Origin of the sequence: Thioalkalivibrio sp. AKL9 (genome assembly GCF_000377825.1) — a bacterium.
Taxonomy (GTDB): Bacteria; Pseudomonadota; Gammaproteobacteria; order Ectothiorhodospirales; family Ectothiorhodospiraceae; genus Thioalkalivibrio; species Thioalkalivibrio versutus.
Genome location: NZ_KB905113.1, coordinates 1 through 91,368 on the forward strand (window position 1 = coordinate 1; position 91,368 = coordinate 91,368).

Annotated in this window: 87 protein-coding genes, 4 tRNA genes and 1 other RNA gene; 44 read left to right on the forward strand and 48 right to left on the reverse strand. The window is 65.6% G+C overall.

Annotated features, from left to right (window positions below; genetic code table 11):
- Positions 1-453: 453 nt before the first annotated feature.
- The 16 genes from D573_RS0110490 to rnhB form a co-directional block, all read right to left on the reverse strand.
- On the reverse strand, positions 454-849 hold the full coding sequence (locus tag D573_RS0110490; protein ID WP_018938625.1) for a VOC family protein: 396 nt from the start codon (positions 847-849) through the stop codon (positions 454-456).
- Positions 846-1,346, reverse strand: coding sequence for a 2-C-methyl-D-erythritol 2,4-cyclodiphosphate synthase (gene ispF, locus D573_RS0110495; protein ID WP_018938624.1), 501 nt, complete (start codon positions 1,344-1,346; stop codon positions 846-848). The genes D573_RS0110490 and ispF overlap by 4 nt, the downstream gene beginning before the upstream one ends.
- A complete protein-coding gene (gene ispD / locus D573_RS0110500; RefSeq protein ID WP_026287972.1) occupies positions 1,343-2,089 on the reverse strand; it encodes a 2-C-methyl-D-erythritol 4-phosphate cytidylyltransferase in 747 nt (248 codons plus the stop codon). The genes ispF and ispD overlap by 4 nt, the downstream gene beginning before the upstream one ends.
- Entirely contained in the window at positions 2,082-2,489 is a 408-nt protein-coding gene (gene ftsB / locus D573_RS0110505) for a cell division protein FtsB (RefSeq protein ID WP_018145600.1), read from the reverse strand. Before ftsB ends, ispD begins: the two co-directional genes overlap by 8 nt.
- A gap of 190 nt (positions 2,490-2,679) precedes the next feature.
- The gene (eno, locus tag D573_RS0110510) at positions 2,680-3,957 is read right to left on the reverse strand and encodes a phosphopyruvate hydratase (protein WP_018145599.1); all 1,278 of its coding nucleotides are present in this window, start codon (positions 3,955-3,957) and stop codon (positions 2,680-2,682) included.
- A gap of 66 nt (positions 3,958-4,023) precedes the next feature.
- Positions 4,024-4,866 (reverse strand): 3-deoxy-8-phosphooctulonate synthase, encoded by an 843-nt coding sequence (gene kdsA / locus D573_RS0110515; protein ID WP_018169851.1) that lies wholly within the window; start codon positions 4,864-4,866, stop codon positions 4,024-4,026.
- A 61-nt stretch (positions 4,867-4,927) separates the two neighbouring features.
- Entirely contained in the window at positions 4,928-6,595 is a 1,668-nt protein-coding gene (locus tag D573_RS0110520) for a CTP synthase (RefSeq protein ID WP_018938622.1), read from the reverse strand.
- Positions 6,596-6,700: 105 nt separating this feature from the next.
- A complete protein-coding gene (locus D573_RS0110525; protein ID WP_018938621.1) occupies positions 6,701-8,377 on the reverse strand; it encodes a SpoIIE family protein phosphatase in 1,677 nt (558 codons plus the stop codon).
- Complete coding sequence (locus D573_RS0110530) at positions 8,377-9,183, reverse strand: GGDEF domain-containing protein (protein WP_018938620.1); 807 nt, start codon at positions 9,181-9,183, stop codon at positions 8,377-8,379. The genes D573_RS0110525 and D573_RS0110530 overlap by 1 nt, the downstream gene beginning before the upstream one ends.
- A gap of 59 nt (positions 9,184-9,242) precedes the next feature.
- Positions 9,243-9,635: a DUF1987 domain-containing protein gene (locus D573_RS0110535; RefSeq protein WP_018938619.1), complete on the reverse strand. Its 393-nt coding sequence runs from the start codon at positions 9,633-9,635 to the stop codon at positions 9,243-9,245.
- Positions 9,635-10,225, reverse strand: a complete 591-nt coding sequence (locus tag D573_RS0110540; protein ID WP_018145593.1) for a SiaB family protein kinase — start codon at positions 10,223-10,225, stop codon at positions 9,635-9,637. The genes D573_RS0110535 and D573_RS0110540 overlap by 1 nt, the downstream gene beginning before the upstream one ends.
- On the reverse strand, positions 10,218-10,943 hold the full coding sequence (locus D573_RS0110545; RefSeq protein ID WP_018938618.1) for an ABC transporter substrate-binding protein: 726 nt from the start codon (positions 10,941-10,943) through the stop codon (positions 10,218-10,220). The genes D573_RS0110540 and D573_RS0110545 overlap by 8 nt, the downstream gene beginning before the upstream one ends.
- 98 nt (positions 10,944-11,041) lie before the next feature.
- Positions 11,042-12,238 (reverse strand): tRNA lysidine(34) synthetase TilS, encoded by a 1,197-nt coding sequence (tilS, locus tag D573_RS0110550; RefSeq protein WP_018938617.1) that lies wholly within the window; start codon positions 12,236-12,238, stop codon positions 11,042-11,044.
- 76 nt (positions 12,239-12,314) lie between these two features.
- Positions 12,315-13,280, reverse strand: a complete 966-nt coding sequence (locus D573_RS0110555; protein WP_018145590.1) for an acetyl-CoA carboxylase carboxyltransferase subunit alpha — start codon at positions 13,278-13,280, stop codon at positions 12,315-12,317.
- Positions 13,281-13,385: 105 nt separating this feature from the next.
- Positions 13,386-16,859, reverse strand: coding sequence for a DNA polymerase III subunit alpha (gene dnaE, locus D573_RS0110560; RefSeq protein WP_018938616.1), 3,474 nt, complete (start codon positions 16,857-16,859; stop codon positions 13,386-13,388).
- The gene (gene rnhB / locus D573_RS0110565; protein ID WP_018938615.1) at positions 16,856-17,464 is read right to left on the reverse strand and encodes a ribonuclease HII; all 609 of its coding nucleotides are present in this window, start codon (positions 17,462-17,464) and stop codon (positions 16,856-16,858) included. The genes dnaE and rnhB overlap by 4 nt, the downstream gene beginning before the upstream one ends.
- Positions 17,465-17,583: 119 nt before the next feature.
- On the opposite strand from rnhB, the gene D573_RS0110570 reads away from it, so the two are divergent.
- Genes D573_RS0110570 through lpxB form a run of 3 tightly spaced genes read left to right on the forward strand, consistent with a single transcriptional unit; the run spans position 17,584 to position 20,886 of the window.
- Entirely contained in the window at positions 17,584-18,585 is a 1,002-nt protein-coding gene (locus tag D573_RS0110570; protein WP_018938614.1) for a Gfo/Idh/MocA family protein, read from the forward strand.
- On the forward strand, positions 18,582-19,679 hold the full coding sequence (locus D573_RS0110575) for a DegT/DnrJ/EryC1/StrS aminotransferase family protein (RefSeq protein ID WP_018938613.1): 1,098 nt from the start codon (positions 18,582-18,584) through the stop codon (positions 19,677-19,679). The genes D573_RS0110570 and D573_RS0110575 overlap by 4 nt, the downstream gene beginning before the upstream one ends.
- Before the next feature lie 40 nt (positions 19,680-19,719).
- Positions 19,720-20,886 carry a lipid-A-disaccharide synthase gene (gene lpxB / locus D573_RS0110580; protein WP_018938612.1) on the forward strand — a complete coding sequence of 389 codons (1,167 nt, stop codon included), beginning with the start codon at positions 19,720-19,722 and terminating at the stop codon, positions 20,884-20,886.
- Positions 20,887-20,953: 67 nt separating this feature from the next.
- Here the strand turns inward: lpxB and lpxA are convergent, their stop codons facing one another.
- The 13 genes from lpxA to rpsB form a co-directional block, all read right to left on the reverse strand.
- Positions 20,954-21,736 carry an acyl-ACP--UDP-N-acetylglucosamine O-acyltransferase gene (lpxA, locus tag D573_RS0110585; RefSeq protein WP_018145584.1) on the reverse strand — a complete coding sequence of 261 codons (783 nt, stop codon included), beginning with the start codon at positions 21,734-21,736 and terminating at the stop codon, positions 20,954-20,956.
- A complete protein-coding gene (fabZ, locus tag D573_RS0110590) occupies positions 21,733-22,227 on the reverse strand; it encodes a 3-hydroxyacyl-ACP dehydratase FabZ (RefSeq protein WP_018145583.1) in 495 nt (164 codons plus the stop codon). Before fabZ ends, lpxA begins: the two co-directional genes overlap by 4 nt.
- A gap of 101 nt (positions 22,228-22,328) precedes the next feature.
- The gene (lpxD, locus tag D573_RS0110595; protein WP_018938611.1) at positions 22,329-23,342 is read right to left on the reverse strand and encodes a UDP-3-O-(3-hydroxymyristoyl)glucosamine N-acyltransferase; all 1,014 of its coding nucleotides are present in this window, start codon (positions 23,340-23,342) and stop codon (positions 22,329-22,331) included.
- Positions 23,320-23,823 (reverse strand): OmpH family outer membrane protein, encoded by a 504-nt coding sequence (locus tag D573_RS0110600; RefSeq protein WP_018176726.1) that lies wholly within the window; start codon positions 23,821-23,823, stop codon positions 23,320-23,322. The genes lpxD and D573_RS0110600 overlap by 23 nt, the downstream gene beginning before the upstream one ends.
- 44 nt (positions 23,824-23,867) lie before the next feature.
- Complete coding sequence (gene bamA, locus D573_RS0110605) at positions 23,868-26,201, reverse strand: outer membrane protein assembly factor BamA (RefSeq protein ID WP_369772883.1); 2,334 nt, start codon at positions 26,199-26,201, stop codon at positions 23,868-23,870.
- Positions 26,202-26,273: 72 nt separating this feature from the next.
- Positions 26,274-27,635 (reverse strand): RIP metalloprotease RseP, encoded by a 1,362-nt coding sequence (gene rseP / locus D573_RS0110610; protein ID WP_018938609.1) that lies wholly within the window; start codon positions 27,633-27,635, stop codon positions 26,274-26,276.
- Positions 27,632-28,834 (reverse strand): 1-deoxy-D-xylulose-5-phosphate reductoisomerase, encoded by a 1,203-nt coding sequence (gene ispC / locus D573_RS0110615; RefSeq protein WP_018938608.1) that lies wholly within the window; start codon positions 28,832-28,834, stop codon positions 27,632-27,634. The genes rseP and ispC overlap by 4 nt, the downstream gene beginning before the upstream one ends.
- A 21-nt stretch (positions 28,835-28,855) precedes the next feature.
- Positions 28,856-29,692, reverse strand: coding sequence for a phosphatidate cytidylyltransferase (locus tag D573_RS0110620; RefSeq protein ID WP_018938607.1), 837 nt, complete (start codon positions 29,690-29,692; stop codon positions 28,856-28,858).
- Entirely contained in the window at positions 29,685-30,434 is a 750-nt protein-coding gene (gene uppS, locus D573_RS0110625; RefSeq protein WP_018938606.1) for a polyprenyl diphosphate synthase, read from the reverse strand. Before uppS ends, D573_RS0110620 begins: the two co-directional genes overlap by 8 nt.
- 12 nt (positions 30,435-30,446) lie before the next feature.
- Positions 30,447-31,004 (reverse strand): ribosome recycling factor, encoded by a 558-nt coding sequence (frr, locus tag D573_RS0110630; protein ID WP_018938605.1) that lies wholly within the window; start codon positions 31,002-31,004, stop codon positions 30,447-30,449.
- Positions 30,997-31,734, reverse strand: a complete 738-nt coding sequence (gene pyrH / locus D573_RS0110635) for a UMP kinase (RefSeq protein WP_018145574.1) — start codon at positions 31,732-31,734, stop codon at positions 30,997-30,999. Before pyrH ends, frr begins: the two co-directional genes overlap by 8 nt.
- Before the next feature lie 103 nt (positions 31,735-31,837).
- A complete protein-coding gene (tsf, locus tag D573_RS0110640) occupies positions 31,838-32,707 on the reverse strand; it encodes a translation elongation factor Ts (protein WP_018938604.1) in 870 nt (289 codons plus the stop codon).
- Positions 32,708-32,767: 60 nt separating this feature from the next.
- The gene (rpsB, locus tag D573_RS0110645) at positions 32,768-33,544 is read right to left on the reverse strand and encodes a 30S ribosomal protein S2 (protein ID WP_018938603.1); all 777 of its coding nucleotides are present in this window, start codon (positions 33,542-33,544) and stop codon (positions 32,768-32,770) included.
- A gap of 244 nt (positions 33,545-33,788) precedes the next feature.
- Here rpsB and map point away from each other — a divergent pair, with 244 nt between their 5' ends.
- Together map and glnD are read left to right on the forward strand one after the other, a co-directional pair.
- Positions 33,789-34,574, forward strand: a complete 786-nt coding sequence (gene map, locus D573_RS0110650; RefSeq protein WP_018145571.1) for a type I methionyl aminopeptidase — start codon at positions 33,789-33,791, stop codon at positions 34,572-34,574.
- A 58-nt stretch (positions 34,575-34,632) separates the two neighbouring features.
- Complete coding sequence (gene glnD / locus D573_RS0110655) at positions 34,633-37,308, forward strand: [protein-PII] uridylyltransferase (RefSeq protein WP_018938602.1); 2,676 nt, start codon at positions 34,633-34,635, stop codon at positions 37,306-37,308.
- An 11-nt stretch (positions 37,309-37,319) separates the two neighbouring features.
- Here glnD and D573_RS0110660 read toward each other — a convergent pair whose 3' ends face one another.
- On the reverse strand, positions 37,320-38,087 hold the full coding sequence (locus D573_RS0110660) for an OmpA family protein (protein WP_018938601.1): 768 nt from the start codon (positions 38,085-38,087) through the stop codon (positions 37,320-37,322).
- Entirely contained in the window at positions 38,087-39,142 is a 1,056-nt protein-coding gene (locus D573_RS0110665; protein ID WP_018938600.1) for a hypothetical protein, read from the reverse strand. Before D573_RS0110665 ends, D573_RS0110660 begins: the two co-directional genes overlap by 1 nt.
- A gap of 390 nt (positions 39,143-39,532) precedes the next feature.
- On the opposite strand from D573_RS0110665, the gene D573_RS0110670 reads away from it, so the two are divergent.
- The 8 genes from D573_RS0110670 to hpnC all read left to right on the forward strand — a co-directional run bounded on the left by D573_RS0110670 (position 39,533) and on the right by hpnC (position 48,806).
- Positions 39,533-40,393 carry a PhnD/SsuA/transferrin family substrate-binding protein gene (locus tag D573_RS0110670; RefSeq protein ID WP_018938599.1) on the forward strand — a complete coding sequence of 287 codons (861 nt, stop codon included), beginning with the start codon at positions 39,533-39,535 and terminating at the stop codon, positions 40,391-40,393.
- A 320-nt stretch (positions 40,394-40,713) separates the two neighbouring features.
- The gene (locus D573_RS0110675; protein ID WP_018938598.1) at positions 40,714-43,506 is read left to right on the forward strand and encodes an EAL domain-containing protein; all 2,793 of its coding nucleotides are present in this window, start codon (positions 40,714-40,716) and stop codon (positions 43,504-43,506) included.
- A gap of 108 nt (positions 43,507-43,614) precedes the next feature.
- On the forward strand, positions 43,615-44,235 hold the full coding sequence (gene wrbA / locus D573_RS0110680; RefSeq protein WP_018938597.1) for an NAD(P)H:quinone oxidoreductase: 621 nt from the start codon (positions 43,615-43,617) through the stop codon (positions 44,233-44,235).
- 131 nt (positions 44,236-44,366) lie between these two features.
- Entirely contained in the window at positions 44,367-44,759 is a 393-nt protein-coding gene (locus D573_RS0110685; RefSeq protein WP_018938596.1) for a DoxX family protein, read from the forward strand.
- An 82-nt stretch (positions 44,760-44,841) separates the two neighbouring features.
- Positions 44,842-46,176, forward strand: a complete 1,335-nt coding sequence (locus D573_RS0110690; protein ID WP_018938595.1) for a TRZ/ATZ family hydrolase — start codon at positions 44,842-44,844, stop codon at positions 46,174-46,176.
- A gap of 284 nt (positions 46,177-46,460) precedes the next feature.
- Entirely contained in the window at positions 46,461-47,207 is a 747-nt protein-coding gene (gene ubiG / locus D573_RS0110695; RefSeq protein ID WP_018938594.1) for a bifunctional 2-polyprenyl-6-hydroxyphenol methylase/3-demethylubiquinol 3-O-methyltransferase UbiG, read from the forward strand.
- Complete coding sequence (gene gph / locus D573_RS0110700; protein ID WP_018938593.1) at positions 47,204-47,893, forward strand: phosphoglycolate phosphatase; 690 nt, start codon at positions 47,204-47,206, stop codon at positions 47,891-47,893. The genes ubiG and gph overlap by 4 nt, the downstream gene beginning before the upstream one ends.
- 49 nt (positions 47,894-47,942) lie before the next feature.
- Positions 47,943-48,806 (forward strand): squalene synthase HpnC, encoded by an 864-nt coding sequence (gene hpnC, locus D573_RS0110705; RefSeq protein WP_018938592.1) that lies wholly within the window; start codon positions 47,943-47,945, stop codon positions 48,804-48,806.
- Between the two features lie 48 nt (positions 48,807-48,854).
- Here hpnC and D573_RS0110710 read toward each other — a convergent pair whose 3' ends face one another.
- Entirely contained in the window at positions 48,855-49,052 is a 198-nt protein-coding gene (locus D573_RS0110710; RefSeq protein ID WP_018938591.1) for a DUF2283 domain-containing protein, read from the reverse strand.
- A gap of 301 nt (positions 49,053-49,353) precedes the next feature.
- Complete coding sequence (gene hemN / locus D573_RS0110715) at positions 49,354-50,742, reverse strand: oxygen-independent coproporphyrinogen III oxidase (protein ID WP_018938590.1); 1,389 nt, start codon at positions 50,740-50,742, stop codon at positions 49,354-49,356.
- Between the two features lie 178 nt (positions 50,743-50,920).
- On the opposite strand from hemN, the gene hpnD reads away from it, so the two are divergent.
- From hpnD to D573_RS0110730, 3 genes are read left to right on the forward strand one after another with little or no spacing between them, the layout of a single operon-like run.
- Positions 50,921-51,781 carry a presqualene diphosphate synthase HpnD gene (hpnD, locus tag D573_RS0110720; protein ID WP_018176714.1) on the forward strand — a complete coding sequence of 287 codons (861 nt, stop codon included), beginning with the start codon at positions 50,921-50,923 and terminating at the stop codon, positions 51,779-51,781.
- A 4-nt stretch (positions 51,782-51,785) separates the two neighbouring features.
- Complete coding sequence (gene hpnE / locus D573_RS0110725; RefSeq protein ID WP_018938589.1) at positions 51,786-53,132, forward strand: hydroxysqualene dehydroxylase HpnE; 1,347 nt, start codon at positions 51,786-51,788, stop codon at positions 53,130-53,132.
- Positions 53,129-53,917, forward strand: a complete 789-nt coding sequence (locus D573_RS0110730; protein ID WP_018938588.1) for an SDR family NAD(P)-dependent oxidoreductase — start codon at positions 53,129-53,131, stop codon at positions 53,915-53,917. Before hpnE ends, D573_RS0110730 begins: the two co-directional genes overlap by 4 nt.
- A 12-nt stretch (positions 53,918-53,929) precedes the next feature.
- Here the strand turns inward: D573_RS0110730 and D573_RS0110735 are convergent, their stop codons facing one another.
- From D573_RS0110735 to D573_RS0110745, 3 genes are all read right to left on the reverse strand, one after another.
- A complete protein-coding gene (locus D573_RS0110735; protein WP_018938587.1) occupies positions 53,930-56,239 on the reverse strand; it encodes a YgiQ family radical SAM protein in 2,310 nt (769 codons plus the stop codon).
- Between the two features lie 139 nt (positions 56,240-56,378).
- Positions 56,379-56,777: a globin gene (locus D573_RS0110740; protein WP_018938586.1), complete on the reverse strand. Its 399-nt coding sequence runs from the start codon at positions 56,775-56,777 to the stop codon at positions 56,379-56,381.
- A gap of 117 nt (positions 56,778-56,894) precedes the next feature.
- On the reverse strand, positions 56,895-58,457 hold the full coding sequence (locus D573_RS0110745; protein WP_018938585.1) for a glutamate synthase-related protein: 1,563 nt from the start codon (positions 58,455-58,457) through the stop codon (positions 56,895-56,897).
- A 120-nt stretch (positions 58,458-58,577) separates the two neighbouring features.
- On the opposite strand from D573_RS0110745, the gene pdxH reads away from it, so the two are divergent.
- The 3 genes from pdxH (at position 58,578) to D573_RS14350 (ending at position 59,601) form a co-directional block, all read left to right on the forward strand.
- Positions 58,578-59,222, forward strand: coding sequence for a pyridoxamine 5'-phosphate oxidase (gene pdxH / locus D573_RS0110750; RefSeq protein ID WP_018938584.1), 645 nt, complete (start codon positions 58,578-58,580; stop codon positions 59,220-59,222).
- Positions 59,223-59,327: 105 nt separating this feature from the next.
- Positions 59,328-59,417: transfer RNA gene (locus tag D573_RS0110755), tRNA-Ser, on the forward strand.
- Positions 59,418-59,458: 41 nt separating this feature from the next.
- Positions 59,459-59,601, forward strand: a non-coding RNA gene (locus D573_RS14350) — RtT sRNA.
- A 271-nt stretch (positions 59,602-59,872) separates the two neighbouring features.
- On the opposite strand, the gene D573_RS0110760 is transcribed toward D573_RS14350, so the two are convergent.
- Positions 59,873-59,947, reverse strand: a tRNA-Val gene (locus tag D573_RS0110760).
- A gap of 145 nt (positions 59,948-60,092) precedes the next feature.
- On the opposite strand from D573_RS0110760, the gene D573_RS14595 reads away from it, so the two are divergent.
- The 7 genes from D573_RS14595 (at position 60,093) to D573_RS0110790 (ending at position 65,675) form a co-directional block, all read left to right on the forward strand.
- Positions 60,093-60,252: transfer RNA gene (locus D573_RS14595), tRNA-Ser, on the forward strand.
- A 68-nt stretch (positions 60,253-60,320) separates the two neighbouring features.
- Positions 60,321-60,410: transfer RNA gene (locus tag D573_RS0110765), tRNA-Ser, on the forward strand.
- A 305-nt stretch (positions 60,411-60,715) separates the two neighbouring features.
- A complete protein-coding gene (locus D573_RS0110770) occupies positions 60,716-62,788 on the forward strand; it encodes a SulP family inorganic anion transporter (protein ID WP_018938583.1) in 2,073 nt (690 codons plus the stop codon).
- A 122-nt stretch (positions 62,789-62,910) separates the two neighbouring features.
- Entirely contained in the window at positions 62,911-63,600 is a 690-nt protein-coding gene (locus D573_RS0110775; protein ID WP_018145549.1) for a Bax inhibitor-1/YccA family protein, read from the forward strand.
- Positions 63,601-63,703: 103 nt separating this feature from the next.
- The gene (locus D573_RS0110780; RefSeq protein WP_018938582.1) at positions 63,704-64,675 is read left to right on the forward strand and encodes a D-2-hydroxyacid dehydrogenase; all 972 of its coding nucleotides are present in this window, start codon (positions 63,704-63,706) and stop codon (positions 64,673-64,675) included.
- Between the two features lie 5 nt (positions 64,676-64,680).
- Positions 64,681-64,899 carry a SlyX family protein gene (locus D573_RS0110785; RefSeq protein ID WP_018145547.1) on the forward strand — a complete coding sequence of 73 codons (219 nt, stop codon included), beginning with the start codon at positions 64,681-64,683 and terminating at the stop codon, positions 64,897-64,899.
- A gap of 5 nt (positions 64,900-64,904) precedes the next feature.
- The gene (locus tag D573_RS0110790; protein WP_018169890.1) at positions 64,905-65,675 is read left to right on the forward strand and encodes a class I SAM-dependent methyltransferase; all 771 of its coding nucleotides are present in this window, start codon (positions 64,905-64,907) and stop codon (positions 65,673-65,675) included.
- 129 nt (positions 65,676-65,804) lie between these two features.
- Here D573_RS0110790 and D573_RS0110795 read toward each other — a convergent pair whose 3' ends face one another.
- Positions 65,805-66,365, reverse strand: a complete 561-nt coding sequence (locus D573_RS0110795) for a hypothetical protein (protein ID WP_018938581.1) — start codon at positions 66,363-66,365, stop codon at positions 65,805-65,807.
- Positions 66,366-66,452: 87 nt separating this feature from the next.
- Here D573_RS0110795 and D573_RS0110800 point away from each other — a divergent pair, with 87 nt between their 5' ends.
- From D573_RS0110800 to cyaY, 3 genes are read left to right on the forward strand one after another with little or no spacing between them, the layout of a single operon-like run.
- Positions 66,453-66,788, forward strand: a complete 336-nt coding sequence (locus D573_RS0110800) for a hypothetical protein (protein ID WP_018145544.1) — start codon at positions 66,453-66,455, stop codon at positions 66,786-66,788.
- Complete coding sequence (locus D573_RS0110805) at positions 66,788-67,174, forward strand: DUF423 domain-containing protein (protein WP_018938580.1); 387 nt, start codon at positions 66,788-66,790, stop codon at positions 67,172-67,174. Before D573_RS0110800 ends, D573_RS0110805 begins: the two co-directional genes overlap by 1 nt.
- 52 nt (positions 67,175-67,226) lie before the next feature.
- A complete protein-coding gene (cyaY, locus tag D573_RS0110810; RefSeq protein ID WP_018938579.1) occupies positions 67,227-67,550 on the forward strand; it encodes an iron donor protein CyaY in 324 nt (107 codons plus the stop codon).
- Between the two features lie 21 nt (positions 67,551-67,571).
- Here the strand turns inward: cyaY and D573_RS0110815 are convergent, their stop codons facing one another.
- The 4 genes from D573_RS0110815 to crcB all read right to left on the reverse strand — a co-directional run bounded on the left by D573_RS0110815 (position 67,572) and on the right by crcB (position 70,902).
- Positions 67,572-67,994 carry a hypothetical protein gene (locus D573_RS0110815; protein ID WP_018938578.1) on the reverse strand — a complete coding sequence of 141 codons (423 nt, stop codon included), beginning with the start codon at positions 67,992-67,994 and terminating at the stop codon, positions 67,572-67,574.
- A 29-nt stretch (positions 67,995-68,023) separates the two neighbouring features.
- On the reverse strand, positions 68,024-69,064 hold the full coding sequence (locus D573_RS0110820) for a thioredoxin fold domain-containing protein (RefSeq protein ID WP_018938577.1): 1,041 nt from the start codon (positions 69,062-69,064) through the stop codon (positions 68,024-68,026).
- A gap of 55 nt (positions 69,065-69,119) precedes the next feature.
- Positions 69,120-70,406, reverse strand: a complete 1,287-nt coding sequence (gene serS / locus D573_RS0110825) for a serine--tRNA ligase (protein WP_018938576.1) — start codon at positions 70,404-70,406, stop codon at positions 69,120-69,122.
- An 85-nt stretch (positions 70,407-70,491) separates the two neighbouring features.
- Complete coding sequence (gene crcB / locus D573_RS0110830) at positions 70,492-70,902, reverse strand: fluoride efflux transporter CrcB (protein ID WP_018145538.1); 411 nt, start codon at positions 70,900-70,902, stop codon at positions 70,492-70,494.
- Positions 70,903-70,983: 81 nt separating this feature from the next.
- Here crcB and D573_RS0110835 point away from each other — a divergent pair, with 81 nt between their 5' ends.
- The 8 genes from D573_RS0110835 (at position 70,984) to D573_RS0110870 (ending at position 78,174) form a co-directional block, all read left to right on the forward strand.
- The gene (locus D573_RS0110835) at positions 70,984-72,480 is read left to right on the forward strand and encodes an FAD-linked oxidase C-terminal domain-containing protein (protein WP_018938575.1); all 1,497 of its coding nucleotides are present in this window, start codon (positions 70,984-70,986) and stop codon (positions 72,478-72,480) included.
- 35 nt (positions 72,481-72,515) lie between these two features.
- Positions 72,516-73,466 carry a GGDEF domain-containing protein gene (locus D573_RS0110840; RefSeq protein ID WP_018938574.1) on the forward strand — a complete coding sequence of 317 codons (951 nt, stop codon included), beginning with the start codon at positions 72,516-72,518 and terminating at the stop codon, positions 73,464-73,466.
- A 55-nt stretch (positions 73,467-73,521) separates the two neighbouring features.
- Positions 73,522-74,493, forward strand: coding sequence for a sensor domain-containing diguanylate cyclase (locus D573_RS0110845; protein ID WP_018938573.1), 972 nt, complete (start codon positions 73,522-73,524; stop codon positions 74,491-74,493).
- A 138-nt stretch (positions 74,494-74,631) separates the two neighbouring features.
- Positions 74,632-75,936, forward strand: a complete 1,305-nt coding sequence (locus tag D573_RS0110850) for a citrate synthase (RefSeq protein ID WP_018169899.1) — start codon at positions 74,632-74,634, stop codon at positions 75,934-75,936.
- 318 nt (positions 75,937-76,254) lie between these two features.
- Positions 76,255-76,458 (forward strand): DUF2892 domain-containing protein, encoded by a 204-nt coding sequence (locus D573_RS0110855; protein WP_018938572.1) that lies wholly within the window; start codon positions 76,255-76,257, stop codon positions 76,456-76,458.
- Positions 76,459-76,572: 114 nt separating this feature from the next.
- Positions 76,573-76,776 carry a DUF2892 domain-containing protein gene (locus D573_RS0110860; RefSeq protein ID WP_018145532.1) on the forward strand — a complete coding sequence of 68 codons (204 nt, stop codon included), beginning with the start codon at positions 76,573-76,575 and terminating at the stop codon, positions 76,774-76,776.
- Positions 76,777-76,907: 131 nt separating this feature from the next.
- Positions 76,908-77,564 (forward strand): phosphoribosyltransferase, encoded by a 657-nt coding sequence (locus D573_RS0110865; protein ID WP_026287971.1) that lies wholly within the window; start codon positions 76,908-76,910, stop codon positions 77,562-77,564.
- Positions 77,548-78,174, forward strand: coding sequence for a dienelactone hydrolase family protein (locus D573_RS0110870; protein ID WP_018938569.1), 627 nt, complete (start codon positions 77,548-77,550; stop codon positions 78,172-78,174). Before D573_RS0110865 ends, D573_RS0110870 begins: the two co-directional genes overlap by 17 nt.
- Here the strand turns inward: D573_RS0110870 and D573_RS0110875 are convergent.
- Entirely contained in the window at positions 78,164-79,219 is a 1,056-nt protein-coding gene (locus D573_RS0110875; protein WP_018938568.1) for an NAD(P)-dependent alcohol dehydrogenase, read from the reverse strand. The genes D573_RS0110870 and D573_RS0110875 overlap by 11 nt on opposite strands.
- Before the next feature lie 301 nt (positions 79,220-79,520).
- On the opposite strand from D573_RS0110875, the gene D573_RS0110880 reads away from it, so the two are divergent.
- Complete coding sequence (locus D573_RS0110880; protein ID WP_018145528.1) at positions 79,521-80,291, forward strand: hypothetical protein; 771 nt, start codon at positions 79,521-79,523, stop codon at positions 80,289-80,291.
- A gap of 213 nt (positions 80,292-80,504) precedes the next feature.
- A complete protein-coding gene (locus tag D573_RS0110885) occupies positions 80,505-81,005 on the forward strand; it encodes a heme-binding protein (RefSeq protein WP_018176695.1) in 501 nt (166 codons plus the stop codon).
- Positions 81,006-81,075: 70 nt separating this feature from the next.
- On the opposite strand, the gene D573_RS0110890 is transcribed toward D573_RS0110885, so the two are convergent.
- Entirely contained in the window at positions 81,076-81,708 is a 633-nt protein-coding gene (locus D573_RS0110890; protein WP_018938567.1) for a MarC family protein, read from the reverse strand.
- A gap of 144 nt (positions 81,709-81,852) precedes the next feature.
- Between D573_RS0110890 and D573_RS0110895 the strand changes: the two genes are divergently transcribed.
- Both D573_RS0110895 and D573_RS0110900 read left to right on the forward strand, forming a co-directional pair.
- Entirely contained in the window at positions 81,853-83,973 is a 2,121-nt protein-coding gene (locus D573_RS0110895; RefSeq protein WP_018938566.1) for a TonB-dependent siderophore receptor, read from the forward strand.
- A 44-nt stretch (positions 83,974-84,017) separates the two neighbouring features.
- On the forward strand, positions 84,018-85,097 hold the full coding sequence (locus tag D573_RS0110900; RefSeq protein ID WP_018938565.1) for a lipoate--protein ligase: 1,080 nt from the start codon (positions 84,018-84,020) through the stop codon (positions 85,095-85,097).
- A 103-nt stretch (positions 85,098-85,200) separates the two neighbouring features.
- Here the strand turns inward: D573_RS0110900 and D573_RS0110905 are convergent, their stop codons facing one another.
- On the reverse strand, positions 85,201-85,554 hold the full coding sequence (locus tag D573_RS0110905) for a metalloregulator ArsR/SmtB family transcription factor (protein ID WP_018938564.1): 354 nt from the start codon (positions 85,552-85,554) through the stop codon (positions 85,201-85,203).
- A gap of 255 nt (positions 85,555-85,809) precedes the next feature.
- Here D573_RS0110905 and D573_RS0110910 point away from each other — a divergent pair, with 255 nt between their 5' ends.
- A complete protein-coding gene (locus tag D573_RS0110910) occupies positions 85,810-87,765 on the forward strand; it encodes a DEAD/DEAH box helicase (protein ID WP_018938563.1) in 1,956 nt (651 codons plus the stop codon).
- 76 nt (positions 87,766-87,841) lie between these two features.
- Here the strand turns inward: D573_RS0110910 and D573_RS0110915 are convergent, their stop codons facing one another.
- Both D573_RS0110915 and D573_RS0110920 read right to left on the reverse strand, forming a co-directional pair.
- Entirely contained in the window at positions 87,842-88,363 is a 522-nt protein-coding gene (locus D573_RS0110915; protein WP_018938562.1) for a DUF302 domain-containing protein, read from the reverse strand.
- 182 nt (positions 88,364-88,545) lie between these two features.
- Positions 88,546-89,166: a methyltransferase domain-containing protein gene (locus D573_RS0110920; RefSeq protein WP_018938561.1), complete on the reverse strand. Its 621-nt coding sequence runs from the start codon at positions 89,164-89,166 to the stop codon at positions 88,546-88,548.
- A gap of 72 nt (positions 89,167-89,238) precedes the next feature.
- On the opposite strand from D573_RS0110920, the gene D573_RS0110925 reads away from it, so the two are divergent.
- Positions 89,239-89,946, forward strand: coding sequence for an MBL fold metallo-hydrolase (locus D573_RS0110925; RefSeq protein ID WP_018938560.1), 708 nt, complete (start codon positions 89,239-89,241; stop codon positions 89,944-89,946).
- Positions 89,947-90,217: 271 nt separating this feature from the next.
- Positions 90,218-90,718, forward strand: coding sequence for a PRC-barrel domain-containing protein (locus tag D573_RS0110930; RefSeq protein ID WP_018938559.1), 501 nt, complete (start codon positions 90,218-90,220; stop codon positions 90,716-90,718).
- Positions 90,719-91,086: 368 nt separating this feature from the next.
- Here the strand turns inward: D573_RS0110930 and D573_RS0110940 are convergent.
- Positions 91,087-91,368 (reverse strand): integrase core domain-containing protein (locus D573_RS0110940; RefSeq protein ID WP_018939201.1); only part of this gene is annotated, 282 nt, incomplete at its 5' end.

The window sequence follows — 91,368 nt, forward strand, 5'->3', positions numbered from 1 at the left end:
CGCTGGGGGACCTGACGCCGGTCGAATACCGGCAGTTACACACCCCGGAAACCTCTAGTTATGCGTGGACCTAATCCGGGGAAGTCGACACCGGCTCTTCGCTCCGCTGCGGCCGGGATGACGTCAAGGAAGATCACCCGACCGGTGATCCTTGCTCCCTCGCCACCTACCGCTTTCGTCATCCCGGAAACCGCGCAGCGGTTATCCGGGATCTCACTGCGTGGAACGAGCCCCGACCCGCTGTCTCGCACCCATGCAGAAAACCACGGCTCTTCGGTTCGTTACGGCTGCGGTGAAGGGGCTTTGGGAGCCAAGGTCGCTATGGATGGCGTCGCGGGCCACCCAGCTAGGCTTGGGAGTGGATCCGGTGATCCCACGATTCGTTCCGTGGCGAAGGATGGCCCCGCAACGGGTGCAAGGTCGCTTGTTCGTGGCCGGCCCCCGGGTCCGGGATCAGACGCCTTCCTCGATCAGCTCGATGGTGTTGCCATCGGGATCGCGAACGAATGCGGCCGGGCGTCCGGAACGACTGCGCTCCACGGCAATCCCCGCCCCTTCCAGACGCGCTGCCAGCGCCTCCAGGCCACGGACGCGCAACGCCAGATGACGGTCCTGACCGCAGCGCACCCCGCGCTCGGTCGGATCGGGGTTCGGCACCTGCAACAGATGCAGAGCCTGCCCGCTCCCCAAGTCATACCACAGACCGGGAAAGTCGAGATCCGGGCGTTCCAGCGGCACCAGGCCAAGCTGCTCCCCGTAAAAGGCCGCCGCCACCCGCGTGTCCGCAATCACCAGGCTTGCGTGATGCAAACGCAGGATGCCGGGTTCTACCCGCTTCGCCGAAGTCATACCCGCATCAGCCCCGAGGCTGGTTCGAGCAACACAATGGCCTGGGCCGCCACCCCTTCCTTGCGCCCGGTAAAGCCGAGGTGCTCGGTGGTCGTCGCCTTCACGCTGACATCGGCGATATTCAGGGCGGTATCGGCTGCAAGGTTTTCGCGCATCGCGCGCACATGCGGTGCAAGCTTGGGCACCTGCGCGATCACCGTGGTGTCGATGTTGACCGGGCGCCAGCCGGCCCCGGCCACTCGTTCGAGCGTCTCCCTTAGCAGGACGCGGCTGTCCGCCCCTCGAAACGCCGGATCGGTATCCGGAAAGTGCAGGCCAATATCCCCCAGCGCCGCCGCTCCCAGCAGGGCGTCACACACCGCGTGGATCAGCACGTCCCCATCCGAGTGAGCCACGAATCCCTGCTCGAACGGGATGCGAACGCCACCGAGTACCAGTTGGTCGCCTTCGCCGAAGGCGTGTACGTCGAAGCCTTGGCCAATCCGCAAGCCGCTCATGCGCGAAACCCGCCTTCCAGGCGGCCCTGCTGCATCAGATACAGCCGAGCAAGCTCAAGGTCTTCGCTGCGGGTGATCTTGATGTTCATCGGCGAGCCCTCGATCAGTCGGGGTGCCTGGCCCAGGAACTCGATGGCGCTGGCCTCGTCCGTCACCGGATGCCCCTCGGCACGCGCCTGCGCGTTGGCCGTGCGGAGCATGCCCAGCCGGAACATCTGCGGGGTCAGGGCCCGCCAGACCCGTTCGCGATCCAGCGTCCGTTCGACCTTCCCGGCACCATCGGTCCACTTGATGGTATCGGTGCTGGGACTGGCGAGCAGCCCACCCACCGGATCGTCACGCAACTCGTGCAGCAGCCGGTCCACATCCGCTAACGGCAAACAGGGTCGTGCCGCGTCATGCACCAGTACCCAGTCGTCCTCGTGCGCCCGTTCGGCAAGGAAGTCGAGCCCGTTCTGGACCGAATCCGCGCGCTCGGCCCCTCCGGCCGCACGGAACAGCCGGCCGCCGGCAAGCGGCAGGTCCAGGGCATCCGGATCGACGTCCGGACCGAGTACCAGAACCACCCCGCGAATCCGCGGGTGTTCGAGAAAGATCGACAGGGTGTGGGAGAGGATCGTGTGCGATCCGAGTGTCAGGTACTGCTTCGGACGGTTGGATCCCATGCGCCGACCGATGCCAGCCGCCGGGATCAACGCCCAGAACGCTGGCTCTCGAGTCGGCACGTGTTCCGCGTCAGCCATCAAAGGGGTCCTCGGGTGGCAGGGTGTCGGTGGCGGGCTCCGCATCCTCCGGGACTTGCGCGTCCGGGCCCGGATCGGTCTCTCCAGCCGGGCCCGGTAGCGGCTCGACCTGCAGCCTCGTGGGCTCGTCCTCGCCCACCACGAAGAAGAAAATCTCGTCCTCGCGGATCATCCCCAGATCGCGGCGCGCGCGCTCCTCGACCGCCGCGGTACCGCCGCGCAAATCGCGCACCTCGGCCTCCAGGGCCTGATTGCGTTGTTCCAGCTCGGCATTTGCGGCTTGCTGTTGCGCAACCTGCTCGCGCAGATCGCGCACATCGCGCCAACTCCCCTCGCCCAGCCACAGGGGCCATTGCAGGGCCAGCAGCACGAGGGCCAGACCGATCAACAGGCCGCGCATCACCCGCACTCCGTATGGTTGAACAGAGAAAGCCCTCGCCCGCGCACCGCGACAGACGCGACAACGTGGAGACGAGGGCTTTCGCAAGTGGCCGGCATGCCCGGCATTCTACGAGCCCCGGACGACCGGGGACAGGAACCGCGCCGCAGGCTGAGGACTGCGTGGTAACCAAGGCCGTCCCGGGTCTCGATCAGCGCCCGAAGGTGAACGCCGACATGCCCGGATAGGTCGCCCGCGAACCCAGGTGTTCCTCGATCCGGATCAGTTGGTTGTACTTGGCGACCCGATCGGAACGCGACAGCGAACCGGTCTTGATCTGGCCGGCGCGCGTGGCCACGGCCAGGTCCGCGATGGTCACGTCTTCGGTCTCGCCCGAGCGATGCGAGATCACTGCAGTGTAATTGGCCTTGCGCGCCATCTCGATGGCTTCCAGCGTCTCGGTCACGGTGCCGATCTGGTTGAGCTTGATCAGGATGGAATTCGCAACGCCCTTGTCGATGCCTTCCTGCAGGATCTGGGTATTGGTCACGAACAGGTCGTCACCCACCAGCTGCACGCGATTGCCCAGGCGCTCGGTCAGCGTCTTCCAGCCGTCCCAGTCATCTTCGGCCATCCCGTCCTCGATGGTCAGGATCGGGTACTGGTCCACCCAGTGGGCGAGATACTCGGAGAACTCGTCGGCAGAGAAGGCCTTGCCTTCGGAATCGAGGTGATAGCGCCCGTCACGGTAGAATTCGGAGCTGGCGCAGTCGAGGCCGATCCAGATGTCCTCGCCCGCCTTGAAGCCGGCGTTGTGAACCGCTTCCAGGATCACCTCGATCGCGGCGGAGTTGGACGGCAGGTCCGGCGCAAAACCGCCCTCGTCGCCCACCGCCGTCGCCAGCCCGCGCTTGGACAGCACCTTTTTCAGCGCATGGAAGACCTCGGCGCCGTAGCGCACGGCCTCACGCACCGAATCCGCCCCCACTGGCAGGATCATGAACTCCTGCATGTCCACACTGTTATCGGCGTGGGCACCACCATTGATGATGTTCATCATCGGTACCGGAAGCAGCGTGGCGTCGTCGCCGCCCAGGGTCTCGAACAGTGGCTGTTCGCGATCCGCGGCCAGGGCATGCGAAGTGGCCATGGACACGGCCAGCAGGGCGTTGGCGCCCAGGCGTGCCTTGTTGTCGGTCCCGTCCAGTTCCAGCATGCGGCGATCGACCGCGGTCTGATCCAGCTCCATCCCACGCAGTGCGTCGCGGATCTCGCCGTTCACGTGGCTGACGGCCTTCAGCACGCCCTTGCCGCCGTAACGCTTTTCGTCGTCGCGCAGTTCCAGGGCCTCGCGGGCCCCTGTGGAGGCGCCGGAGGGCACCGCCGCTCGCCCCATGGCGCCGGAATCCAGGACAACATCGGCCTCGACCGTCGGGTTGCCCCGAGAATCGATGATCTCGCGGGCGTGAATCTCCGCAATCTTGGACATGCTCTCTCCTTGAAAATACCCGCCCGGACGGGCCCGTCCGGGACGTTTTATCGATTCTTTCGGTCGTTAACCGAGACCGTACTCCGCTTCCGCAAACGGCTGCGCCTTGGCGGCGGCGTCCAGCGCCTTGAGCGTCTGCAACAGCTCGGCCATCTTCGGCAGCGGCCAGGCGTTGGGGCCGTCGGACAGGGCCTTCTCGGGATCCGGATGGGTCTCCATGAACAGGCCGGATACGCCAGCGGCCACCGCCGCCCGTGCCAGCACCGGAACGAACTCGCGCTGCCCACCGGAGCAGGCGCCCTGCCCGCCCGGTTGCTGCACCGAGTGCGTCGCATCGAAGACCACGGGACAGCCGGTCTGACGCATCTGGGCCAGACCGCGCATATCGGAGATCAGCGTGTTGTAGCCAAACGAGACCCCGCGCTCGCAAACCATGATCTGATCGTTACCGACCTCGCGGGCCTTGTCCACGACATTGCCCATGTCCCAGGGCGCGAGGAACTGGCCCTTCTTGATGTTCACCGGCCGGCCCTGACGCGCAACGTTCTGGATGAAGTTGGTCTGCCGACATAGGAAGGCCGGGGTCTGCAGCACATCAACAACACTGGCGACTTCGTCCAGCGCGGTGTCCTCGTGAACATCCGTCAGGATCGGCACGCCGATCTCCGACTTCACTTTGTCCAGGATGCGCAGGCCCTCTTCCATGCCCAGCCCGCGGAAGCTCTTCGTCGACGACCGGTTGGCCTTGTCGAACGAGGACTTGTAGATGAACGGAATGCCGAGATCGTCCGCCATCGTTTTCAGCGCGCCGGCCGTCTCCAGGGCCATGGCCTCGGATTCGATGACGCAGGGGCCGGCAATCAGAAAAAAGGGCCGATCAAGGCCGACTTCAAAACCGCAAAGCTGCATGCTCTGTCCTGTCTGGTGGCCATCACCCTCCGGGTGCGGCCACAAAAAAGTGAACGGGCGCCTATTCCGTCAGCGCCGTGGTGGTTTCCGGTTCGCGGGCATCCTGGTAATCCCGGGCGGCACACACAAACGCGGTGAACAGCGGGTGGCCATCCCTTGGGGTCGAGGTAAATTCCGGGTGGAACTGGCAGCCCACAAACCACGGATGGTCGGCCAGCTCCACGGCCTCTACCAGTTCACCGGATTCCGAGACCCCGGAGAGTCGAAGACCTGCGGCCTCCAGGCGTTCACGATAGGCGTTGTTGAATTCGAAGCGATGACGATGGCGTTCTCCCACCTCTTCGCGACCATAGGCCTCGGCAATGCGTGACCCCGGGGTCAGGCGCGCGCTTTGGGCGCCCAGACGCATGGTGCCACCAAGGTCACTGTCGGCATCGCGGTGTTCGATGCGGCCTTCCTTATCCTGCCACTCGGTAATCAGCGCGATGACGGGATGCGGCGTGTCGGGGGCGAACTCGGTGCTGTGCGCACCTTCCAGCCCGACCACATCGCGCGCAAATTCGATCACCGCCACTTGCATGCCCAGGCAGATTCCAAGATAGGGCACATCGTTCTCGCGGGCGTAGCGCACCGCGGCAATCTTGCCCTCCACGCCGCGTTCGCCGAAGCCACCCGGAACCAGGATGGCGTCCAGGCCCTCGAGTTCGCGCGCGGCCTCGTTCTCGGCCCCTTCCAGCTTTTCCGAATCGAGATAACGAATCCGGACCCGGGTACCCGCCTGGATGCCCGCGTGGGTCAGGGCTTCGTTCACCGACTTGTACGACTCGGTCAGATCGACGTACTTGCCGATCATGCCGACCGTCACCTCGGACTCCGGGAACTCCATGGCATTGACCACGTGCTTCCAGTCCGAAAGATCGGCTTGCGGGACCTCGATATGGAGTTTGCGCAGCACGATCTCGTCGAGCTTCTGCGAATGCAGCCACAGCGGGATCTTGTAGATGTTGTCCACGTCCACTGCAGAGATGACCGCCTTCTCCTCGACGTTGGTGAACAGCGCGATCTTGCGCCGTTCACCCTCGGGGATCGCCTGGGTGGAGCGGCACAGCAGGATATCCGGCTGGATACCGATGGAGCGCAGTTCCTTGACCGAGTGCTGGGTCGGTTTGGTCTTGATCTCGCCGGCGGCCTCGATATACGGCACCAGCGTCAGATGCATGAACAGGGCGTTGTCGTGCCCCAGCTCCACGCCCATCTGACGGATCGCCTCGAGAAACGGCAAGGATTCGATGTCACCGACCGTACCGCCGATTTCGATCAGGGCGATGTCGGCATCGCCGGCCCCCTCGTGGATCGAGCGCTTGATCTCGTCGGTGATGTGCGGGATGACCTGCACCGTGCCGCCGAGATAATCCCCGCGACGCTCCTTGCGGATCACGTTCTCGTAGATCTGCCCGGCGGTGAAATTGTTGCGCCGCGAGGTGCGAATGCGCACGAAGCGTTCGTAGTGCCCGAGATCCAGGTCCGTTTCGGCGCCGTCATCGGTGACGAACACCTCGCCATGCTGAAACGGGCTCATGGTGCCCGGATCCACGTTGATGTACGGGTCCAGCTTGAGCAGCGTCACCTTGAGGCCACGCGCCTCCAGGATCGCCCCCAGCGAGGCGGATGCAATACCTTTGCCCAGAGACGAGACCACGCCTCCGGTAATGAAAACAAAACGCGTCATGCGGGAAACCTGGCTGGGAGCTGACAAGCACCCTGCCCCGGTTCGCACACGCAATCCGGGGCAGGCGGAAAACCCCTGAGAGAGTACCAGAGCACCCGCCCCCGCTCAATCGGAAGGTGGGGGCAGTGCCTCGTTTCCAGCCCTGGATGACAACGGCCGGAAGGCCACCAGGGTCATATCGTCGCGCCGCGGCTCGCCGTCGCGATAATCTTCCAGCACTCGGACCACGCCATCGATCTTGGCCGACAGATCGCGACCACTCTTGTCCGAAAGCACCTGGCGCAACCGCCGCCGACCAAACAATCGCGGCGGCTCTCCGCCGACGTGATCGTGCACGCCATCGGTGATCAGGAAAAATTCCGTGCCCGGCTCCACGTCGACCTCGTGGTCCACGGGCTGGGCCGGTTCCAGGCTGCGGTAGCCAAGGCCGCCGCGTACGCCGCGGATCTCCTCGACCTCGCCGTCGCGGTCGATCATCAACGGCAGCCCGACCCCGGCAAAGGCCAACTTGCGGTCCTCCGGACGATACACGCAGACCGCGGCCTCCAGCCCGTCGTCCGAGTCGGAGTCATAGCCATCCTGACGCAACCGCGAGCGAACCAGTCGATCCATCTCGCGCAGGATGGCCGAGGGCTCCAGCAAGCGGTGTTCGTGCAGGATGCGATCCAGCGCCGAGGCCACCACCAGGGTAATGAAGGCACCCGGTACACCGTGGCCGGTGCAGTCCGCCACCACCAGGATGCTGTGTCCGTCGATGGCCTCGACCCAGAAGTAGTCGCCACCCACCAGGTGCAGGGGCTCCCAGTAGATCTGCACCTCGTCCATGTGACCATCGAGGGCATGCTTGTCCGGCAGCATGGCAGTCTGGATGCGGCGGGCATAACGGATGCTCTCCACCACCAGGCGATTACTGCGCTCAAGCTCACGGTTGGCCTCGTCCACCTTGGCCAGCGCCCGTTCCGTCTCGGATTTCTCGGCTTCCAACTGCCGGGTGCGTTCCTCGACGCGCCGCTCGAGGTCTGCATTCAGCGCCTTCAGCTCTCCGCGGGCCCCGTCGCGCGCGTCCAGACCCGCCTGAAAGGCCCGCAGCAAACGATCCAGCGAACGCCCCAGCGCCCCCAGCTCATCGTTTTCGTGATGGCCCAGGCGTGGCATCGGCCAGTGCGCGGGCTGCTCCGGGTCGGTGTCCGCCACCGCACGTGAAATCTTCAACATCGGACGGAGCATCAGCAGATAGAACAGTACAACCACCACCAGAGAGACGATCACCGCCTGGGTCACACTGGTCACGACCCCGGTCTGCAGCCGGTTGACGAAGGCTCGCCCCAGCACGCCGGGGTCCAGTTCCACGCGCAGGACGCCCACGCCCTGGATATTTCCTCGGGTATCAGGGTGGCGCAGCTCGCGCTCATGGGTTTGCAGATCGCCGAAGAGCCAGTGTGCCCACTCGCCACCGGTCTGGGGGCGCTCCTGGGCATCTTCCGCAAGGGTGTTGCCAAAGTCGTCGAGGATCTCGACCCGCCGGATCTCGTCGAAAACCAGCAGACCCTGGACCAGGGAATCGGCCTGGGCAGCGCTCAACTGGAAGGCCGCCTCGGCGGCGGGTGGTTCGACCAGGCGTTGCAGACGGTCGATCTGTTCCCCGGTCTCGGCACGGAAGGCATGCCAGTCCGAGGCAATGACATAGGCGCTGCTGAGAAGGCTCAGCGCCAGCGCCGCCAGCAGCGTGGCGACGGCCAGCTTCGCGACAAGGCTACGATTCCGGCGGGTGCCGCCCGCCATCACCCGCGTTCGCCGTGCATTTGCACGATGACACGGTTGCGTCCCTCGTTCTTGGCCCGGTAGAGCAGGTCATCGGCCAGAGCCACCAGCTCGCCGGCATCCGACCACGGGTTCGTGGTGATGACCAGGCCAATGGAAACCGCCAGCGCGAGCGGTTCGTCCTTCCAGTGCAGCGATGCATTCTCCACTGACGAACGAATGCGCTCGGCCAGTGCGACTGCCTCTTCGGCATCCAGATCCGCCGCCACTACCAGGAACTCTTCCCCACCCATGCGCCCAGCGTACTGTTCCGCCCCCAGCTCGCCCCGCAGGATGTCGGCAAAGCTCTCGAGAGCGAAATCGCCAGCAGCATGGCCGTGGGTGTCATTCAGCGCCTTGAAGTCGTCGAGATCCAGCATCATCACGGTGAGCGAACGCGATTCCTCGCCGACGCTATCCGCCATGCCCTCCACGCAGTCAATCACCCGGCGACGCGAGAACAGGCCGGTCAGGGCATCCTCCAGCGCCAGGCGTTCCAGCTCGGCCGTCAGGCGCTCGCGCTCGCGCACCTCGTCGGACAATGCATTGTTGAGTTGTGCCAGGTGCTCCGCCTGTTCGCGCAACTGGCGGTTGGCCTCCTGCAGATCCGCCTGCATGCGGTCGCTCATGCGCATCATGCGACGCTGCGCCCGATAGCTCTCGGAATAGGCCTTGGCGAGCACCTTGACGCCATCGCCTACCGCATCCAGCGCCTCGAGCATCTGTTCGGAGCGCTGCATGACGGACTTTTCCTGCTCGAACAGGGAGAAGTCCGCGAGACTCTCCATGTCCTGGCCCTCCCGTGGCCGGCTAGCAGGATTCAACGGGTCGTCTCGGGAGGGGGCCTTCATGTCAGCGGACACATTCGGAAGTCTGCGTGTTCGAAATCTTCGGAGAAGTCTTCGCCGAACTCCTCCATGGTCTCGTCGTCATCGTGGTAACACCAGTTGATCCGTACGTTCAGACCCGACTCGGCGCCGTCTTCCAAGATCTGGAACATGTTCATCAAGGCCTTCGCAGTCGAACTGTTGAAGTAGATCATCTCCACGGTGAACTCCACCTCGTCGCTGGCCCGGTCCTCGACCGCCTGCCGCAACCCCTGAGTCAGCGGGCCGTAGAAGTTCGCGGCATCTTCCGGATACGACTCGCCGGACAGCCGGTACTGCCCCGCAGCGAAATCGAAAACGACAGCCGGGGTCCGGTCGGTTGCCTCGTGTTCAATGGTCTCGACGACTGCCATCAGATATAGGCCTTCAGGACAAAATAGGATTGCGCATCGGAGAGATGCTGAAAGTCGAACTGGATGGGCTCGCTTGCGCGGCGTGCGATCTCGATCAGGCCGATGCTGCCGCCCTTGCTGCCTTCGTCCGGTGGTTCCCGCAGCTTTTCCTTGTAAAAGCGGCGCAACTCATCGCTGTCCATGCCCGCGAGCTCACGCAGGCGCACGGCCAGGGTGTCGGCATCCTTGCGCCCGATCACGTTGCCGCAAATAACGAAGAAGCGGCCGTTTTCCGACCCGACGGTAATCATCCCGGAGCTCAGCTCGACGGGGGGCTCCGCATCGTGCTCGATACGCTCCGCTGAATAGCGAATCACGTTCTGCACCTGTTCCACGAACACCGAGAAGACGCGGTTCACGGTCTTCGTATCGGTGGACTCCAGTCGGATTTTCTGCCGCAGCGCATCCCCCAGGGCCTTCAGGATGCCCTCGGAAATGTAGCCAGTGAACGAAAAGATGATGCCGCGCCGCGTCATGTTGCGCTGAAAGCCCAGCACCTCCTCGGCGATCAGGGCCGACGATTCCGTCCGGGCCTCGGCTGCGTCAGTCATTGCGCTCTCCATTGCTGTCCAGGACATCCTGCACGATGGCCGCATAGCGCCCGTCCGCGCGCATCGCATCCAGTTCCTCCTGCATGCGATCCAGCGGGGCGCGCGCGGTTTCCGGGTGGCAGGCCAGGGACATCACGGTATCGTTGAACGCGAACAGGGACCGGAGTTCCCCGATCCCCTCCTGGCGGGCATACCAGGGGGCCAGATGTTCGCCGCTGACCCATACATCGATCCGGTTGGCCGCGAGCTTGCGCGCATTCAGCCGGTCATTCGGTGCGGTATCCACGGGGATGCCCCGGCCCTCCACGAAGAGCGCGACGGCATCGTCTCGATAGCCCCCGACGCGGTAGCGTTCCAGATCCTCCAGAGACTGCGCATCCACCTTGGCATCTTCAAGCACGAACGCATGCCACTGGTTTTCCACGAGAGGCCCGACCCAGGTGAACAGGTCTTCACGTTCGGAGGTGCGCGTGGTGGAAAAGACGCAAGTACCGGGTTCCGACTGAGCCTCGGCATAGGCCCGACTCCACGGCAGCAGGCGGATCTCGGCGTCCACCTGTGCGACATCCAGCAGGGCATCCATCACCCGGATGGAGATCCCGTCCAGCTCGCCGGTTTCGGTCTCGAAATTGAACGGGGGGTAGCTCTCGGTCGTGAGCATCAGCGAATCCGCGGCCAGAGGCGCGGCCAGCAGCATCACGGCCGCCAGCACCCCCATGCCCGTACGTCGTCCGCATTGTGCCGCGAAACCTGTCACGTACCGCTCACCCGCACCCCTGAATACGACCCAAGAATTGTCCGATTTGGACGGGCGCGTCAACTCCCAGCGTGAACCATCCCGGGCCAGAGCACCGCCACAATCGCTCCATCCAGCTGACGCAAAAGCGGAATCCGGCTGCGTTCCCAGGGGGCGATCCCGCGCTCCTGCATCAGCTTTTTCAGGGATCGGCGCCCGGCGGGGGTCGCGACCACCTCGCCCCCGCTTCGATAGCTAACGGTGAGCGCGGCCTCGCGGTCAACGCCGATCCGCGGCAGCATCTCCCGGGTCAGGCGGCGTCCGTCTGCCAGAATCAGTTCCGACTGATCGGCTGGCCAGGGCTGTTCGGGCGGCGGATCCGCAGCCTCCTCCTTCGGCCCGGCGTGCAGCTGATCGCGATAACGCCGCATCCATCCGCCATCCCATTCCACGGCGGGGGAGGCCTCGGGGTTGTCCACGAGAACCTGGCGCAGGAATTCGCCCAGGCGGTCGTGGCCGGGCGGACGAAGGCCCTGCTCGCGCAGCCAGTGCCGTAGCAGCCCGCGCTGGGTACTCGAGTCGAGCGCGCGCAAGGCGCGGAGATCCAGGCTACCGTCCAGCGGGTCTCGCAGCCCTTTCAGTAGCCCGGAAAAGTGCTGACGGGATTGCCCGACCGCCTCCTGCTGCCAGGCAGCAGCGCGCGCCAGCCCGGCCGCGCCATCAAATCGCTCCCGCAACAAGGGCAGCACCGTCTGGCGCAGGAAATTGCGGTCGAATCGGGGATCTTGATTGCTGGGATCGTCATACCAGTCGAGGCCCTCCTGCTCCGCCAACGCGGCCAGTGCCTCGCGGGGCAGGCCCAGCAAGGGTCGCCCCAGCCAGGTCTCGCCCTCGCGGCGCAGCGGCCGCATCGCCTGCAGCCCTTCGGGCCCGCTGCCGCGCAGGGCGGCCAGCAGGAACGTTTCTGCCTGATCGTCCGCATGCTGCGCGGCCAGGATGATGCCCGTAGCGTCCAGCCCTTCGCGCAGCATCGCATAGCGTGCCTCGCGCGCCGCGGCCTCCACGCCGAGGGCACGGGTGTCGAGTGAGCCGAGGGTACGGAGCCGGAACGGGCAGTTCAGTGCCTGCGCGAATGCGCGGCAGTGCTCGACCTGCTCACCGGAGTCCGGACGCAGGCGGTGATCCACGTGCATGGCCTCGAGACTGGGGATACCTAGGCGCGCCGCGGCGTGCAGCAAGACGGTCGAGTCAAGACCGCCACTGAAGGCGATGCGCACCTGGCGATAGCCGGGATGCGCCTGGAGGAAGTCCCGCAGCGCCGCGGCTACAGGATCGAGCGCCCCGGCACCGGGATCAGGAAGCGGCTTCCTGGAAGGCACCGTAATCCATCAGCCGGCGATAGCGCCGCTCCAGGCGCTTGCCCGGGTCCAGCCCTTCCAGGCCGTCCAGGGTTTCCAGAAGCGCGGCGCGCAGACTGGAGGACATGGTGTCGGGGTCGCGGTGGGCACCTCCCAGGGGTTCCGGCACGATGCGGTCCACCAGCCCCAGCTCGCGCAGGCGTTCCGACGTGATGCCCAGGGCCTCCGCGGCCTCCGAGGCCTTTTCGGCGCTCTTCCAGAGGATGGAGGCACAGCCCTCCGGCGAAATCACCGAGTAGGTCGAGTACTGCAGCATCAGGGTGGCGTCGCCCACCCCAATCGCGAGGGCCCCACCGGAACCGCCTTCGCCGATCACCGTGGCAATGATCGGCGTGTCGAGACGCGCCATCACTCGCAGGTTGCGCGCGATCGCCTCGCTCTGGCCACGTTCTTCCGCCCCGACCCCCGGGTAGGCACCCGGCGTGTCGATGAAGGTGAGCACGGGCATGCGAAAGCGCTCGGCCATCTCCATCAAGCGCAGGGCCTTGCGGTAGCCCTCCGGACGCGGCATGCCAAAGTTGCGGTAGACCTTGTCGCGGGTCTGGCGTCCCTTCTGGTGCCCGATCAGCATCACCGGCCGTCCGTCCAGGCGCGCCACGCCGCCCACGATCGCCGGGTCGTCGCCAAACGCCCGGTCGCCATGCAGTTCCTCGAACTCGTCGAACAAGTCGGGAATGTAATCAAGGGTGTAGGGTCGCCGCGGATGCCGCGACATCTGCGAGACCTGCCACGGGGTCAGCTTGGCGAAGATGCTCTCGGTCAAAGACCGGCACTTGCCTTCCAGGCGCTGGATCTCTTCCTGGATGTTGACCTCGGCATCGTCGCCGACATAGCGCAGATCACGGATCTTCGCTTCCAGTTCGGCAATGGGCTGTTCGAAGTCGAGAAAGTCCGGATTCATGCAGGGTCCCGAAGACTTGGTTGTGGATACCGACGAAGGATGCGAATTGTAACCAATTGCGGCGATCCCCGCTCCAATGCAGGTCCGGCGACGCCTTGTTTCCAGCTATCGGCCGTAGAGCACCTCGGCCTCGCAACCCGGACCCAGGGACTGCTGAATGCCACGCAACAGCCGCTCGTCCGGGCGGATGGTCCACCCCTCCGGCAGGCTGATATCCGCCTCCAGCCCGTCGCGGCGATAACACAGGTGCACGCGGCAAGGCCCCTCACGATGCGGCTCCATAAGCCCACGCAGATGGGCCACCTGCTCGGGCACGACCCCTTCCAGGCACAGGTGCAGCGCGCGGGCCCACTGGACCCGCGCTTCATCCAGGCTGTACACGGTACGGGCCCGCATACGGATCCCGCCGGCATAGTCGTCGAGCGTGACCGTGCCCTCCGCGACCAGCAGGGCATCCGGCTCCAGACGGTCCTTGTAGGTGGTGAAGTCGTCGTTGAACAACACCACCTCGGCCCGCCCGCTGCGGTCGTCCAGGGTGACGATGCCCATGCGTCCGCTCTGCGTGTTGCGCACCCGCACCCCGACGATCAGACCGGCGATGCGCACGGTCTCCTGCTTGCCCCGCCATTTCTGGCCCTGGGGCTCGTCCGGGCGATCCTCCAGCTTGGCCTCCAGCGCCTGCAGCGTGGTGCCGGTCAGGCGCAGCAACTCGGCGCGGTAGCGCTCCACCGGGTGGCCGGTCAGATAAAGTCCCAGGGTGTCCTTCTCGCCGCGCAGACGATCGTCGTCCTCCATCTCGGCCAGGGTCGCGCTATCCGGGATCACGGCCGCAGCCGGATCCCCAAACAGGTCCACCACACCCAGATTGGCATTGCGCTCGCTCTGTTCGGCTGCCGCGACCGCCATCGGGATGTCGTTCAGCAGCGTCGCACGGTTGGCGCCGATCCGATCCATCGCGCCGGCGCGCACCAGCGTCTCCAGCACACGCTTGTTCAGCTTGCCGAGATCCACCCGCTGGCACAGGTCCACCAGCCCGTGAAATTCACCGCCCTCGCCGCGCGCCTTGAGCAGGGTGTCGATGGCCGACTCCCCAACGCCCTTGATCGCGCCCAGGCCGTAGACCACTGTCTGCGCGTCGTGGCAGGTAAAGCGGTAGTCCGACTGATTGACGTCCGGCGGCAGGACCTCCAGGCCCATGTTGCGGCATTCCTCGATCAGCCCCACCACCTTGTCGGTGTTGTCCATGTCCGCGGACAGCACCGCCGCCATGAACGGCGCCGGATAATGCGCCTTGAGCCAGGCGGTCTGGTAGGCAACCAGGGCATAGGCCGCGGAGTGCGACTTGTTGAAGCCGTAGCCGGCGAATTTCTCCATCAGGTCGAAGATGTAGGTCGCAACCCCTTCATCCACACCGCGCCCCAGTGCCCCCTCGAGGAAGATCTCGCGCTGCTTGGCCATCTCCTCGGGCTTCTTCTTGCCCATCGCGCGGCGCAGCAGGTCCGCGCCGCCCAGGGTGTAATTGCCCAGCACCTGGGCGATCTGCATCACCTGCTCCTGGTACAGGATCACGCCGTAGGTGGGCTGGAGAATCGGCTCCAGATCCGGATGCGGGTATTCCACCTGGGCACGACCATGCTTGCGGTCGATGAAGTCGTCCACCATGCCCGACTGCAACGGGCCCGGGCGGTAGAGCGCCACCAACGCGATGATCTCCTCGAAGCTGTCCGGCTGCAGGCGGCGGATCAGGTCCTTCATGCCACCGGATTCCAGCTGGAACACGGCCGTGGTCTGGTAGTCCTTCAGCAGGCGGAAGGTCTCGGCGTCATCCAGCGGGATGGCGTCGAGATCGACCTGTACCGCGGCATCCATCTTGCGGATGTTGTCCACCGCCCAGTCGATGATGGTGAGCGTGCGCAGACCGAGGAAGTCGAACTTCACCAGACCGACCGCCTCGACGTCATCCTTGTCGAAGTGGGTCACCAGCGAGCCGCCATCGTCTTCGCAGTACAGCGGGGAGAAATCCGTCAGCGCCGACGGCGCAATCACCACCCCGCCGGCATGCTTGCCCGCGTTCCGGGTGAGCCCCTCCAGCTTCTGCGCGAGATCGATGATCGCGCGCACCTCCTCGTCTTCGTCGTACTGCGTCTTGAGGTCCGCGCTCTCGGTCAGGGCCTTTTGCAGGGTCATGCCCAGCTCGAACGGGATCAGCTTGGCAATGCGGTCGACGAAGCCGTAGCCATGGCCCAGCACACGCCCGACGTCGCGTACCACCGCCTTGGCGGCCATGGTGCCGTGGGTGATGATCTGCGAGACCTTGTCGCGCCCGTAGCGCTCGGCGACGTAGTCGATGACGTCGTCGCGTCGCTCCATGCAGAAGTCGACATCGAAGTCGGGCATGGAGACACGTTCAGGGTTGAGAAATCGCTCGAACAGAAGATCGTAACGCAATGGGTCCAGGTCGGTAATACCCAGTGCATAGGCCACCAGGGACCCCGCACCGGAGCCACGCCCCGGGCCCACGGGGATGCCATTGTCCTTGGCCCACTGGATGAAGTCCGCCACGATCAGGAAGTAGCCTGGAAAGCCCATCTGGCAGATCACATCCAGCTCGCGCTGCAAGCGCGCCTCGTAATCCGCCGCCGGCGCGAAGCAGAAGCGCTCCAGGCGCCCCGCCAACCCCTGCGCCGAGGTCTCGCGCAGGTGATCTTCCACGGTATAGCCCTCGGGAACCGGGAAGTCCGGCAGGACCGACTCGCCCAGGGTCAGGCTCACCGAACAGCGCCTGGCGATCGCCACACTGTTGGCCAGGGCCTCGGGGATATCCGCGAACCGCTCCGCCATCTCCTCCGGGGTACGCAGGTACTGCGCCTCCGAGTAACGGCGCGGGCGTCGCGGGTCATCCAGAGTCACGCCGTCATGGATGCAGACGCGCGCCTCGTGGGCCTCGAAGTCCTCGGGCCGCAGGAAGCGAACATCATTGGTGGCCACCACCGGCAGATCGAACGCCTCGGCCGCGGCCAGCGCCTGTTCGATCCAGGCCTCTTCGCCCGGGCGGTCGCTACGCACCAGTTCCAGATAGAAGCGACCCGGGAAGCGCTGCATCCACGGCTCGAGATCCTCGGCCAATAGCGCGCGCGCGGCCCCCGCCCCGTTCACGAATAACCCGTCGATCCCGCCAGACAATGCGATCAAACCCTCGGCGGCCGCATCCAGCCAGGCGCAGTCCACTCGCGGAATGCCCTTCTCCTGACCCTCCTGCCAGGCGCGCGAGATCAGCCGGGTCAGATTGCGGTAACCCGGGTCGTTCTGCGCCAGCAGGGTCATGCGCGCCAGGCTGCCGTCGGCGCGGGCATCGCGAACCAGAACGTCCGCACCGATGATGGGCTGCACACCCTTTGCGATCGCGGCACGGTAGAACTTCACCAGCCCGAACAGGTTGCAGTGATCGGTTACCGCGACGGCCGGCATCCCGCCCTCGGCCACCGCGTTCACCAGTGGCTTCAGGCGGACCAGCCCGTCGATCAGGGAATACTCCGAATGCACCCGCAGGTGCACGAAACCGGTATGGCCTTCGCTCATGCCCCCATCTCCTGTTCACGCGCCGCCAGCGCACGCGCGACCGGGCCGAAACTACGGCGGTGTTGCGGGCACGGCCCCAACCGTTCCAGGGCCTCACGATGCGCCACCGTGGGGTAGCCGGAATGGCGATCGAAGCCGTAATCGGGGTAATCGTGATGCAGATCGCGCAACCAGCCGTCGCGCGCCACCTTTGCGACGATGGAGGCGGCGCTGATCGCAGCCACCGACCCATCCCCGCCGACGATCGCCTCGGCAGTCCAGGGACCCTGCGGTGTGAAGCGCCCGTCCACCAGCAGATGTGCCGGCGCGATGGCGAGCCCGGCCGCCGCCCGCTGCATGGCGAGCAGCGTCGCATGATGGATGTTCAGTTCATCGATCTCCGCCGCCTCGGCCCGGCCCAGCGACCATGCCAGCGCGTCGGCACGGATCTGCACGTCCAGCGTCTCGCGGCGTTTCGCGCTGAGCTTCTTGGAGTCGGTCAGGCCGGGGCAGATGTAGCCTTCCGGCAGGATGACGGCGGCCGCCACGACCGGCCCGGCCAGCGGCCCGCGCCCCACTTCGTCCACGCCGGCGACGTAGCGCTGCGCTGCCTCTAAATCGGACATGGAGTCTCCACCACGGTGAACTGCGGGCAATCGCCCGAACGCGAACATGCGCCGCGCCGGGGATCCGTTACAATAGCGCCGAAAATCCTAGCACACCCCCTCCGGATCCGAGCCTACTCATGTCCCAATCTCCGTTACGCTGCGCCGCCATCGGCGTGGGCCATCTTGGTAAATGGCATGCCGCCAAATACGCCGCGCTGCCGGACACCGAACTGGTTGCCGTAGTCGATGCCGATTCCGAAACCGCCAGCCGCGTCGCGGCGGAGCACGGCTGCCGCGCGGAGACCGACCATCGCGCCCTGATCGGTCAGGTCGATGCGGTCTCCATCGCCGCGCCGACCACCCTGCACTTCGACATCGCCCGGGACTTCCTCGAGGCCGGTTGTCATGTTCTGGTCGAGAAGCCGATTACCGCCACCCTGGAGCAGGCCGAGACGCTGAACCAGATCGCCGAGCAGCAGGGTGTGGTCCTCCAGGTGGGGCATCTGGAACGCTTCAATGCCGCACTGCGCCGCCTGACCGAGACCCCGCTGCACCCGCGATTCATCGAATCGCACCGCCTGGCGCCCTACAAGCCCCGCGCCACCGATGTCTCGGTCGTGCTCGACCTGATGATCCACGACATCGACATCATCCTGTCGCTGGTGGACGCCCCGCTGACCGAGATTCGCGCCTCCGGCGCCCGCGTGCTGACCGGCGACATCGACATCGCCAATGCCCGGCTGGAATTCGCGGACGGCTGTGTAGCCAACGTGACCTCCAGTCGCATCAGCACCAAGTCCGAGCGGCGCATGCGCATCTTCCAGTCACATGCCTACGCCTCGGTGGACTTCCAGAACCGCATCCTGTCGCTGAACCACATTGGCGAACCCGATCCGGAGACGGGAGCCCCTGCGATTCACCGCACGGAGAGTGTCTTCGACGAGGCGGATGCCCTGCTGGCCGAGATCCAGGCCTTTGTCGCCGCCGTGCGCGGTCAGGGACCGGTCGTGGTCAGCGGCCGTGACGGCCAGCGGGCCCTGGAAACGGCCAGCCGCATCACCGACCTGGTCTACGAGAACCTGAACATCATGAGCCGGGCCGACGGTCCGCACAGCCACATCGAAGGAGTCAAGCCGTGATCCCGATGGTCGACCTGCAGCGCCAGTACCAGACCCTGCGCCCCGAAATCGATGCCGCGCTACAGGACGTGCTGGCCGGTGCGCGCTTTATCCTCGGCCCCAACGTCCAGACCCTGGAGCAGGAGCTCGCCGAGTACCTGGGCGTGGAACACGCGATCACCTGTGCCTCCGGCACGGATGCCCTGCATCTGGCGCTGGCCGCGGCCGGCATCGGCCCGGGCGACGAGGTCATCACCACCCCGTTTACCTTCATTGCCACGGCCGAGGCGATCCGCTATGTCGGGGCCGACCCGGTATTCGTGGACATCGACCCGCGCACCTTCAACATCGACCCGGACCAGGTCGAGGCGGCCATCACCGAGCGCACCCGCGCGATCCTGCCGGTCCACCTGTTCGGGCAGCCGGCCGACATGCCGCGGCTGCAGGCCATCGCCGAGAAACACAAGGTCATGATCGTCGAAGATTGCGCACAGTCCTTCGGCGCGACAGTCGATGGCGTACAGACCGGCGCGGCCACCGCCTTCGGCTGCTTTTCGTTCTTCCCCAGCAAGAACCTCGGGGCCTTCGGCGACGGCGGTCTGGTGACCACCAACTGCCCGTCTGCCGCCGATACCCTGCGCCGATTGCGCAACCACGGCTCCAGCGTGCGCTATTACCACGACGAGATCGGCTACAACAGCCGCCTGGACGAGATGCAGGCGGCGATCCTGCGGGTGAAGCTGCCGCATATCGACACCTACAACGCAGAACGCCGCCGGGTGGCGGCACGTTATCGCGACGGCCTGGCCGGGCTGCCGGTCGAGGTTCCGTTCGAGGACGTCATCGGGGTCCACGTCTACCACCAGTACACGCTGCTGACCGATCATCGCGACGCGATCATGGAGGCCCTCAAGGCCGCGGACGTGGCCTGCGCGATCTACTACCCGGTACCCCTGCATCAGCAAAAGGCCTTCGCCGATCTCCCGAACCGGCCGGAATCGCTGCCCGTCACCGAAGACGTCGCCGCGCGCTGTCTGTCCCTGCCGGTGTTCCCGGAACTCGAGGATGCGACCATCGACATGATCTGCGGGAAGATCCGCGCCGCCCTCGCGTGACGCCACGCGACATCGCTTCCACAGGGGGCCTCAATCGGTCATGACGCAGCATGTCGTGATCTGCGCCGGCGAAAGCTCCGGTGACGCACTCGGGGCGGGGCTGGTCCACGAACTCTCGGCACTGGAGCCCGGTCTCCGCTACACGGGCATGGGCGGGACGCAGATGCGCGCCGCCGGGGTCGACACCCTGATCGACGTCTCCGAACTGGCCGTGGTGGGCCTGGTTGATGTGCTGGTCAACTACCCGCGCCTGCGCCGCCTGTTCCGGCGCATGTGCCAGCACCTGGAGACCCAACGCCCGGACCTGCTGGTCCTGGTGGACTATGTGGAGTTCAACCTGCGCCTGGCTGCCCACGCCCGCCGCCTCGGTATCCGCGTGCTGTTCTATGTCAGCCCGCAGCTGTGGGCGTGGCGTTCGGGCCGGATCAAGCGCATCCAGCGCAGCGTGGACGCGATGGCGGTACTTTTTCCCTTCGAGACCGACGTCTACGAGAAGGCCGGGGTGCCAGTACGCTATGTCGGAAACCCGCTCGTGGATCGGGTGCAGCCGCCCCAACAGCCGATTCGCGAACAGCTTGGCCTCGCGGCCAACACGCGCCTGGTCGGGCTTCTCCCCGGCAGCCGCAACGGCGAACTGAAGCGCCACTGGCCCATGCTCGTCGACACCGCCCGCCGCCTCCACGTATTGCACCCGGACATCCAGTTCGTGGCCTCCATGGCGCCGGGGGTCACCACGGAACACTTGGGGAGCCTCGCCACCTGTGACGATCTCCCCGTCCATTTCGTGGGCGGCGACACCGCCACCCACTCCCTGATGGCGGGGGCGGATCTATTGCTGATCGCCTCGGGCACGGCAACCCTGGAGGCCGGTCTGCTCCAGGCCCCGATGCTGGTGTTCTACCGCATGGGCACCCTGAGCCACGCCGTCTTCTCGCGTCTCGTGCGGGTCGAGAATATCGCCCTGGTCAACATCGTGGGCGGCGAGCGCCTGGTGCCTGAATACCTGCAACAGCAGGCCACCGCCGAACGTCTGGCGCGCGATGCCGCGGATCTGCTCGACCGCCCCGCGGCCCTGGAAGCGATGCGCGATCGCCTGGCACAGGTGCGCGATCGCCTGGGCAATGGTGGAGCCGACCGCCGCGTGGCCGAAATGGCGCAAGAGCTCCTGCACCACGGCCAACTAAGCGACAACGAGAAGTCGATTTAAGGGCGACGGTTCGTTTGGGCAGCAAACGCTTGGGCAGCACGCAGGGTCCTGCCCAGCGGCGACCGCGTCAGTGCGGACGACCGCCGCGCAGAATGCCGCGACGACTGCCGCGCACGAAACCGATCAGATTGCGCACTTCGGGCACCTCGGTCTCCTCGAACATGGCGTCCAGATGACTCTCGCGCCCGGCACGTCCACGCATTCCCTGGATGAATACCCGGTGCAGCGCCTGAATGGCGTCATTGGAGAAACCGTTGCGCTTGAGGCCAACCTTGTTGATCCCGATCAGCCGCGCGTAGTTGCCGCTCGCCAGGCAATACGGCGGGAGGTCACGGTTCAGCGCCGCACCCATGCTGGTGAAGGCGTAGGTGCCCACGCGACAGAACTGATGCACCAGGGTGAACCCACCCAGCGTTGCGTGATCCTGGATCTCCACGTGCCCGGCAAGGGAAGTGGCATTGGAGAAGATGATGCCGTTCCCGATGGTGCAGTCGTGCGCGATGTGGACATACGCCATGATCAGGTTGTCGTGCCCGATGACCGTCTCACCCAGGCCCTTCTCGGTTCCGCGGTGCAGCGTTACCGACTCCCGAATCACATTGCGATCGCCGATGATCAGCCGCGTGGGTTCACCCCGATAGCTGGTGTCCTGTGGCTCCTCCCCGATCGAGGAGAACTGAAAGATTCGGTTTTCCCGCCCGATCTCGGTCGGTCCATTGATCACCACATGCGGGCCCACCCAGGTATCCGCTCCGATCTTCACATTGGCACCGATGACCGAGAACGGCCCGATCGTCACCGAGCTGTCGATCTCGGCGCTCGGGTGGACGTCCGCGCGCGGATCGATCACGCCGGGATTTCCTGACCGGAACACATGAGCTGCGCCGTGGCGCACACGTCGTCGCCCACCTTCGCGACCGCGTCGAAGCGCCAGATGCCCCGCACCGTACGCTTCAGATCGACCCGCAGGTGGAGTTGATCCCCGGGTACCACCTGGCGCCGGAAGCGCGCCTCGTCGATCCCGACAAACAGGTATAGCTGCTGCTTGTCCTGGTTCTCGTTACGCGCCTCTTCGGTCTTGAACGCGAGCAGGCCGGTGGCCTGTGCCAGGGCCTCGAGGATCAGAACCCCGGGCATCACCGGCTTGATCGGGAAGTGCCCCTGGAAATACGGTTCGTTGATGCTGACGTTCTTGATCCCCGTCAGATAGCTGCCCGCCTCCCACTCCAGCACCCGATCCACCATCAGGAACGGGTAACGATGCGGCAGGTAGCGCATGATCTCCTGGACATTAAAGTCATCCACGCCGGTGTCCTTTCTCTTGATCTTGTTGTGCCGCATCCGGACCGCTGCGCGGGACGTGCAATACGACGTTCGACTTGGCCTCCCCACACGCGGCAAGGCCAGTTACTACCAGGGCCGATTGATCGCCCCTCGATTGCCTAACGCGCCAGACGGCGCAGTCGGGCCAGCATGCGATTCCACAACCGGGCCTCTTGATGCGGGACTCCAGAGGCGTAGTGACCCGGACGCGTAATGGAGCGCGTGACCAGGGTCATCGCGTGAATGGTCACGTGATCCACGATCGACAGGTGGCCAAGGATCCCGGCGCCGCCCCCGATTGCGCAATGCGCGCCGATCCGGGCACTGCCCGCAATCCCCACACAGCCGGCGATGGCTGTATGGTCGCCAATCTCGACGTTATGGGCAACATGAACCAGGTTGTCGATCTTCACACCCCTCCCGATCCGCGTTGCGCGCAACGCCCCGCGATCGATGGTCGTGTTCGCTCCAATTTCCACATCGGAACCGATCACGACATGGCCTAGCTGTTCGATCTTCTCCCAACCCTGTTCACCCGCAGGCGCGAATCCGAAGCCATCGGCCCCGATCACGCAACCACTGTGCAGGATGCAGCGATCCCCCACCGCAACGCCTTCAAGCAGGGTCACACGGGGGTGCAGGAAGGTATCGGCCCCCACCATCACCCCCTCGCCCACCACGCAGTGCGCCCCCACGACACTCTGGGGTCCCACCGTAGCCCCCGCGCCGATCACCGCCCCAGGCCCCACGAATGCGTCGGGAGCAACCGAGGACTCGGGATCCACAAACGCACCCGGATGGACACCCGCAGCTCGGGCGCGACGTGGCCTGCCCAGCCACTGACTCGCTCGGGCATAGCCCAGGTAGACATCATCCAGGTGGATCAGGGTTCGGGAAGCCGTCGATTTCAGCCCCGCGGCCTCCGGCACCAGGACCACACCCGCGGCACTCGCTGCCAGGGCCTCGGCATGACGCCCGGCGTCCGTCACAAAACTCAGATCGCAGGGACCTGCGGTGGCCAGCGGGCTCAACCCGGTGAAGCGGCGTTGATCATCGCCCGTGAGCTGCCCGCCCAGCGCCTCCGCCAGCTCGCGGGCTGAATACCCGCCGTCAGTCTCGCTGCATTGTGGCAAGGATGTCGTCCGTGATGTCGATCCGGTCACTGGCATACAGCACGTTGCGCTCGGTCAGGATCAGATCAATGTCGCGTTCCCGGGCGAGATCGACGATGGCATCGTTGATCCGTCGCTGCAGTTTGGCCAGCTCTTCGTTGCGGCGTACGTTCAGGTCTTCGCTGAAGCTCTCCTGCGCCCGCCGGAACTCGCGCGAACGTTGCGAGAACTCCCGCTCCAGATCCGCCCGTTCCGAAGGGTTCATCAGGTCCCCATCACGTTCCAGCCGGTCACGCAGCCGCTGCAGCTCCTCACGTTCCGCCACCAGCTCCGAATCGCGCGGCGAAAACTCGCGCTCCAGTTCGCGCATGGCATCTTCGGCCTGCGGCGAATCCTCGAGAATCCGGTTCATCGTCACGAATGCCACGTTCTGCGCCCCGGCGACAGCGGGTACCACCAGCCATCCGCTGGCGACGAGAATCACCGCCGCGAACCAGGCCATCCCGGATCTCATGTCGCCTCCCGATGCGCTTGCATCGATCATCCTCAGAAACTGGCCCCCAGCAGGAACTGGAAGCGCTGCAGCTCGTCACCCGGCTGATTGTTGAACGGCTCGGCCACGCTGAAGCTCAGCGGCCCCACCGGCGAGAACCAGGTCACCGCCACACCCGCCGATGCCCGCAACTCGCTGGTATCAAAGTCCGACACATCATGGAACACATTCCCCGCGTCCACAAAGGTACTCATGCGGACTCCATCGTTGTCGGCTGCAAACGGCATCGGGAAGAACAATTCCGCGGAAAGCGTAGTCCGGAAACGCCCACCGTAGGGATCATCATTGGAATCGCGCGTCGCCACCTGACCATCGCGGATCGGTCGCAGATCGCCCAGCTGGTTGTCCTCGTAACCGCGGACCGAGCGAATGCCCCCGGCAAACAGCCGTTCGTAGAACGGGACGTCATCCCCTCCGTAACCATCCGCGTACGCGAGCCCGGCGGAGAGGCTGAAGGAGTACCGATCGGACAGCCGGAAGATCTCCTGACCCGAATAGGTGAGCTTGTAGAACTCGCGGTCACTGCCCGGCACCGTGACCTCCAGGCCGACCCGATGACGACGGCCTTGCGAAGCGAAGGTCGTGCTGTCCCGAGTGTCGTGAATATAGCTTGTCTCCAGCTTGTAGAGGTTCGCGGAATCGCCAAATTCGTCCAGCTCGTCGATGATCTCGTCCGGGGTTCCGATACGATTATTGGAGCGTTCGACCGTCTCGATTTCAATGTTCTCGAAACCCGGGCGCACCTGAATCCGGTCGAACTCCGACAGCGGAATCCCGTAGGTCACGTCGAAACCAAAGCGGTTGGATGAATACCGCGAGATGTTGGCCTCCTCGGCATCGATCTTGCGATAGAACACGGAGAACCCGCGACTCGCACCGGAGGGGGTGAAGTGCGGATTGGTGACGCTCATCCGGAACAGCTGGTTGACCTTGCTGGTACTCACCTCGGTGGAGAAGCGATTGCCGGTCCCAAGGAAGTTGTCCTGTGTCAGGCTCGCGGTCAGCAGCAGCCCCTGGTTCTGCGAGAACCCGGCGCCCAGCGACAAGGCCCCGGACTGCTGCTCGGTCACGGTGATATTCAGGTCTACTTCGTCATCGGTGCCGGCGACCCGCTCGGTCTCCACGTTCACGCTCTGGACGAACGGCAGCCGCTGGACACGCACCCGGGAACGTTCGACCAATGCCCCGTTGTACCAGGCGCTCTCCATCTGCCGCATCTCGCGGCGATACACCCGTTCCTCGGTGTTCTGATTGCCGGTGATCCGGATGTTCCGAACGTAGACACGCGGGCCCGGGTCGACGAAGAACGTGATCGCGACTTCGCGGTTGTCCTCGTCCACGTCGGGCACCGGGTTCACGTTGGCGAACGCGAAACCCTCCCGGGTCAGGCGTTCGCTGATCCGTTCGGCGGACTCGGTCACCTGACTGCGCGAAAACGGCGCATCGATGTCCACGTCAATCAGGCTTTCCAGCTCCTCTCGCGGGATCACGAAATCCCCGGCGAGATCCACACCCGTCACCGTATAGCGATCGCCCTCGTCGACGTTGATGGTGATAAACAAATCCCGCCGGTCCGGCGTCAGCGTCACCTGAGTGGAGTCGATATCGAACTCCAGGAAACCCTGATCCAGATAATGCGAACGGAGCTGTTCCAGATCCCCGGACAGCTTCTCGCGCGAGTAATTGTCCCGCCGACTGAAAAAGGCCCACCAGCGTGGCACGCCGGACTCGAAACGCCGGGTCAGTTCACGATCCGAGTAGCTCTCGTTGCCCACCACATTGACCTGGCGGATTTTGGCCACCGGCCCTTCGGTAATGTCGATCTCGATGTCCACGCGGTTACGCGGCAGTTCCACGATCTCCACATCGACCTGCACGTTGTAGCGCCCGCGCGCGAAATACTGCTGGCGCAGCTCGCTCTCGATGCGGTCCAGCATCGTGCGGTTGAATACCCGCCCGGAACGCAGGCCGGCCGAATCCAGCGCCTCGCGCAAGCCCTCGTCGGGGATATCCCGGTTACCGGAAAAATTGATCTCGTTGATCGCGGGGCGTTCCGAGACAATCACAACGAGGACGTCCCCGCGCCGGGCGATCTCCACATCGTCGAAGAAGCCGGTCTGGAACAGCTCGCGGATCACCTCCGGACTGCGATTATCGTCGAAGGTATCCCCAACCTGCACGGGCAGATAACTGAGCGCGGTACCGGCGGTGATCCGTTCCAGCCCCTCGATCTCGATATCCTCGATCTCGTAGGCCTGGCCCCAAGCCGTCCCCGCCAGGCCCAGCAAACCGACCAGGGCCATTCCTCTCAAGCTGTTTCGCGCCATGCTCTCCGCCAAAAAATAGGCCGTTCGGTGGGCTGATTGAGGCACCCGGGATGCGCTCCAGCGTGCCTTCGCCTAACCGAACAGTCGTGTCAAATCATTGTATAGGGCCAGCACCATCAGCCCCGCGATCGCCAGCAGACCCACCTGCTGACCGATTATCTGGGTGCGCTCCGACACCGGGCTGCCCTTCACCGCCTCGGCGGCGTAGTACAGCAAATGGCCGCCATCCAGCATCGGGATCGGCAGCAGATTGATGATCCCGAGCGACACGCTCACCAGCCCGAGAAATCCCAGGAACGCCGAAATCCCGATCAACGCCGAGACCCCCGCAAATTCGGCTATGGTAACCGGTCCGCTGATATTTTTAACCGACGCATCCCCGGTGATCATTCGCCAGAGGATGCCCAGTGTCAGGACGGTCACATCCCACGTCCGCTCCGCCCCCGAGACAAATGCCGATCCCGGACCCTGGCGCACCAGTACGGCCATGTCCCGTGCCGCCGATTGATCCGTATCCACGCCCGCGCCGATACGGCCAATGGCCACCCCCTCGTGATCCGTCGCCTCCGGCGTCATCCGTAGTTCCAGGGTGCGCCCGTCGCGCTCTACGGTGACCCGCAGATCGGCTTCTGGATGCGCACGCACCACCTCGACCCAGCGATTCCAGTCCGCGACCGGCTCGCCGTCCACTGCCAGCACACGATCCCCGACCTCCAGTCCGGCCGCCGCCGCCGGGCTCCCACCCTCGACGGCACCGATCCGCGGTTCCAGCATCGGCCGATAGGGCTGCAACCCCAGCTTGTCGAGGAACTGCCCCTCTGCCAGCAACGCCTGGCGATCCCGCAGATCCACCTCCCGCTCGATCTCTCGACCGTCCGTGCCCCGCAGCAGCAGGGTGACCGCCTCGCCGCGAACCGCATGGTCCAGCAGTCGCAGGTTGGCCTGCTCCCAGTCCGCCACTTCACGATCGCCCACCCGCAGGATCTCCTGCCCCCGCTCGAGGCCCGCCTCGGCGGCCGGCGTATCCGGCGCCACCTCGCCCAGGATGGGCTTGATCCCGCCCACGCCCACCATGAACATCACGGCGTAGACCAGGATCGCCAGCAGGAAATTCGCCGCCGGACCGGCCGACACCACGAACGTACGGGCCCCAAGACCTTTCTGGTTGAAGGCGCGCGTGACCTCTTCCTGAGCCACCGGACCCTCGCGCTCGTCGAGCATCTTCACGTAGCCACCCAGCGGCAATGCGGCAATCACGAATTCCGTCCGGTCCCGCCCGAAGTAGCGCTTGAAAATCGGCCGGCCGAAACCCACCGAGAAGCGCAGCACCTTCACCCCCACCAGACGGGCGGCGAGGTAGTGCCCATATTCGTGCACGGTCACCAGTACGCCAATGGCCACCGCAAACGCCAGCAGGCTCGTCAGGAACGTCATGACAGGACGGGTCGTGCGATCGCGACATACTCGCTCGCGACCTCGCGAGCTCGCCGGTCCGCACCCAGGACGCGATCCAGCGAATCGGCCGCCTCGGCCTCGATCGCCTCCAGGGTCGTGGCGATCACCGCCGGGATCTCGCTGAAGGCCAGGCGCTCTCCCAGGAAGGCATCCACCGCCACTTCATTGGCCGCGTTGAGAACCGCGGTGGCCGTCCCTCCACGCTCCAGTGCCGCGTAGGCGAGACCGAGCGCCGGGAAACGCGCCGCTTCCGGCTCGGAGAATTCCAGCTTGCCCATCGTGAGCAGATCCAGCGGTTCAACGCCCGACTCCATACGCTCGGGCCAGGCCAGCGCATGGGCGATCGGTGTGCGCATGTCGGGGTTGCCGAGTTGCGCGAGCACCGACCCGTCATCGTAGGCCACCATCGAATGCACGATGCTCTGCGGGTGAAGTACCACCTGAATCGTCGAAGGCGCCACGGCAAACAGCCAGCAGGCCTCGATCACCTCGAGCCCCTTGTTCATCATCGTCGCCGAGTCCACCGAGATCTTGCGCCCCATATCCCAATTGGGGTGGGCGCAGGCCTCGTCCGGCGTAATCCCGGCAAAGCTGTCCAGCGGACGGTCGCGAAACGGCCCCCCCGATGCGGTGAGCCAGATACGGCGTGCCCCGTGCGGTGTCACCGACTCGGCACAGACGTAGCCATTGGGAAGGCACTGAAAGATCGCGTTGTGCTCGGAATCGATCGGCAACAGACAGGCACCGGAGCGGCGCACGGCATCCATCAGCAAGGCCCCGGACATGACCAGCGCCTCCTTGTTGGCGAGCAGCACCCGTTTGCCCGCCTCGGCCGCGGCCAGCGTCGGCAACAGCCCGGCTGCGCCCACGATCGCCGCCATCACCGCGTCGACCCGGGGCTCCCGGGCGACCTCCGCCAGGGCCTCCGCACCCGCCCGCACCTCGGTACGCGAACCGACCGCCGCCAAAGCCGCGCGCAGGGCCTCGGCGGCGTCGGGATCGACCATCACGGCCACTTCCGGGTGGTGGGCGAGGCACTGCGCGCGCATGCGCTCCACATTGCAATGCGCCGTCAGGGCATACACGCGGAAGCGTTCCGGCTGACGCGCCACGACATCGAGCGTACTCAACCCGATGCTGCCGGTTGATCCGAGAATGGTGATCTGCGTCGTCTTCATGGGTACCTGCGTCCGTTCGCGCTATGCCGCCACCGGCGGGGCCGGAATCAGCGCCAGCCACAACAACCCGGCCAGGAAAACCGGAGCCGCCGCGACCATGCTGTCGAACCGGTCCAGAATACCCCCGTGGCCCGGCAGCAAGGAACCACTATCCTTCTCGCCAGCCTGTCGCTTCAGGATGCTCTCGAACAGGTCCCCCACGACCGAGACCAGCCCGATCAGCACCGACAGTAGCAGGAATACCATCGCGTCCATCGGCTCGAGGCCCCAAACGGCCGCCACCACGATCGCGAAGGCCAGCACCGTCAGTAGCCCGCCAAGCAAGCCCTCGCGGGTTTTCCCCGGACTGATATGCGGCGCCAGCGGGTTGTGCCCGAACGCCTTCCCGGCGAAATACGCCCCGGTGTCGGCCAGGCCAACCAGCACCACCAGATAGACCACCAGCAGAGGCGCCAGGGCATGCAGCCACACCAGGCCCATTCCCGCCGGCACCAACGTCATGATCGCGGCCACCGCAAAGAGGGTCCGACGGGATGCCGGCGCGGCCGTCTCGCGCTCGCGATAAAACGGCAACAGCAACAGGATCACCAGCCACCACAGCAACACCAGACCCAGGATCAGGTAGTGCAACCCCGCAACCGGCGCCAGACCAAGCGCAACCACGGGAACCACCACGGCCGCCACCAGCGCACCGCGTGCCAACGGGTTTTCGAGCCCGGCCAGTCCGCCCCACTCCCAGGTCGCCAACCCCAGGACCAGCGCGACCAGCGCCAGCACCGCCCAGTTCGGGCCCCAGGCCACCAGAGCCAGCGCCGGCAAACCCAGCGCCGCGGCGGTCAGAATCCGTTGTTTAAGCACTCGGTACCTCCCGCGCACTTGCCTCGGCGGCTCCGGTCACGCAGCCGAAACGCCGCTGGCGACTCGCATACCACGCCAGCCCCTGTCGCAGATCATCGGCTGTGATGTCCGGCCAGAACGTCTCGACGAAGAGCAACTCGGCATACGCCGCCTGCCACAGGAGGAAATTGCTGATGCGGCGTTCGCCGCCGGTGCGGATCATCAGATCGACGTCCGGCATCCCGGCCGTGCTCAAATAGCCGGCGAAAGAAGTCTCGGGATTCGCCCCTTCATCGCCGGCGGCTACCCAGCGGCGGGCCGCCTGCAGGATGTCCCAGCGGCCACCGTATCCCAGTGCCACGACAACCCGCATACCCTCGTTGGCGGCAGAGGCCTGCTCGGCTTCCGCCATCCGCGTCTGCAGATCCGACGGGAAGCTTGCGCGATCGCCAATAAAGGTGAGCGCGATGCCGCGCTCGATCAGTTCCGGGAGTTCCGCCTCGATGGCGGACACAAACAGATCGAACAGTGCCTCGACCTCTTCGCGCGGGCGGCCCCAGTTCTCGCTGCTAAAGGCGAACAGCGTCAGGGTGCCCACGCCTTGTTCGGCGAAAAACCGCACGGCATGCCGCGTCGCCTCCAGCCCCGCCCGGTGGCCTTCGGAACGACTCAGACCTCGGGCCTCGGCCCACCGCCCGTTGCCGTCCATCACGATGGCCACGTGCGCCGGGAGCGCCTCGCTGGGTGAAGTAGTAACCGGCATCGCCTGCGCCGGTCAGACTTCCATCAACTCGGCTTCCTTGTCCGCAAGCATCGCGTCGACCTTGGTGATGTGGTCGTCGGTCAGCTTCTGGATCTGATCCTGCGCCTTGTGCTCGTCGTCTTCGGACATCTCCTTGTCCTTGACCAGCTGCTTGAAGGCGTTGTTGGCATCCCGCCGGATATTGCGCACGGCCACCCGCGCATGCTCGGCCTCAGCCCGGACGACCTTGACCAGGTCACGGCGGCGTTCCTCGGTCAGCGCCGGCAGCGGAACACGGATCGTCGTCCCCATGCTCGCCGGATTGAGTCCCAGATCCGAAGTCATGATGGCCTTCTCGATCTTGCCTACCATATCCTTCTCGTACGGGACCACGGAGAGCGTGCGTGCGTCCTCGGCATTGATGTTCGCGACCTGGTTGATCGGCACATCCATGCCGTAGTACTCCACATGCACATGTTCGAGCAATGTGGGGTGCGCACGGCCGGTTCGAATCTTCGATAGCTCGTTGCGCAGCGCTTCCAGGCTCTTGTCCATGCGTTCGCGCGCATCTTTCAGGGTGGCGTCACTCATTACGGGCTCCCTCGACCAAGGTGCCGACCGCCTCGCCCATCACGAGCCGTTGCAGGTCGCCCTTGGCAAACATGTTCATTACACGGATCGGCAGGCCATTGTCTCGGCACATCACCAGGGCCGTGGTATCCATTACGCCCAGACGCTGTTCCAGCGCATCGTCGAACGTCAGCCGCTCGTAGCGTCGGGCATCCTTGGTGGTCATCGGATCGGCATCGTAGACCCCGTCGACCTTGGTCGCCTTGATCATGATGTCCGCGTTGATCTCGATCGCTCGGAGGCTCGCCGCGGAATCCGTGGTGAAGAATGGATTGCCAGTACCGGCTGCAAACACCACGATGCGCCCCTTTTCCAGGTGGCGTACCGCACGCCGGCGGATGTAGTCCTCGCACACCTGGTTGATGCGGATCGCCGACATCACCCGGGAAAAACGCCCGGCGCGCTCGATCGCATCCTGCAGCGCCAACGCATTGATCACCGTTGCCAGCATGCCCATGTGGTCGCCGGTCACCCGGTCCATGCCGCCTTGTGCCAGACCCGCACCGCGGAAGATGTTGCCGCCACCGATCACGATGCCGACCTCGACCCCCATGCGGGAGAGCTCCGAGACCTCTTCGGCCACCTGCGCCAGGACATCCGGGTCAACCCCGTAGGATTGCTGACCCATCAGGGCCTCCCCACTCAACTTCAGAAGGATGCGCCGGAACGCGGGCTGGCTGTCCTGACTCATGGGGTTCCTTATCTCGGGCTCGGTTGTTCTCGCTTGCCAGTTTTTTCTGGCCCTTTTATCCGGAAGCGGCCGCATCAAGCGGCCGCCTCGGAGTCCTTCTGGATCAGGCGCCGCGCGCCTGAGCCATTACCTCTTCGGCAAAGTTCTCGGTCTTCTTCTCGATCCCCTCGCCCACCTCGAAACGGATGAAGCCGGAGACCGAAGCACCCTTGCTTTCCAGCAGCTGTGCGACCGTCTGATCGGGATCCTTCACGAACGGCTGGCCCACCAGGGTGATCTCGCCCAGATACTTGCGGATACGCCCCTCGATCATCTTCTCGATGATGTTCTCCGGCTTGCCCGATTCCTCGGCCTGGGCCTTGAAGATCGCACGTTCCTTGTCGAGCATCTCGGTCGGCACCTGACTCTCGTCGATGCACACCGGATGGCTGGCCGCGATATGCATCGCGATATCCTTGGCCAGCTGCTCGTCACCACCGTTGAGGCCAACCAGCACGCCAATCCGGGCACCATGCTGATAGAAACCCAGCGCACCTTCCGCGGTCATGCGTTCGAAACGGCGGACCTGGACGTTCTCGCCGACCTTGGCGATCAGCTGAGTACGCTGCTCTTCCAGGGTCTGACCCTCGACGGTCTCGGTCATCAGGCCTTCCACCGAATCGGCGGCGGTGTTCAGCGCCACATTGGCGCAGGCGCTGGTGAAGGCACGGAAGTTGTCGTCATTGCCGACGAAGTCCGTCTCGCAGTTGATCTCGACGATCACCGCGCGCGAACCGTCGCTGGCAATCTCGACGCGACCTTCGGCCGCGACACGATCCGCCTTCTTGTCGGCCTTGGCCATGCCGGACTTGCGCATTGCCTCGACCGCCGCTTCCAGATCGCCGCCGGTTTCGGTCAGGGCCTTCTTGCATTCCATCATGCCGGCGCCGGTGCGCTCGCGCAGTTCTTTTACTTGTGCAGCAGTAATCTGCATCGTTGCTTGCTCCTGAATCATGCTCGAGCCGGCCGCCAGCGTGGCGACCGGCTCCTGTTATCAAGCGGGGTTGGCGGGCGACGCGGTGTCGGGGGCGTCAGTCGTTGCAGCGGCCGGCTCGGCGGCTTCTGCTTCGCCCATGCCACCCGTGGTCACCGCACCCTTGGCCTCGATGATGGTATCGGCGATCGCAGCCACATAGAGCTGAATCGCACGCATCGCGTCATCGTTGCCCGGGATCACGTAATCCACGCCTACCGGGGAATGGTTGGAATCCACCACGGCGACGACCGGAATGCCGCGCTTCTTCGCCTCGGCCACCGCAATCTTCTCGTAGCCGACGTCGATCACGAACATCGCATCGGGCATGCGGTTCATGTCCTTGATACCGCCCAGGCTGCGATCCAGCTTGTCCTTTTCGCGGCGACGGCTCAGGGCCTCGCGCTTGTTCAGGACCTGGAAGCTGCCATCGGCGTCCATCGTCTCGAGGTCCTTCAGGCGCTTGATCGACTGCTTGACGGTGTTGAAGTTGGTCAGCATGCCGCCCAGCCAGCGGTGGCTCACGTGCGGCATGCCGCAACGGTTTGCCTCTTCGGCCACCACGTCGCGCGCAGAGCGCTTGGTGCCGACGAACATGATCTGGCCACCGTCGGCAGCGATCTTGCCGAGGAAGTTCAACGCATCGTTGAACATCGGCAGGGACTTCTCGAGGTTGATGATATGAATCTTGTTGCGTTCCCCGAAGATGTACGGGGCCATCTTGGGATGCCAGTAACGCGTCTGGTGGCCGAAGTGCACACCGGCCTCCAGCATCTGTCGCATAGTCACGAGGGACATGAGTTTTCTCCTGTAACGGGTTGAGCCTCCACGCATCCCGATCTGAAACCCGAACCGAATCTTCTTCGAGGGCGGGCACCCGACAGATCGTGCCGATGCGTGTGTGGATTAAGGTTTCGGGAGTCGCCCCGCAAAAGGCGGCTTCCGGCCCCGCCGAATTGCCAGCGAGGCGCGCGCTTTATAGCATAGGACACTTACCCGAACCAAACGCCGAGCCCCTCCGGGCGCCGCGGCGGGAGCCCCCATGTCCGTTTCCATCAAGACCCCCGAAGAGATCGAACACATGCGCGTCGCCGGCCGCCTGGCCGCCGAAGTCCTCGAGATGATCGAGCCCCACGTGCAAGCCGGCGTGACCACCGGGGAACTGGACCGGATCTGTCACGACTACATCGTGAACACCCAAGACGCGATCCCGGCCCCACTCAACTATCGCGGCTTCCCAAGGTCGATCTGTACCTCGGTGAACCATCAGGTCTGCCACGGCATCCCGGGGGATCGCAAGCTGAAGAACGGCGATATCCTCAATATCGATATCACCGTGATCAAGGACGGCTTCCACGGCGACACCAGCCGCATGTTCGTGATCGGCAAGGCCGGTATCCAGGCCCAGCGGGTGATCGACGTGGCACGTACCAGCATGTACCTCGGCATCCAGCAGGTTCGCCCGGGCGCAACGCTGGGCGATATCGGCCACGCGATTCAGGTGTACGCCGAGGCACAACGCTGCTCCGTGGTGCGCGAGTTCTGCGGCCACGGGATCGGGCGCGGCTTCCACGAGGATCCGCAGGTCCTGCACTATGGCAAGCCTGGCACCGGTATGACCCTGAGAGAAGGCATGTGCTTTACCATCGAGCCGATGATCAATGCCGGCCGCCGCCACACCCGCATCCTGGCGGATGGCTGGACCGCCGTGACCAAGGATCACAGTCCGTCGGCGCAGTGGGAACACACACTGCTGGTCACCGCCGACGGTTACGAGATCCTGACCCTGCGCAAGGACGAAACCCCACCGCAGGAGATCGCGGCCTGATCGAAGGCCATCACGCCTGTTCCCCGCTGATTCGAACCGCCCAACCTACGGAGCTCCAATGAATCCTGCGGGCAGCACCCCCGGCGAACTCGATACTCCGGCCTTCACCCCCGGCTGGGGCGAGGACTACCAGCGGCTGAGCCGCAACCCGGGGAACATCGCCCTGTTCCGGGACCGGCGCCGCGCCATCCTGGAACAGCAATACCAGGGCTTTCGCGACGGCATGCCGATCGCCGAACTGATCCATGGCCACGCCCGGCGCATCGACGAGCTTCTCAAGCTGATCTGGGCCCAGAAGGGCCTCTCGGATGACGACCAGCTATGCCTGATCGCGGTCGGTGGCTATGGCCGCGGCGAACTGCACCCGGCCTCCGATATCGACATCCAGATCATCCTCGAGGGCGAACATGATCCCGCCCTCTTCGACCGGATCAGCGACTTCGTCACGTTCCTCTGGGACATCGGCATCGAGGTCGGGCACAGCGTGCGCAGTATCGACGACTGCACCCGCGAGGCGCGCGACGACATCACCGTCGCGACCAACCTGATCGAGGCCCGCTACCTGGCCGGCCATCTCAGCCTGTTCAACGACTTCCGCGGCGCCATCGAGCCCGACCGCATCTGGGACTCGCGCAGTTTCTATGCCGCCAAGCTGGCCGAACAACAAGCCCGCCATCGGCGTTTTGGCGAGACCGCCTACCGCCTCGAGCCGAACGTCAAGGAAGGCCCCGGCGGCCTGCGCGACATCCAGATGATCGGCTGGGTCACCAAGCGTCATTACGGCGCCGAGCGCATCGAAGAGCTGGTGTCACTGGGCTTCCTGCGCGAGGGTGAGTTCCGCGAGATGATGGAGGGCCAGAACTTCCTCTGGCGCGTGCGCTTTGCCCTGCACATGCTCGCGGGCCGCCGCGAGGACCGCCTGCTTTTCGATCTGCAGCGCCAGTTGGCCAACACCTTCGGCTTCGTCGACCAGAACCACAACCGGGCGGTCGAGCAGTTCATGCAGCGCTACTTCCGCACCATCAACGATCTCGAGCGGCTGAACGAACTGCTGCTGCAGCACTTCAACGAGGCCATCCTCGACGATCCGGAAGCCTTGCAGGACCCCATACGCATCCACCAGCGTTTCCAGGTCCGGGGCGGCTACCTCGAGGCGGCGCACGATCAGGTCTTCATGATCTATCCGCCGGCGCTGCTGGAGGTCTTCCGCCTGCTCCAGGAACACCCGGAGATCCAGGGCATCCGCGCCTCCACCATCCGCCTGATCCGGGCCCACCGCCACCTGATCGATGGGCACTTCCGCCGCAATCCGGTGTGCCGCGAACTCTTCATGGACATCCTGCGCGCCCCGCGCGGGATCACCAGCCAGCTGCGCCGCATGAACCGCTACGGCGTGCTGGGCAATTACCTGCCGGCCTTCGGGCGCATCATCGGACGCATGCAGTACGACCTGTTCCACGCCTACACCGTGGACGAGCACACCCTGAACGTGGTGCGCAACGCGCGCCGCCTGGCGCTGCCCGAGTTCGCGCACGAACAGCCCCTGGCGCACCAGATCTACTCCGGACTGGTGCGCCCCGAACGTCTGGTGCTGGCCGCCCTGTTTCACGACATCGCCAAGGGCCGCGGGGGTGATCATTCCGAGCTGGGGGCCCACGATGCCCTGCATTTCTGCCAGCATCACGGCCTGTCGGACGCGGATGCCGGCCTGGTCGCCTGGCTGGTGCGTTCCCACCTGCTGATGTCGCTGACGGCCCAGCGCAAGGACATCTCCGACCCCGAGGTCGTCATGGGTTTCGCCCGCGAGGTGGTCACCCGCGAACGCCTGGACTTTCTCTATCTGCTGACCATTGCCGATATCCGCGGAACCAATCCAGAGCTGTGGAACAGCTGGAAGGATTCCCTGCTCCAAACCCTTTATCACGCCACCCGCAATGTCCTGGACCGGGGTCTGGATACCCCGCCGGACATGGACGAACAGATCCGGCAAACCCGCACCGAGGCACTCGCGTTAATCGAACAACAAGGCTTCGATACCGATCAGGCCCGGAAGTTGTGGGACGAACTGGACGACGAATACTTCCTGCGCCATTCCGCCGACGAGATCGCCTGGCACGCCCGGGCCCTGCTGCCACTCCCCCCGGACGCCCTCCCCCTGATCCTGGTGCGCCCGAAGACCTCGCGCGGGAGCACGGAGATCTTCGTCTACGCCAGCGACCATCCCCGGATCTTCGCGCGCATCACCAGCGCCCTGACCCAGTTGGGACTGGACATCGTGGACGCACGGATCATCACGACCGCAGCCGGCCGCACGCTGGATACCTTTCTGGTTCTCGAAAGCGGCGGGGGCCAGACGGTGGATGCCGGTTATCGCTCCGAAGAGATCCGCCAGAGCCTCGAACGCGAACTCGAACGCGAAGGGACCATCCCCAACCCGGCCTCACGCCAGCTTCCACGCCGCCTCAAGCACTTCGACGTGGATACGCAGATCGAATTCGAACCCGCTGCGGGCGGCCAGGCAACGCGCATGCGGCTGCGCGCTTTGGACCGACCCGGCCTGCTGTCGACCATCGGGCATGTCCTTGCCGAGCAGGGAATCGACGTGCGGACTGCACGCATCGCCACGGCCGGGGAACAGGTCGAGGACAGTTTCCTCCTCAGCCGCCCAGGCCACGCGGCGCTCGATGACGAGGATCAGGCCCACCTGCGCAAGGCCCTGCTCGGCGCCATCTGACGGCAACCGGGTCAGCGCCCGCGCGCCTCCAGAGGTCGGGGCCCTGCCTCGTCGGACGCCGCCCCCGCGCCCAGCAGGCGCGCCTCGAAATCGGTCAGGACACTGAACTCGACTCGGCGGGATGCCCGACGATCCTCCTCGCCGCGCTCGTCCAGCACCCGGCGTGAAGAGGACAACCCCACGGCCGCGACCCGCGAGCGGAACCAGTCCGCGTCCTGCAAGGGCTCCAGCTGATAGGCATATTCCAGCACCGCGCGCGTGCGGCGCTGGCTAAGATCCATGTTTCCGAAATAGGCCTCCAGCGCATTGTCGCTGCCGGCCCACTCGCTGGAGGTGTGGCCCTCGATCCGCACCTCCCGAATGACCTCGGCGAACGGACGCAACTGTTCCGCGTAGCGCGGCATGAAGTCCTCGAGAATCGCCTCGAAGCGCGGCCGGATGCGTGCCGAACTGCGCTCGAACAGGACCTCCGGCTCGCGAAAGCGCAAGGTCAGGCTGTCGCGGTCCAGTTCCGCATTCCAGCGCGGCAAATCCTCGCGAAACTCCTCCTCCAGAACCGAATAGATCGCCGCTCGCAAGGCGGCCGCCTCGTTGCGAACCTCGGTATGCACCGCGCTCTCGCGCTCCACCTGAACCATGTGCAGCAGCGCGAGGAACAGGAAGATCATCATCAGCGCGGCCATCAGGTCCGCCACCGCCAGCCAGTGCGAACCCTGGTCGGCCTCGTTTCCCGCGGCCACACCTTGTCGCCGACGGCGTCGCGCCAACCAGGAAAACATCAGTTACGCCCGCCCGCGGAGGCGATGGCGGCGGAACGTTCCCCACCCCAGCGCGTCTCCGCCGCGAGCCCTGCCTGGACGGCATTCTCGATACTCTCGAGCATCGCCTCCAGCCGTGCGTCCATCGCCGGGAAGGCCTCGGTGGCACGATCCCGCAGGGCCGCGATGCTCCCCAGCAGGGCCTCCAGTTCCACCGTCTCGCGCCGCAGACTGGAAAGCGTCGATTCCTGATCCTCCACGTGCCGGGTGATCTGCAAGGCCTGCCCGGTCATGCGCTCCAGGGTCTGCTCGGTCTGTTCGACCCCGGCACGGGCCTGGTCGAAGGCCCGATGCAGGGTGTCCATCTGCTCGCGATACTGAGCCTGCCACTCCACCAGGCGAGCGACCGAGTCATCCAGACGCCGGAAGTTCTCGCCAAACTGTTCACCCAGGCGATCGTTGAAATCGTGGATCACCCGCTCCAGGGCCTCTACCAGGTGTCCGCTGCTCATTTCGGTGATACGTTCGGCCATACCGTCGAGCGCGCCGGTCAGTTCGCGGTGTTGTTGCTCCAGCCGGGCATCCAGGCGCTGATCGAGGGCCCGCACCGCCTGCACTACGGCGAGCGAGGCATCCCGTTGTTGTGCCGCCAGGTGCGCATTATCCAATGGTGCATCCGACGCACCCTCAGCAGACGGTTCGGGGGATGCCATCGGTGCGGGTACCATCACCTGAACCATCCGCAACACCGCAGCCAGCAAGATGCCCACGATACTGGTCACGAAGGCCAGCTTGAGCCCCTCCAGCAAGGCCGGGATACTGGCCTCCACCCGTCCAGCATCAAAATCCAGCAGTCCGATGGCGACCCCGAGGAAGGTGCCGAGAATCCCCACGGTGGTCAGCAGCGCGGGCGCCGCTCCCTGCAAGGACTCGGCGCGGCGCAATGCCGTCGCCGTCAACGCCGCCAGGAACAGCCCAAACAGCAACAGCGCGAACAAGCCAATCACGCTTAATGGACTGAGCCCCTGCAACGTGGCCAACAGCGCCTCGGCGACCCGATCGAAAATTCCGGTCATGTGCTTCCTCCGTCCCGCGGGGTCGGTAGCGCCCGCGCGGTCGTGCGATTCGTAAGAACCGGATGCAAGCAAAAACAACGCCAGACCCACCAAAGACCGGTGGAACGGGGCTTTCAGGCACGACCGGCCCGGGCGCGCCACAAGGTTTCGACGGATTCCCGACGCCCACGCGCCAGGAAGCGAACCGCAACCAGAGCCCAATCGTCCATTCTTTGACGCCCCGAATGGGACGAAATCGCCCGCCTGATCCGTCTTACCCAGCGAAGCCCAATAGACGGTGGCTCCATGCCTGCGACAGTCACGCCTGCTGCGAACGTGTCATGCAAGCCCATCGGCCCGCCCCGGCGGCGGCCGGCAATCGTCTGGCTGGCACTCACTATCCTGCTCTGGTTGCTGAGCACCCCGACTCAAGCGCAAACCCCATTCACCTTCGGGATTCAGCCATTTGCCAGCCCACCCGCGCTGTTCACACGCTACGCACCCCTGCGCGACTGGCTGGGAACCGAACTTGGCCAGCCCGTTCAGCTGGAGTCCGCACGCGACCTGCCGACACTGCTCGAACGCAGCCGGGAGGGCCGTTACGACTTGGTCCTCGTGGCACCGCAGGTAGTGCCACTCCTCACGGAAAACGGGCCCTACCGCTTACTGGCCCGCAGCGAGGAAGAGCTGGCGATGGTCCTCCTGGTGCGGCCCGGGGGTGACATCAGTTCGCTTGCCGGTCTCGCAGGCCGATCCCTCGCAGTCCCGTACAAGGAAAGCCGCGCCGCGACCCTCGCACGCAGCCTGACTGACGCCGAGGACTGGCCCGACCCACCCGGCCCGCCCCGCTACCTGCACTATCACCACAACAACGCGGCAGTGGCCGCATTCCAACGCGGAATCGCCGACGCCCTGGTCATGATCATCGAAGGCAACGTATTGCCGGTACACCCGGATATGGAGGACGACCGCGAACGCCACATGTCGCTGGGCGACGGAAGCCTGGTACGTATCCTCGCCCAATCCGAACGGTTCCCGGGACTTACCCTTCTGGTCCACAAACGTCTGGATAGCGACACCCCGCGGTTGCACCATCGCCTGATCACGCTGCAGCAGAGCCCGTCCGGCACGGCACTCCTGAGGCATATCGGACACCGCGGATTCATCGCGGCACATGCCGGCGAGTACGCGGCATTTCAGGGTGCGCTGGATGAGTTGGAAGCCAAATTCGACCTCCGGGCCCCCATCCCGGCCGGGAACCCGACCCCGTAAGTCCAGCCCGCAGCGTCCATCACGCCCGCCGCGCGGGCACGGACCGCTCCTGGACTTTCGGTTTCTCCCCCGCTACCTCGCCATCCACCCACCTCAACGATCGCCACCGCCCCCCGTGGCCTTCCCCACATTTCAAATGCGGGACGGGCATCCTTCGTCCAGTACCGCTAAAATGGGCGCGATAAATCCATGGCCGCACCACGCGGTGACTCTGGCGCGCACGCAACCCGGATTCCGTCGATGCCCCTTCCCGGCCCGGCTCCAACCAGCTCTGGCCCCACCCCTGCCGGCATCGCCCCACAGGCGTCGGCGCCCCCCCCATGCGCCTGAATTTCGCCTGGCAGATCATTATCGGCACCGTCGCGATCCAGGTCGCGATGGTGGCAGCGCTGATGATCAGCGGCATCTCCCAGGTGCAGCAGAACCAGTCGCAGATGCTGGAACGCTTCGCCGAACAGCAGGGCCGCCTGCTTTCCAGCGCGCTGACCCCCGGCCTGGCCTACGCGGATCCGGCGATGTTGCAGGACCTGCTCGAACTCGTCGCGGACGACTCCAATGTCCTCTATGCCGTGGTACTCGATGCCCAGGACCAGCCGATGGCGTCGGTGGGCATCTCGCCCGACACCATCCTTGAACGCGCAGACGGCACGCGCACCACGCCCGGGCAGATCGAGATCCTTCGCGACATTGAGCTGGCCGGGCAGCCACTGGGGACTCTGGCGGTGGGCTATTCCACCGATGCGATCGACGCCCTGTCCGCCACCCTCCTGCAGCGCAACGTCCTGCTGGCGCTGGGCGTACTCGTGTTGTCCATGCTGGCCGCGGTGGTCTTCAGCCTGGTTATTACTCGCCGCCTGCGCCTGCTGAACCAGGGCGGCAAGGCGTTGCAGGGCGGTCGTCTGGACCATCGCATCCCGGTGCGCTCGCACGACGAATTCGGCGACCTCGCGCGCACCTTCAACGACGTCGCCGCCCACCTGGGGTCCACCCAAACCACCCTGGAACAGCAGAACCAGCAACTGAACCGCTCGGTCGCCCGCCTGGAGTCCATGCTCGGCGGTGCCAACGCGATCTTGTGGGAGGCTGATCCGCGCACCCACGAATGGGAGTTCGTGTCCGGCGACACCCGCCGTCTGCTGGGCTTCCCGGCCCACAACCTGGGCCGGGGCGAGCTGCGCGCCCGGCATATCCACCCTGCCGACCTGCCGCGCGTGCAGAATGCCGCCCGCGAGAGCCGGACCAGCCCGCGCACGGTGGACTACCGCTTCGCCCATCGCGACGGCCAGTGGCTGTGGCTGCGAGACATCCTCTCCTGGGCCCGTGACGCGGACGGCCGGGAGAGCCTACGCGGCCTGACCCTGGATATCACCACCCACCGACGCACCACCGATGCTCTGGCGGAAAGCGAGAACCGCTACCGCGACGTGGTGGACCACATCTCCGAGGTCATCTTCCGCACCGATGCCGAAGGCCACTGGACCCTGCTGAATCCAGCCTGGGAGGCCCTGACGGGGTTCAGCGTGGAAGAGACTCTCGGCCGCCCGCTGTGCGACTTCGTAGCCCCCGAGGACCACGACGACGCCCATAGCTTCTGTGCCACCCTCCTCGAAGGCGGCTCCCATTCCCAATCCGAGGAGATCCGTCTGCGCACCCGCGACGGTGACATCCGCTGGGTCAGCATCTACGCCAGTGCCCGCTTCGATGACCACGACCAGGTGATGGCGACCTTCGGCACGATGACCGACATCTCCGATCGCAAGGAGGCCGAAGACGAGATCCGGCGTCTCGCCTTCTTCGACGGGCTGACCCAACTGCCCAATCGCACCCTACTGCACGACCGGCTGGGTCAGAGTCTCGCCAATACCGAACGCACCCGCCTGCATGGCGCATTGCTGTTCATCGATCTCGACAACTTCAAGGACATCAACGACACCCTCGGCCATGCAGTCGGCGATGACCTGCTACGCCAGGTCGCCGAGCGCATGCTGAACTCCGTGCGCGAGGCGGACACCCTCGCCCGCCTTGGGGGCGACGAGTTCGTCATCATCCTCAACGATCTGCACCCGGACCAGGCACGCGCGGCGACCCAGGCCGAGGCCGTGGGTCGCAAGCTCATCGAGATTCTGCGCGATCCTTTCAAGCTGGCGGGACAGAGGCGGCACGTAACGCCCAGTATCGGCGCCACGCTGTTCAGCGGCCGCAATCTGAGCGTGGAGGAGATCCTCAAGCAGGCGGACCTCGCCATGTACCGGGCCAAGAACGCCGGGCGCAACACCGTGCGCTTCTACGACCCCGAGCTGCACCGCGCCGTCGAGGCCCGATTCGAGCTGGAGAGCGAGCTTCGCCACGCCCTGGATCAGGATGCCTTCAGCGTGCACTACCAGCCACAGGTGAACACGTCGGGCGCGGTCATCGGGGCCGAGATCCTGGTGCGCTGGAAGCACGCCAGCCGCGGGATGATCTCGCCCGCCGAGTTCATCCCCGTGGCAGAACAGACCGGTCTGATTGTCCCGATTGGCCGCAAGGTGCTGCGCAAGGCCTGTGAACAGCTGGCTGCCTGGAAACACCAGCCCGCCTTTCGGGACCTCACACTGTCGGTCAACGTCAGCGCGCGCCAATTCCGGCACAAGTACTTCGTGCGCGATCTCGCCCAGACGCTCGAGGCTACCGGCGCCCCGGGGCACCGCCTGAAGCTGGAGCTGACCGAGAGCATGCTGCTCGAAAACGTGGAGACCGTCATTGCCCACATCGAGGAACTGCGGAGCTTCGGCATCGAGTTCTCTCTGGACGACTTCGGGACCGGCTACTCCTCTCTCGCCTACCTCAAGCGACTGCCCCTCGCTCAGCTGAAGATCGATCAATCCTTCGTACGCGACGTCCTGGACGATCCCAACGATGCCGCGATCGCCCAGATGGTGGTCAACCTGGCTCACACCCTCGACCTGGACGTCATCGCCGAAGGTGTGGAGAACGACCAGCAGCGGGCCTTCCTGTTCGGCCTCGGCTGCCGCCACTTTCAGGGCTACCTGTACGGCCATCCCGACACGCTGGCAGAACTTGAGGCCCTGGTACTGCGCCAGAGCGGCAACGGAAACCCCGCAGCCCACCCCTAACCGTTCGTATTCTTCGAATTGTTGGAGGCGTTTTTCGCCATTTTTATTCGCATAAATAGGACCTAAGGTGGCGGGTGTTGCAACTTAGTCAACCGGAGGCGAATCGCCATGAGCACCAAGGTCCTGATCCTGTACTACTCCACCTGGGGCCACATCGAGCAGATGGCCGAGGCTGTGGCCCGCGGCGCCCGCGAGGTACCGGATACCGAAGTCACGATCAAGCGCGTCCCCGAGCTGATGCCGGACGACGTGGCCCGAAATGCCGGCGCCAAGCTCAACCAGGCCGCCCCCATCGCCAAGCCCGAAGAACTGGCGGACTACGACGCGATCATCATCGGCACCCCTACCCGCTTCGGCCGGATGGCCGCACAGATGGCCAACTTCCTCGATCAGACCGGTGCCCTGTGGTTCGGGGACAAGCTGGTCGGCAAGGTCGGGAGCGTGTTCAGTTCCACCGCCTCGCAGCACGGCGGCCAGGAGACCACCCTGATCTCGACCATCGTGAACCTGCTGCACTACGGCATGACCGTGGTTGGTCTACCCTACACCGAGAAGCGCCTGCTCGATGTTAGCGAGGTCTGCGGCGGCACACCCTACGGCGCGACCACACTGGCCGACGGCGACGGCTCGCGCCAGCCGAGCGAGAACGAACTGGGCATGGCCGCCTCGCAGGGGCGTCACGTCGCCGAGGTCGCACGGGCCCAGCGTCTGGGGCGCGACGCCGGCTGACCTGCCACAGGTACATCCCAAAGGGGCGCATGCCCTGGCGGGATGTTGCCCGGGGACAAACCCGGTCGGGCACAGGCCCGACCGCACCGACTGGGGACATCGATCCGCAGCATTACAAGGAGAGGATGGAAATGGACAACACGCTAGATGACAGTGGCAAGCTCGTACTCCGCCTGGCCCTCGGGATCATGATCCTGCTGCACGGCATCGCCAAACTGACCGGCGGCATCAGCGGCATCGAAGGCATGGTTACCAACGCGGGACTCCCGGCGATCCTCGCCTATGGCGTCTACATCGGCGAGATCCTCGCCCCGATCCTCGTCATCATCGGGCTGTTTTCGCGCATCGGCGCGGTGATTATCGCCATCAACATGGTCTTCGCCATCGCGCTCGCCCACGCTCACGAGGTCTTCCTGCTCACCAGCACCGGCGGCTGGGCCCTCGAGCTGCAGGGGATGTTCCTGTTCGCGGCGATCGCCCTGGCCCTGACCGGTCCGGGCCGGTTCGCGATCAACCGCCTGTAGTCCTCACGGCAACTTGGGGCGGCGCAATGCCGCCCCTTTCAGGTACCATGCGCGACCCTGATCCCCGCGCAGACCGTCCGCCATGAGCAATGCCCAGACGCTGATCCTCGCTGCCCCACAGATCCTCCCGGTAGTCCCCCGCGACACCCTTCTGCAAGACCACGCCCTGATCATCCGCGACGGAACGATCCACGCGATCGAACCGCAAGCCACCGCGCGCGCCAACCATCCCGAGGCGGAATACCGCGATCACCCCGGCCAGATCCTGATCCCCGGCCTGGTGAACGCCCACACCCATTCCGGCATGAGCCTGCTGCGTGGCATCGGCAGCGACCGCCCGCTGATGGAATGGCTCAAGGGATACATCTGGCCCGCCGAGGGCAAGCTGCTTTCCCCCGAATTCGTACGCGCAGGCAGCCGCCTCTCCATAGCCGAGATGCTGCGCGGGGGTACGACATGCTTCAGTGACATGTACCTGTTCGTGGACGATGCGGCCCGGGTGGTCGACGAGACCGGAATCCGTGCCTCGCTGGGTCTCACCGTGTTCGACTTCCCCACGCCCTGGGCCAGCACGGCAGACGAGTACTTCCAGCGCGGTGCGGACGTCGTCGCGAACTGGGGGCACCATGACCGGATCGCCTTCAATGTCGCCCCGCACGCGCCATACACCGTGGGGGATACAAGCCTGGAACGCGTGGCGGCCCGTGCCCGCGAACTGAACGTGCCCATCCACATGCATGTCCACGAGACGGCCAGCGAGGTCGCCGACGCCCTGCGCGACCAGGGCGAACGGCCATTGGCCCGCCTCGCACGCCTTGGCATGCTGGACCAGCCCTTCATCGCGGTGCACATGACCCAGATCGACGATGCCGACCTGAACCTGCTGCGGGGCCGCCCGGTATCCATCGCCCACTGCCCGGAGTCGAACCTGAAACTGGCCTCCGGCTTCTGTCCGGTCACACGCTTGCAGGACGCTGGCCTCAACATCGCCCTCGGGACCGACGGCACCGCCTCCAACAACGATCTCGACATGATCGGCGAGATGCGCACCGCCGCACTGCTGGCCAAGGGCGTCAGTGGCGATGCCGCCGCCCTGCCCGCCACCGCCGCGCTGGAAATGGCGACCCTGGGGAGCGCCAAAGCCCTGGGACTCGCGGATCGAATCGGCTCCCTGGAGCCCGGCAAGCAGGCCGATGTGGTCGCAGTAGACCTGCAGGCGCTGGAACTGCAACCGGCGCACGACCCCAGTGCACAGATCGTTTACGCCGCCACCCGCGATGCCGTGCGCGATGTCTACGTGGCCGGACGGCCGTTGCTACGCGACCGCGAACTGCTTACGCTGAACTCGCAGGATCTCCACGCCGAAGCCGAGTACTGGCGCATCCGGGTGCTGGAAACCCAGCAGCCCACTGCCTGAGGGAAACACTGATCAATGTACACGCTCGCGTTGGTACCCCAGGTTTTCCAAGACAAGGCGCGGTGCGCAGCCGATAGTTATTCTACCGGCAAGGGCCGCAACGCAGGATCGGGGAACCTGGGGTGCCAACCCCGAGGGGCTCGGCCGCTGTTGCGCGCGCACGGCGTTGCGGCTCCCTTGTGCAGAATGACTGCACGGCAGTCACCGCGCCTTGTTCGACGCAACAGCGACTCGAGCGCGAACGTGTACATTAATCATGTGTTTCCCTGAGCGAGACAGACGCCATGAGCCCCGAACCCCTCTCCCAAACTTCTGCGCACGCAAACGTCGATAGCGCCGAGATTCACAAATTCACCCATCGGGCCCACGAATGGTGGGACCCGAAGGGCCCCTTCGCCACGTTGCACGCGATCAACCCGTTGCGCCTCGAATGGATCGACGGTCAGGCCGATCTCGCCGGCAAGAAGGTGCTGGATGTAGGCTGCGGCGCCGGCATCCTCTCCGAGGCAATGGCGGTTCGCGGCGCTCAGGTCACCGCGCTGGACGCCGGCGCCGAACACCTGGAGGTGGCGCGCGAACACGCGGTGGAGGCAGGGCTTGAGATCCACTACCTGCACACCACCGCCGAGGCGCACGCCGAACGTCACGCCGGCGCCTACGACGTGGTGACCTGCCTGGAGATGCTGGAACACGTGCCCGATCCGGACGCCGTGATCGACGCCCTTGCAACGCTCGTGCGCCCCGGCGGCTGGCTGTTCCTGTCCACCATCAACCGAACTCCGCGCGCCTTTGCCGAGGCCATCGTGGGGGCCGAATACGTATTGCACATGCTGCCCACCGGCACCCATGAGTACGGACGCTTCATTCGCCCCTCCGAACTGGGCACCGCCCTGCGCCACCACGGGTTCGAGGTCACCACGATGACCGGCCTGACCTATTCGCCCCTGAGCGGGCGGTATCGTCTGGTCGCCCGCACCGACGTGAACTACCTGATGGCCGCCCGCCGCGACGAAGCCGGCACCGACGAATGACCCGCGAACTCGGATCGGTCCTGTTCGACCTCGACGGGACCCTGCTGGACACCGCTCCCGACATGCATGCGGCCCTGGTCACCCTGATGGCCGAACACGACCGTGCGCCGCTGGCGTTCGAGGTCGTGCGTAACTTTGTCTCCCACGGGTCCCGGGCCCTGGTGGATCTCGCCTTCCCGGACGCCGATCCCGCCTTCGCCGAGCATCTCAAGAAGCGCTACCTGGAGATCTACGCCCGCGACCTGTGCCGGACCACCGCCCTGTTTCCCGGACTCGCGGACCTGCTGGACACCTGCGAGGCCCGCGGCTGGCCCGTCGGCGTGGTGACCAACAAGCCGGGCTGGCTGACCGATCCGCTGCTGGAGGCCCTCGGGCTGCATGCGCGCATGGCAGCCGTCGTCAGCGGCGATACCCTGCCCCAGCGCAAACCCGCCCCGGAACCCATGTGGCTGGCCGCACGCCAGACCGGCCTGCCGCCGGAACGCCACTGCTACTGGGGCGATGCAGAACGCGACATCGCGGCCGGACGGGCCGCCGGCATGCCCACCCTGATCGCCAACTGGGGCTACATCGACGCCAACCAGCGTCCGGATCAATGGGGCGCCGATGCCGCCCTGGAACAGCCGAACGACTTCTGGGCCTGGTACGCCGACGGAGCCGCCACGGAGCCCGGACTTGCGAGCTGAATCCGCCCACCTCGGCGCCCCGCACGCCGGAAACAGGGCCTGAGCACCCATGTCGCCCCGTATCCGTTCGGCCTACCGCCACTGTCGCCAGCGTGCCAAGGCGCATTACGAGAACTTCCCCGTGGCCTCCTGGCTGCTGCCCAGCCGCCTGCGCGGCCCCGTGGCGGCGATCTACTGCTTCGCCCGCGACGCCGACGACCTGGCCGACGAGGACCCGCGCCCGGTCGCCGAGCGGCGCCAGGCACTGCTGGCGATGCAGGAACGCGTGCAGGTCCTGGAAGACCCCGCCGCCGAGCACGAACCCGAATGGATTGCCCTGGCGGACGCCCGCGCCCGCTTCGACCTGCCGGCCGCGCCGTTCGCCGACCTGATCGACGCCTTCCTGCAGGATCTGGAACAACCCCGCTATGCGACCTTCGGCGAGGTCATGGACTACTGCCGCCGCTCGGCCAACCCGGTTGGCCGGCTGATGCTGCACCTGAACGGCAACCCGACCGACGAGATGCTCGGGTACTCGGACGCCATCTGCTCGGCGCTGCAGCTGATCAACTTCTACCAGGACCTGCAGCAGGACCTGCGGGAGAACAACCGCATCTACCTGCCGCAGGAAGAGATGGAACAGTACGGCGTGACCGAGGCGATGCTGGCCACCGGGCAGACCACCTTCCAGCTACGCAACCTGATGCAGTTTCAGTACGCCCGCGCCGACCGCCTGCTGCGCGCCGGGGCGCCGCTGGGCGGGCTGCTGCGCGGACGCATGGGGCTGGAGATCCGGGCGATCATCAACGGCGGGGCACGCATCCTCTGGCGGCTGCGCCAGCAGGATGACGTCTTCGCCCGCCCGCGCCTGCGCACCCGCGACGGCTGGATCATCCTGAGCCACAGCCTCCGACCGCGCCGCCGAAGACCGTAGGGATCGAGCCGCCGAGAACCCCTGGTTAAGCTGAGGGCTTAAAAGGCATCAAGCGGCAATGCCCTCGACCGTAAGGTGCTGGAGGTCAGTTCGTTCGCTTGCGTGCTCAAAGGTAATGGCGCAAACACCACCACTGGCATCGACATCCAGGGTAGTGTGCTCGTCAAGCGAGCGGGTTTCGGCCACGCTATCGCCTCGGAATTCGATATAAAGCGTATCCGTATCCCCGAAGTACTGGAGTTTCATGGCTGGAACCCTCGATCGAAAAAGGCGTTGTGAACGGTTTCTCCATCCGGCAGCAGAACAACGCGAAGGTAGCGTCCTTCAGCCTCCTCGACACGAGCCCATCTGCGGATACGCCCATCGCCTTGGACTTCTTCGCACAACGGTTGGTCGATTGCACTACTGATCCAGTGATCCCGGATCATTCGCCGATCCGGCCTCTCGCGTACAGTCTCGAAGTAACGTGTCGTCTTCACCGGAACGTCCCTGTTACCGGTTGCTATTGTTCAAAGCTTCCGCCGAGAACGGATCGCCGTCAAGCCGCTCACACTACCTTGCTGTAGCGCGGCGCGCCCTCCGTCTTCAGATAGGCGTCGAAGGCCATGGCGACGTTGCGCAGCAGCAACCGCCCGCGCGGCAGGATCTCCAGCCGCTCCGCGCCGATCCGCACCAGTCCATCGGCCTCCATGCCCTGAAGCCGCTCCAGTGCATCCCCAAAGACCTCGCCGAACGCGATCCCGTGGCGCACCTCGATCGCGGCGAAATCGATGCGCGAATGGCACATGAGCTCGGTAATCACGTCCCGGCGCAGCCGATCGTCGGCACTCAGTTCGAGTCCGCGAAACACCGGAAGGCGCCCGGCATCCAGCCGCGCGTAATAGGCATCCAGCTCGCGCAGGTTCTGGCTGTAGGTGGCGCCCACCTTGCCGATGGCCGTCGGACCCAGTGCCACCAGGTCGTACTCCGCCCGTGTGGAATAGCCCTGGAAATTGCGCTGCAGCGTCCCGGCGCGCTGGGCCGTGGCCAGTTCGTCGTCCGGCAGGGCAAAGTGGTCCATGCCGATGTAGACATAGCCGGCATCGGTCAGGCGAGCGATGGTGGTCTCGAGGATCGCCAGCTTCTCCGCGGCGTCCGGCAGATCGGCCTCGCGGATCTGGCGCTGAGTCTTGAACATCTGCGGCAGGTGCGCGTAGTTGTAGATCGCCAGGCGCTCCGGACGCAGCTCCAGCGCGCGTTCCAGCGTGGCGGTATAGGTCTCCACCGTCTGCAGGGGAAGGCCGTAGATCAGGTCCAGGTTGGTGGATTCGAAGCCGTTGGCCCGCGCCTGCTCCACCGCCCGCGCGGTCACCTCGAACGGCTGGATGCGGTTCACCGCCCGCTGCACGTTCGGGTCGAAATCCTGCACCCCGAGGCTGATCCGGTTAAAACCCAGCTCGCCCAGCAGCGGGATGGTGCCGGGCCGCACCGCGCGCGGATCAATCTCGATGGAGAACTCGCGGGCATCGCTTTCGTCCAGGCGGAAGTGCCTCGCCAGCGTCGCCATCACCCGGCGCAGATCGTCATCGCCAAGATAAGTCGGCGTGCCCCCCCCAAAGTGCAGCTGGCCGACAGTGCGTTCCCGGTCGAACAGCTCGCCCTGCAGTTCGGCCTCGCGCTCCAGATACTGCAGGTAGCGCTGAGCGCGCTGGTAATTTCCAGTGATGACCTTGTTGCAGGCGCAGTAGAAGCACACCGTGTCGCAGAACGGCACATGCACATACAGGGACAGCGGCCGCGCCGGGTCCGCCCCGTTGGTGGCCTGCGCCGCCTCGGCATAGGCGCGGTCGTCGAAGCCCTCGTGAAACTGTGGCGCGGTGGGATACGACGTGTACCTCGGCCCGCTCACGTCGTAGCGGCGCAGGATTTCGGGGTCAAACACCAGGCGTTGTTCCATTCGGGGCTCCACAACCGTGCGCCGCGCACTCGCGACCTTGGTTCTGCAGACTACGGCCGCACGCCAGGCCCGAGCTTGATACAGGTCAACAATCCGCCTTCATGGCGCCCTCTCCCGCCCCCTGTGCTGCCTGTGCTAGCCTTCTCCTCCCTGTTCGACACCCGCCACGCGAGAGCGCATGTCCCCCGACGAGTATTGCGAGGAGAAGGCCGCGCAAAGCGGCTCCAGCTTCTACTACGCGTTCCGCTTTCTGGAGCCGGATCGCCGTCGCGCCATCACGGCGCTGTACGCCTTCTGCCGGGAAGTCGACGACATCGTCGACGAGGTGAGCGAGGAGAGCATTGCGCGCACCAAGCTCGACTGGTGGCGCCAGGAGATCGAACGCCTGTTCGCCGGCGAACCCCGCCACCCCATCACCCAGGCACTGCAGCCGCACATCGCCGCCTTCGACCTCGGGCGCGAGTACTTCGACGAGATCATCGACGGCATGCAGATGGATCTGGACTACGACAGCTATCCGGACTTCACCACTTTGTCGCTGTACTGCTACCGCGCGGCCAGCGTCGTGGGCATCCTGTCCGCCCACATCTTCGGCTACACCGATCGGCGCACTCTGAAGTACGCCCACGACCTCGGCATGGCGTTGCAGCTCACCAACATCCTGCGCGACGTGCACGAGGACGCCATGCGCGGCCGGGTGTACATCCCCATGGACGAGCTCAGCAAGCACGGGGTCAAGCCGGAGGAATTCCAGATCAACATCACCGACGACCGCCACCGCGCCCTGTTCGCGGAGCAGGCGGAACGGGCGCGACGCTACTACGAACGCGCCGAGGAACACCTCCCGGACGCCGACCGCTACGCCCAGCGCCCGGGCCTGATCATGGCGGCCATCTACCGCACCCTGCTCGACGAGATCGCCGACGACGGCTACCGCGTGCTGGAACACCGCGTGCGCCTGACCCCGATCCGCAAGTTGTGGATCGCGTGGCGCACCGCGCGCCGCCTGAAGCGCGAACAACGCCGCCGCGCGACCTGATGCCATGATCTCCGGCTCACCCCACGCGCCCGTCGTCGTGGTCGGCGCGGGCTGGGCCGGCCTGACCGCCACGCTGGCGCTTGCACGCGCCGGGCACCCCGTGCACCTGATCGAGGCCGGCAAGGCCCCCGGTGGCCGTGCCCGCAGCCTCGACCTGGACGGCACCCCGCTCGACAACGGCCAGCACATCCTGGTCGGGGCCTGCCAGCAGACCCTGCAGCAGATCCGTTCGGTCGGCATCAACCCCGAGCAGGCGTTTCAGGCCCTGCCCTTCGGCCTGCGCATGTTCGAGCCCACCGCCCGGCCGCAGGACCCGGCGTTCCAGCTGGAACCACGTTCGCCCCGGTTGCCCGCCCTGGCCGCCGCGCTTTACCGGGCGCTTGCGAAGCACTCTCTTGGTACACGCCTGCGTGCACTGTCCGGCGCCGCCGCCATGTTGCACCGGCCCCTGCGCCACGATCTCCCCGTCCTCGACTGGCTGCGCCAGCGTCGTCAGCCCGACGCCCTCATTCGGAGCCTGTGGGACCCGTTGTGCCTGGCGGTGATGAACACCCCGACCCGAACCGCCTCGGCCCGCATCTTCCAGAACGTCCTGCGCCTGGCACTCAATCATGGCCCGGAGGCCGCGCGCCTTCTCCTCCCCGCGCGGCCACTCGGCGAGCTGTTCCCGGAACCGGCTGTCCAGGAACTCCGGGAGCGTGGCGCTAGAGTGGATCTTGGCCGCCGCATCACCGCCATTGAGCGCAGCACGACTCACGACGCCGCCCCCTACCGCCTGCGCGATCGCCAGGGCGTGGCGAGCCCGGCGCGCGGCGTGATCCTGGCCGCCCCTCCAGCCGCCGCCGCTGCCCTGCTTCCGCACGAAACCGGCTGGGAGGCGACGCACCAGGGCCTGAATGCCATGGGCGCCCGCAGCATCTGCACGGTCTACCTGCGCTATGCGCGGCGCCTTGATGATCTTCCGCCACTACAGGGGCTGCTGGACCAGCATGGCCAATGGCTGATCGCGCGGAATGTCGCCGGGGCGCCACACTGGCTGGCGGTCGTGATCTCCGCGGCCGACGACCTCGAACCGTTGACGGCGGATGCACGATGGCGCACCGTCGCCCGCTCCCTGGCCCAAACCTTCCCCGAACTGGGCGAACCCGAGACCGGCCACAGCATTTGCGAACGCCGCGCGACGCTGGACGCGCAAGCCGGTCTGGATGCACGTCGCCCGCCGGCCCGCACGCCCTGGCCGGGGTGTTATCTGGCCGGGGATTACCTGACGCCTGCACTGCCGTCCACGCTCGAAGCGGCCGTACAATCTGGACTAGAATCGGCGCACCTGTACCTGGAGGACCATCCTTGACCGATCTCGATATTCCCCGCCTGCTCGCCTACCGCCCGGAACCCGGCGCCTTCGATGAACGCGTGATCCTGGTCACCGGGGCCGCCGACGGCATCGGCCGCGCGGTTGCCGAGGCCTGTGCCGCGGCCGGCGCGATCGTGGTCCTGCTGGACAAGGACCTGAAGGGCCTCGAAGCGGTCTATGACCGGATCGAACAGGCCGGTCACCCGCAGCCCGCGATCTACCCACTGAATCTCGAAGGCGCGACGGTCAAGGACTATGGTGACCTGGCGGAGAACATCCGCGACTCGCTGGGCCGCCTGGACGGGCTGGTACTGAACGCGGGCTGGGCCGGCGCCCTGATGCCGATGAAGAACTACGACCCGGAGCTGTGGTTCAAGGTCATCAACAGTAACCTGCACGGCCCGTTCTTCCTCACGCAGGCCGTCCTGCCGCTGCTGGAGGCCAGTCCCACCGGGAGCCTGGTCGTGTCCACCCAGAACGCGCGCAAGGCCTTCTGGGGCGCCTTCGGCATGGCCAAGGCGGCCCAGGACGGCCTGATCGACATCCTGTCGCACGAGCATCGCAACGAACCGCGCTTCCTGCACGTGAACGGTATCGACACCGGCCCCGTGCGCACCCGCTTCCGCGCCGGGCATTATCCCGGGGAAAACCCCGACCTACTGCCCGAGCCCGAGGCCGTGGTTGGCCCCTATCTGTACTTCCTGGACCCCGGCGACCGCACCACCACCGGTCTGAACATCAGCCTGGAAGGCCAGGTCCCGGTCCCCCACGCGGCGTCCTGAACCGCAGGGGCGTCAGGCGCGCGGTCGTTTTCCGGCCGGGCGCCCTTTGCGCACCTTCCCACTACCCGCGCGCGGCTTGCCGCCCTTGGGCGCGGCAGAGCGTGCCCCGGCCTTGCCCGCTGGCGCTGGCTTGCCACCGGGACGCGCCGCAGCCTCGACGCCGTTGTGCTGCGTCTGGAAGGTCTGGCCGCGCTTTTTCAGCGCCTTGCCGCCACGGGTGATGCGCCCGCCGGTGGACGGGCGTGCCGCACCCTGACCGGTCCCGGCCGGCTGCCAGGTCGGCACCAGGTGATGCTTGCCATTGCCGATCAGGTCCGCACGCCCCATCCGTTGCAGGGCATCACGCAGTAGCGGCCAGTTGTTCGGATCGTGATAGCGCAGGAACGCCTTGTGCAGACGCCGCGCGCGCACCCCGCGAGGCACCGGGACGCGTTCGCTGGTGGTGCGCCGAATGCCGCGCAACGGGTCACGCCCCGAGTGCCACATGGCGGTGGCCAGGGCCATGGGACTGGGCAGGAACGCCTGCACCTGGTCGGCGCGGAAGTCGTTGCGCTTCAGCCAGAGCGCGAGCTGCAGCATGTCCTGGTCGGTGGTCCCGGGATGCGCGGCGATGAAATACGGGATCAGGTACTGCTCCTTCCCGGCCGCCTTCGAGTACTTCTCGAACATGGCCTTGAACCGGTCATAGGTCCCCATGCCCGGCTTCATCATGCGGGAAAGTGGTCCGGTTTCCGTATGTTCCGGGGCAATCTTCAGGTAACCCCCCACATGGTGGGTCACCAGTTCTTTCACATACTCCGGTGACTCGATCGCCAGGTCGTAGCGCAGCCCGGAGGCAATCAGGATCTTCTTGATGCCCGGCAACGCCCGTGCCTTGCGGTACAGGCGAATGAGCGGCGCGTGGTCGGTGTCCAGGTTGCTGCAGATGCCCGGGTACACGCAGGACAGTCGCCGGCAGCTCTGCTCGATATTCGGGTCCTTGCAGGCCAGGCGATACATGTTGGCGGTCGGGCCGCCCAGATCCGAGATCACGCCGGTGAACCCGTCCACCTTGTCGCGGATCTCCTCGATCTCGCGCAGCACGCTGTCCTCGGAGCGGCTCTGGATGATCCGCCCTTCGTGTTCGGTGATGGAACAGAACGTACAGCCGCCGAAACAGCCGCGCATGATGTTCACCGAGAAGCGGATCATCTCCCACGCCGGGATGCGCGCAGCCCCGTAGGAAGGATGCGGGGCCCGGGCATAGGGCAGATCGAACACCGCGTCCATCTCGGGCGTCGACAGCGGGATCGGTGGCGGGTTGAGCCAGACCTCCTTGTCCCCGTGGCGCTGCACGATCGCGCGGGCATTCCCCGGGTTGGTCTCCAGGTGCAGCACCCGCGAGGCATGCGCGTAGAGCACCGCGTCGCCCTTCACCTGCTCGAAGGCCGGAATACGGATGACCGTTTGGTCGCGCGGGGTGCCGCGCGGGATATCCCGGTGAAAACGCACGACCTTCGCGCCCGCCTCCGCTCCTGCCGCCTGCGCATCCTGTGCCTCGGCATCAGCGCAGGTCTCGGGCGAGACCATGGCGTAGGGATCGGGGTTGGCATCCACCGGTCCAGGGGTATCGACCTCGCTGGAATCCAGCTCGACGTAGCCGGCGGGCACGGCATCCCGCAGCAGGGCCGTCCCGCGCAGGTCCGTGATCTCGCGCGGGTGCTCGCCCGCCGCGACGCGATGGGCGAGTTCCACCAAGGCGCGCTCGGCGTTGCCGAACAGCAGGATGTCGGCCCGCGAATCCAGCAATACGGAACGGCGCACCTTGTCCTGCCAGTAGTCGTAGTGCGCGATACGCCGCAGGCTGGCTTCGATTCCGCCGGCCACGACCGGCACGTCCTTGTACGCCTCGCGGGCGCGCTGGGCGTAGACGATCACCGCGCGGTCCGGGCGTTTGCCGTGCACGTCCCCCGGGGTATAGGCATCGTTGGAGCGGATCTTCCGCTCCGCGGTGTAGTGGTTGACCATCGAGTCCATGTTCCCGGCGGTCACGCCGAAGAACAGGTTCGGCCGCCCCAGGGCCCGGAACGGCTCGGCCGAGGTCCAGTCCGGCTGCGCAAGGATCCCCACGCGGAACCCCTGCGCCTCCAGCAACCGGCCGATGATCGCCATGCCGAAGCTCGGGTGGTCCACGTAGGCATCGCCGGTCACCAGCACGATGTCGCAGCTGTCCCAGCCGAGATCGTCCATTTCCTCGCGCGTGGTTGGCAGAAACGGCGCCGTGCCAAAGCGCTTGGCCCAGTAGGGCTTGCGGGCGAACAGGGGATCGGGTGCTGCGGACATGACCAGGCTTCTTCCGGCGGACGCCGGCAACAGGAAATGCGCGCATTACACGCCGGGGGCGCCCCAAGATCAACAGGGCACGCCCGCGGGCGGGACTTCGCAGTGGTTGACCGGGCCGCCGGAAACGGCCCGGCTCGCGTCAGTAGCGCTCGATGAACAGATCGATCGCAGGACTCAGCGCGCCGCGCCAGCGCTGCGCCAGGGACTCCTCCCAGCGCGGATCCACCTCGCGGGCCGTCTCCACCATGCAGTTCAGCCACACCCCGTAGAGTTCCGGTGCCACCGGTACGCGGCCATGACGGCTATGCACCTCGGCCATCTTTTCCATGGTCGGGGCCACGAAGCTCTCGCCCTCGGCGTAGCTGATCGCGGTGGAAACCGCCTGGCCCAGGGCCCGTTTCTGCTGCGACCAGTTGGTGGTCGTGAACGCCTGCGCCACCCGCTCGTCGGCGGCGAGAAAACGTTCGTAGAAGCGATCCACGAAGTTGCCGGCCCGCCGACAACGCCCGTAGCTCTGGTGAACATCGGAGTAGCTCATCAAAACCCCCATTCCCGAAAAAGCGCGATTCTACCGGGATTGCTCCGAGGGGGGCTAATCCAGATCACCCCCGGGAGCAGGAACACATCAGGGTTTCCCAGCTACAGAGGACGGCCATCAACGTCCCTCGAGAACCCCTGCGTACTGGATACCGGCGAGACGTGCGAGATCGCGATCGAACGTGGTCAGATCATTCGGCCCGAAGTCCTCCAGACTGGAATGCCCACAGGCCCGCGCCAGTACTTTCATCAACTCGGTAGAACCGTTCAGGAAGCGCTCCAGCCGCTCGCTCCCCTCCTGCGGGTCCAGCCGGCTGCGCAGTTTCGGATCCTGGGTCGCGACACCACTGGGGCACTGATTGGTATGGCACATCCGCGCACTCACGCAGCCCACGGCCTGGATCGCCGAATTGGCGAGGGCAATCCCGTCCGCACCGAGGGCCAGGGCCTTCACGAAGTCCGCGGGCGTACGCAGCCCACCGGTGACCAGCAGCGTCACCCGTCCAGTGGCCCCGTTGGCATCGAGAAAGCGCCGCGCCCGTGCCAGCGCCGGGATGGTAGGCACGCTGATGTGATCTCGCAGCAGGGCCGGCGCGGCGCCCGTGCCGCCGCCTCGGCCATCCAGGATCAGGTAGTCGGCGCCAGCCTCCAGGGCAAAGGCCAGATCCGCCTCGATGTGGTTGGCGGACAGCTTGAATCCGATCGGCACACCCCCAGTCTTCTCGCGTACCGCGTCCGCAAACCGGCGAAAATCGTCCGGGCTTTGCAGATCGGCATGGGCAGCGGGTGAATGGGCATCCTGCCCCGCCTCGATCCCACGCACCCGCGCAATCTCGTCACTTACCTTGCTGCCCGGAAGAACCCCGCCCAGCCCGGTCTTCGCCGCCTGGCCGGCCTTGAAGTGAAACGCCTGAATCTGGTCCAGCACCTCGTCCGAATAGCCAAACTGCGCCGGCCCCAACTCGAACAGGTAGCGCGAATTCTCTGCCTGCTCGGCGTCCAGCATGCCCCCCTCGCCGGAGCAGATACCGGTCCCGGCCCGCTCTGCCCCGCGCGCCAGGGCGATCTTTGCCTCGCGCGAAAGCGCACCAAAGCTCATGTCCGACACCAGCAGCGGAATCGCCAGCTCCAGCGGGCGCTTCGCCTCGGGGCCGATCACCAGCGAGGTGCCCACGTCGGCATCTTCGTCGAGCGGGCGTGTGGCCAGTTGCGCCGCCAGGAGCTGCAGCCCGTCCCACGCGGGCAACCGATCGCGCGGGACACCCATGGCCACCGTTGTGCCATGGCGTCCCACCCCCTCCAGCCCGTCGCGGGCCAGGGCGTGAATCCACTCGACATGCGGTTCAACCGCGCTGTTACGGGGACTCGGGGCCTGATCGCCCTGATCCGATGCCTCGGAATCCCCTTCCGCCGCGCTCGCGGGCTGACCCACCGCGTCCTGATCGAATTGCGCATGCGTCCCGTCGCAGTACGGCAGATTGCCGGACTGCTTGCACTGACACAGGTACGCCTCGCCGTCCTCTTCCGCCGTGAAAATCAACGGCTCGATGCCGGAGCCCTCGTGCGACCCATCGCAGAAAGGCTGATCCTTCGAGCGCCCACAGCGACAGAACGCATACTCCTCGCCCTTTGTCAGTTCCACTCCCCGGGGTTCCACTGCGGCGATAATCGGTTCAGCCATCGGATGCTCCTTGCGCTCGGTTTGAATCGTCCTCATCTGTGACAGTGAAAATCGCACAAATTTCCGAATCCTCGCCGGCGCCGTATGATGACGTCGTCGCATCCAGCCCCGGGGAACATCATGAGCACCGCCGACCACCGCCATACCCGCCGCGATTACACCCGCGCCGAACTTCGCCGCGGCGACCTGCACCAAAACCCGCTCAGCCTGCTGAATGAGTGGCTGGAGGCCGCCCGCGAAGCCGGCAACCCGGACCCCACCGCCATGATCCTGGCCACCGCCGACGCCGACGGCCAGCCCTCCGCTCGCACCGTTCTGCTCAAGCACGTCGATCCCGAGGGCCTGGCCTGGTACACCGACTCGCGCAGCCGCAAGGGCCAGGACCTGAGCGAAAACCCGCGGGCCGCCCTGTTGTTCTACTGGCCCGAGACCGAGCGCCAGATCCGGGTCGAAGGCCCGGTCACCGCCCTCCCGGGCGACCTGGCCGATACCTACTTCCACCAGCGCCCGCGCGGCAGCCAGATTGCCGCGGCGGCCTCGACCCAAAGCCACCCGGTCGCCGGCCGCGACGAACTCGAGCAGCGTGTACGTTCGCTGGAGCAGCAATACCCGGAGGGCGACATTCCGCGCGACCCCGCCTGGATCGGCTACCGCCTGCAGCCCGAACTGTTCGAATTCTGGCAGGGCCGCCCCAATCGGCTGCACGACCGGTTCCAATACCACCGTGCGGGAAGCGACTGGGAAATCACCCGCCTGATGCCTTAGAGAGACGCTGATCCGCGCATCCCCGGCCCGGCTACCGCTCGGCCAACCGAATCTGCTAGGATTCGCTCCGTCGTGGCGGTTCGACCCCGCATGACAAGAAGATTCGGAGAGGTGCCGGAGTGGTCGAACGGGGCGGTCTCGAAAACCGTTGTACTCTCGCGAGTACCGAGGGTTCGAATCCCTCCCTCTCCGCCAGATTCAAGCAAAGGGGCCCGAGTGGCCCCTTTTGCATGTCTGGCCTCTGCAGTTTCGGGGTTCGAACCCGAGGAATCGAAAATGACGGTTCGACCGGCAGCGCGCAGCGATGCCAGAACGTCGCCGCAGGCGACGACCCGAAGGGCGAGGCGCGAAGTGCCGAGTAATCCCTTCCTCTCCGCCAGATTCAAGCACAGGGGCCCGAGTGGCCCCTTTTGCATGGTTAGCCCAGACGCGCGGGGATTCGAACCCGAGAAATCGGAAACAATGGTTCGACCGATGGCGCGCACGCGACACCGGAACGCCGCAGAAAAGCGAAAGCGGCCAGCCGCGCTGCCCGTAATCCCTCCCCCTCCGCCAGATTCCGCAAGCGCCTCTCATGTCACATGCGACCGTCTCACAGGCACAAAAAAAGCGGCCCGGTTTCCCGAGGCCGCTTTCTTGTTATTCAAAGCTGGTGGGCGGTACTAGGTTCGAACTAGTGACCCCTGCCGTGTGAAGGCAGTGCTCTACCGCTGAGCTAACCGCCCGAAGCGCGGACAAGATTAGGGTTCAAGCGAGCGAACGTCAAGCGTTGCATGCCGAATATCCCGCTCCCATCGCCCCCTTCGCCAGGAGACCTGGCACCGCCCCCGGTTGCCAGCCCGCCCCCCTTGCCAGACAATGCCCAACCTCGGAGAGGTGGCAGAGTGGTCGATTGCACCGGTCTTGAAAACCGGCAGGGGTGAAAGCCCCTCGAGGGTTCGACAAGGCGGCGCAGCCGCCGCAGGACGTTGCCGCCAGGCAACGCCCGGAGGGTGAGGACCGCAGGTCCGAATCTATCCCTCCCTCTCGTGGCCGCCAGGCCACGCGGGCCACCCTCGGTTGCCAGCCCGCCCTTCTTGCCAGACAATGCCCAGCCCCGGAGAGGTGGCAGAGTGGTCGATTGCACCGGTCTTGAAAACCGGCAGGGGTGAAAGCCCCTCGAGGGTTCGAATCCCTCCCTCTCCGCCATTCCCACCGTCCCGGCCACAGTCATCTCCCGACTACGCCAAGCAACCCCACCTCTCGCGACTTCCTCGCAATACATAGCCCATCTAATATGCGTCATATAGAACAAGTTAGATAGAAGAAAATGGACTGACCGCCTATAATCTGGCGCTACTTTCGCGACTGCGCCCGCGCATCCGACCGGGCCCAGCACCGGCTGCCAGTATTGTGACGACGGCCCTGGCAAGCCCCGGCCCGGACTGCCCTTGGGCCCATTGCATCGGTTCCGGCCGTCGTCAACCCCACGAACTGGCCAAGCGAGCGACCCGATGAATTCGATTCTGCTGCGAGTGTTCCCCTTCCTCAGCTGGCGCCCGACGAAGCAAACCCTCAATGCGGACCTCATCGCCGGGATCTCGGTCGCCCTGGTCCTGATCCCGCAGTCCATGGCCTATGCCCAGCTGGCCGGGCTGCCGCCGGTGTACGGGCTTTACGCCTCCCTCCTGCCCGTCATGGTCGCCGCGCTGTGGGGTTCATCGAACCAGCTCGCCACCGGCCCAGTCGCCGTGGTCTCGCTGCTTACCGCCTCGGCGCTGATACCGCTGGCCGCCGAGGGCTCGTCCGAATTTGTCATGCTGGCCATTGCCCTGGCATTCATCGTGGGCCTGATCCAGTTGATGCTGGGGTTGTTCAAGCTTGGCGCGCTGGTCAGCTTTATTTCGCATCCGGTCATCGTCGGCTTCACCAATGCCGCGGCCATCATCATCGCCCTGTCGCAGTTGAACAAGATCATCGGCGTCCCGATTGATACCAGCGGCCACTTCATGCTGGGCCTCTGGGGCGTGATGACGGAATTGGGCAGCGTCCACTGGCCCACACTGGCGTTCGGCCTCGGCGCCATTGGCCTGATGGTGCTGATGAAACGGTTCGTGCCGAAGATCCCGGGGGTACTAGTCGCCGTAGTCGTGGCGATCCTGGTGAGCTGGGCAATCGGCTACGAGCAGAAGGCCGAGACGTCCCTTCAGCAGATCGCCCCGGCCCAGGTTCTGACTCTCGCACAGTCCATCGAGAGCGATGGCAAGCGCCTCGCCGATCTCGACGAGCAGATCCGCCGGCTGGAAGCAGAGCTCCAGGAACAGGAGGGCGCCGAGGCCGTGCGCCTGCGCCACGAGGCCGACCAGCTGCGTCTGCAGCGCGATGAACTGCGCCCCGAACTTGCCGGCATGCGCGAGGAGATCCGCGACATCACGCTGCGTCGCGTCCCCGGCGAGAATGATCAGCCTGCGCGGTTCATTGCAGACGATCACCTGACCGATGCCGAACGTGCACGCGCCGATCGCGCCGCATGGCGCATCGAACGGGTCGGTGAAGATTCCGTTCATCTGAATGGCGGCGGCGCCGTAGTGGGCAATGTGCCCCAGGGCCTCCCCGGGTTCTCGATCCCGGATATCACCTTCGGCACCTTCACCACGCTGCTGACCACCGCCTTCGTCATCGCGCTGGTGGGCTTCACCGAGGCCATCGCGATCGCCAAGGCCATGGCGGCACGGACCGGGCAGCGCCTGGACCCCAGCAAGGAGTTGATGGGTCAGGGTCTGGCGAACATCGCCGGCGGCTTCACTCAGGGTTACCCGGTAAGCGGCTCGTTCTCGCGATCAGCGGTCAACCTGAATTCGGGCGCCAAGACCGGCCTGGCCTCGGTCTTTACCGCGGTGATCATCGGCCTGGCCCTGCTGTTCCTGACGCCGCTGATTTATCACCTGCCACAGGCGGTCCTCGCTGCGATCATCATGATGGCGGTTGCCGGGCTCGTGAACTTCAAGGCCATCAAGCACGCATGGGTGGCCAACAAGCACGATGGCGCTGCCGCGGTGGTGACCTTCGTTGCGACCCTCGCAATGGCTCCGAACCTGGACTACGGCATCCTCACCGGTGCCGGTCTGGCCATCGTGCTGTATCTGTACCGCACCATGAAGCCGCGCGTCTCGGAACTGGCACGCTACGAGGACGGCACCCTGCGCGAGGCCCAGCGCTACGGCCTGGAGACCAACGAGAAGGTCGGCATCATGCGCTTCGATGGGTCGTTGTACTTCGCCAACGTGCCCTACTTCGAAGATGCCGTACTGGACCTGCTGGCCCGCCACCCACAATCCAAATATCTGATCGTCGTCGGCAAGGGCATCAACGAGATCGACGCCTCCGGCGAAGAGGTCATCCATCAACTGGTGCACCGCCTCAAGGCGCGCGGCATCACGCTCGTGTTCGCCGGCGTCAAGGCCCAGATCATGGAGGTCATGCAGCGCACGGGGCTGGACGACATCATCGGCAAGGACAACATCTTCAAGTCCACCGACCATGCGGTGAAGACCATCTCGGAAAAGGTCGGCGAGCCGATCAAGTAACCCGCGCCGGGCCGATCACCGCGTGATCGGCCCGCATGCCCTGAAACCGCAAGGGAAACGCTGCAACCGGGAACGCTTGTCGCTACACTGTGCTTGTTTCGAATCCAATGAGGAGTTGACCCGTGTCCCGAGACCAGATCGTCCGCTCGAGTCGCAATCCGTCCAGCACTGGTTCCATCAGCGAGACCATCTCCACCAACAAGGTGATCCGGCAGACCTACATGCTGCTGTCGCTCACCCTGGCGTTCAGCGCGATCACTGCGTTCATCGCCATGGCGGTCAACGCGCCGCCGGTGCACTGGATCATCATGCTGGGGGTGCTGATCGGCGGCCCGTTCGCCATCCACGCCGCGCGCAACTCGGCGCTGGGCATCGTGTTGACCTTCGCCTTCACCGGCGTACTGGGCTTCTTCCTCGGCCCGATCCTGAGCATGTACCTGGGTCTGCCGAACGGGCCACAGATCGTCGGCAACGCCTTCGCCGCCACTGCGGTCGCGTTTGTCACGCTTTCCGGCTACGCCCTGGCCACCAAGAAGGACTTCAGCTTCCTCGGCGGCTTCCTGGTCGTCGGCCTGATCGTCGCCCTGCTGGCCATCGTCGCCAACCTGTTCCTGGCGATCCCGGCCCTGTCGCTGGCCATCTCGGCCGCGGTTGTCCTGCTGCTGTCGGCCGCCATCCTGTTCGACACCAGCCGGATGATTCACGATCCCGAGGCCAACTACATCGTGATGACGGTCTCGCTGTACGCGAACCTCTATGTGATGTTCCTGCACCTGCTGAACCTGTTCCACGCCTTCATGGGCGACAACTAGGGTTCCGCGCTGCACAGCACGGCAGGAATGCGTTCCAGGGCCCCGCACAGCGGGGCCCTTTTCATTGGACACCATCTTCATTGAATACGGATACACGCCGATCATGAGCCACCTTCAACGCGGCGTCTTTCTCGATCTCGCCACGGTCGACCGCGACGATCTTGACCTGACCGAACTCCGGGCCAGCCTTCCCGAGTGGTCCTTCCACGAGCACACCGAGCCGGGTCAGCGGCTGGGCCGGATCGGTGATGCCGAGGTGATCGTCACCAACAAGGTCGAGCTGAATGCGGAGGTACTGGCCGCAGCCCCTCGCCTGCGACTCGTCTGCGTCGCCGCCACCGGAACCAACAATATCGACGAGGAAGCAGCCCACCGCCTGGGTATCGTCGTCAGCAATGCGCGCGACTACGCCACCGACTCCGTGGTGCAGCACGTCTTCACCCTGCTGCTGACGCTGGTCACCCAACTGGACGCCTACCGCGCGGACATTCGCGCCGGTCGCTGGAGCGCCTCCGATCAGTTCTGTCTCCTCGACCACCCCATCGGCACGGTGGCCGGAATGCGCCTCGGCATCATCGGCTGGGGCGTACTGGGCCGGGCCACCGCGCGCGTCGCCGAGGCCTTTGGCATGGAGGTGCTGGTCGCCGAGAGCCTGAATCCGGACCGCGCAGCACAAGAGGATCGCGTGCCGCTGGAACGGTTGCTGGGACAATGCGACGTCATCAGCCTGCACTGCCCCCTGACCGCGACGACCCGGCACCTCATCGATGATGCCGCCCTGCGCCAGATGCGTCCGGGGGCCCTGCTGCTGAACACCGCCCGGGGTGGCCTGGTCGATCCCGAGGCCCTGGCCAGGTACCTGCGCAGCGCGCATCTCGGCGGCGCCGGCATCGACGTACTGGAACCGGAACCCCCACCGGCGGATCACCCCCTGCTGGCCGACGATATCCCCAACCTCGTCCTCACGCCCCACACCGCCTGGGCCGCGCGAACCGCCCGACAGCGGGTGATCGACGAGGTTACGGCCAATATCCACGGCTTCGCGAGCGACCAGCCGCGCAACGTGGTGGAGTAACCCACATGGATTCGGAAGCCCTGCAAAAACGCATCGAGGATCTGGAGATCCGCCTGGCCCATCAGGAATACACCCAGGAGGAGCAGGCCCGCGTGCAACTGGAGCTGCAACAGGCCAATACCGAGCTGCGCCAGCAGGTCCAGTGGCTGCGCGATCGCATGCGCGACCTCGAGGAGCACGGCGGCGGGCCGGAGGGCGCCGAACCACCCCCGCCGCACTACTGACGCCCATGCCACTCACCGTACGCGCGGCCCCCGGCCACGAGTCCGCCGCCAACGCACTGCGCCAGGCCTTGGCGGCGCGCGGCTACGCCCATGCCGGGGAAGCCACGCTCGTGCTGGAGACGGGAGACCGCGGGCTCGAACTGGTCCGCGAGGACGTACACCCGCCGCTGCGACTGCAGCTGGACTTTGCCGCCGGGCGCCAGGGCTACCGCCTCGCCCATGCCGGTCACCAGCGCGAGGGCCTGATCCGCGCCTTCGGCAGACTCCCGCGTGACGGTCATGTGCTGGATGCCTCCGCCGGCCTGGGCCGCGACACCCTCCTGCTGGCCGCGCACGGCTTCCGGGTCACGGCCTGGGAGCGGCATCCCGTGGTGTACCACCTGCTCGCCGACGCGCTGGAACGCGCGGCGGCCAGTCCGGAACTCGCGCCCATCATCGGACGCATCACCCTGCACGAGGGGAAGGCCGATCCAGCGCATCTCGCCGTCCCGGCAATGGCCGCGGTCTTCGATCCCATGTTCCCGGAACGGGCCAAGCGGGCCGCGGTGAAAAAGGACATGCAGCTGATGCAGGCGCTGATGCCCGAGGCGGCCGACCCCGACGCGGAGCAAACCCTGGCCACCCTGCGCCAGAACGTGGAACGTCGCGTCATCGTCAAGCGCCCGCTGCATGCGCCCGCCCTCGGTCCCGACTCGCCCCAGGCGAGCATCAAGGGCAAGAGCGTGCGCTTTGACCTCTACCCTGCCATCACCCTCGCGAAGGTGGAGGACGGCTGACTCAGACCGTCCAGGCCGGACACGGTTTTCCGCGTCCGCAGAGGCACCCGCATAGCGAGTTGGCGCCTGCCGGAACCACGTCACCCCTGGGGCCCGGTGAAAGAGCCAGGGCCGCTTGGGAGGTCACCTTCACGGTCTGCCCAGGATCAGTTGGTCATCCCCGGCGAAGCGATAGTCGGGGATGGGCAGGTTGCGCCGGGCCGATTGATCCGCATATACGCGGCCGGCGCCGTCGTAACGTCCGCCCCGGCAGCGGTCGACAAAGCCACCGCTCCAGCCGTCGGCCTCGTCCGGGTGGACCAGGTCCAGCTCGCAACCCAGATCCGCACTTTCGCCGATCACCACCAGCCACTCGGGCCGGAAGCTGCGCAATGGCCGATCCAGCCCGTCCGGTTGCTGGCCGCGGCGGGCCTCCGGGTCGACCAGCTCGTCATCACCGGCCAGGGCGGCCTGCCACGCAGCATCGCGATGGACCACAAGCACGTGGCGGCTACCGTGAATCACACGCAGGGCCTCGCCCGGGGCAATCTCGGCAAGATCCACCCGCAGCGTCTCGCCACGGCTATCGCCCGGTCCGGAAAAGGCGTACCGGAGCATCACCCCAACCAGCAGCAGGGCGGCCCCGAGAACCATCAGTTTGATCAGGGCGCGGATGCGTACCCGAGTCAGCGAGTCGTTTGTTGCGTGCACCTGGTATCCCCGTTCGCGTCCGGAACCCCCCGGAACCCGCGTCGAAATCGCTTTGCCTGAGACGGACGCACGCCTACACTATGCAGCATGAATGAACCCAAACGCTCCAGTCGCACCTACGTAGGCCTGTACAACGATATGTACGCCGGCATGACCCCCATCGGCAATTTCATCCGCGATGCCTGGGTATTCGGCATCCTCCCGGAGGACGAAACCTGCGATGGCTGGGATGTCTCGCGCATCCAGATGCTGCATGACCAGGTCAACGCCGAGTGGGACAAATACAGCCTGCGCATCAGCAACCTCCCGCCCGAGCTGCGCGAGCGCCATGAGCGCATCCATAACGAAGCCATCGAGCGCGCCCGCGAGCACGGCTGGGTCGCCGGCCAGGACATCGACAGCGAGATGGGCGACGACGCCTGATGGGGGCCAGCGAACCGCTGATTCGCCCCCTTGTTGTCATCGCTGCCCTGCTGGGAGGGACTGCCGTCGTCCTCGGCGCCTTCGGCGCCCACGCCCTGCAGGAACGCCTGACGGAACAGGCCCTCGCGACCTGGCATACCGGCGTCCAGTATCACTTCATCCATGCCCTGGCCCTGCTGCTGGTCGCGGCGTTGTGGGCCCACCTGGCCAACGGCTGGGCCGCTGCCAGTGCTGTGGCGTTCGTGATCGGCATCCTGCTGTTCTCTGGGAGCCTGTATGCCCTGGCGCTCGGCGCACCCCGTATCCTCGGCGCGATCGCACCGCTGGGCGGCACCGCGTTTATCCTCGGCTGGGCCGGGTTGGCCATTGCCGCCTGGCGCAGCTGACCTATAATCACGGCGCAGCCACTCCCCTCTTCCCGACCGTATCGAGATCCCCATGAGCCAGACCTCCTTCGCCGTATTCGCCGAAAACACCCTGGACGACATCCAGACCCGCCTCACCGAGCAAAGCGCGCTGGACGACCTGGACATTGACCTGATCGACGGCGTGATGACGGTCGAATTCGACGATGGCGCCCAGTTGATCCTGAACCGCCAGGAGGCCGCACAGCAGATCTGGCTCTCCTCGCCCGAAGGACCGGCCCATTTCGGCTATTCCGACGAGGAAGGCACCTGGATCGACGATCGTAACGGCGAAGAGCTGCACGCGACCCTGGTGCGGGTCATCGAGCAGAAACTGGGCGTACCCGTCGAGCTCTGATCCGGCGACCACAGGTCGCTGTCAGTCGCCCTTGCCGGCGCCCTTCTTCGAATCGTCCGGGCCCGCGGCCTCGCGTTCCTCCTGCGTTGCGGGCGCCTCTTCCAGCGCCCGCAGATGCGCCTCGACCTCGGCCAGTACCGGGTGGGGCTTGTCCTGCTCCAGCGCCATATCGATCGCCTTGAGCGCCTCCACCGCCTCCGCATCGCCGCGCAGCGGCATGCGCGCGACCCCCAGCGCCAGCATGCGGAACTGGCGGAACACCAGATAGCTGAGCGTCGCCACCACCAGGGCGGCCCACAGGTTGTCCTGGAACCAGAGCCATACCGCTGCCCCGTAGCCCCCGAAGGTCAGCGCGAAGATTCCCAGCGCTACGCGGTGGGAACGGGCAACGATGCCTTCCAGCACTTCACGGTTGCGGATTACGAAGTCACGGTCGAAATGCAAAGGGATGATTCCTTGAGTCAGCGGCGTGGTCAGGGGCGCGGCGGCTGCTGGGCACGCCAGCGTTCGAAGGTCGGATACTCCTCGTAGCCACGGGTCAGGACAAAGTCCAGCACGTTGCGCAGCCGATTCTGGTGGACGACCGAATCGATGCGGATAATTTCTTCGCCGCGCTCGTCGAAGAAAATGAGCGTGGGCGCCCAGTGCACACCCAGTTCCGCGGCCCAGTCTTTTGCGTTGGTGCGGTCGCCACCCGGCGTCAGCACCGGCGTATCGGCATCGTCGGCATCCAGCTGCACCGCATCCATCAGGCCGATGCGCTCCAGCACTTCGTCCTGCTGCAGCGGCTCGGAGTGCATGATATCGCAGGCATGGCAGGCCTCGCGCTCAAAGAACACCACCAGTGGGCGTTCGGCGGGGATTCGGCTCCGATCCAGCGCATACGGCTGGTTGATGAAGAACTCCCGCTGGTTGATGTCGTCGAGATCGAACTTTGGCGGTGGGTCGGCACGCTCCAGATAGTCGCGAAAACTCTCCTCGCGGTCATGCCGGTCAATCACGTATTCCAGCAGCGCGCGGAACCGGTATGGTGGGTAGTAACCGCGCATCTGATGGATGCGCTCGCCGTCCTCGTCGTAAAAGGCAATCGAGGGGGTAAAGTTCAGCCGTTGTTCGGCGGCGTAGCGCCGTTCGAGCCAGGTCTCGCCGTCCAGGTCCGTGACTTCACGTGTGCCCAGCGCGTCGATGGCCACCACATTGAAGTGTGACGCCAGGTACTCGCGGATATCGTCCTGTGCGAAGTTCTTGTCGAACAGCGCCTCGCAATAGGGGCAGTCATCCATGCCGAAGTAGACGGCCAGCCCCATCTTTCCCTGCTCCACCGCGTCTTCCAGGTCCTCGCGCAGATCGAGGAAGCTCAGCTCGAACCAGTCGGGCGTATGCAGCCCAATCGGGCGCGGGGTGTCATCGAACACGATCCCCTCGTCGGATTCGACGGATTCGTCCGCCACAGAGGCGGTCGCGAACAACACCACCATGCCCACCAGCGAGACGACGCTCGCCAGCCAACCCAACCAATTCTTCCTGCCAAGGGCGTTATTCACGTCGAGAAGACTCCCGGTGGACCTCCTATTCGGACGGCGGCTCCATCACCGAGGTTCCCCCGAGATACGGGCGCAGTTTTTCCGGGATGTGGATCGAGCCGTCTGCCTGCTGGTGATTCTCCAGCAGCGCGACCAGGGCCCGGCCCACCGCAACCCCGGACCCGTTGATGGTGTGCACCAGCTCCGGGCGTTCGCCCGCCTTCGGTCGGAAGCGCGCCTGCATGCGGCGCGCCTGGAAGGCCTGGAAGTTGGAGCAAGAGGAGATCTCGCGGTAGGCATCCTGGGCCGGCAGCCAGACTTCCAGGTCATAGGTGCGCGCCGCGGCAAAGCCCATGTCCCCGGCGCTCAGGAGCATCACGCGGTACGGAAGTTCCAGCGCCTGCAAGACCCGCTCGGCATGGCCCAGGAGTTCCTCCAGTGCGGCATCCGAGCTCTCCGGCTGCACGATCTGCACCAGCTCCACCTTCTCGAACTGGTGCTGCCGGATCAGGCCGCGCACGTCGCGCCCATAGCTGCCCGCCTCGGAACGAAAACACGGGGTGTGGGCCACCATCTTCAGCGGCAAGGCCTCGGCATCGAGGATCTGCTCGCGCACCAGGTTGGTCAGGGTGACCTCGGCGGTGGGGATCAGACGGTAGCGCTGGTCACAGTCGACCGAGAACAGGTCATCGTCGAACTTCGGCAACTGCCCGGTCCCCTCCAGCGATTCGGGATTGGCCAGATAGGGGACGTAGGTCTCCTGGTAGCCGTGTTCGCCAGTATGGAGATCGAGCATGAACTGGGTCAGTGCCCGGTGCAGGCGCGCCATCTGACCGCGCATCACCACGAAACGCGAACCGGCCACCCGCACTGCGGCCTCGAAGTCCAGCCAGCCACCGGGCAGCCCCAGGTCCACGTGATCGCGCGGCGTGAAATCGAAGTTCCGCGGGGTCCCCTCGCGGCGGACCTCGACGTTGTCTTTCTCGTCCAGTCCGTCGGGCACGTCCGCCTGCGGCAGATTCGGGATCTGCATCAGCATCGCATCCAGCTCCTGCTGGACCCCGTGCAGATCGGTCTCGCACTGCTTGAGCTCGTCGCCCAGGCGCCCGACCTCGGCCTTCAGCGGCTCAATGTCCTCGCCCCGCGCCTTCGCCTGCCCGATACCCTTGGAGCGAGTGTTGCGGTCGGCCTGCAGCTCCTGGGTGCGTACCTGCAACGCCTTGCGCCGGGCCTCCAGGGCCTTGAAGCGTTCGCGGTCCAGGGTATAGCCACGGCGTTCCAGCGCGGTGGCAGTCGCATCCAGGTCCTGGCGCAGGCTGTGGATATCAAGCATGACGGATTTCCGGCAAGGGGTGGAAAGAACGACGGGGAAGTCTACGGTTGCCGCCCCGTGGCGTCCACGGTCGCGGCCAATGCCCTCACGAGGCGACCGGCCCGACCCCCAGCAGGAATCGAGTTCCGTGGAGCCCCGCTGCCGCAGCCAGCACGCAGACCAGCAGGCTCGCGAGCATGTAGCCCAGTGCACGCGCCCAGGCGCCTACATCTACCATGTGAACGACTTCCAGGGAGAAGGTGGAAAATGTCGTAAAGCCACCCAGCACCCCGACGACCAGCAACAAGCGCCAGGCAGGGTGCAGTTCCAGGCGCTCCACCAGCACCACGGCCAGCACACCGATCAGGAACGAGCCGAGGATGTTGATGCTCAACGTACCCCAGGGAAAGGCACGCCCGAAGTGCGCCACCATCCACTCCTGCATCCCCAGCCGCAGTGCCGAGCCCAGCGCACCGCCTGCCGCCACTGCCAGATACGAGCCCAGCCCAATGCCCATCATCACGTCCCGCTTGCGGAAAAGACCCACAGTTTATGCGATCACCTCGCACGGACCCAGCAGACCCCTACCATCGAGGCCATGAGCGCCCATCCCGCCACACCGCCGACCGAGGCCGCCGCACAGGCGCTGGCCGCGGTCATTGAGGGTCTGACCACCGAGCTGCCCTCGGACGCCCTGGTGGTCGAGGCCGCGGAACGCCGAGCCTACGAGTGCGACGGCCTCTCCGCCTACCGCCAGATCCCCGGGGCCGTGGCCCTGCCACGAACCCACGAGGAACTGCTGACCTGCCTGCGGCTCTGTCGCGAGCACGGGGTCCCGATCGTGCCGCGCGGGGCTGGCACCGGGCTGTCCGGCGGCGCCCTGCCCAGCGAGACTGGGCTGCTGCTGTCCCTGGCGCGCTTCAATCGCATCCTGGAGATCGATGCCGACAACCGCTGCGCGGTCGTCCAGCCCGGCGTGCGCAACCTCGCGATCTCCGAGGCGGCAGCCCCGCAAGGGCTCTACTACGCACCCGACCCGTCCTCGCAGATCGCGTGTTCCATCGGCGGCAACGTGGCCGAGAACGCGGGAGGCGTGCATTGCCTGAAGTACGGACTCACCGTGCACAACGTGATCGGGCTGGAGCTGGTCACCCTGGAGGGCGAGATCATCCGCCTCGGCGGCAAGACGCTGGATAGTGCCGGATTGGACCTGCTCGCCTTCATGGTTGGCTCGGAGGGCATGCTGAGCATCGTGACCGAAGTCACCGTGCGCCTGCTGCCCCGGCCCGAGCGCACCCAGGTCCTGCTGGCCAGCTTTGACCAGGCCGAGGCCGCCGGACGCGCAGTGGCAGGCATCATCGCGGCCGGACTGATTCCCGCCGGGCTGGAAATGATGGACAACGCTGCCATCCGCGCTGCGGAGGACTTCGTCCACGCCGGCTACCCGGTGGAGGCGGCCGCGATCCTCTTGTGCGAGCTCGACGGCACCAACGCCGAGGTCTCCGAGGACGTCATGGTGGTACGCCAGAAGCTCCTGGATCTGGGCGCCACCGAGGTGCACACCGCCCGTGACGACGCCGAACGCGCATTGTTCTGGGCCGGGCGCAAGGCCGCGTTCCCTGCCGCCGGGCGAATCTCGCCGGACTACTACTGCATGGACGGGACCATCCCGCGCCACCAGATCGGGACGGTGCTGGAACGAATCAACACCCTGTCGCGCGAGGTTGGCCTCGGCGTGTGCAACGTGTTCCACGCCGGTGACGGCAACCTGCATCCACTGATCCTCTACGACGCCAACCAGTCCGGGCAACTGGAAACCGCGGAGGCCTTCGGCCAGCAGATCCTCGAACTCTGCGTCGAGGTCGGTGGCACCGTCACCGGGGAACACGGCGTAGGCGTGGAAAAGCTGGACGGCATGTGCGTGCAGTTCGCCGCGCCGGAACTGGAGCAGTTTCACCACCTGCGCCGCGCGTTCGACCCGCTGGGGCTGCTCAACCCTGGCAAGGCCATCCCCACGCTCGCCCGCTGCGCCGAGTTCGGGCGCCAGCACGTCCACGGTGGGCAGCTGTCGCACCCGGAACTCCCGCGCCTGTAGGATGACATGCTCGACCCAACCGAGCTGAGCCTCCGATGCCCAGGGCCACCCTTGCAACCGCGCTGGCCGACGACTTCTCCGGAGCCGTCGACGCCACGCTGAGCGCCCTGCAGGCGTTGATCCCGCTGGACATGTGGATGCTCACACGGGTCGAGTCCGACGACTGGGTGGTATTGCACACCCACGGCCACGCACCGCGCATCCGCCCCGGGGCTGCATTCAGCTGGCAGCACTCCTACTGCGTGCACATGAATGCCGGAGATGGACCGAACATCGCCGCGGACGCACGCACGGTTCCAGCCTATGCCAGTGCCCCGATCAATGAGGTCGCAACGATTGGCTGCTACATCGGGTTCCCGCTGTACGATGCCGATGGCGAACTCTTCGGCACGCTTTGCGGATTGCATCCCGAACCCATGGACTCCGCCATCGAACACCATGAGCCGGTCGTTCGTGCCCTGGCAGGTTCGCTGGGGCACCTGCTGCGCCTCAGCCAGCGCGCCGAGGGGCTGGACCGGCTGCGGCAGCACGCGGCCCTGGCCGCCCACGGTGACCCCCTGACCGGCGTGCTCAACCGCCACGGCTGGGAGCTCGCGCTGGACGCGGAGGAGACCCGCTGCCAACAGAGCGGCCAACCCGCCGGCATCATCCTGTTCGATCTCTTCCCCGGGGACTCGAGCGTGGACAGCACGGGCATTCAGGATGACACCGAACTGGTTCGCGCGATCCTCGCCCTGCAGGGCCTGGCAGGCCCCACCGACCTGATCGGTCGACTCGGTGGCACCCGCTTCGGCCTGCTCGCGATCGACCTGAGGGAGCAACCCCTGGCGGCGCGGGCGCGACACATCCGCCAGGCCCTGTCCGCAAAGGCCATCCCCGCGGCCATTGGCCACGCCATGCGCGAACCCGGTGCCGGAAGCCTGGAACACGCACTGAAGCGCGCGGAACGCGAACTGCGACCGGCAGCGCGACCCGCGATCTCCTAGACTTTTTCCATCCTGCGCGGCGAACCGCCGCCCCACCGTCTCGACGGATTGTCCCATGGCCCGAATCTTCGACCTCCCCGATACCGCGCCCTCGCCGTTCAACCTCGGGGTCGATCATGTCCTGAAACTGCTCCACCGGATCGCCCCCCTGGACGTCTGGATGCTGACCCGCATCGAGGACAACGAGCAGATCGTCGTGCGCGCCGACGACCACGGCTACGGCATTCAGGCCGGCACGGCCTTTGACTGGAGCAATTCCTTCTGCATCCGCATGCTCGCCGAACGCGGCCCGCGAATCGCCCCCGACGTACAACAGGTTCCCGCCTATCAGGAGGCGCTTGCCGCACAACCCGATCCCCCTGCCATCGGCAGCTACATCGGGTTTCCGGTGCAGGACCGTGAGTACGAGATGTACGGCGTGCTTTGCGCGATGAACCCGGAACCCATATCGGCCGACATCGAGGCGCAATCGGAACAGATCCAGGCCGCCGTCACCGTCATCGAGTCACTGATCCGCCAGCGCCGCCAGATCGACGAACTTGAACGCGAGCGCGAGGCCCTGCGACTGGAGGCCTACAACGACGCCCTTACCGGCACCTACAACCGGCGCGGCTGGCTACTCGCGTTGAGCGCCGAGGAACAGCGCTGCCAGGATCACAGCCTCCCGGCGGGTCTCGTCGCCATCGACCTCGACAACCTGAAGACCGTCAACGACCAGGAAGGCCATGACGCCGGCGACCGATTGATCAAGGCGGCTGGCCAGGCCCTGCGGGATGCCAGTCGCGAAATCGACATCGTTGCCCGCCTGGGCGGAGACGAGTTTGGCGTGCTGCTTCCGGAGACGCCGGCCGACCACCTCCCCGGGATCGCGAACCGGCTGCGTACGGCGCTGCAGGAGGCCGGTGTGTCGGCCTCCATCGGTTACGCCTGCCGCACCGTCAGCGGGTCCCTGCCCGAGGCGCAGACCAGCGCCGATGCCGCGATGTACGCCGACAAGCGCCAGCGCCGCGGAACCCCCGGGCCCTGACGCCCTCGCGCTGCAAGCACGATCGCCCTTTTCCTCCGGGCCCAACACACTTCACGCACCCCTCTGCCGCGGGCCGGTCGATGGTTTACCATTCACCTAATCCGCATCCGGACGTCCCCTTCGCTACGAGGCCGTTTCATGAGCAAAACCGTCACGCTGACCGACAACACCACCGGCAAGAGCATCGAACTGCCGATCCAGGAGGGCTCGCACGGCCCGAACTGCCTGGATGTCCGCACCCTGTACAAGGAGCTCGGCTACTTCACCTATGACCCGGGGTTCATGTCCACGGCCAGCTGTCGTTCGGACGTCACCTTCATCGACGGCGACGAGGGCACCCTGCTCTACCGCGGCTACCCGATTGAACAGTTGGCAGAAGAGAGCACCTATCTCGAGGTCTGCTATCTGCTGCTGAACGGCGACCTGCCTGCGGCCGACGACCTGCACGACTTCTCGCGCATCATCAAGGAGCACTCGATGCTGCACGAGGCCGTGCGCCGCTTCTTCGACGGCTTCCGCCACGACGCGCATCCAATGGCGATCATGGTCGGTGTGGTCGGCGCGCTGTCGGCCTTCTATCACGACAACGTGGACGTGCATAACCCGGAACATCGGCGCATCGCCGCGCACCGGCTGATCTCCAAGATGCCCACCATCGCCGCCTGGTCGTACAAGTACGCCAACGGCCAGCCGTTCATGTACCCGGACAACAACCTGTCCTACACCGCCAACTTCCTGGCGATGATGTTCGGCGTGCCCAGCGAGCCCTACCAGCCGAACCCGGTGTTCGTGCGCGCGCTCGACCTGATCCTGATCCTGCACGCCGACCACGAGCAGAACGCCTCGACCTCCACCGTGCGCCTGTCCGGCTCCTCCGAGGCCAACCCGTTTGCCGCGATCTCCGCCGGTATCGCCTCGCTTTGGGGGCCACTGCATGGGGGTGCGAACGAGAAGGTCATCCGCATGCTCGAGGAGATCGTGCACTCCGACAAGAGCGTGGAGGACTTCGTGGCCCGCGCGAAGGACAAGAACGACTCCTTCCGCCTGATGGGCTTCGGCCACCGCGTGTACAAGAACTACGATCCGCGCGCCAAGATCATCCGCAAGATGTGCCACGACCTGCTGGCGGAGATGGGCGACATGGGCGCCGATAACCAGCCCCTGTTCGACGTCGCCATGGAGCTGGAACGTATCGCGATGGAGGACGACTACTTCATCGAGCGCAAGCTCTACCCCAACGTGGACTTCTACTCCGGCATCATCCTGCGCGCGATGGGCATCCCGTTGAACATGTTCACCGTGATTTTCGCCCTCGCCCGTACCGTCGGCTGGATCTCGCACTGGAACGAAATGATGCAGGACCCCGAATCCCGCATCGGCCGCCCGCGCCAGCTCTACACCGGCTACCGCTCGCGCGACTACACCTCCATCGAGGAACGCTAGAGAGACACGAATCCATGCGCAGGTCCGCGTTGGCACCCCGTGTTTTCCGCGACCCGATACGGCACATCGACTGGTAGACGCGCCACCGGCCGGTGTGCTCTCCTTGGAGGTCTGCAATGCAGATCGGGGAGCGTGGAGTCCCACCCCACGACCGATGGAACGCCGGGGCTTGGCTGCTTCTGCCCACAGACGGTGTTGCCGTGCGAGCACGAACGCGTGCGTTGTTCCGCATCCACCCCAGGCGGGCATCCGGTCCGATGCTTGCCGAACCCCTGCGCCGGTGCTATCAACTGGGTAGTAACAAGGGAGGGAGTGCTCATGTCCACCGACCGTTTCTTCATTTTGTTTGCCGGTATTGTCGTCCTGGTCAGCGTACTGCTCACCTGGCTGGCCAGCCCCTGGTGGCTGCTGCTCACCGTCTTCATGGGCATCCACCTGATTCAGGCCTCGTTTACCGGCTTCTGCCCGCTGGTGATGATCCTGAAATCCATGGGGCTCAAGCCCGGCGAAATCTTCCCCTGAACCCGGCCCGCGCGGTGGATGGCGAGGAAACCCCATCGACTACGCGCCCCTTGTGTTCGTGAGCGTCAGACTGCATATTAGACTTCACTAATACTTAACAAGGAGACACCATCCATGAGCATTGACCGCATCGTCCTCGCCTTCGCCGGCACCGTCGTGATCATCAGCGCCATCCTCGGGTGGGTCTTCACCCCGATGTGGCTGATCCTGACCCTGTTCGTCGGCGCCAACCTGTTGCAGTCCGCCTTCACCGGCTTCTGTCCGCTGGCCATGATCCTGAAGGCGATGGGCGTGAAGCCCGGGGAAGCCTTCAACTAAAACCAAGGGGTCCCCACTCCTTCCAAGGCCCGGGCACCGCTGGTCCCGGGCCTTTGTGTTTGCGCCGCCCGCGAGTGATCAACGCCTGTCTACACTTCAGGTGATACCCACTCACGCTGAGCGTAGGCCCAATGCGATTTCGAGACCGAAATGAAGCCGGCGAGCAACTCGCACATGCCCTGGACCGCTATCGCGGCCAACCCGGCGTTGTGTATGCCTTGCCGCGTGGCGGAGTCCCCCTGGGGATCGCCGTCGCCCGGCACCTGGGCATGCCCCTCGATCTCCTGATCCCGCGCAAGATCGGCCACCCGTTCCATCCCGAGTACGCGATCTGTGCCGTGCCCGAGCAGGGCGAACCGGTCTGCAATCCACGCGAGGCGGAACGCGTCGATCCAGGCTGGCTGGACCAGGCCGAGGCGCGCGAACGCGCCGAAGCCCGGCGCAGGCGCCAACTGTACTGCACGACGCCTTCCCCGGACGTTGGCGGCAAGCTGGCGATCATTGTCGACGACGGGATCGCCACCGGACTCACCATGCGCGCCGCGATCCGCGACGCACGTCAGCGCCGGCCTCGCCATCTGGTCGTGGCGATCCCGGTGGCACCAGAGGAGACCGCGGCGCTCCTGGAAAACGAGGTCGATGAACTGGTCACCCTGGACATCCCCGAGTACTACCGCGGCTCGGTGGGGGCGTACTACGAGGATTTCGAACAAGTCTCCGACGACGCGGTCATCGCGATGATGGCCTCCGTCCACCGTGCGGAAAACCCCGATGTCTCGCGCGAATGAACAGTCCGTCGACCTGGCCCTGGACGGCCAGGTCCACCAGGGGATTCTCGGCGTGCCCGAGACACCCATTGGGCTCGTCGTTTTCGCACACGGCAGCGGTAGCAGCCGCCTGAGCCCGCGCAACCATCAAGTGGCGCGGACACTGCAGGCCAGCCGCATCGCCACCCTGATGTTCGATCTTCTCACCGAAGAGGAAGATCGCACCTACGCCAACCGCTTCGATATCGAACTCCTCGGCCGGCGGCTGGTGCAGGCCTGCCAATGGGCGGCCGCCCAGCCTCGCCTGGCACCCCTGCCGCTCGGGCTGTTTGGCGCCAGCACCGGCGCCGCCGCAGCGCCGGAGACCATCCGGGCCGTTGTCTCGCGCGGCGGGCGACCGGATCTGGCGGGCGCCGCCCTGCCCCGAGTCGAGAGCCCCACCCTCCTCATCGTGGGCGGTGACGACACCATGGTGATTCAACTGAATCGCCAGGCGCAGGCGCTCATGCACGCGCGCTGCGAGCTCCAGATCGTACCCGGCGCCAGCCACCTGTTCGAGGAACCGGGCACGCTGGAACAGGCAGCCGAACTCGCGGCCGCCTGGTTCAGCAAGTGCTTGCCTACGGCGTAATGGCGACCTTCAGCACGCCGTCGCGTTGATGCGAGAACAGCTCGTAAGCCGTCTCGATATCCGCCAGCTTGTAACGGTGCGTCACCATCGGCGTCAGGTCCACGCGTCCCGAGGCGACGACCTCCATCAACCGCCGCATGCGTTCTTTCCCGCCGGGGCACAGGGTGGTCACGATGGTGTGATCGCCCAGCCCGGCTGCAATCGCATCCAGCGGCATGGAAAGCTTGCCCGAATACACCCCGAGACTGGAAAGGGTCCCGCCCGGTTTCAGGATGCGCAGACAGGCCTCGAAGGTCTGCTGCTGCCCCAGGGCCTCGATGGCCACATCGACCCCGCGCCCGCCAGTCAGCTCCATGATCGTCTCGACCGGGTCCTGCTCGCGGAAGTTGATCGCCACATCCGCGCCCAGCTTGCGGGCGGTCTCCAGGCGCTCCGGCACCCCGTCCACCACGATGATCCGGGTGGCCCCCATGAGCTTGGCACCCGCCGTGGCACAAAGGCCGATAGGGCCCTGGGCGAACACGGCCACCGTATCGCCGATGTGGATGTGCCCATGCTCGGCCCCACCGAAACCGGTGCTCATGATGTCCGGACACATCAGTACCTGTTCGTCGCTCAGGCCGTCCGGCACCGGGGTCAGATTCGCCTGCGCATTGGGGATGCGCACGTACTCCGCCTGACAGCCATCGATCGTGTTTCCCAGCTGCCAGCCACCCATGGCCTTGCCACCACACTGGCTGGAGATGCCCTCCAGGCAGGAATGGCATTGCCCGCAGGGCGTGATCGCGCCCGCGATGACCCGCTGGCCGACCTCATAGCCGGTCACTGCGTCCCCGATGCGTTCGATCACCCCAACCGGTTCGTGCCCCACGATACGGCCCGCCTCCACCGGGTACTCGCCCTTGAGGATATGCACATCGGTCCCGCAGATGGTCGTGGTCGTCACCCGCAGCAGGGCATCCGTCGGCCCGATCTCCGGGATCGGCCGCTCCTGCAACTCGATCCGCCCGGGTTCGACAAAAACTGCCGCCTTCATCGTGCTCATACCAACCTCCTTTGTAGCGTTCCTCGGAAAACCCTGAAGAACCCATCGTTCGCCATCGCGCGCGCAGCAAAGCAATCTTTGTGGCCTGGCCATCCACTGTGCATGGATTGTTTCGCCGCTGCGCTGCGCGCAAGCGCGGGTCATCCAGCGTTTCCCCAGAGGCGCAACATGCCGTCATGCACACCCTGTTCATCAAACATAGCAGGCCAGCCCCCCGATCTTCCCGCCCGGGCACCGATTGATCGCGACGCCCCGCTCGCCTCCCTTACAATGAGCCTACATCTGCTGTTCAGGATCGCCTGTGATCTCGCTCATTCCCCGCCTGTTTCAACGCGCCCCGGCCCTCGATCCCGAAAGCCGGGCCTGGATCCACGCCATCTTCGATTGGGCCGGGAACGAACCACACCTGGGATCGATGCTGCGCAAGGCACATCTGGTACTGCCCACGGCCGAGCACTTCCCCGGGCAAGCCGACAATCGCCAGGCCATGGCTCAACTGGTGTTCGATCGCGTGCTGGAACATGCCGGGCTCGGGGACAGTCCGTTCCGGCTCGTGCACCCTGGAAACCTGATGGACGATCCCATCCCCTGGGATGCGATGAATACGGCCCGACCGAGCCGCAACCCGGGGGAGCCCCAGTCGGCGGGCGTCGGCATCCCCTACGACCCGGAGCTCGTCGCCCATTCCCAGGCGCTGATTGCCCACTTCGCGCGCGAGATCGCCTTGCGCCTGCTCGCCACGGCTGGCGAGCCCCCACCCGCCCTGGAGGGTAACGAGGCCCATATCGCGGAACTCCTCGCCACCCAGATGGGCTTCGGGGTCATGCTGGCCAATACTGCCTTCCAGGTCCGCGTGAATCAGTGCGGTGCCTGCAAGGGGCCGAGCGCCGAACGCGAAACCGCACTCTCGCGCGACGACCTTGCCTACGCCCTGGGGTTGTTCTGCCGGCGGCACGCCATCCCGCCGTCGCGAGCGAGGGCTCACCTGAATACCCCGTTGCGCCCGGCCCTGCGCCACGCATTGCGCGATCTCGCCCGTCGCGAGCGTGAAGCCGCGAGCGGCGCCGCCTGATCGGCCCGTCCTACGGGCCCCAGCTGCACACCCGCCAGGCGTGGCGTTATTCAATCCGTTTTATAAGATTTCTTCCGTACCTTACTGTCGAATAGTCAGATTTACCTGATCGAAAGTGGATACCACTTAGCGCGGGGTCTCGGCGCGTTGAAGAGCGGTGCCTGGGCATCTAGTTATCAGAGTTGCGAAACCACAGCTTTCTGGAGGCTCATCATGACCACCCTGCGTTACTGCCTTGCTGCCCCGATCTTCCTTGCGTTTGCCGCCGCGCCCCTGCACGCCAGCGAGGGTACCTTCGACACCCCAACGCTGATCCCCGAGCTTGCGGTCAAGGCCGCAGAGGCCGCGGTCGAGGCCTGCCGCGAACGCGACACCCAGGTCACTGCGGCCGTGGTCGACCGACATGGCACCCCCCAGGCCCTGAAGCGCGACCGCTTTGCCGGTCCGCACACGGTGGATACCGCCATCCGCAAGGCCTGGACTGCCGTCAGCTTCCGCACCGACACCCTGGAGCTTCGCGAGATGACGGAACCGGGGGCAGCCGGCTATGGCATCCAGCACCTGCCGGGCGTCAGCACTCTGGGCGGCGGCAAGCAGATCACCACCGGTGGTCGGATTGTCGGCGGCATCGGCATCTCCGGCGCCCCTAGCGGACAGGTCGATGACGAGTGCGCGGCAGCCGGCATCGACGCCATCACCGAAGACCTGCTCTAACCCCACCATCTGCCGGGGCCTTCTCGCGCGAGCGGAGGGCCCCGTTCATCGCATGACCGCGCGAGCCGGTTCAGGCGCCGAGCAAACCGCTTCGCTGAAGCCCGTCGAAGATAAACTGCATCGCGAGCGCGCTCAGCAGCACGCCCAGGATGCGCGTGAGCACATGCGCGCCGGTCACGCCCAGCCAGTGCTGCAGACGTGACGCCACCAGCAGGCACACCAGCGCAAGCACCATAACGGCCACCAACGCCCCGAGTACCACGGCCTGGGCCACCCAGTCGCCCTCGGCCCGGCTCATCATCAGGATCGCGGCCCCCATCGCGCCGGGGCCGGCCAGCAAGGGCGTGGCCAACGGAAAGACCGACAAGTCCTTGCGGGTGCGCGCCTCCTGCGTCTCGGCCGCCGTGGCCGACACCGCGCCCGAGCTGCGGGCAAACACCATGTCGATGCCAATCAACAGCAGCAGGATCCCGCCCGCGGTGTACAGCGCCGCCAGCGAGATCCCCAGCAGCGACAGCAGCGCCTCCCCGACCAGCGCAAACAGCAACAGGATGCCGCCCGCGACCACCGCCCCGCGGATGGCCATAGCACGGCGCTGGGCTGGGTCCACGCCCCGACTGAGGACCGCGAACACCACCGCGACATCCACCGGCCCGATGGTCACGAAAAACGTGGCCAGCGCGACGATTCCCAGTTCCAGCATGGCGGATCCCTCCTCTGGCGGCTGTTCTCCAAGGGCCATGACACGCCCGGAATGGGCCTGGCCATCCGGGGTTTAAGTTGCCCTTCGTGATCGACGAACCTACTTTAGCGCGTTCTGAAACGCTTATTGGGGAGCCATCGAGTCATGAAACGTCGTGTTGTCGGTCATCTGACGCTGGCCAGTCTGCTTGCATCACCCGCCCTCGCTCATGCCCAGGAGGCCGCTCAGACACTGGGCACCGTATCGGTTACCGCCACCGGATACGAGACCCTGATCGACGAGACGCCGTCCTCCGTCACCGTGATCGAGGCCAGCGAAATCCGCAACCGCGAGGCCCGCACCCTGGGCGACCTCCTGCGCGGCCAGCCGGGTGTCGCTACGGCCGTGGACGGATCGGTGGGCTCCGATCCGATCATTCGTGGCCTGAAGCGCGACCAGGTGCTGGTTCTGGTCGATGGCGTGCGCATCAATGCGATGCAGCCACCGGCCCGCGGCTCGCTGGCTTCCTATGTCAACGTCGACCTGATCGAACGCATCGAGATCGTGCGCGGCCCGGGCTCCGTGCTCTACGGCGCCGGTGCCATGGGCGGCGTGATCAACATCATCACCCGCGGCGGCGATTTCACCGACGAACCCGAGACCCGCGGCTTCTCCCGCCTGGGCGTCACCTCGGTCGACGAAGGCATCCGCGGCGCGGTCGGCGTCACCGTCTCCAACGACCGCAACGTGCTGGACCTCTCCACCGCCTACCTGAACACCGACGACTACAAGAACGGCGACGGCGACCGTCTACGCGACTCCGGCACCGAACAGAACGCCTACCACCTGCGCTACCGCGGCAAGCTCGCACCAGGCCACGAGGTCCAGTTCCGCGCCCAGCGCGACGAACGCAAGGACGTCTGGTACCTCGCCTCGCGCAACTTCAATGAAACCCCACCCAGCGCCTCACCGAGTCCCATTGCTCCGCCCCTGGGGCTTAATACCCACTACACCCCGCGTCAGACACGCGATCTCTTCGAACTTCGTTACGAGGGCGAACTATCCGGCGACTGGGCACCTCGCGTCGAAGCCTCGGTGTACCGACACGAACTCTCGCGTGGCAACTACGATTGGAACGCGGAACTCGGCCGCGATTACCGCACGTCGGATACCGACTTCACTACGGACGGGCTTCGCGTGCAGACGGAATTGGTCCCCGCCGACGACCAGATCCTGCTGGTCGGGGCCGAGGCCTGGCGCCTTCGTGCAAGTCCCGTTTCGTTCATCGGCACCGAGGCCAACGGGTTCCGCCCCGAAAATGCAGCGCCTAGCCCATTGGTTGAGAATGGGCGAATTGAATCCGCGGGGGTCTTTGTCCAGCACGAGACCTACCTTGACTGGGCCACCGTCAACCTCGGCGCCCGCTATGACGAAGTACGCGGCAGCGCCGACGCCGCAGCGAACGTGTCCGGACCTCTGGACAAGACCGACCGCAACCTGAGCTGGTCCGCGGGCCTGACCTGGCACCTGGACGAGGCCTTCAACCCCTACTTCAGCCTATCCGAGGGCTACCGCTCCGCCAGCCTGCTGGAACGCTACCTGACCTACCCCTACAGCGACGGCTTCACCTGGCAGAGCAACCCGCAGCTAGATCCGGAACGCAACCGCACCTTCGAGGTCGGAGCCCGCGGCCGTATCGGCGCTACCTCCTACACTGTCTCGGCCTACGAAAGCCGGATCCGCGACTACATCGGCGGTCAGGTCATCGCCCAGGGCTTAAAGGAGACGATCAACCTCGACGAAGCCCGCATCCACGGCATCGAGGCATTGGTGGAACACGCCTTCACCGACGCGATCACCGGCTACGCCAGTGGCACCTGGATCCGCGGCGAGAACCGCGACCGCCGCTTTGACGAGCCGCTGACCCAGATGCCGCCGCCGGAGGCCAGCGTCGGGCTCAGCCATTCTGTCGCACAGGGCTGGCAATGGGATGCCCGCATCCGGGCCGTGGCGAGCCAGAGCCGTACCGCCGACACGTTCACCGCCGGGAACGAACGCAACTCCTCCGGTTTCGCCACCGCCGACCTCGCGGTCGGCTACCGCTTCGGGCCCAGCGCCGGCTTTCGTTCCAACGAGATCACCTTTAGCGTGACCAACATCGCCAACAAGACCTACCGCGAGCACGTCAACGAAATGACCGAGGCACGCCTGGACCCGGCCAATGGCGTACAGGACATCTGGGCCCCCGGCCGCAGCTTCGGGCTCACCTGGAACGCCGAGTTCTAGACCGGCCGCAGACATCGCTCCCAAGACAAGACAAGGACAACACCATGCGTTTACGCGTAATCGATTTCGGCCAGCAGCCCGCCGTTCGTTCCCAGGCGGTCTACCACGGCATCGCCGAGGCCATGGGCAAGGACGACGATCCGGTGCTCACCCTGGTCAACCCCGACGACCCGTATGTCTGCGTCGGGTTGCATCAGGAGATCGCCCTGGAGGCCGACGAAGACTTCTGCAAGGAACAGAACCTGCCGATCATCCGCCGTCACGTCGGTGGCGGTGCGGTGTATCTGGACCACAACCAGATGTTCTTCCACTTCATCTATCCGTCGTCCAAGGCGCCGCGGATCGTCTCCGATATCTACAAGAAGTTCATCGACCCGGTGATCAACACCTACCAGGACCTGGGCGTGAACGCGACCTTCCGCCCCGTGAACGACATCCACGTGGACGGACGCAAGATCGGTGGTACCGGTGCCGCCAGCATCGGCAATGCCACCGTGATGGTCGGCAGCTTCATGTTCGACTTCGACACCGCCACCATGGCGCGCTGCCTCAAGGTCCCGTCGGAGAAATTCCGCGACAAGCTGCGCGCCGGCATGGAGGACTACATCACCACGTTGTCACGCGAACTCGGCGAAATGCCTGCCCGCGAGACCGTGCGTGATGCCTTCCTGAAACGCGTGGCCAGCGACCTCGCCGTCGAGGTCGAGATGAGCGAACCCACCGCCGAGGAAACCGCCGCCATCGAGGAACAGATGGCCGAGCTGACCGACCCCGAATGGACCTACCGCAAGGGCCGGAAATTCGTCGAGATGGGCGTCAAGATCGCCGCCGGAACCCACCTGACCGAAGGCGCCCACAAGGCCCCCGGCGGGCTGATCCGGGCCCAGCTGATGGAAAAGGACGACCACATCGCCGACCTTCTGCTCTCCGGCGATTTCACGGTCTTCCCGGAAGACGGCATGGATCGCATCGCCGACGCCCTGCACGGCCAGCCACTGGAAGAAGAAGCCCTGCGAAGCGCCGCGGCCGCCTGCATGCAGGAGATTGGTCTCGACGCCCCGGGCATCGAAGCCAACGACATCGCGACGGCGATCCTCGCCTGCGTCCACCGCGAGCCTCACTGAACGGGCACGCACGAGGCTTCGCATCCAAACAGAAACGGCCGGACCACCCTCTTGGTGGTCCGGCCGTTTGGATGTTATTGCAGCTTTCTGAGTACGACGACCCTCAGGCCGAATCCAGGCACTCCGCACGACTGGGCGCGGTGCTGAGCCGGCCGCGATCACTTGTGTACGGCTCCGTTCGGGAGGCGGCACGATCCGCAGTCTTCAGGATCTCCGCGGCCCATTCAGGAAGCTCCGGCGAGAGCCGATAATAGATCCAGTTGCTCTCGCGCCGGGTCCGCACCACCTGATAATGGCGCAGAGCGGCCAGGTGACGCGATACCTTCGGCTGGGACATCTCCAGAGCGTGGGTCAGCTCGCAGACACACAGCTCTCCTTCCGCCTGCATCAGCAAAAGCGAGCGAAGCCGTGTCTCGTCGGCCAGCAAGTTAAACAGGTCCGTAGGGTTAAGCGACATACCGTATCCAGCAAAAATCCTTGGACGAACTATATCCCGACAGCTGCGGTGGGACAACGAACAGTCCTGCCCAACAATTCCTCCCCAGACCAGGACAGGCACCCCGTTGTGGCATTTGGGGTGTCAGGCCGCATCTCCCAGGAAGATATCGGACGCTTTCACTCGCTGCACCTTTGATTCGTGTATGATGCGAGGTTGGCAGTTGCCATCCGATTTTCGCCGGGCCTTCGTTTCCGGCCTGTGTGAGTACCCTCAATGTCTGATTCCCCCTCCTTCTCCCAGCTCGGGCTTTCCGAGTCGCTGGTTCATGCCCTGTCGAACATGGGCTTCACGACCCCGACCCCGGTCCAGGCCGCCTGCATCCCCGCGCTGCTGGAAGGCCGCGATGTTCTGGGCGAGGCCCAGACCGGCACCGGCAAGACCGGCGCCTTCGGCCTGCCGCTGATTGACCTGATGGACGCCGGCAAGCGCGCGCCCCAGGCACTGGTGCTGGCCCCGACGCGCGAGCTGGCCAACCAGGTCGCCGGCGCCCTGACTGAGTTCGCCCGCGAGTTCTCCGGCATCGATGTGCTGCCCGTCTACGGCGGCCAGCCGATGGGCGAACAGCTGCGCGCCCTGCGCAAGGGCCCGCAGATCGTGGTCGGCACGCCCGGCCGCGTGGTCGACCACATCAAGCGCGGCACCCTGAACCTGGACGCCCTGCGCGTCGTGGTGCTGGACGAAGCCGACGAAATGCTGCGCATGGGCTTTGTCGAAGAGATCGAGTGGATCCTGGAACAGACCCCCGAAGCGCGCCAGACCACCCTGTTCTCCGCCACCATGCCGGCGCCCATCCGTCGTATCGCGCACCGCCACATGCGCGAACCGGAAGAGATCCGCATCGGCGCCGGCAACGAGGCCGGCACCGACATCGACCAGAGCTATTGCCTGGTTGATGCCCGCCACAAGGTGGAGGCCCTGACCCGTCTGATGGAGACCGAGGAAGACCTGGACGGCGCGGTCGTCTTTGCCCGCACCAAGGCTTCTACGGTCGAGATCGCCGATTCACTCGGCCAGGCTGGCATCGCCGCGTCCGCGCTGAACGGCGACATGGAACAAGGCGAACGCGAGCGTGTGGTCAGTGACCTGCGCGACGGCCGCCTGGACGTCATCGTCGCCACCGACGTCGCCGCCCGCGGCATCGATGTGCCGCGCATCAGCCACGTCTTCAACTTCGACGCCCCCGGCGATGCCGAGGTCTACGTCCACCGCATCGGCCGTACCGGTCGCGCCGGCCGCAAGGGCCGCGCCATCCTGTTCCTGGAACCGCGCAAGCGCCGCATGTTGAAAGACATCGAACGCCTCACCGGCAAGCCGGTGCGCGAACAGCCGGTGCCCGACCGCCAGGCCGTACAGGCCCGCCGCGAGACGCGCTTCGCCGAGCGCGTTCAGGCCCTCCTGGGCAACGAGCAGAACTCCGGACACGAAGCCCTGGTCGAGCGCCTGCTGACCGACAGTGGCGTATCCGAGCGCGAACTCGCCACCGCCCTGGTCGCACTGGCCACCGCGGGCAGCCCGCTGGATGCCAACGCCAACAAGGGCGCCGATCCGCTGCTGGCGGCCGCCCGTGCCCCCTATTCCGAGCGCGGCGACAACCGCCGGGACAGCAAGCCTCGGGGCGAGCGTCCGTCGCGCGGCAAGGATCGCGAGCCGGAAGCCGACATGGTGCGCTACTACATGCCGGTCGGCCGCAACAACGGCGTGGCGCCGGGTGCCATCGTTGGCGCGCTGGCCAACGAAGGCGGCCTGAACGGCCGCGACATCGGCCGCATTGGCCTGCGTGACGACCACAGCCATGTGGATCTTCCGGCGTCGCTGGACGAAGCCGCGATTCGTCGCCTGGGCAACATCCATATTGCCAACCGCAAGCTGGAGCTGACCCTTCAGGCCCCGCGCCCGGGCCAGGCCGCGAACCAGGACGACGCACGCAAGCCTGCGCCGCGCAAGACCGCCAAGCCGCGCAGTGACAAGCCGGAGACCAGCGCCAGGGCCAAGCCGACCAGCAAGCCCACACCGGCCAAGCGCGGCCCGGCCCCGGGCAACGGCAAGCGCCCGGCCTATGCCGCCGCACCCGGCAAACGCCCCGTGCGCAAGGGTACCAGCGGGCCCAAGAACACCGGCTCGCGCGCGGACGGCACGCTGATGATCAAGCGCAAGGCCGCCAACGGCTAAGCGCGGCGACTCAAAGGCGCGTACCAGACAACGCCCGCGGCCTCCGAAAGGAGCCGCGGGCGTTTCATTTGGACGTTCAGAAATCTCCGGTGCGCCCCGCCTCGACGATGCTGTAGATCGTGTCGCGCACCTCGCGCGCCACGACCTCGAGATCCTCGGGGAGATCCGTCGCATGCAGCATCATGTCCATGTTGGTGGTGACGATCCAGCCCTGCCCCTCGTCATCCTCCACCACTGCGATACGACAGGGCAGAAAGCTCGCAAAGATGATGTCGTGCTTCACCATCTGGTTGGCGATCAGGGCATCACAGAAGGCGAGAATACGCATGTAATTGCCCTCGCCGCCCATTGCCTGCACCTGATCCGACAGCGGCAAATCGGCGACCTCCTGGAAATTGCGCAGATTGGCCCGCAATTTCATCGACTCGATGGCCTCGTCGATGCTGACACCATCTTCGATCTTGAAAACCTCGGCACTCTGCCGAACCATCTGCTGCAACGTTTCAGGATCCAGCGCCTCGTCCCCCTCCGTCGATTCGGACGCAGTCAGCGGAAGCGGAAGCAGCAATAACGACAACACGAGCATCCAGACTTTCATCGCGCACTCCTGGTTCGGGTGGATGGGAGAGCCCGCCGGCCGAAAGCCCTTGCGGCCCTCCCTAGTGCGAATCTAGATCATGCGCATGCACTTCACCGCATCTACCACGCCTGGACGCGGGAGATTCCCGATCGCCGCACGGGCCCCGCACAGGCCCGCCCGACACGATCCACAGCAGCGCCTCAACGCCGGATCAAGCGAAACAGCTGTTCGTGCTTGCCATTGGTATGGTCGGTACGGCCCACCTCGTCCTGCCAATCCCAACGATCGGCAGAAAACAGCTGACGCATCGTTGGCACTGCGCAATGGTAGGGCGGCCCGCCCTCGCGACCGGTCTGCATGAAACACGCAAACAGTTCACCGCCTTCACGCAGCCAGCCATGCAGCTTCGCCTCGTAGGCCGACCACTGCTCGGGCGGCAGGGCACAAAGAGACGTCTGCTCGTAGATGCCGTCCACGGGCACCTCTGGTTGCCAGGCGATCATGTCCGCCTGCACCACCTCCGCCTCCAGCCCGGCCTGCGCCAGTTCGCGGCGCAAGTGCTCTACCGGCGTTGGCGCCACATCCAGCCCGATCACACGGAAACCCCGCGAGGCCAAAGCCGGCACCTCGTGACCAAAACCGCAACCGGGCACCACAATCCGCGAACCGGGTCCCAGCGCGGCAACCTCCAACCAACGCTCCAGCGAAGGGCTGGGCGCACCGCGATCCCAACGGGTCGAACCCGCCTGATAGCGCGCCTCCCAGTCGGTCTCGGCATCCAGAACTTCGGAATCAACTGGCGAACCTTCGGAAATTGGCATCACTCCCCTTCTCGGCACAGGATAGGAAACGGATAGACCCTACCAAACCACGAATAACTCCCGGAGACCTCGATGGACCGTACCCAACTGCCCTATCGCATCCACCGCCAGGAACTCGGCCCGATGGAGAACTTCGTCTATCTGATCGAGGATCGCGCCAGCCATCGTGGTGCGGTGGTCGATCCAGCCTGGGATCCGGAGGCGATCATCCGTCAGGCCCGCGAAAACGAAGTCGACATCTCCGACATCCTGCTGACGCACAGCCACCACGACCACATCAACGGGGTCGAGGCAATCCTCGAACAGTATCCAAATGCACGACTGCACCTGCTCAAGCCCGAGGCCGAGTTCTGGGGCAAGGAACTGGAACGTCCGGAACTGCACCACGGTGGCGACGAGATGCGTCTGGGCGACACCGAGATCCGCTTCCTGCATACCCCCGGCCACACCCCCGGCTCCGCCTGCTTCCACATGCCGGCGGGCGACGACCTGATCACCGGCGACACCCTGTTCGTCTTCGGCTGCGGCCGTTGCGACCTGGCCGGCGGCGATCCGGAACAGATGTTTCACACCCTTAACGGCCTGCGCGAGGGGCTTCCGGCCCATACCTGTATCCACCCGGGCCACAACTACGCGGAAAAGGCGGAATCCACACTGGCGGAGGAGGATGCGGGCAACCCCTTCCTGCACTTTGACGACAAGGACGCCTTCGTCGATTACCGCATGCATGAACACGACCGAGTACGCAGTACGCCCTATCACCCCGTCCAGAGGGGATAAGGACGGCGGACGGGGTCAAAGAACCACAGCACACTCACCGCGATGGCTTGCTGCCTCGGGGCTCATCACGATCCACCGTGCCTCCAGTCGATGCGAGCGCAGCTGGATAGACTTCCTGGCTACGAACCAGGTGTGTGCCGCAACGTACAGACGTGGGTGACAGCGCTCCGCAACATCGTTGGTGCGTTCGCATCGCCGGGTCGAAGTGCCTGCGCGATGCATGCGCCATCGACTTCCGGATTGAATGCCGGACCATTAAAGGAGCGACACCATGAAAACACTTGCCTCACTCAAACTCGCGGCGGCCACGGTCCCCATCTTCGTCTTTGGCCTGGGCGGCGTCATGACCGGCGCGATGGCCGGCGAACACGAGAAGGAATCGGACGACCACGAGATGATGGAAGAACGCGGCGCCGAAGGCCACGACCGCGACGCCATGGGACAATCACGTGCGGGTGCCCGCGACGATGCCCCCCATATCCAGCGCATGCCGGACCAGGGGCTGCACGTCTCGGATCTGATGGACCAGAAGATCCATAGCCGCGAAAGCCACGACGAGATCGGGGAGGTCCATGATCTGGTCGTCGATCGGGACGGCCGTATCGTCGCGGTCGTGATCGGCACGGGCAGCGGCGTTCTCGGCCTCGGCGGAAAGGACGTGGCAATCGCCTGGGACCGTATCGAGCGCACGTCCGAAGACGGAGAGGTCAAGCTTTACATCGACATGAATGAAGACACGCTGCAGGAAATGCCGGAATACGAACGCGACTAACGCGTTGGTCATCCTTGCCTCGAGGGGGTCCTCACCCCTCGGGGCCACCGACTCGCTACGGAGACAGTGGTCATCTCGCGCCCGGGTGACATGACGCTCCGCGCCTACGCAAACACAGTGCGCCCCCCAACTACATAGTCAGTTCCCGGCCAGCAAGGTCCAAACGCCAATCACCAAACCCCGAAAACGAGCCCAGGCGGGCCAGCCCCCACCCACGGCTGGCGGTTCAGTGGTGTACCCGACTCACCTTCCTCTCGAACTCTACGAGCTGCCCTTCGGCCGCGGCCCGGCTCACGCCATACCGCTCCTGGATACAGCCCACCAACTCGTCGCGTTCCCCCGCCACGGTTTCTGTCGACTTCCCCCAATTAGGTCCACGCATAACTAGAGGTTTCCGGGGTGTGTAACTGCCGGTATTCGACCGGCGTCAGGTCCCCCAGCGAATCGTGAGGGATGGTTTCGTTGTAGTCCTGCAGCCACTGCTCGGTGTGTTCCCGGACTTCGGTCAGCGTTCGGAAGACGTAGAGGTCCAGGACCCCGCGGCGGTAGCTGCCGTTGAACCGTTCGATGAAGCCGTTCTGCATCGGTTTGCCCGGCTGGATGAAGCTCAGTTCCACGCCGCGCTGGTCGGCCCAGTCGGCGATCGCGGC

What these genes read in the sequence shown, in the direction of transcription:
- D573_RS0110490 (WP_018938625.1), bottom strand. Translation starts at nt 849, where the DNA reads ATGACTTCGGCGAAGCGGGTAGAACCCGGCATCCTGCGTTTGCATCAC.
- ispF (WP_018938624.1), bottom strand. Translation starts at nt 1,346, where the DNA reads ATGAGCGGCTTGCGGATTGGCCAAGGCTTCGACGTACACGCCTTCGGC.
- ispD (WP_026287972.1), bottom strand. Translation starts at nt 2,089, where the DNA reads ATGGCTGACGCGGAACACGTGCCGACTCGAGAGCCAGCGTTCTGGGCG.
- ftsB (WP_018145600.1), bottom strand. Translation starts at nt 2,489, where the DNA reads ATGCGCGGCCTGTTGATCGGTCTGGCCCTCGTGCTGCTGGCCCTGCAA.
- eno (WP_018145599.1), bottom strand. Translation starts at nt 3,957, where the DNA reads ATGTCCAAGATTGCGGAGATTCACGCCCGCGAGATCATCGATTCTCGG.
- kdsA (WP_018169851.1), bottom strand. Translation starts at nt 4,866, where the DNA reads ATGCAGCTTTGCGGTTTTGAAGTCGGCCTTGATCGGCCCTTTTTTCTG.
- D573_RS0110520 (WP_018938622.1), bottom strand. Translation starts at nt 6,595, where the DNA reads ATGACGCGTTTTGTTTTCATTACCGGAGGCGTGGTCTCGTCTCTGGGC.
- D573_RS0110525 (WP_018938621.1), bottom strand. Translation starts at nt 8,377, where the DNA reads ATGGCGGGCGGCACCCGCCGGAATCGTAGCCTTGTCGCGAAGCTGGCC.
- D573_RS0110530 (WP_018938620.1), bottom strand. Translation starts at nt 9,183, where the DNA reads ATGGAGAGTCTCGCGGACTTCTCCCTGTTCGAGCAGGAAAAGTCCGTC.
- D573_RS0110535 (WP_018938619.1), bottom strand. Translation starts at nt 9,635, where the DNA reads ATGGCAGTCGTCGAGACCATTGAACACGAGGCAACCGACCGGACCCCG.
- D573_RS0110540 (WP_018145593.1), bottom strand. Translation starts at nt 10,225, where the DNA reads ATGACTGACGCAGCCGAGGCCCGGACGGAATCGTCGGCCCTGATCGCC.
- D573_RS0110545 (WP_018938618.1), bottom strand. Translation starts at nt 10,943, where the DNA reads ATGGGGGTGCTGGCGGCCGTGATGCTGCTGGCCGCGCCTCTGGCCGCG.
- D573_RS0110555 (WP_018145590.1), bottom strand. Translation starts at nt 13,280, where the DNA reads ATGAATCCGGACTTTCTCGACTTCGAACAGCCCATTGCCGAACTGGAA.
- dnaE (WP_018938616.1), bottom strand. Translation starts at nt 16,859, where the DNA reads ATGAGCGAAGGCCATACCGGTTTCGTGCACCTGCGGGTGCATTCGGAG.
- rnhB (WP_018938615.1), bottom strand. Translation starts at nt 17,464, where the DNA reads ATGTCCGATTTAGAGGCAGCGCAGCGCTACGTCGCCGGCGTGGACGAA.
- D573_RS0110570 (WP_018938614.1), top strand. Translation starts at nt 17,584, where the DNA reads ATGTCCCAATCTCCGTTACGCTGCGCCGCCATCGGCGTGGGCCATCTT.
- lpxB (WP_018938612.1), top strand. Translation starts at nt 19,720, where the DNA reads ATGACGCAGCATGTCGTGATCTGCGCCGGCGAAAGCTCCGGTGACGCA.
- fabZ (WP_018145583.1), bottom strand. Translation starts at nt 22,227, where the DNA reads ATGCGGCACAACAAGATCAAGAGAAAGGACACCGGCGTGGATGACTTT.
- D573_RS0110600 (WP_018176726.1), bottom strand. Translation starts at nt 23,823, where the DNA reads ATGGCCTGGTTCGCGGCGGTGATTCTCGTCGCCAGCGGATGGCTGGTG.
- bamA (WP_369772883.1), bottom strand. Translation starts at nt 26,201, where the DNA reads ATGGCGCGAAACAGCTTGAGAGGAATGGCCCTGGTCGGTTTGCTGGGC.
- rseP (WP_018938609.1), bottom strand. Translation starts at nt 27,635, where the DNA reads ATGACGTTCCTGACGAGCCTGCTGGCGTTTGCGGTGGCCATTGGCGTA.
- ispC (WP_018938608.1), bottom strand. Translation starts at nt 28,834, where the DNA reads ATGAAGACGACGCAGATCACCATTCTCGGATCAACCGGCAGCATCGGG.
- uppS (WP_018938606.1), bottom strand. Translation starts at nt 30,434, where the DNA reads ATGCCGGTTACTACTTCACCCAGCGAGGCGCTCCCGGCGCACGTGGCC.
- frr (WP_018938605.1), bottom strand. Translation starts at nt 31,004, where the DNA reads ATGAGTGACGCCACCCTGAAAGATGCGCGCGAACGCATGGACAAGAGC.
- pyrH (WP_018145574.1), bottom strand. Translation starts at nt 31,734, where the DNA reads ATGAGTCAGGACAGCCAGCCCGCGTTCCGGCGCATCCTTCTGAAGTTG.
- tsf (WP_018938604.1), bottom strand. Translation starts at nt 32,707, where the DNA reads ATGCAGATTACTGCTGCACAAGTAAAAGAACTGCGCGAGCGCACCGGC.
- rpsB (WP_018938603.1), bottom strand. Translation starts at nt 33,544, where the DNA reads ATGTCCCTCGTGACTATGCGACAGATGCTGGAGGCCGGTGTGCACTTC.
- map (WP_018145571.1), top strand. Translation starts at nt 33,789, where the DNA reads ATGTCCGTTTCCATCAAGACCCCCGAAGAGATCGAACACATGCGCGTC.
- glnD (WP_018938602.1), top strand. Translation starts at nt 34,633, where the DNA reads ATGAATCCTGCGGGCAGCACCCCCGGCGAACTCGATACTCCGGCCTTC.
- D573_RS0110660 (WP_018938601.1), bottom strand. Translation starts at nt 38,087, where the DNA reads ATGTTTTCCTGGTTGGCGCGACGCCGTCGGCGACAAGGTGTGGCCGCG.
- D573_RS0110665 (WP_018938600.1), bottom strand. Translation starts at nt 39,142, where the DNA reads ATGACCGGAATTTTCGATCGGGTCGCCGAGGCGCTGTTGGCCACGTTG.
- D573_RS0110675 (WP_018938598.1), top strand. Translation starts at nt 40,714, where the DNA reads ATGCGCCTGAATTTCGCCTGGCAGATCATTATCGGCACCGTCGCGATC.
- wrbA (WP_018938597.1), top strand. Translation starts at nt 43,615, where the DNA reads ATGAGCACCAAGGTCCTGATCCTGTACTACTCCACCTGGGGCCACATC.
- D573_RS0110685 (WP_018938596.1), top strand. Translation starts at nt 44,367, where the DNA reads ATGGACAACACGCTAGATGACAGTGGCAAGCTCGTACTCCGCCTGGCC.
- D573_RS0110690 (WP_018938595.1), top strand. Translation starts at nt 44,842, where the DNA reads ATGAGCAATGCCCAGACGCTGATCCTCGCTGCCCCACAGATCCTCCCG.
- ubiG (WP_018938594.1), top strand. Translation starts at nt 46,461, where the DNA reads ATGAGCCCCGAACCCCTCTCCCAAACTTCTGCGCACGCAAACGTCGAT.
- gph (WP_018938593.1), top strand. Translation starts at nt 47,204, where the DNA reads ATGACCCGCGAACTCGGATCGGTCCTGTTCGACCTCGACGGGACCCTG.
- hpnC (WP_018938592.1), top strand. Translation starts at nt 47,943, where the DNA reads ATGTCGCCCCGTATCCGTTCGGCCTACCGCCACTGTCGCCAGCGTGCC.
- D573_RS0110710 (WP_018938591.1), bottom strand. Translation starts at nt 49,052, where the DNA reads ATGAAACTCCAGTACTTCGGGGATACGGATACGCTTTATATCGAATTC.
- hemN (WP_018938590.1), bottom strand. Translation starts at nt 50,742, where the DNA reads ATGGAACAACGCCTGGTGTTTGACCCCGAAATCCTGCGCCGCTACGAC.
- hpnD (WP_018176714.1), top strand. Translation starts at nt 50,921, where the DNA reads ATGTCCCCCGACGAGTATTGCGAGGAGAAGGCCGCGCAAAGCGGCTCC.
- hpnE (WP_018938589.1), top strand. Translation starts at nt 51,786, where the DNA reads ATGATCTCCGGCTCACCCCACGCGCCCGTCGTCGTGGTCGGCGCGGGC.
- D573_RS0110735 (WP_018938587.1), bottom strand. Translation starts at nt 56,239, where the DNA reads ATGTCCGCAGCACCCGATCCCCTGTTCGCCCGCAAGCCCTACTGGGCC.
- D573_RS0110740 (WP_018938586.1), bottom strand. Translation starts at nt 56,777, where the DNA reads ATGAGCTACTCCGATGTTCACCAGAGCTACGGGCGTTGTCGGCGGGCC.
- D573_RS0110745 (WP_018938585.1), bottom strand. Translation starts at nt 58,457, where the DNA reads ATGGCTGAACCGATTATCGCCGCAGTGGAACCCCGGGGAGTGGAACTG.
- pdxH (WP_018938584.1), top strand. Translation starts at nt 58,578, where the DNA reads ATGAGCACCGCCGACCACCGCCATACCCGCCGCGATTACACCCGCGCC.
- D573_RS0110770 (WP_018938583.1), top strand. Translation starts at nt 60,716, where the DNA reads ATGAATTCGATTCTGCTGCGAGTGTTCCCCTTCCTCAGCTGGCGCCCG.
- D573_RS0110780 (WP_018938582.1), top strand. Translation starts at nt 63,704, where the DNA reads ATGAGCCACCTTCAACGCGGCGTCTTTCTCGATCTCGCCACGGTCGAC.
- D573_RS0110785 (WP_018145547.1), top strand. Translation starts at nt 64,681, where the DNA reads ATGGATTCGGAAGCCCTGCAAAAACGCATCGAGGATCTGGAGATCCGC.
- D573_RS0110790 (WP_018169890.1), top strand. Translation starts at nt 64,905, where the DNA reads ATGCCACTCACCGTACGCGCGGCCCCCGGCCACGAGTCCGCCGCCAAC.
- D573_RS0110800 (WP_018145544.1), top strand. Translation starts at nt 66,453, where the DNA reads ATGAATGAACCCAAACGCTCCAGTCGCACCTACGTAGGCCTGTACAAC.
- D573_RS0110805 (WP_018938580.1), top strand. Translation starts at nt 66,788, where the DNA reads ATGGGGGCCAGCGAACCGCTGATTCGCCCCCTTGTTGTCATCGCTGCC.
- cyaY (WP_018938579.1), top strand. Translation starts at nt 67,227, where the DNA reads ATGAGCCAGACCTCCTTCGCCGTATTCGCCGAAAACACCCTGGACGAC.
- serS (WP_018938576.1), bottom strand. Translation starts at nt 70,406, where the DNA reads ATGCTTGATATCCACAGCCTGCGCCAGGACCTGGATGCGACTGCCACC.
- crcB (WP_018145538.1), bottom strand. Translation starts at nt 70,902, where the DNA reads ATGGGCATTGGGCTGGGCTCGTATCTGGCAGTGGCGGCAGGCGGTGCG.
- D573_RS0110835 (WP_018938575.1), top strand. Translation starts at nt 70,984, where the DNA reads ATGAGCGCCCATCCCGCCACACCGCCGACCGAGGCCGCCGCACAGGCG.
- D573_RS0110840 (WP_018938574.1), top strand. Translation starts at nt 72,516, where the DNA reads ATGCCCAGGGCCACCCTTGCAACCGCGCTGGCCGACGACTTCTCCGGA.
- D573_RS0110845 (WP_018938573.1), top strand. Translation starts at nt 73,522, where the DNA reads ATGGCCCGAATCTTCGACCTCCCCGATACCGCGCCCTCGCCGTTCAAC.
- D573_RS0110850 (WP_018169899.1), top strand. Translation starts at nt 74,632, where the DNA reads ATGAGCAAAACCGTCACGCTGACCGACAACACCACCGGCAAGAGCATC.
- D573_RS0110855 (WP_018938572.1), top strand. Translation starts at nt 76,255, where the DNA reads ATGTCCACCGACCGTTTCTTCATTTTGTTTGCCGGTATTGTCGTCCTG.
- D573_RS0110860 (WP_018145532.1), top strand. Translation starts at nt 76,573, where the DNA reads ATGAGCATTGACCGCATCGTCCTCGCCTTCGCCGGCACCGTCGTGATC.
- D573_RS0110865 (WP_026287971.1), top strand. Translation starts at nt 76,908, where the DNA reads ATGCGATTTCGAGACCGAAATGAAGCCGGCGAGCAACTCGCACATGCC.
- D573_RS0110870 (WP_018938569.1), top strand. Translation starts at nt 77,548, where the DNA reads ATGTCTCGCGCGAATGAACAGTCCGTCGACCTGGCCCTGGACGGCCAG.
- D573_RS0110875 (WP_018938568.1), bottom strand. Translation starts at nt 79,219, where the DNA reads ATGAGCACGATGAAGGCGGCAGTTTTTGTCGAACCCGGGCGGATCGAG.
- D573_RS0110885 (WP_018176695.1), top strand. Translation starts at nt 80,505, where the DNA reads ATGACCACCCTGCGTTACTGCCTTGCTGCCCCGATCTTCCTTGCGTTT.
- D573_RS0110890 (WP_018938567.1), bottom strand. Translation starts at nt 81,708, where the DNA reads ATGCTGGAACTGGGAATCGTCGCGCTGGCCACGTTTTTCGTGACCATC.
- D573_RS0110895 (WP_018938566.1), top strand. Translation starts at nt 81,853, where the DNA reads ATGAAACGTCGTGTTGTCGGTCATCTGACGCTGGCCAGTCTGCTTGCA.
- D573_RS0110900 (WP_018938565.1), top strand. Translation starts at nt 84,018, where the DNA reads ATGCGTTTACGCGTAATCGATTTCGGCCAGCAGCCCGCCGTTCGTTCC.
- D573_RS0110905 (WP_018938564.1), bottom strand. Translation starts at nt 85,554, where the DNA reads ATGTCGCTTAACCCTACGGACCTGTTTAACTTGCTGGCCGACGAGACA.
- D573_RS0110910 (WP_018938563.1), top strand. Translation starts at nt 85,810, where the DNA reads ATGTCTGATTCCCCCTCCTTCTCCCAGCTCGGGCTTTCCGAGTCGCTG.
- D573_RS0110915 (WP_018938562.1), bottom strand. Translation starts at nt 88,363, where the DNA reads ATGAAAGTCTGGATGCTCGTGTTGTCGTTATTGCTGCTTCCGCTTCCG.
- D573_RS0110920 (WP_018938561.1), bottom strand. Translation starts at nt 89,166, where the DNA reads ATGCCAATTTCCGAAGGTTCGCCAGTTGATTCCGAAGTTCTGGATGCC.
- D573_RS0110925 (WP_018938560.1), top strand. Translation starts at nt 89,239, where the DNA reads ATGGACCGTACCCAACTGCCCTATCGCATCCACCGCCAGGAACTCGGC.
- D573_RS0110930 (WP_018938559.1), top strand. Translation starts at nt 90,218, where the DNA reads ATGAAAACACTTGCCTCACTCAAACTCGCGGCGGCCACGGTCCCCATC.